At 57.9% G+C, this 112,611-nt stretch carries 111 protein-coding genes, 1 tRNA gene and 1 pseudogene (2 of these 113 running past the window's edge); 40 read left to right on the top strand and 73 right to left on the bottom strand.

Annotated features, from left to right (window positions below; translation table 11 throughout):
• Positions 1-667: the end of a cytochrome ubiquinol oxidase subunit I gene (locus tag DM807_RS19655; protein ID WP_060494600.1), read on the top strand. The gene continues 710 nt to the left of window position 1, outside the view; the window shows 667 of its 1,377 coding nt (coding positions 711-1,377); its start codon lies beyond the left edge, outside the window; its stop codon occupies positions 665-667.
• A complete protein-coding gene (cydB, locus tag DM807_RS19650; RefSeq protein ID WP_060494601.1) occupies positions 664-1,662 on the top strand; it encodes a cytochrome d ubiquinol oxidase subunit II in 999 nt (332 codons plus the stop codon). Before DM807_RS19655 ends, cydB begins: the two co-directional genes overlap by 4 nt.
• Positions 1,663-1,695: 33 nt before the next feature.
• Here cydB and DM807_RS19645 read toward each other — a convergent pair whose 3' ends face one another.
• From DM807_RS19645 to DM807_RS19630, 4 genes are all read right to left on the bottom strand, one after another.
• Entirely contained in the window at positions 1,696-3,894 is a 2,199-nt protein-coding gene (locus DM807_RS19645) for a xanthine dehydrogenase family protein molybdopterin-binding subunit (protein WP_060494602.1), read from the bottom strand.
• Positions 3,891-4,892, bottom strand: a complete 1,002-nt coding sequence (locus DM807_RS19640; RefSeq protein ID WP_179027780.1) for an FAD binding domain-containing protein — start codon at positions 4,890-4,892, stop codon at positions 3,891-3,893. Before DM807_RS19640 ends, DM807_RS19645 begins: the two co-directional genes overlap by 4 nt.
• Positions 4,889-5,416, bottom strand: a complete 528-nt coding sequence (locus DM807_RS19635) for a (2Fe-2S)-binding protein (RefSeq protein WP_060494604.1) — start codon at positions 5,414-5,416, stop codon at positions 4,889-4,891. Before DM807_RS19635 ends, DM807_RS19640 begins: the two co-directional genes overlap by 4 nt.
• Positions 5,417-5,515: 99 nt before the next feature.
• On the bottom strand, positions 5,516-7,303 hold the full coding sequence (locus DM807_RS19630; RefSeq protein ID WP_060494605.1) for a thiamine pyrophosphate-requiring protein: 1,788 nt from the start codon (positions 7,301-7,303) through the stop codon (positions 5,516-5,518).
• A gap of 147 nt (positions 7,304-7,450) precedes the next feature.
• Here DM807_RS19630 and DM807_RS19625 point away from each other — a divergent pair.
• Positions 7,451-7,975 (top strand): annotated as a pseudogene (locus DM807_RS19625) (cupin).
• A 42-nt stretch (positions 7,976-8,017) separates the two neighbouring features.
• Here the strand turns inward: DM807_RS19625 and DM807_RS19620 are convergent.
• Positions 8,018-8,398, bottom strand: a complete 381-nt coding sequence (locus DM807_RS19620) for a hypothetical protein (RefSeq protein ID WP_060494608.1) — start codon at positions 8,396-8,398, stop codon at positions 8,018-8,020.
• A gap of 762 nt (positions 8,399-9,160) precedes the next feature.
• Here DM807_RS19620 and DM807_RS19615 point away from each other — a divergent pair.
• Entirely contained in the window at positions 9,161-9,514 is a 354-nt protein-coding gene (locus DM807_RS19615; protein ID WP_081238043.1) for a hypothetical protein, read from the top strand.
• A 648-nt stretch (positions 9,515-10,162) separates the two neighbouring features.
• Positions 10,163-10,453, top strand: a complete 291-nt coding sequence (locus DM807_RS27770) for a hypothetical protein (protein WP_060494606.1) — start codon at positions 10,163-10,165, stop codon at positions 10,451-10,453.
• 34 nt (positions 10,454-10,487) lie between these two features.
• Here the strand turns inward: DM807_RS27770 and DM807_RS19610 are convergent, their stop codons facing one another.
• Together DM807_RS19610 and DM807_RS19605 are read right to left on the bottom strand one after the other, a co-directional pair.
• The gene (locus tag DM807_RS19610) at positions 10,488-10,715 is read right to left on the bottom strand and encodes a hypothetical protein (RefSeq protein ID WP_060494607.1); all 228 of its coding nucleotides are present in this window, start codon (positions 10,713-10,715) and stop codon (positions 10,488-10,490) included.
• Between the two features lie 97 nt (positions 10,716-10,812).
• Positions 10,813-11,739, bottom strand: coding sequence for a bestrophin family protein (locus DM807_RS19605; protein WP_063425424.1), 927 nt, complete (start codon positions 11,737-11,739; stop codon positions 10,813-10,815).
• Positions 11,740-12,530: 791 nt separating this feature from the next.
• Here DM807_RS19605 and DM807_RS19600 point away from each other — a divergent pair.
• The 7 genes from DM807_RS19600 to DM807_RS19570 all read left to right on the top strand — a co-directional run bounded on the left by DM807_RS19600 (position 12,531) and on the right by DM807_RS19570 (position 24,104).
• Positions 12,531-12,622: transfer RNA gene (locus DM807_RS19600), tRNA-OTHER, on the top strand.
• A gap of 871 nt (positions 12,623-13,493) precedes the next feature.
• Complete coding sequence (locus tag DM807_RS19595) at positions 13,494-17,288, top strand: hypothetical protein (RefSeq protein WP_179027779.1); 3,795 nt, start codon at positions 13,494-13,496, stop codon at positions 17,286-17,288.
• A 379-nt stretch (positions 17,289-17,667) separates the two neighbouring features.
• Positions 17,668-17,829 carry a hypothetical protein gene (locus DM807_RS19590; RefSeq protein ID WP_155737851.1) on the top strand — a complete coding sequence of 54 codons (162 nt, stop codon included), beginning with the start codon at positions 17,668-17,670 and terminating at the stop codon, positions 17,827-17,829.
• 287 nt (positions 17,830-18,116) lie between these two features.
• Entirely contained in the window at positions 18,117-19,169 is a 1,053-nt protein-coding gene (locus DM807_RS19585) for a ComEC/Rec2 family competence protein (RefSeq protein ID WP_063425428.1), read from the top strand.
• Positions 19,153-20,460, top strand: coding sequence for an ABC-three component system protein (locus DM807_RS19580; protein WP_232876971.1), 1,308 nt, complete (start codon positions 19,153-19,155; stop codon positions 20,458-20,460). The genes DM807_RS19585 and DM807_RS19580 overlap by 17 nt, the downstream gene beginning before the upstream one ends.
• On the top strand, positions 20,444-20,983 hold the full coding sequence (locus DM807_RS19575; RefSeq protein ID WP_179027778.1) for a hypothetical protein: 540 nt from the start codon (positions 20,444-20,446) through the stop codon (positions 20,981-20,983). Before DM807_RS19580 ends, DM807_RS19575 begins: the two co-directional genes overlap by 17 nt.
• Positions 20,973-24,104: an AAA family ATPase gene (locus DM807_RS19570; RefSeq protein WP_179027777.1), complete on the top strand. Its 3,132-nt coding sequence runs from the start codon at positions 20,973-20,975 to the stop codon at positions 24,102-24,104. Before DM807_RS19575 ends, DM807_RS19570 begins: the two co-directional genes overlap by 11 nt.
• 57 nt (positions 24,105-24,161) lie before the next feature.
• On the opposite strand, the gene mobH is transcribed toward DM807_RS19570, so the two are convergent.
• Positions 24,162-25,916 carry a MobH family relaxase gene (mobH, locus tag DM807_RS19565; protein ID WP_179027776.1) on the bottom strand — a complete coding sequence of 585 codons (1,755 nt, stop codon included), beginning with the start codon at positions 25,914-25,916 and terminating at the stop codon, positions 24,162-24,164.
• Between the two features lie 221 nt (positions 25,917-26,137).
• Between mobH and DM807_RS19560 the strand changes: the two genes are divergently transcribed.
• Positions 26,138-26,332 (top strand): DUF7740 domain-containing protein, encoded by a 195-nt coding sequence (locus DM807_RS19560; protein ID WP_081238047.1) that lies wholly within the window; start codon positions 26,138-26,140, stop codon positions 26,330-26,332.
• 128 nt (positions 26,333-26,460) lie between these two features.
• Entirely contained in the window at positions 26,461-26,826 is a 366-nt protein-coding gene (locus tag DM807_RS19555) for a histone-like nucleoid-structuring protein, MvaT/MvaU family (RefSeq protein ID WP_063425438.1), read from the top strand.
• A gap of 86 nt (positions 26,827-26,912) precedes the next feature.
• On the opposite strand, the gene DM807_RS19550 is transcribed toward DM807_RS19555, so the two are convergent.
• The 3 genes from DM807_RS19550 to DM807_RS19540 form a co-directional block, all read right to left on the bottom strand.
• Complete coding sequence (locus DM807_RS19550; RefSeq protein ID WP_179027775.1) at positions 26,913-27,851, bottom strand: ArdC family protein; 939 nt, start codon at positions 27,849-27,851, stop codon at positions 26,913-26,915.
• 83 nt (positions 27,852-27,934) lie between these two features.
• Positions 27,935-28,258 carry a hypothetical protein gene (locus tag DM807_RS19545; RefSeq protein WP_063425442.1) on the bottom strand — a complete coding sequence of 108 codons (324 nt, stop codon included), beginning with the start codon at positions 28,256-28,258 and terminating at the stop codon, positions 27,935-27,937.
• A 299-nt stretch (positions 28,259-28,557) separates the two neighbouring features.
• Entirely contained in the window at positions 28,558-28,923 is a 366-nt protein-coding gene (locus tag DM807_RS19540; protein WP_063425444.1) for a DUF3085 domain-containing protein, read from the bottom strand.
• Between the two features lie 457 nt (positions 28,924-29,380).
• On the opposite strand from DM807_RS19540, the gene DM807_RS19535 reads away from it, so the two are divergent.
• Complete coding sequence (locus DM807_RS19535) at positions 29,381-29,737, top strand: hypothetical protein (protein WP_063423889.1); 357 nt, start codon at positions 29,381-29,383, stop codon at positions 29,735-29,737.
• 4 nt (positions 29,738-29,741) lie between these two features.
• Here DM807_RS19535 and DM807_RS19530 read toward each other — a convergent pair whose 3' ends face one another.
• The 17 genes from DM807_RS19530 to DM807_RS19455 form a co-directional block, all read right to left on the bottom strand.
• Entirely contained in the window at positions 29,742-31,280 is a 1,539-nt protein-coding gene (locus DM807_RS19530; RefSeq protein ID WP_179027774.1) for a conjugal transfer protein TraG N-terminal domain-containing protein, read from the bottom strand.
• Positions 31,281-31,289: 9 nt separating this feature from the next.
• Positions 31,290-31,595, bottom strand: coding sequence for a hypothetical protein (locus DM807_RS19525; RefSeq protein ID WP_063423891.1), 306 nt, complete (start codon positions 31,593-31,595; stop codon positions 31,290-31,292).
• Positions 31,592-32,947: an integrating conjugative element protein gene (locus tag DM807_RS19520; protein ID WP_179027773.1), complete on the bottom strand. Its 1,356-nt coding sequence runs from the start codon at positions 32,945-32,947 to the stop codon at positions 31,592-31,594. The genes DM807_RS19525 and DM807_RS19520 overlap by 4 nt, the downstream gene beginning before the upstream one ends.
• Positions 32,947-33,918, bottom strand: coding sequence for a TIGR03756 family integrating conjugative element protein (locus DM807_RS19515; RefSeq protein ID WP_179027772.1), 972 nt, complete (start codon positions 33,916-33,918; stop codon positions 32,947-32,949). Before DM807_RS19515 ends, DM807_RS19520 begins: the two co-directional genes overlap by 1 nt.
• A gap of 222 nt (positions 33,919-34,140) precedes the next feature.
• Entirely contained in the window at positions 34,141-36,882 is a 2,742-nt protein-coding gene (locus DM807_RS19510) for a conjugative transfer ATPase (RefSeq protein WP_063423894.1), read from the bottom strand.
• Positions 36,882-37,301 carry a TIGR03751 family conjugal transfer lipoprotein gene (locus DM807_RS19505; RefSeq protein WP_063423895.1) on the bottom strand — a complete coding sequence of 140 codons (420 nt, stop codon included), beginning with the start codon at positions 37,299-37,301 and terminating at the stop codon, positions 36,882-36,884. Before DM807_RS19505 ends, DM807_RS19510 begins: the two co-directional genes overlap by 1 nt.
• On the bottom strand, positions 37,264-38,772 hold the full coding sequence (locus DM807_RS19500; RefSeq protein ID WP_179027873.1) for a TIGR03752 family integrating conjugative element protein: 1,509 nt from the start codon (positions 38,770-38,772) through the stop codon (positions 37,264-37,266). The genes DM807_RS19505 and DM807_RS19500 overlap by 38 nt, the downstream gene beginning before the upstream one ends.
• Positions 38,762-39,565 carry a TIGR03749 family integrating conjugative element protein gene (locus DM807_RS19495; protein ID WP_063423897.1) on the bottom strand — a complete coding sequence of 268 codons (804 nt, stop codon included), beginning with the start codon at positions 39,563-39,565 and terminating at the stop codon, positions 38,762-38,764. The genes DM807_RS19500 and DM807_RS19495 overlap by 11 nt, the downstream gene beginning before the upstream one ends.
• On the bottom strand, positions 39,565-40,203 hold the full coding sequence (locus tag DM807_RS19490; protein ID WP_063423898.1) for a PFL_4703 family integrating conjugative element protein: 639 nt from the start codon (positions 40,201-40,203) through the stop codon (positions 39,565-39,567). Before DM807_RS19490 ends, DM807_RS19495 begins: the two co-directional genes overlap by 1 nt.
• Entirely contained in the window at positions 40,200-40,601 is a 402-nt protein-coding gene (locus tag DM807_RS19485) for a TIGR03750 family conjugal transfer protein (protein ID WP_063423899.1), read from the bottom strand. The genes DM807_RS19490 and DM807_RS19485 overlap by 4 nt, the downstream gene beginning before the upstream one ends.
• A 7-nt stretch (positions 40,602-40,608) precedes the next feature.
• A complete protein-coding gene (locus DM807_RS19480) occupies positions 40,609-40,986 on the bottom strand; it encodes a TIGR03745 family integrating conjugative element membrane protein (protein WP_063423900.1) in 378 nt (125 codons plus the stop codon).
• Between the two features lie 15 nt (positions 40,987-41,001).
• Positions 41,002-41,241, bottom strand: a complete 240-nt coding sequence (locus tag DM807_RS19475) for a TIGR03758 family integrating conjugative element protein (protein WP_063423901.1) — start codon at positions 41,239-41,241, stop codon at positions 41,002-41,004.
• Positions 41,228-41,563, bottom strand: a complete 336-nt coding sequence (locus tag DM807_RS19470; protein WP_063423902.1) for an integrative conjugative element protein, RAQPRD family — start codon at positions 41,561-41,563, stop codon at positions 41,228-41,230. The genes DM807_RS19475 and DM807_RS19470 overlap by 14 nt, the downstream gene beginning before the upstream one ends.
• 210 nt (positions 41,564-41,773) lie before the next feature.
• Complete coding sequence (locus DM807_RS19465; protein ID WP_063423903.1) at positions 41,774-42,193, bottom strand: helix-turn-helix domain-containing protein; 420 nt, start codon at positions 42,191-42,193, stop codon at positions 41,774-41,776.
• 415 nt (positions 42,194-42,608) lie between these two features.
• A complete protein-coding gene (locus DM807_RS27765; RefSeq protein ID WP_063423904.1) occupies positions 42,609-42,902 on the bottom strand; it encodes a hypothetical protein in 294 nt (97 codons plus the stop codon).
• Between the two features lie 334 nt (positions 42,903-43,236).
• Positions 43,237-43,779 (bottom strand): hypothetical protein, encoded by a 543-nt coding sequence (locus DM807_RS19460; RefSeq protein WP_232876987.1) that lies wholly within the window; start codon positions 43,777-43,779, stop codon positions 43,237-43,239.
• A 340-nt stretch (positions 43,780-44,119) separates the two neighbouring features.
• On the bottom strand, positions 44,120-44,551 hold the full coding sequence (locus tag DM807_RS19455) for a GFA family protein (protein ID WP_060492508.1): 432 nt from the start codon (positions 44,549-44,551) through the stop codon (positions 44,120-44,122).
• Positions 44,552-44,655: 104 nt separating this feature from the next.
• On the opposite strand from DM807_RS19455, the gene DM807_RS19450 reads away from it, so the two are divergent.
• Positions 44,656-45,549 carry a LysR family transcriptional regulator gene (locus DM807_RS19450; RefSeq protein WP_179027771.1) on the top strand — a complete coding sequence of 298 codons (894 nt, stop codon included), beginning with the start codon at positions 44,656-44,658 and terminating at the stop codon, positions 45,547-45,549.
• Between the two features lie 90 nt (positions 45,550-45,639).
• On the opposite strand, the gene DM807_RS19445 is transcribed toward DM807_RS19450, so the two are convergent.
• Both DM807_RS19445 and arsN2 read right to left on the bottom strand, forming a co-directional pair.
• Positions 45,640-46,260, bottom strand: coding sequence for a tyrosine-type recombinase/integrase (locus DM807_RS19445; protein WP_060492510.1), 621 nt, complete (start codon positions 46,258-46,260; stop codon positions 45,640-45,642).
• A 161-nt stretch (positions 46,261-46,421) separates the two neighbouring features.
• A complete protein-coding gene (gene arsN2 / locus DM807_RS19440) occupies positions 46,422-46,916 on the bottom strand; it encodes an arsenic resistance N-acetyltransferase ArsN2 (protein ID WP_060492511.1) in 495 nt (164 codons plus the stop codon).
• A 177-nt stretch (positions 46,917-47,093) separates the two neighbouring features.
• On the opposite strand from arsN2, the gene DM807_RS19435 reads away from it, so the two are divergent.
• From DM807_RS19435 to DM807_RS19405, 7 genes are read left to right on the top strand one after another with little or no spacing between them, the layout of a single operon-like run.
• A complete protein-coding gene (locus DM807_RS19435) occupies positions 47,094-47,450 on the top strand; it encodes a metalloregulator ArsR/SmtB family transcription factor (RefSeq protein ID WP_060492512.1) in 357 nt (118 codons plus the stop codon).
• Between the two features lie 29 nt (positions 47,451-47,479).
• Positions 47,480-48,763 carry an arsenic transporter gene (locus DM807_RS19430; RefSeq protein ID WP_060492513.1) on the top strand — a complete coding sequence of 428 codons (1,284 nt, stop codon included), beginning with the start codon at positions 47,480-47,482 and terminating at the stop codon, positions 48,761-48,763.
• A gap of 14 nt (positions 48,764-48,777) precedes the next feature.
• Entirely contained in the window at positions 48,778-49,248 is a 471-nt protein-coding gene (locus DM807_RS19425) for an arsenate reductase ArsC (protein WP_027917259.1), read from the top strand.
• 23 nt (positions 49,249-49,271) lie between these two features.
• Positions 49,272-49,985, top strand: coding sequence for an arsenical resistance protein ArsH (arsH, locus tag DM807_RS19420; RefSeq protein ID WP_027917258.1), 714 nt, complete (start codon positions 49,272-49,274; stop codon positions 49,983-49,985).
• Between the two features lie 4 nt (positions 49,986-49,989).
• Positions 49,990-50,493 (top strand): cyclin-dependent kinase inhibitor 3 family protein, encoded by a 504-nt coding sequence (locus DM807_RS19415; protein WP_060492514.1) that lies wholly within the window; start codon positions 49,990-49,992, stop codon positions 50,491-50,493.
• Between the two features lie 25 nt (positions 50,494-50,518).
• The gene (locus DM807_RS19410) at positions 50,519-51,601 is read left to right on the top strand and encodes an ArsO family NAD(P)H-dependent flavin-containing monooxygenase (RefSeq protein ID WP_060492515.1); all 1,083 of its coding nucleotides are present in this window, start codon (positions 50,519-50,521) and stop codon (positions 51,599-51,601) included.
• Positions 51,594-52,154, top strand: a complete 561-nt coding sequence (locus DM807_RS19405; RefSeq protein WP_060492516.1) for an arsinothricin resistance N-acetyltransferase ArsN1 family B — start codon at positions 51,594-51,596, stop codon at positions 52,152-52,154. Before DM807_RS19410 ends, DM807_RS19405 begins: the two co-directional genes overlap by 8 nt.
• Before the next feature lie 60 nt (positions 52,155-52,214).
• On the opposite strand, the gene DM807_RS19400 is transcribed toward DM807_RS19405, so the two are convergent.
• The 13 genes from DM807_RS19400 to DM807_RS19340 form a co-directional block, all read right to left on the bottom strand.
• Positions 52,215-52,943 (bottom strand): TIGR03747 family integrating conjugative element membrane protein, encoded by a 729-nt coding sequence (locus tag DM807_RS19400; RefSeq protein WP_063423906.1) that lies wholly within the window; start codon positions 52,941-52,943, stop codon positions 52,215-52,217.
• Between the two features lie 33 nt (positions 52,944-52,976).
• Positions 52,977-55,103: a type IV conjugative transfer system coupling protein TraD gene (gene traD / locus DM807_RS19395; RefSeq protein WP_179027770.1), complete on the bottom strand. Its 2,127-nt coding sequence runs from the start codon at positions 55,101-55,103 to the stop codon at positions 52,977-52,979.
• Between the two features lie 9 nt (positions 55,104-55,112).
• Positions 55,113-55,574 carry an integrating conjugative element protein gene (locus DM807_RS19390; RefSeq protein ID WP_244965059.1) on the bottom strand — a complete coding sequence of 154 codons (462 nt, stop codon included), beginning with the start codon at positions 55,572-55,574 and terminating at the stop codon, positions 55,113-55,115.
• Complete coding sequence (locus DM807_RS19385) at positions 55,571-56,125, bottom strand: lysozyme family protein (protein ID WP_179027769.1); 555 nt, start codon at positions 56,123-56,125, stop codon at positions 55,571-55,573. The genes DM807_RS19390 and DM807_RS19385 overlap by 4 nt, the downstream gene beginning before the upstream one ends.
• Positions 56,107-56,823 (bottom strand): TIGR03759 family integrating conjugative element protein, encoded by a 717-nt coding sequence (locus DM807_RS19380; protein WP_179027768.1) that lies wholly within the window; start codon positions 56,821-56,823, stop codon positions 56,107-56,109. The genes DM807_RS19385 and DM807_RS19380 overlap by 19 nt, the downstream gene beginning before the upstream one ends.
• 10 nt (positions 56,824-56,833) lie before the next feature.
• Complete coding sequence (locus DM807_RS19375; protein ID WP_063423910.1) at positions 56,834-57,496, bottom strand: hypothetical protein; 663 nt, start codon at positions 57,494-57,496, stop codon at positions 56,834-56,836.
• Positions 57,493-58,011, bottom strand: a complete 519-nt coding sequence (gene pilL2, locus DM807_RS19370; protein WP_063423911.1) for a PFGI-1 class ICE element type IV pilus protein PilL2 — start codon at positions 58,009-58,011, stop codon at positions 57,493-57,495. Before pilL2 ends, DM807_RS19375 begins: the two co-directional genes overlap by 4 nt.
• A gap of 130 nt (positions 58,012-58,141) precedes the next feature.
• Positions 58,142-58,858: a DUF5983 family protein gene (locus DM807_RS19365; protein WP_063423912.1), complete on the bottom strand. Its 717-nt coding sequence runs from the start codon at positions 58,856-58,858 to the stop codon at positions 58,142-58,144.
• A 60-nt stretch (positions 58,859-58,918) separates the two neighbouring features.
• Positions 58,919-59,413, bottom strand: coding sequence for a RadC family protein (gene radC, locus DM807_RS19360; protein ID WP_063423913.1), 495 nt, complete (start codon positions 59,411-59,413; stop codon positions 58,919-58,921).
• A 52-nt stretch (positions 59,414-59,465) separates the two neighbouring features.
• Positions 59,466-59,732 carry a hypothetical protein gene (locus DM807_RS19355; RefSeq protein ID WP_063423914.1) on the bottom strand — a complete coding sequence of 89 codons (267 nt, stop codon included), beginning with the start codon at positions 59,730-59,732 and terminating at the stop codon, positions 59,466-59,468.
• A 61-nt stretch (positions 59,733-59,793) separates the two neighbouring features.
• Positions 59,794-60,306 carry an STY4534 family ICE replication protein gene (locus DM807_RS19350; protein ID WP_063423915.1) on the bottom strand — a complete coding sequence of 171 codons (513 nt, stop codon included), beginning with the start codon at positions 60,304-60,306 and terminating at the stop codon, positions 59,794-59,796.
• Positions 60,307-61,048: 742 nt separating this feature from the next.
• A complete protein-coding gene (locus tag DM807_RS19345) occupies positions 61,049-63,028 on the bottom strand; it encodes a DNA topoisomerase III (protein WP_179027767.1) in 1,980 nt (659 codons plus the stop codon).
• 111 nt (positions 63,029-63,139) lie between these two features.
• Positions 63,140-63,481 carry a helix-turn-helix domain-containing protein gene (locus DM807_RS19340; RefSeq protein ID WP_179027766.1) on the bottom strand — a complete coding sequence of 114 codons (342 nt, stop codon included), beginning with the start codon at positions 63,479-63,481 and terminating at the stop codon, positions 63,140-63,142.
• Positions 63,482-63,681: 200 nt separating this feature from the next.
• On the opposite strand from DM807_RS19340, the gene DM807_RS19335 reads away from it, so the two are divergent.
• Positions 63,682-63,864, top strand: a complete 183-nt coding sequence (locus DM807_RS19335) for a hypothetical protein (RefSeq protein ID WP_179027871.1) — start codon at positions 63,682-63,684, stop codon at positions 63,862-63,864.
• A gap of 44 nt (positions 63,865-63,908) precedes the next feature.
• Here the strand turns inward: DM807_RS19335 and DM807_RS19330 are convergent, their stop codons facing one another.
• The 9 genes from DM807_RS19330 to DM807_RS19290 all read right to left on the bottom strand — a co-directional run bounded on the left by DM807_RS19330 (position 63,909) and on the right by DM807_RS19290 (position 71,288).
• Entirely contained in the window at positions 63,909-64,337 is a 429-nt protein-coding gene (locus DM807_RS19330; RefSeq protein ID WP_179027765.1) for a single-stranded DNA-binding protein, read from the bottom strand.
• Positions 64,334-64,837, bottom strand: a complete 504-nt coding sequence (locus DM807_RS19325; protein WP_179027764.1) for a DUF3158 family protein — start codon at positions 64,835-64,837, stop codon at positions 64,334-64,336. Before DM807_RS19325 ends, DM807_RS19330 begins: the two co-directional genes overlap by 4 nt.
• Positions 64,834-65,589: a PFL_4669 family integrating conjugative element protein gene (locus DM807_RS19320; RefSeq protein WP_179027763.1), complete on the bottom strand. Its 756-nt coding sequence runs from the start codon at positions 65,587-65,589 to the stop codon at positions 64,834-64,836. Before DM807_RS19320 ends, DM807_RS19325 begins: the two co-directional genes overlap by 4 nt.
• Before the next feature lie 324 nt (positions 65,590-65,913).
• Entirely contained in the window at positions 65,914-67,107 is a 1,194-nt protein-coding gene (locus DM807_RS19315) for an STY4528 family pathogenicity island replication protein (RefSeq protein WP_063423920.1), read from the bottom strand.
• Positions 67,101-67,652 carry a DUF2857 domain-containing protein gene (locus DM807_RS19310; protein WP_063423921.1) on the bottom strand — a complete coding sequence of 184 codons (552 nt, stop codon included), beginning with the start codon at positions 67,650-67,652 and terminating at the stop codon, positions 67,101-67,103. The genes DM807_RS19315 and DM807_RS19310 overlap by 7 nt, the downstream gene beginning before the upstream one ends.
• Before the next feature lie 16 nt (positions 67,653-67,668).
• Positions 67,669-69,240: a ParB family protein gene (locus DM807_RS19305; protein WP_179027762.1), complete on the bottom strand. Its 1,572-nt coding sequence runs from the start codon at positions 69,238-69,240 to the stop codon at positions 67,669-67,671.
• An 89-nt stretch (positions 69,241-69,329) separates the two neighbouring features.
• The gene (locus DM807_RS19300) at positions 69,330-70,217 is read right to left on the bottom strand and encodes a ParA family protein (RefSeq protein ID WP_179027761.1); all 888 of its coding nucleotides are present in this window, start codon (positions 70,215-70,217) and stop codon (positions 69,330-69,332) included.
• A gap of 4 nt (positions 70,218-70,221) precedes the next feature.
• Positions 70,222-70,437 (bottom strand): AlpA family transcriptional regulator, encoded by a 216-nt coding sequence (locus tag DM807_RS19295; protein ID WP_010799440.1) that lies wholly within the window; start codon positions 70,435-70,437, stop codon positions 70,222-70,224.
• A 92-nt stretch (positions 70,438-70,529) separates the two neighbouring features.
• Positions 70,530-71,288: a hypothetical protein gene (locus tag DM807_RS19290; protein ID WP_179027760.1), complete on the bottom strand. Its 759-nt coding sequence runs from the start codon at positions 71,286-71,288 to the stop codon at positions 70,530-70,532.
• A 671-nt stretch (positions 71,289-71,959) separates the two neighbouring features.
• Here DM807_RS19290 and DM807_RS19285 point away from each other — a divergent pair.
• A complete protein-coding gene (locus DM807_RS19285; protein WP_159266441.1) occupies positions 71,960-72,724 on the top strand; it encodes a tyrosine-protein phosphatase in 765 nt (254 codons plus the stop codon).
• Between the two features lie 166 nt (positions 72,725-72,890).
• On the opposite strand, the gene DM807_RS19280 is transcribed toward DM807_RS19285, so the two are convergent.
• The 10 genes from DM807_RS19280 to DM807_RS19235 form a co-directional block, all read right to left on the bottom strand.
• Positions 72,891-73,424, bottom strand: coding sequence for a nuclear transport factor 2 family protein (locus DM807_RS19280; protein WP_179027759.1), 534 nt, complete (start codon positions 73,422-73,424; stop codon positions 72,891-72,893).
• Positions 73,414-74,442, bottom strand: coding sequence for an NADPH:quinone oxidoreductase family protein (locus tag DM807_RS19275; RefSeq protein ID WP_244965057.1), 1,029 nt, complete (start codon positions 74,440-74,442; stop codon positions 73,414-73,416). Before DM807_RS19275 ends, DM807_RS19280 begins: the two co-directional genes overlap by 11 nt.
• A 43-nt stretch (positions 74,443-74,485) precedes the next feature.
• On the bottom strand, positions 74,486-75,637 hold the full coding sequence (locus tag DM807_RS19270) for an acyl-CoA dehydrogenase family protein (protein ID WP_179027758.1): 1,152 nt from the start codon (positions 75,635-75,637) through the stop codon (positions 74,486-74,488).
• Positions 75,638-75,797: 160 nt separating this feature from the next.
• On the bottom strand, positions 75,798-76,571 hold the full coding sequence (locus tag DM807_RS19265) for an enoyl-CoA hydratase (protein WP_159266438.1): 774 nt from the start codon (positions 76,569-76,571) through the stop codon (positions 75,798-75,800).
• Between the two features lie 61 nt (positions 76,572-76,632).
• Positions 76,633-77,490, bottom strand: a complete 858-nt coding sequence (locus DM807_RS19260; protein WP_179027757.1) for a 3-hydroxybutyryl-CoA dehydrogenase — start codon at positions 77,488-77,490, stop codon at positions 76,633-76,635.
• Between the two features lie 10 nt (positions 77,491-77,500).
• Positions 77,501-78,685 (bottom strand): beta-ketothiolase BktB, encoded by a 1,185-nt coding sequence (gene bktB / locus DM807_RS19255; RefSeq protein WP_179027756.1) that lies wholly within the window; start codon positions 78,683-78,685, stop codon positions 77,501-77,503.
• 57 nt (positions 78,686-78,742) lie between these two features.
• On the bottom strand, positions 78,743-79,495 hold the full coding sequence (locus DM807_RS19250) for a 2-phosphosulfolactate phosphatase (protein WP_179027755.1): 753 nt from the start codon (positions 79,493-79,495) through the stop codon (positions 78,743-78,745).
• Between the two features lie 43 nt (positions 79,496-79,538).
• The gene (locus DM807_RS19245; protein ID WP_179027754.1) at positions 79,539-80,411 is read right to left on the bottom strand and encodes an alpha/beta fold hydrolase; all 873 of its coding nucleotides are present in this window, start codon (positions 80,409-80,411) and stop codon (positions 79,539-79,541) included.
• Positions 80,401-81,564: a 3,4-dihydroxy-2-butanone-4-phosphate synthase gene (ribB, locus tag DM807_RS19240; protein ID WP_159266433.1), complete on the bottom strand. Its 1,164-nt coding sequence runs from the start codon at positions 81,562-81,564 to the stop codon at positions 80,401-80,403. Before ribB ends, DM807_RS19245 begins: the two co-directional genes overlap by 11 nt.
• A gap of 19 nt (positions 81,565-81,583) precedes the next feature.
• Positions 81,584-82,090, bottom strand: a complete 507-nt coding sequence (locus DM807_RS19235; RefSeq protein ID WP_179027753.1) for a nuclear transport factor 2 family protein — start codon at positions 82,088-82,090, stop codon at positions 81,584-81,586.
• 281 nt (positions 82,091-82,371) lie between these two features.
• On the opposite strand from DM807_RS19235, the gene DM807_RS19230 reads away from it, so the two are divergent.
• The 6 genes from DM807_RS19230 to DM807_RS19205 all read left to right on the top strand — a co-directional run bounded on the left by DM807_RS19230 (position 82,372) and on the right by DM807_RS19205 (position 91,260).
• Positions 82,372-84,057 (top strand): DUF1302 domain-containing protein, encoded by a 1,686-nt coding sequence (locus tag DM807_RS19230; protein ID WP_179027752.1) that lies wholly within the window; start codon positions 82,372-82,374, stop codon positions 84,055-84,057.
• A 38-nt stretch (positions 84,058-84,095) separates the two neighbouring features.
• A complete protein-coding gene (locus DM807_RS19225) occupies positions 84,096-85,499 on the top strand; it encodes a DUF1329 domain-containing protein (protein WP_179027751.1) in 1,404 nt (467 codons plus the stop codon).
• Positions 85,500-85,597: 98 nt separating this feature from the next.
• On the top strand, positions 85,598-86,740 hold the full coding sequence (locus tag DM807_RS19220) for a WD40/YVTN/BNR-like repeat-containing protein (RefSeq protein WP_179027750.1): 1,143 nt from the start codon (positions 85,598-85,600) through the stop codon (positions 86,738-86,740).
• Between the two features lie 28 nt (positions 86,741-86,768).
• On the top strand, positions 86,769-89,204 hold the full coding sequence (locus DM807_RS19215; protein ID WP_179027749.1) for an efflux RND transporter permease subunit: 2,436 nt from the start codon (positions 86,769-86,771) through the stop codon (positions 89,202-89,204).
• A gap of 99 nt (positions 89,205-89,303) precedes the next feature.
• The gene (locus DM807_RS19210; RefSeq protein WP_179027748.1) at positions 89,304-90,476 is read left to right on the top strand and encodes a flavin reductase; all 1,173 of its coding nucleotides are present in this window, start codon (positions 89,304-89,306) and stop codon (positions 90,474-90,476) included.
• A 133-nt stretch (positions 90,477-90,609) separates the two neighbouring features.
• Complete coding sequence (locus DM807_RS19205; RefSeq protein ID WP_159266426.1) at positions 90,610-91,260, top strand: TetR/AcrR family transcriptional regulator; 651 nt, start codon at positions 90,610-90,612, stop codon at positions 91,258-91,260.
• A 39-nt stretch (positions 91,261-91,299) separates the two neighbouring features.
• On the opposite strand, the gene DM807_RS19200 is transcribed toward DM807_RS19205, so the two are convergent.
• The 5 genes from DM807_RS19200 to DM807_RS19180 form a co-directional block, all read right to left on the bottom strand.
• Positions 91,300-91,623 (bottom strand): 2Fe-2S iron-sulfur cluster-binding protein, encoded by a 324-nt coding sequence (locus DM807_RS19200; RefSeq protein WP_179027747.1) that lies wholly within the window; start codon positions 91,621-91,623, stop codon positions 91,300-91,302.
• A gap of 26 nt (positions 91,624-91,649) precedes the next feature.
• Entirely contained in the window at positions 91,650-92,936 is a 1,287-nt protein-coding gene (locus DM807_RS19195; RefSeq protein ID WP_159266424.1) for an NAD(P)/FAD-dependent oxidoreductase, read from the bottom strand.
• A 4-nt stretch (positions 92,937-92,940) separates the two neighbouring features.
• Positions 92,941-93,726 carry an SDR family NAD(P)-dependent oxidoreductase gene (locus tag DM807_RS19190; RefSeq protein ID WP_159266423.1) on the bottom strand — a complete coding sequence of 262 codons (786 nt, stop codon included), beginning with the start codon at positions 93,724-93,726 and terminating at the stop codon, positions 92,941-92,943.
• Between the two features lie 68 nt (positions 93,727-93,794).
• Entirely contained in the window at positions 93,795-94,466 is a 672-nt protein-coding gene (locus DM807_RS19185) for a carboxymuconolactone decarboxylase family protein (RefSeq protein ID WP_179027746.1), read from the bottom strand.
• A gap of 36 nt (positions 94,467-94,502) precedes the next feature.
• A complete protein-coding gene (locus DM807_RS19180) occupies positions 94,503-96,170 on the bottom strand; it encodes a class I adenylate-forming enzyme family protein (RefSeq protein WP_159266421.1) in 1,668 nt (555 codons plus the stop codon).
• A 212-nt stretch (positions 96,171-96,382) separates the two neighbouring features.
• On the opposite strand from DM807_RS19180, the gene DM807_RS19175 reads away from it, so the two are divergent.
• Genes DM807_RS19175 through DM807_RS19165 form a run of 3 tightly spaced genes read left to right on the top strand, consistent with a single transcriptional unit; the run spans position 96,383 to position 98,485 of the window.
• Positions 96,383-96,853: a nuclear transport factor 2 family protein gene (locus DM807_RS19175; protein ID WP_159266420.1), complete on the top strand. Its 471-nt coding sequence runs from the start codon at positions 96,383-96,385 to the stop codon at positions 96,851-96,853.
• Positions 96,853-97,710 (top strand): enoyl-CoA hydratase-related protein, encoded by an 858-nt coding sequence (locus DM807_RS19170; protein ID WP_159266722.1) that lies wholly within the window; start codon positions 96,853-96,855, stop codon positions 97,708-97,710. The genes DM807_RS19175 and DM807_RS19170 overlap by 1 nt, the downstream gene beginning before the upstream one ends.
• A gap of 4 nt (positions 97,711-97,714) precedes the next feature.
• A complete protein-coding gene (locus DM807_RS19165) occupies positions 97,715-98,485 on the top strand; it encodes an enoyl-CoA hydratase-related protein (protein WP_179027745.1) in 771 nt (256 codons plus the stop codon).
• 74 nt (positions 98,486-98,559) lie between these two features.
• Here DM807_RS19165 and DM807_RS19160 read toward each other — a convergent pair whose 3' ends face one another.
• The 5 genes from DM807_RS19160 to DM807_RS19140 all read right to left on the bottom strand — a co-directional run bounded on the left by DM807_RS19160 (position 98,560) and on the right by DM807_RS19140 (position 103,776).
• Positions 98,560-99,774: a cytochrome P450 gene (locus tag DM807_RS19160; protein WP_159266419.1), complete on the bottom strand. Its 1,215-nt coding sequence runs from the start codon at positions 99,772-99,774 to the stop codon at positions 98,560-98,562.
• Between the two features lie 48 nt (positions 99,775-99,822).
• Positions 99,823-100,908 (bottom strand): zinc-binding dehydrogenase, encoded by a 1,086-nt coding sequence (locus DM807_RS19155; protein WP_179027744.1) that lies wholly within the window; start codon positions 100,906-100,908, stop codon positions 99,823-99,825.
• A gap of 16 nt (positions 100,909-100,924) precedes the next feature.
• Positions 100,925-101,422, bottom strand: coding sequence for an NUDIX hydrolase (locus tag DM807_RS19150; RefSeq protein ID WP_179027743.1), 498 nt, complete (start codon positions 101,420-101,422; stop codon positions 100,925-100,927).
• A 65-nt stretch (positions 101,423-101,487) separates the two neighbouring features.
• Positions 101,488-102,579, bottom strand: a complete 1,092-nt coding sequence (locus DM807_RS19145) for an LLM class flavin-dependent oxidoreductase (RefSeq protein WP_179027742.1) — start codon at positions 102,577-102,579, stop codon at positions 101,488-101,490.
• Between the two features lie 42 nt (positions 102,580-102,621).
• Positions 102,622-103,776 carry an LLM class flavin-dependent oxidoreductase gene (locus DM807_RS19140; protein WP_159266415.1) on the bottom strand — a complete coding sequence of 385 codons (1,155 nt, stop codon included), beginning with the start codon at positions 103,774-103,776 and terminating at the stop codon, positions 102,622-102,624.
• Positions 103,777-103,957: 181 nt separating this feature from the next.
• Here DM807_RS19140 and DM807_RS19135 point away from each other — a divergent pair, with 181 nt between their 5' ends.
• On the top strand, positions 103,958-104,752 hold the full coding sequence (locus DM807_RS19135; RefSeq protein WP_179027741.1) for an enoyl-CoA hydratase/isomerase family protein: 795 nt from the start codon (positions 103,958-103,960) through the stop codon (positions 104,750-104,752).
• Between the two features lie 65 nt (positions 104,753-104,817).
• Here DM807_RS19135 and DM807_RS19130 read toward each other — a convergent pair whose 3' ends face one another.
• The gene (locus DM807_RS19130; protein WP_044288738.1) at positions 104,818-105,270 is read right to left on the bottom strand and encodes a MarR family winged helix-turn-helix transcriptional regulator; all 453 of its coding nucleotides are present in this window, start codon (positions 105,268-105,270) and stop codon (positions 104,818-104,820) included.
• A 278-nt stretch (positions 105,271-105,548) separates the two neighbouring features.
• On the opposite strand from DM807_RS19130, the gene DM807_RS19125 reads away from it, so the two are divergent.
• From DM807_RS19125 to DM807_RS19105, 5 genes are all read left to right on the top strand, one after another.
• Positions 105,549-106,424, top strand: coding sequence for an SDR family NAD(P)-dependent oxidoreductase (locus tag DM807_RS19125; RefSeq protein ID WP_218647996.1), 876 nt, complete (start codon positions 105,549-105,551; stop codon positions 106,422-106,424).
• Between the two features lie 295 nt (positions 106,425-106,719).
• Positions 106,720-107,820, top strand: coding sequence for an efflux RND transporter periplasmic adaptor subunit (locus DM807_RS19120; protein ID WP_411828696.1), 1,101 nt, complete (start codon positions 106,720-106,722; stop codon positions 107,818-107,820).
• A gap of 13 nt (positions 107,821-107,833) precedes the next feature.
• Positions 107,834-110,971: an efflux RND transporter permease subunit gene (locus tag DM807_RS19115; RefSeq protein WP_179027740.1), complete on the top strand. Its 3,138-nt coding sequence runs from the start codon at positions 107,834-107,836 to the stop codon at positions 110,969-110,971.
• On the top strand, positions 110,968-112,413 hold the full coding sequence (locus DM807_RS19110; protein WP_010792960.1) for an efflux transporter outer membrane subunit: 1,446 nt from the start codon (positions 110,968-110,970) through the stop codon (positions 112,411-112,413). The genes DM807_RS19115 and DM807_RS19110 overlap by 4 nt, the downstream gene beginning before the upstream one ends.
• 190 nt (positions 112,414-112,603) lie before the next feature.
• Positions 112,604-112,611: the 5' portion of a LysR family transcriptional regulator gene (locus tag DM807_RS19105; protein WP_179027739.1), read on the top strand. It continues 970 nt past the right edge of the window; 8 of the gene's 978 nt are visible here — the first part of the coding sequence; its start codon is at positions 112,604-112,606; its stop codon lies off the right edge, out of view.

Below are 112,611 nucleotides of genomic sequence, written 5' to 3'. Positions count from 1 at the left end.
CTTGCAGGTGGCGATAGGCGACCTGCATGGACAGCACACGCTCGAGACGCAACCGATCAAGGTCGCGGCCATCGAGGGCTCTTGGCACCGCCCGGCGAAAGGTGCCGGTGAGCCGATGAGGCTGTTCGCCGTGCCTGACATGGCGTTGCAGCAAAACCGCCTTGAAGTGGCCATCCCGCGGGTGGGGTCGCTGTACCTGACTCACGACCTTGTTGGCACGATCGCCGCGCTCGATGAATTTGCACGCGAAGACCTGCCACCGGTGCCGGTAGTGTTCTTTGCCTTTCGCATCATGGTTGGCCTGGGGTTGCTGATGGTCATGCAGGGCATTGCTGGCTTGGTGGTGCGCTGGCGTGGGCGGCTAACGAGTGCGCGGTGGCTGCAATGCGTCAGTGTAGGGTTGGCGCCTGCGGGCTTTGTAGCCATGCTCAGTGGCTGGGTAGTGACCGAAGTCGGCCGTCAACCGTTTACCGTTTATGGCCTGTTGCGCACGGCCGACAGCGTGTCGCCGGTGGCCACCTCGACCGTTTTGGCTGCCACGGTGGCGATCCTGGCGTTCTACGTGATCACCTTCGGTATCGGGTTGTGGTTGTTGTTGCATGTGCTGCGCCGGGCGCCCGCGCTGGACGAGGCGGGCCCTGAGCCGCGAGTCGGGGAACAACCATGAGCCTCCTGGGTGTCGACCTGCTGACCCTGTTGAGCGCCGCAGCGCTGGCGTTCTCGGTGCTTGTCTATGTGTTGCTCGATGGTACCGATCTGGGTGTTGGCATGCTCATGGCTGCTCATCGTCGCGCCGAAGAGCGCGAGGTGCTGGTGCTCACGATTCTGCCGATCTGGGATGCCAATGAGACTTGGCTGGTATTGGGCGGTGGAGGGCTGCTGGCGCTATTCCCGACAGCCTACGCGGTGTTGTTGCCAGCGCTTTATGTGCCGTTGCTGTTGATGTTCATGGGCTTGATCCTGCGTGCAGCAGGCCTTGAGTTTCGTGAGCACTTGACCCGCAAACGCTGGTCGGATGCCGCAACGCTGGGTGGCTCGCTGCTTGCCACGCTGTGCCAGGGGCTGGTGTTGGGCACGTTGATCCAGGGTGTCCCACACTATCAGGGTCAATACAGTGGCGACGGCAAAGAATGGCTGGCGCCTTTTCCTTTGTTTTGCGCGTTGGCGCTGGTTGTCAGCTATCTGTGGCTGGGCGCTTGCTGGCTGTACTGGCGAACTGAAGGAACACTGCAAGTGCGCGCAAAGCACCAGGCTCGGCTGTTATGCGGGGTTGCCGTACTGGTGCTGGTCGCTGTGCTGCTCCTGACCATGGCGCTGGATGCACGCTACTGGCAGCGGCTGAGCCAGGGCTGGGTCGTGCTTACGGCCGGTGCGGCCTTGGCAGTGCTACTCGCGGGATTTTCCCTGGCCTGGGGCAGGACGCGGGATTGGTTGCCGTTGTCGTTTGCCCTGGGCGTCATCTGCTTCGCGTTCACGCTCATGCTGATCGCGCTCTTCCCCTTGGCAGTTCCGCCGGCGCTGACCCTTGTCGAGGCCAGCGCCTCAAGATCCACCCAGCTGTTCATGCTGATCGGCTTCGCAGCCGTGGTGCCGCTGACGCTGGCTTATAACACCTGGGGCTTCCGGGTGTTCGCCGGCAAGCTCCGAGCGCGTCGTCGTTAGCGCAAAGCGGGTGGGGACTTGGCCCCCGCCCGATCAGAGCACTTTGTCGAGCGTGATCGGAAAATCCCTTACACGCTTGCCCGTGGCATGGTAGACCGCGTTGGCCACCGCAGCGGCCACCCCGACGACGCCGATTTCACCCACCCCCTTGGAGCCCAGTTCATTGACAATGTCGTCGTGCTCCTCAACGAAGATCACTTCGATATCCCCGCAGTCTGCATTGACCGGGATGTGGTACTCCGCAAGATTGTGATTGACGATGCGGCCTAGCCGATGGTCGGTCAACGCTGCTTCGTGCAGGGCCATGCCCACCCCCCAAACTACGCCCCCCAGGATCTGGCTGCGTGCGGTTTTCGGGTTGATCACACGTCCTGCCGCCACAGCGCTGACCACCCGAGTTACATCGATCGTGCCAAGGTCCTCGTCGACGTGGACTTCCACGAATACCGCCGAATGGGTGGCGGTGGAGAACGGCTGGCGCCTGGCGCCGGGCTCTGCGTCGATCTGCACGTCGAACTTACCGTCGGGGGCGATCGCCACGATGTCCGCCAAGGCCCAGCGATGGCTGCCCGCGTGCAGGTAGCCATCGATGAAAGAAATCTGCTGCCGGGGTGTGTTGGCCACCTGGGGGTACATTTTGCGCGCATGTTCCAGCACCCGGGTGCGCAGGACATGGCAGGCTTGGCGCACGGCCGAGCCCACCGACGACACCGTGAACGATCCGCCCTGAAGCGGGGCGGTGGGCAGTGAGGAGTCACCCAGCATGAAGGTGACATCCTGCACCTTGACGCCAGCTGCGTCGGCGGCGATCTGAGTCATGACCGTATAAGTGCCGGTTCCGATATCGGTGGTGGCACTGCTGACGGTGAGTTTACCTTGGCTATCGATGCGCGCTTTGGCGCTGGCCTTCATCTGCATGGCTTCCCAGACGCCGCCAGCCATCCCCCAGCCGATCAACCGTTTGCCACTGCGCATGCTGCGCGGTTGCGGATTGCGGCCCTGCCAGCCAAAGCGTTCGGCACCTTGCTGATAGCACGCCAGTAACTCCTTGCTGGAGTAAGGCTTGCCCTCGTTGGCATTGTTGTCGGTGAAATTGCGGCGGCGCAGGTCTACCGGGTCGATCTGCGCTGCACAGGCGAGCTCATCCATCGCGCATTCCAGTGCAATCATCCCGGACGCGGCCCCAGGCGCCCGCATGTCCAGCGGGGTGTAGACATCGAGCGAGGCCAGGCGATAACTGAGCGCCACGTTGTCGCACTGGTAAAGCATGCCGCTCCATTCCACCAGCTGCTCGGTGAAGTCCTCGAAGCGGGAGGTCTGGCCAAGCGCATCGTGAGCGATCGCCAGCAAGCGCCCGTTTGTGTCTGCACCCAGGCGCAAACGTTGCTCGGTGCGGGGTCGGTAACCAAAGGTGAACATCTGCTGGCGGGTCAGGGTCACGCGCACCGAGCGCTTGAGGTGCAACGCCGCCAGCACTGCCAGCGGCAACTGGTACTGCGGGCGCAAGCCCGAGCCGAAGGCGCCGCCGACGAATGCCGCCCGCACACGAATGTTTGCCTTGGGCAGGCCGAACACCTTGTGCAGGTAGTCCTGGCAGTTCTGCGTGCCTTGGGTCTTGTCGTGGATTTCCAGGGTGCCGTCGGGCTTGTAGTGAACGGTCGACGCATGGGGCTCCATCGGGTTGTGGTGTTCGTTGGCCGTCAGATACGTGGCATCCACCTGTACCGGCGCCTCGGCAAACTGCCCGGCGAAGTCGCCACGCGGCGCCGGTGTTTCGGCGGGTGCGGCATGCGATTGTTGGCATGCGCCCAGGTCTGTCTGGTGAGCCTTCTCGGCATATTTGATTTTGATCAGCGAGCCTGCATAGCGGGCCAGTTCGAGGGTTTCGGCGATCACCAGCGCCAACGGTTGGCCGCTGTAGAGCACGCGATCATTGAACAAGGGCCGAAAAGGCGCCCCCTCGGCAGAGTCGGCATCGCTGTAGTCGTCGTCATAACTGGATATAGGCGGACGATGGCCATGGTCGAGCACGGCGATGACCCCGGGCACGCACATGGCCTGCGTACTGTCGATGTCGAGTACCCGACCGCGGGCAATGGTACTGGACACGACGCTGCCGTGTAGCAGGCCCGCCTGGGGATATTCGCCCGCATAGCGGGCCTGTCCGGTGACTTTCGTCACACCGTCCACGCGGTCCAGGGGCGTGCCGACTACTGGTGTGCTGTTGATCATGGTCGTAGCCTCCCGTTGGCGGCACCGCGCGCCGCGTCATCCAATGCCCGCACGATTGCTCGCTGAGCGAGCGTTACCTTGAAGCCGTTGTGGCTCAGGGGTTGTGCACCTTGCAGCATCGTTTGTGCAGCGCGGGTGAAGAGCGCTTCAGAAGGCACCTGGCCGGCCAGCATGCACTCCACAACCGAATCCCGCCACGGCTTGTGGGCTACGCCGCCCAGTGCCAGGCGCGCCTGCTGGATCACATCGCCATCGAAGTTCAAGGCTGCAGCGACTGACACCAGCGCGAACGCGTAGGAGGCGCGGTCGCGTATTTTCAGATAACGGTAATAGTGTTCGAACAGCGGGGGCGGCAGTTCGATGCCTGTTACCAGCTCATTGAATGCCAGTTGATTGTCGCGCTCGGGGGTGTCCCCGGGCAGTCGATGGAAATCCGCGAAAGGTATCTGCCGTTCGCCGGACGGCCCCTGTACGTGGACCACGGCTTCAAGCGCTGCCAATGCCACGCACATGTCCGAGGGATGGATCGCGACACAGGCGTCGCTGGCACCGAGAATGGCATGGATGCGGTTCATGCCTGCACGCGCAGGGCATCCGCTTCCCGGTTCGCGCTTGTTGCACGGGGTGCCGGTGTCGTAGAAATAGTAGCAGCGGGTACGTTGCAACAAGTTGCCACCGGTACTGGCCATGTTCCTCAACTGCGGCGGTGCCCCAGCCAGGATCGCGTCTGACAGCAGTGGATAATGCTGCTCGATCATCGAGTGCCAGGCCAGGTCGGCATTGCTCACCCGTGCACCGATCAATACGCCGCCGCCGGGGGTGGAGTGAATACCGTCCAGCCCAAGGCCGGAGATGTCGATCAGGCGCTCTGGGCGCACCACGTTTTCCTTCATAAGGTCGATCAGGTTGGTGCCCCCGGCGATGAAGTGCGAGCAGGCGTCAGCTAGGTTCACCGCTTCGCTGACCGAGGCGGGCTTGTGGTAGCTGAAGGGCGTCATGGGTTCGGCCCTCGTTGCGGCTGGGCCCCGTCGGTCATCAACGGCAGGGCTTCTTCCACTGCTGCGACGATGTTGCCGTAGGCGCCACAGCGGCAAAGATTGCCGCTCATCTGCTCGCGAATGGCCTCGCGGGTGTCGGCACGTCCCTCGTGAACCAGCCCCACCGCAGAGCAGATCTGCCCCGGGGTGCAGTAGCCGCACTGGAACGCATCGTGGGTGATGAAGGCGCGCTGCATGGGGTGCAAAACGTCGCCGCTGGCCAGCCCTTCGATGGTCAGCAGGTCGGCCCCGTCGCACATGATAGCCAAGGTCAGGCAGGCATTGATGCGCTTGCCATCGCGCAGCAACGTGCACGCGCCGCACTGGCCATGGTCGCAACCTTTCTTGGTGCCGACCAGGTCCAGTTGCTCACGCAGCAGGTCAAGCAAGGTGACCCAGGGATGCACTTGCAGGGTTCGGGGCTGACCATTGAGGGTCAGGCAGATGGGGTGCTGTGCAGCCCCGTTGTAGGCGATCGCGCTCATGGTAGGTCCTCACGGTCAGGGTTTGCGCAGTCTGCTGCGTCTCTGTTTTTGCGACCGGGCCGGCTGATCAAACGTTCAGCCGGCTCGCCGAGGTGCCTGTCACTTCTTGCCAGGCAGCACCGAGCCGAGCACCTGCTTGGCTGTTTGCATAATGATGCCCGCCTGGTCGGGGTCGCCCTTGAGCAAGCTGCTGGCAAACTTCTTTGCCTGTTCCAACTTGATGTGGGGTGGCAAGGGCGGCACGTTCGGGTCGGTCTTGAACTCGATCAGTACTGGCCGATCGGCAGCCAGCGCACGCTCCCACGCAGCGGCAACGTCCTCTTCGCGATCTACGTAGATACCTTGCAGGCCAATGGAAATGGCAAACAGATGGTAGGGCACGTCAGGGATCGACTGCGAAGCTTCGAACTTGGGGTCGCCCTCCATGACCCGTTGCTCCCAGGTTACTTGGTTGAGGTCTTCATTGTTGAACACGGCACAGATCCATTGCGGGTTGTCCCACTGCTGCCAGTATTTGGCCACGGTGATCAGTTCGGCGAGGTTGTTCATCTGCATCGCCCCATCGCCCACCAAAGCAACTACAGCCCGTTGCGGGTGGGCGAATTTGGCTGCAATCGCATAGGGCACGGCGGCGCCCATGCAGGCCAGGCCGCCGGACAGCGAGCACTGCATCCCCTGGCGAATCTGCAGGTCGCGGGCAAACCAGTTGGCACAGGAGCCGGAGTCGCTGGTGATGATGGCGTGGTCGGGCAGGCGAGGGGAAAGCTCATGGACCACGCGTTGCGGGTTGATCGGGTCGGCCTTGACCAGGGCGCGCTTGGCCACGGTCTTGTCCCACTGTGCACGCCAGGTTTCTACCTTGTCGCGCCAGCGTCGGTCGGTCTTGTGGTCAAGTAACGGCAACAGTGCGTGCAATGTTTCGCTGGCGTCGCCGACGAGGTTGACCTCCATCGGGTAGCGCAGGCTTAGCATGTCGGGTTGCAGGTCGATCTGCACGCCTCGTGCCTGGCCTTCCTTGGGTAGAAACTCGGAATAGGGAAAGCCGGAGCCGATCATCAGCAGGGTGTCGCATTCGCTCATCAGCTGATAACTGGGCTCGGTGCCGAGCAGGCCGATCGATCCAGTGACCCATGGGAGGTCGTCCGGCAGCACCGCCTTACCCAGCAGCGCTTTGGCCACCCCGGCGCCAAGTGTTTCGGCAATTGCAATGACCTGCTCTGTCGCCTGCAGCGCGCCGGCACCCACCAGTATCGCCACCTTGCGACCGGCGTTCAGTAGTTCGGCCGCGCGCTGCAAGTCCTCCTCGAAGGGCAGCACCCTGGGCTTGCTGAAGCCCATGCCGGAATGCACCGTACCGTGGGCCCTGGGTGGTTCGTTGTAGGGTAGGTCCTGCAAGTCGTTGGGCAGGATGATGGCGGTGACGCGGCGTTCGCCGACGGCGGTGCGCACCGCACGGTCGAGCAGATGGCGTACCTGCTCCGGCGTCGATGCCTGCTGGACGAACGCACCGGCGACGTCCTTGAACATCGACAGCAGGTCCAGTTCCTGCTGGTAGTGCCCACCCAGTGCCGCACGGGCCTGCTGACCGACGATGGCCAGCACCGGCTGGTGGTCCATGCGTGCATCGTACAGGCCGGTAAGCAAGTGCGAGGCGCCCGGGCCGGAGGTGGCCATGCACACACCGAGCTCGCCTGTGAACTTGGCATGGGCGCTGGCCATGAAGGCGGCCATCTCCTCATGGCGGGCCTGGATGAACTCTATCTTGCCTTTGGCCCGGCTCAGCGCGCCGAATACACCATTGATGCCGTCGCCAGGGTAACCGAAGATGCGCCGTACGCCCCATTGATACAAACGCTCTACCAGAAAGTCGCCTACCGTGCCGGTCATTGCCTGCTCCCGTTCTGTTATCGATAGGCTTCTGGACTTGGCACGTGCCGGGAAAGTTTCAACGGTATGTGCACCCGTCTGCCGGCTGGAACCAGGCAACCGCCGACGGGTTCGAAGTTGCACCGATAACCCCTCAGGGTGCGCATCATGACGCTCATGAATACACAAGATGCCAGCGTGCAGACCTTGTATTTCTAAGACGACGGCGCGACGCCGAACAGCCGTTTTCCCGTACTGCTTTATCGGTTGAAACTTGACCCGTCGGAGGACAATGCCAGCGCATTCGAGGTGATGTTTGCGGCTCACCAATGGACCCCGCTCTGGCGCTCAGGGATTTTCGACTATCACCACTTTCATCCAAACGCTCACGAGGCACTCGGGATTGCCTGTGGACGGGCCCGTTTGACGCTTGGCGGTGAATACGGGCAAAGCGTGAGCGTGGAGCGGGGAGATGTGCTGGTGCTGCCAGCAGGTACGGGCCATCGCTGCATCGAGTGCAGCGATAACTTCCTGGTGGTCGGCGCCTATCCTCTTGGGCAGGAAGACTACGACATTCAGCGGCCCGACAGAGCAGCACACCCGCGCAATCTCGCGCGCATCGCCCAGGTGCTGTGCCCTGAACAAGACCCGGTCTGCGGTATTCGGGGCATGCTGCTGACGCAATGGCGTTGAGTGTGAGGCGAGTGAGCCTCACGCTGCGCCGACCTTCTCCGATTACCCCTGTTTTTGCAGGGCTTCGACCAACTGGGCCTTGTTCATGCTCGAGCGCCCCTTGATGTCTTTGCTGCGCGCCTCCTTCATAAGGCTTTGCTTGCTTTGTGATTCCAGCGACGCGCGCGAAGTGCGTGAGTGCCCTTGACGAGACTCGGCGGCGCGTTTGGCTGAATCCGTGCGTGCGGTCTTCTTCTCGCGTGACGCAGTCCTCCTCCCCGAGCCTCCCGGCTTTTCACCACCACCGGATTGCTTGTTCACGGTGGCCCAGGCGCGCGCTTCGGCTTCGTCCTTGCCCACGCCCTTGTCCTCGTACGATTGCTCGATGTGCTCGGCCTTGCGTTTCTGCTTGTCCGTATATTTGTCCTTGTCACCGCGTGGCATGGCATCCACTCCTGAGTGTGTTGCTTGATCAATGGCGAAACTGAAACGCTGGGCCATGAGCGGGAGATCCTCCGCCATTTGGCCATTCCACCTAGCTGCCCGATCCTGAACCTGATCCACTACCGGTTGAGCCACCACTACCACTCGCCGGTCCTGCACCGCTACCATCCCCCCCATTATCACCGGAGCCCGAGTCAGTATCGGTGCCGTCACCGCCCGTGTTGTCCGTTCCATTGTCATGGGTACCGCCATTACCCGTGCCCATTCCATCTGCTGGTATTCCAGAGCCTGTCGCATCGCCTTGGCCGTTCATGGACCCATTGCTGTGAGGTTGCGTGCCCGGGGCGCGCTGATCGTTCAGGTCTGTGGCAGCCAGGGCAAATGGCGCCGCGCAACCCAAGCACATTGCGAGCAGCAACGCGCACGGTTTCTCTGCTTTCATGGTGAAACTCCCTCTCTGGTTGTTCACCCTGTGTTCGGCCTGCTGTTTACCGAAGGGTGCCCGCAGAGCGACGGAAGGTTCTGATGCAGAAAGGCCGGCTGTCACGGTCAGGCCGATCGCGATCGAGGGCATTGGGAGGATCAAGAGCGCTTACCTGTCGAAGTGGATGAACCGACGCCCCTTTCTGAGGAAAGGCGTTCAACCGAAGGTCCGGCTTCGACAGGCTGCCACGCCACTCGTCTAGCTGCAGGCACTCTCAAGCATCGCCCGCTTTCCAAGTTTAGGTGCAGGTACCATCTGCCTCTGAACGGAGAAAGGACATGGTCATTGATGAAAATGCTCCCGGTAAGGTATCGCAGCAGGTGATCGGCGATAAACACGGTGATGAAACATCGCAGCGTCGCGGGACAGAAGAGGTTGAGGTCCCGTTGCCGCCTGAGGATGAGTCCCCTGTAGAAGAAGAGATGGATGATGTGGATGCAAACAACTCAGTATCCAGTGAACACCCAAACCCTAGCGGTGCGAGTAGTAGGCGGGATGTGCGCCGGGATAATCAACTAAAGGAAGGGGCTCCCATACCTGATGATCCGCGTATCAACCCCGGTCTGGGCAATGACAAGGAAAGCCAGCGTTCCCCTGGAGTTCCGGCGAGCGACCCTGAATCAGGGGCGTAGCATGCCTGGAAGTTCCGGGAAGCCAACCTCCCCGCTGATTGCGGGCGTGGGACCCTCGCTATGCTGATGCCAGCCATGCAAGGTATTTTTTTGTCGGTCAGGTCGAGGACGACATGCCAAATCAAAACATGGATCAAGCCGAGCAGTTGGTGGCTGAGGTGCTCGCTGCGGCCTGCCTGGCCATCGAAAAGGACGCAGGCTCAGTAAATGATCTAAGTGTCATACGACATTTACTGCGTTGTGCCTTTGAAGCACTTCGCTCTCGGCACATCTCAGTGCACAGTCAAGTGGGAGTGAGGGAGTTTCAGCTTCCGAGCGACAAGGTTGCTATCGCGGATCCGGGCACTGGCTGGAGAGTTGTGATGAGGAAGCGCGGACGGCAAGTCGTGCTGGATCGGGCTCGCCTTCAATCTCACTGTGCATTCATGACCATGGGCCGCTGGTGCAGATCAGCGCTGAGAAGCAATCTTCAAAGGGTCTTTAGAATCCTGGGACATCCTGAATTCCGTTGACGCATTTGGAATGCCTCCCACGTCACATCCCATCACAGTATCTATCCATAATCCGCTCGGCGGGGCTGTCTCTTCTGCTCCGCTGCGCTAAGGTTCAGAAACCCCATATATAAGACTAAAGTCGTAGGAGGGCGGCATGCGGATTCGCGGTGACATTTTCTGGAAATGGGCAGACCCGGCGCTACATCACAGGACGCACTATGAGAGCTTGGATGACGGCACTACGATGGATGTCCAAGTGCGCCTTTCGCGCACAGGTGACACGCAAATGTTCATAGGCGTGTATGCCGGCACCGGTATGCCACTGCACGAAGAAGCCTTCGACACGCGGCCAGGAGAGTCGATGACGCGTGCCTTGGCCTGGGGGGTTGGCCGTGCAAGGTGCCTCGCTGCTGAGCGTCACCAGCCGAAACAACGGATTGCTTAAAACATCGCTGGAAACCGTGGGTTGCAGTTTCCGTTCAGCGATCCACGGCTTGATGCGTCCAGGCGGCATAAGCCGCTTTGAGAGAGTGAGGCAGATGAGGTAAACCGGGTTTCGATTCGCCCGCCACCTTCAACCATTCGCTCAACCATGCGATGACCAGGGGGCGCGTTACAGGGCTAGGTCCCACCTGGCGCTCCAATTCAGCAGCAATCTGATCCAGAGAGACGAGCTCAGCGTCCAGTCGGGCTATCTGATCAGCCATGGTGTTGTCCTCCTAGTCCGGCTGCTTATGTGGCTAGCCGCAGTCTCTGGTTACTATCTTGAGCGAGCTTGCAAACTGTCAAGCCGTTGGCCGTGCCTCACGAGGCAGAACGGTGCCTTTCGGTGGCCAGGCTTGGCGTCAATGACAAGGCCCCACGCTCCCGAGAGTTAAACATCGACTGAAGATTCTTTTCGATATTTCGGCAGAGGTCATCGGTACGAATGCTGTGTTGGCTACGCCCGAATGGTGCTTGCAAGTCGGTGCCGATTCGCTCCATGGCCAGCAACATGCAACCTACCACCGTGGAGACGACCGGTGTGAACCAGCCCAAAGAGGGCACCAGGCTGAGCGGCATGATCACGCAAAAGAGGGTGCTGAATATCCTGGGGAAGTAGGTGTAAGGGTAGGGAAGCGGCGTATTGGCAATCCGCTCCATTCCGCCTTGCCAGTTCGAAATATCGACCAACGTGGACTCAAGGCGGGCTAGGCGGATGCTGTCGAGGCGGCCCTCCTGAAACTCCCTAGCGATGATTTCTGCAGAGCCGCTGAGGATGTCGTTTGGCAAATTGCTTGCTGTGGTGAGCAACTGCAGGTCGTGGTTGGACAGCAGCGGCGTTAAAGCAGAGATGTCCCGTTTTCCTTGCAGATGCATTCGCAAGGCCTGGAGGTAGGCCACGTGACGCTGAATGAGCCTAGCCTTGACTGGATTGGCAAGCTGCTCATCGTCGATCAGCGTCAGTACCTGGCGGCCATAGCTTCTCGAGCTGTTGACCATCGAACCCCATAATGTCCGTGCCTCCCACCATCGGTTGTAAGCGCTGGAGTTACGAAAACTGATCAGCACTACCAGGGCTGAGCACAACAGTGACAGGGGCATCAACGGCAGCTCAAACCCATATCCCGCCGCGAGCATCGCATCCAGGGTGACTGCGACGTCCCACAGCAATAGCCAGAACAGCGCCCAACCAACATACGTGATTGTCCGGGCCAGGCATTTCCATTTGTTCGCCAGTGCAGCTTCCATATCGCATCTCTCCTCATCAACTGGGCGCTGGGGCTTATTGCCTGATCAAGGAGATTACGGCGCGATCCTTAACAGGAACTTAATGCCTATCCGCACTTACACGCCGGAAATACGCGAGGCATCTGTAATGTCAGGGAGTAGAAGGGTGGTATTGCAGCCCGGCCGAAGCCGGGCCTTTCAGCTCAACGCCGGTCATCAGAAAGTGGCGTCGGTTCATCCGCTTCGGGAGGCAACCGTTCTTGGTCCTCCCAATCCTCTGGGCTATCCATGCCTGGCTTCCTTAGCGGATCGTACTTCTTAGGGTCATCGGGGTTCAGGGTAGGATTATTTACATCAGGACCAGGCATCGATGGATCTGAGACTTGCGGTTGATCTTGAAAATTCGAGTCAATAGACATAGCGACCTCTCCGATAGAGTCCAGTTTTTCCGGGCCGTACGCTTTGGAAACTACCTAATTCATCGAGGTGCGCTCGAGCAGATGAATGGGCAACAAAATGCCCCACTCAAGGGGCGGACCCAACACCTCGGGGAAGAATGATCGGGTGATTGCGACGGCTATCAGTGTTGAGCGTCAGCTCTGGGCCGACGGCTGCTTTCCACGAAAGATATCTCAGAGTCGGTAGCGGACCCTCATGAGCGACCTGATATCTCCAGGTGCTAGCACGGGACCGTCGAAAGGTACTTCAAATTACGGTGGGGGCAGTGCTGCGGCGCGAAGCTTGGTGGGGGGCGTCTACCGCTAGATGTTGTGTTGCCGGAAATTTTTAGGCCACCTTGTCCGCATTGATACGGGGACGGCGATCAGCGTAAGTGGCCTCCTGCCCGTTCTCTCCTTGCATGGGGTGCAAGGGGTCGAGTGTTCGAATCACTCCGTCCCGACCAAAAAACTCCAAAAAATCCAGTCACTTAGCGGTGACTGAATTTTTTTATGCCTGTCTGCTTTATCTTGGTTAGCGATTTTGCCCCACTTTTTGCCCCACCGAATTTTCAGCTGCCCACTGTCCATGAATGTTGAATCGGACGATCCCTGGCACTACATCCACTCATGCAGAAGGCGAGTAGCTTAGAGGGGGATGAGATGGTGCGAATCCCTACGCTTCCGCCACCAATTCTCATTAAAGCCCTGATTATTCGGGGCTTTTTTGTATTTAGCCGCTTTTGGTCCCCCATCTGGTCCCCCATTTTTTGTTCGGCTTCCTCTGGTCTTCTGCGGATTCTGGTGGACGTGTTGCTTTAATGCGAGCCTCATGACGCCCGTCAGGACGGGGGCTGTTTGTCGCAAACGGCGCAGGTGGGAGATATGCTTGGCCCTTACCGACAGCTTTCGTCCCACAGGAGATGGTACGCAGCGCCTAGTCATTTCCCGGCCGCACTCTTCTGGCACGATGTCTTCATACCCCCGCTTTTTTAAACGCAAAGGCGGCGCTAAGGCACTGCTGAGGCGGTGCCTTATCTCGGAACTCTAGCAGCTCAGTCTCGCTGAGCGGTGAGCCCTGGCGATCTTCCGCCGCCTTAAGCGGTGATACAAGTAACTGTCTTTGTTGCGCCAGCGCCGGCTCTCTCGTGGGGAATAGCGGCCTAAGGGACCGCGATGCTATGCAACCCCGCCACGCCTCTCAAGGCACGAGGAAGACGCTAACCCTGGCGATTCGGCGCCCAGCCGGTGACCAGGGGACTTACGGGCAGAAGAAGATTCCTTCATCTAGCTGCGCGCACGAAATTCAAATGCGCCCCTGCCCCCTGGAGTGGTAGCGTGACCGGCTATTTCAGTGGTGTAAGGAAGCATGGGGTGGATACGGCTCGTCTCATTCAAGATCTCGAGAAAAAGATCGACTTTTACGAACGTCCGAACCGGGGCGCCCCCGACGTCGTCACACCCCTGCATGGCTATATCGCTGGGTTGCTGGAGGCCGGCACTGTTTATCCTCGCGTACTGAACCGCGCCACGGTGCTCGGCCTTTTGCAAGGACAGGCGACCTGGTTGCATGACGAGGAGGGCTGGCAGCCGTTGAAAGACCCTGTGCCGCTGGCCGAACTTGAGCAGCAGCGTGTGGTGACCTTCAAAAGTGGGCTGCTGGAGGTGGTCAGGCCGGTTCCCGTCGCCGACGACATGCCGCAAAAGCTGAAGCAACAGCTTGCGACAGTGGCTTCTCTTTATGACATCAAACACGGTGGCGACGGATGGGTGGCGCCGCATGTGCGCGTCGATGAGTGCTTTGTCACCGAAGTGGGCCACCTGCAAGCATGCCACAAGTTGTCTGCGTCACACGGTGGGTACAAGATTTCCTTCGAGGATGAAGACCTTGTCGGGGTCGGCACGCTGCTGTGGGAGCAGTTGAGGGCCTCAAGGGCGAAGCCGGAGGTTGCGTTCGAGGAATGGTGGTTAAAAATGGTGCTGGCTTGCGGGCGGCCGTATGTTTTTCACCTGAAATTCCGCTCCGCACATGCGCGCGAGGATTTTCTAGCCTGTGCATTTCAGTACGTGATGGCTGATGACTCCCTGCAGGACACTTGGGAGCAATGCGCAGCGGATATCGCGTTGTCCGCGAATGGCATGAATGCCATCGTGCGACCTGCACGGCGGGATTCAGATGAGGTGCTTACCGGCTCCGTTGCGAGCGTGCAGGAGGCCTATTGCCCAGCACTGGAGTTGTCCCAACTGGACGACGTGATCGAGTGTTATCGGCGCCTGCCGAACGAGCGTGTTTTTGATTGTTTCCAGTGGTGGAAAGAGGCGAGGAACTATTACGACTACGAAACGACTCATCATCTCGTGGCAGGCATCGTGAAGTATGAATGCGAAGAGGGTGCACGGCGCGACAGTTTTCCTTACACGCGCCTTTTGTTGCAGCACTCGACACAGGCGCCGCATCTGGCAGAGATACTGTTCAGGAAAATTCACTCTTCACGATATGCGTGCTTTCTGTTGCGCAACAGGGCGACCAGTCACATCGGATTAATCCAGATCCATGAGTGGTTGCACCGTGGCTCTCAGCGATTGTCAGACCGTTACGACTACGACAGGGCGTGGCAGCAACTGGTATTCGCCCAGGCCCTGGAGGTTTATGCCATCGACCACGATGAGCCGATTGACGCCGAGGTGGCCATGGACACCGTACTGGCGATCGCCGAGGTGTTCGCCTGGATGGCGGAGCGTGAGACCGCATCTCATGCCGAGGGCAAGGGGCTGCTGGCGGGCTTGAAGCAGGCAGTCGAGCGTATGGAGTATCGTGGACCTGAAGACGGCAGGGCCTCGCGTCTGTTCAAAGACCATTGCCATCTGGCTGCTGATTTTTTGGTGGCCAGGCGCAAGCGACTGGTGGGAGGATATGACGAGCTACCAGTTGCTGAGTGGATGTTTTCGTTCTGGTGCATCGAGGTGTTGTCAGAGGGGTACACAGGTAGCGATGCGCGCAAAAAAGCGGGTGTCGAACAGGTTGCCACGGTATTGGCAAAGGACTACCTGAGGCATCTGAAGCAGCGCTTCACTAGCGCTTGTATCGGCATGGATGACGGTTCCGTGTTCGACAGCTTTGACTGGAGTGGGCTGCTGCGCTGTTGCAATGAGCGCCTGCGTCGGAGAGTGATTCATGCCTTTGATGATCTACTCGCACATGACACTGGGGCCACTGAAGAAAGTCACAGGGGGCTATTTGGCGCGGTAAGGACTCATTTGCGTTTTTTACTACGGCTTGTCGTCGATACTGAACTTAAATGCAAGAAAGATGTTTTCGATGCCTTGCTGTGCTTGATTCAGGATTTTGGATTTGCCGCCGATCGCTTGGCGGGGGTATTCGAAGTCTTCAACGATAGTGTTGGTCACAGCAAGGTCCAGCTTTGGGCGCGGGTGTGCCAGGCAAGCAACGTGTTCACGGAGGATGACTTCACGAAGTTCCTCGGTGTACTGCAGGAGCGGCCAACGCCCCTTGGCGGGTGGCTTGAGCTGTATGAGGCGACGCGATCGTCTGCAAGAAAGTCGCGTATTCTCGTGCAGTTGGCCACGCTGGACTTCGAGGCTGAAAGGATTGTCTGGATTCCAGAGATTTCCCGTGTGGCAGTGATGGCGGCCAACGCCGGCCAGTTAAAGCTTGCACAGCGTCTGGTGAAGTATGGCGCTTCCTGTAAGCGCAGCCATTCCTCTGTCTCATTTGAGCCGCTGGACGAGTTGATTGCGCTTAAAGCGATTGCCGACGACGTGGCCCTCAACGATAAGGAACGGATTGCCAAGCTAGACGCGTTCCTCGACGCCACAACGGAGGTCAGTGATGAGGTCTCTCGGTATGCCCGGCAGTTAAAGGCGAACTGTTATCTAAGGGTCGATGCCCAGCGTGCGTTCTACCTGTTCGATGCCCTGCTGAAGGAGCTGCGGCAGATCGCCTATGCGACAGGAAGGCTCAAGGCGAGTCGTGCCCTCGCAGAACGAGAGGGGGTGAACAAGGTAGGTAGCGAGAGCTGGCAACGCTATGTGCAGTGGCGCGAGGTCTATCAAGCTGTTGAGTCGCAGCACGTGGGTGTCTTGGATTTCGAGGAGGCACTGGGGTTGCTGTTGGAATGCAAGCAGTGGCAAGAGTTTGATTGTCTCTGGTGTGAAGTGCCGGAGCGCTTTCTGTTGTCATGCGAGCTTACGCATGTCCGTTGTGCGTACCTTCAAGAACAAGGGCGGGTGGAGGAGGCGCTGACGTATTTACATGAGGTCGAAAAGCTGCATATCGAACTACCTGCCGAGCAGAAGCAGGCATTCGAAGCGCTGGAAAGGGATCTCAGCAAGAACAACGCCTTGCGCTTGAAACGTTCTCCTTATGTGATTGACCTGTACATCAAGCCCAACCACACGCAGGCAAGGGTCATGTGGCAGGAAATCCGCGCATTGCCACCGCTCGAGCAAAGCCTGGTGTTTGGTCAGGCAGGGCAGGGCGATACTTTGGAAGCTTTCCTTGCAAACAATCTGTACGGAGTGGCCCAGGAGCTTCTGACGCGAAAGAACAACTTGTACCGCCCCACGGACGGTAACGCACCAATGTCGATAGACCAGGAAAACATGATCAATGACTGGTTGACTTCGCTGCTGGGCCATCGTTTGGATTACTTGAGCTGGACGGTGAAAGACCAAGCGAGGGTGGGCAGTTCTGCCTCGAAAAAAGGAGTAGGGGAAATTGATGGAGGCATCTACGTAGGCACGAATTGCATTTCGATTGTCGAGGCCTTCCGCCTGCGCCGTTTTGAGCGCAAGACTGTCGAAGACCATCTTAACAAGGTCGCAGGATACAACTCGTTGGGGGTTACCTCTATTGCCATTGTCGTCTACTCGACCGGCGACTTCCGGTGTTTGTGTTCTGAGTACGAGCGGTGGGTCAATGAAACCATTTATGCTGGGTTTGACAGTCGGGGTACCCTCACGCTGGATAAAGAGCATCCTCATTTGAGGGGCTACCGGGAGACGCGGCCGGTGAACGGCTCGTCTGTCCATATTTACCACTATCTTCTGGATCTTCGTCTGGACTCGGCTGACGACAGCCATGAAGCGCCGGCCGCTACCCCACAGGGGTAGGTTGATCGCCTGGGGCTGGTCATGCCATCTGGAAAGATGGGAGGCCCCAGAGTGGCTCCACAAAGGCTGAATTCTTTACGCTTCCTTTCTCCCTAGCTTTACGCCGTGTGCGGATTCTAGCGCCGTTTTTTCCGCTCCCACCCGCACTCGAGATGAACGAGACGCTACCCGTGAGCCAGATCGCAACAGTTGAAACCCTCACCCAAGCCGACAGCCCGCCCGCCTCGCAATGCTGACCGTCACTATCGGTATGGTCTACGGCGGCACCAGCCCGCTCTACCCCTGAAGAAACTATTCAACGCCCATTTCGGCATGCAGGGCATGTCGAAGTCGTACTCGGGATTCTGTCGCTGGGTCTGGGTGGTGTTGATCAAGTGGTGTGCTGTTCACCCTGATCGAGATCTTCCCGGGGATCGCCGTGTACTTCGTGGCGATCATCGGCCTAGCCGGTGATTTCGCGCTCAAGCTGAAGCTGCCGTTCCTGACCTGGATGGTTTTGTTCGGTCTGACCATGCTGTGTCGTGATCCCTGGCAACGTTGATGAAGTATTGAAACCACTGATCGGTGTGCGGTAGTCGTTACACTAAATGCGCAACGTCGCGGCTTTGAGATTAGGTCAGTATTTCTAACTGCGGAAATACCGATCGATAACTGCGTCGAGGAAGTGCTACATGTCCATCCGATTCGCCTCACATACGGAGCCGTATCCCTAGCGCTGGAGCAAACGCGGGGAGGAGGGGGCAACTTTGTAATGATCTGTCCAGCCTTGGAAGTTTTCCGCGCACCGCCTATGCTACTGTCATTTTGACAGCCTGGCAGGGAGTTTTGATGGCTATCGTTGTCCGCGTTCTCAAAGCGAGGCATGGAGACTGCATCCTGGTCAGCCATGAGGGGCCTGGCGGGGTGTTCAATCTGCTGATAGATGGCGGCACGTCTACCACCTTCAGGCATGGGCCCCGGCAGCGTTATGCCGGAGCGCTATGCAACTCCCTTGATGAGCTGAAAGCCAAAGGGCAGCGCATCGATCTCGCGATTCTCACCCACATTGATGACGATCATATCAATGGGCTCATCAAAGCCTTTGAGAAGCCAGGTTATCTAGGCGATATGGTCAAGTCCATTTGGTTTAACTCTTCGCGATTGATTACACGCCATTTTGACGTGCCTGAAATACCCGAAAATAACATTGAGCTGCTTGACGATGATCCGCAAACAACAGTCAAGCAAGGGAAAGATCTTGAGGAATTGCTTGATAAGATGGGCTGTTCTCGGGCTCCCATTATTATGGAAGGGCAGACACATCAAACGGGCCCCTTCACACTCAAGGTGTTATCGCCTGGCAGGAAACAGCTTGAAAAACTGTTGCATGTATGGCCCCCTGAAGTGGATGCTGGAAAGACATCGGCGCACGAAACTGACTATCATTTAACGCTTCAAGATATCTGGTCAGACGATAAATTTCAATCTGATACCTCTGTTTGCAACGGCAGCTCTATAGCATTCATACTCGAAGCTGATGACCGGCGTATGCTTTTTCTGGGTGATGCACACGATGGCGTAGTGTGCGAAAGCTTGCGGGCTAGTGGCTACAGCGAAACCAATAAGATTCAACTGGATCTTGTTAAGCTGTCGCATCATGGAAGTCAATACAATACCAGTAGTGATTTGTTGGGATTGCTGTATTCGCCGATTTACATCGTATCTACTGATGGGTCTAGGCATGGTCTTCCTAATAAAAGGACGGTGGCCAGAATTATCAAGTATACGCAGGGTAAAGTGTATTTCAATTATCATCATGTGGTTGCCCCTTTGCTGCTGGCTCATGAGATTGAAGAATACTCTTCTCGTCTAGAAGTGCTCGAAGATGAAATTAGATACTAATAAAACAGTTTCGGAAATTATGCAGTCGTACTGCGTGATGGTTAACGGCGGAAGCGGTGTTTTGATGAATGCCATGACGCTGGAGTTTTCCTACGTGCTCACGGCTAGGCACACGGTGTTTGAGGAACCCGCTAAAAACGTGGTGACCGATCATAATCAGAACGCCATTGAAGTGCTGGGGGTCATGGTTTTTCCCAAGGTGGGCCAGCAGGAACCTTTAGATTGTGCAATATTAAAAATCGCACATCAGGCAGGACTATCTCAAAAATCTTGGACTGCTGCTAACTTGCCTCCCATGGCCAATCTTACTTTTGTGGGTCTTCCAAACGCGGAAAGGGCTAGTGCAACACCAATCAAGCATCGGACTGGCCAAGCAGCCAGCGTGGTCAATGACCTTATAACCTTGGAACTGGCGGGAATTCCGAGTAAGGAGGTCATTCAGGGGATGTCTGGGGGGGGCGTTTACCACATTGATGATGATTGTCCGTATCTGGTGGGCGTGGAGTTTGAAATGGAGGCCACTTGTCTGGATCACCAGTATGGTCGCGTCGAGTGTCATGGGCTCGCTCGTTACAATCAACTCCTCACCCTTCATTCTAGTGCGCCAATGGTTCCTCCACATCTGGAGTGCTTTTCGAGGATGCGAGATCGGATTTTCGCGTTTAATGTGTATGATCCAATTAATGTTCAGAACTTAAAATCTGCATTGCTTGCTTTTGCAGATTCATTGATCAAGGGCGGAATGCCTCCACCCTACGAAATCATGACGCGCTATGATACCCAGTTATTGCTAGATTCAGGAGAATCCAGCGTGCTGGAAGCCCGGGAGTTGTGGGTTGCATATCTGGAATTTGTTGTGATATCCGCAATAATGGACGGTACTGGAAGTGCAGATAATAGCTACATCAGTGGAATTGATAAGAAGCGTCGTCTGTTGTACACCGCCGACTCCACCAACTGGCTTCGCCGATTGGATGAGATTCTTAAGATAGCTCGTAAATTACTCGACAAAGATGGCACCCTCGTAGTCGCCTCGCCTGATATTGCCGCAAAGCCTGTTCCTAAAGATTTCATGCTTAAGAATGTTATTGGCAACATAGCAGTCGTCCCAGGTAAGCCATTTTCTATCGATGAAGTTGAGAGTGAGATTTATACTAGTTATAAGCTGACTCATCTTGAGGGGTTGCGCAACAGCTGCGTCATCGAAAGAGAGGATGAGTACCGAAATTTGGCTCCAGGGAATATTCAGTTGCTGGAGCTCAGGAAGAATCTGGATGAAATTATTAATTAAAAATTGCAATTTCGATTTTCTCGCCGCCGAGTTCGATGGCATGGCATTTCATATGTTTCGGTCTGATGATGCGTTATCCTATATTTCGTGTATTGCCTGCTTGTGTCATGAGCCGTCAGCTATCGTGAGAAACTGGCGTGTAATCCAAAATCTTGTATCGGTCCACCACCAACCTCCCGGGAATCTTGCTGCCTGGAACGTCTATATCGCTTTTGTGACGATTGGCACTGTGCCGATTTGGGATAAATACCAGATCGAGAATAACAAATATGCTTCTCGGAAAATAATAATCGATGGGCTTTCTAAATGGCCAACCCTTGAGCAATTGACTGATCATTTGGAAGAGCAGCTCTTAGGGGCAGACTTAACGCTGGATCCCCGTGTTGCGGAATCCCGGGAGCCGTTACTGTCACTGGAGAAGTTCGTACGTGGCGCGCCGTTAGATCAAAAGACGGAGTCCAAGGAAAAACGCGCGTCAATGATTAACGAAATCATAGAATCTCTGAAGAAAAATGAAAATTAAAAAAGTTGAAATTGAGGCGTTTCGCGCTTATAAACTAAAGTCAGAAGGCACATTTGATTTCACAAATTCCGATGATCTGCCCTCTAATTTCGTGGCGATATTTGCTCCTAATGGATTCGGTAAAAGCTCGTTTTATGATGCAGTCGAATGGGCGGTCACGAATCATTTGGAGCGTTTAGGTGGAGACTACAATAGAGCTAATTATGAGGGTGCTGCGCGCGCGACTAAGGATGCAGGCAAAGGACAGGAGATCCTCCGAAACAAATATATCGATGACGACGAAATTAAAACTCGGGTGGTTGTTTCAACAACACTTCCACTTCCTTTTGCGCGAGAGTTTGGGAGAATACGTGCAAACGGGCGTGACTTACGTTTTGGAGAAAGAGGTCGCGAGAACGAATATTTTCGGCGCGTCATCTTGAGCCAAGATGAGATCGACAGGTTTCTTCGAGAGGCGAAGCCGCAAGAACGCTACACGAAGTTTATGGAAAGCTTCGGTGGGGAGACTGAGAAAGTACGTAAGGAATTAACGGTACTCATCCAAGACAACCGAGTTGAGCTTCAGGCTTTGGATTTGCAGCGCGAGGATATTATTGCTGAGCTCAATCAGCCTGTTGATCTCTCCATCTTTGATGGTTTCAATGCGGTGGCCACACAACTCAATGCTGCTGGTGAAAACATCGCGTTGGCGGACGAGAATTTTTCCGCTCAAACAGAGCATGCGTTGAGTGCACATCTTGTATCCCGGCAGCATGAATTGAGCGTAGAGCGCGAAGCAAATATTCGGTCGATTGAAGCTCTTACAGATAGACTGATAAAACTCCCTGAGATTGAACTCCACAGCCAATTCATCATTGGCCAAAAGGCGATTTCTGGCCGGCTTGATCATGGCGTAAAAGATGCTGATCGCTATGAAGAACTTCTGAGTGCTCATGAACAAAGTTCAAGTGATGTTCAGGCAGCAAGTCAGCGTTCCGCGGATATTGCTAGTGTAATTAATCATTCTGTTGGGTTCTTCCAGTCTGAGTCACGCCTCAATGATATCGCTAAACGCCAACTGATACTGGGAGAGAGCCGTCCAGGCCATGCCGCAGAACTTTCGGGATTAGCAAAATCCTTAGATGATATTAACCAGGACCTCAAGGCGGCTGATGATCGCTCTGCCTTTCTAAGGAACTCTATTGATAATGCTGGACCGGTATATGCTGAGCTAAAATCCAATCGCGCGCGCATTGACGTGATCACTCAGCAAATGGCTGAAAAAGAAGTTGCGGCTCGCCTGGATGCAGCAAAGTTGGAGCACCTTCAACTCGATCTGAAACAGATCTCTGGTTTCAAACTTACTGATAACTTTATTCTGTCTACAGCTGAAGGTGCTAAATATCTAGGTCAGGACAAAATTGAGCGCTTGACCAAGTGTTTTGGTGAGTTGGAATCCATTGACCTCCATGACAAAACTGTGCACGCAACTCAGACAGCCTTGGCTGACCAGATGGGCGTGCACGAACGTTTGATCTCAACCGGCCTGGACTACCTTAGTGCATGGCCGTCCAATATCTGCCCGCTATGTAGCGCAACCCACTACGATGCAGAAAAACTCAGAGAGAAAGTTAGGTCTCAGACGTTGCTGTCGCGGCTGAGCCAGGAAAACGCGGACCTGCTCGCACAGTCCGAAGCACGTCGTAAGAATCTGCTGGAAGAAGTAAAATCTATCACGCGAATTGCGGAAGAGGCACATGGCCAGCATTTGGCTGATCTTCGCGGAAAAATCAAAGAATTGAGTGCAAGGCTGGAGCTCATTGATCGAGACAAGTCTGATCTAGAGGTGGAGAAGCGTGCCTTAGAAGATAGATTCAATATCCTTGATAAAATTGTGTGGAGTCTCACCCAAGATGAGCTTATAACCCGTGCCCACGCCGAAATTGCTCAGCTTTCTGTCAAGCGCTCCGGATTTGTGAATCGTCAAGCTGAGTTGTCTGAAGAAATTTCACAGCTTACTCGTAGAATTTCACAAATTGATGCCGATTTGCAGGCGCTTACAACTGAAGCCGGTACCCTCAAGTCGCAAACATCTTACCAATTGGTCTCTAAGTATCTGGTCAATAATGGTGTCAGTTCAGCCCAGTTGTCTGAGCACTGCCAATCCGAGAAGAGTAAAGCTGAAGCGCAACTTGCTAGCGCCAAGGCCGAAGTTAATGAGCTTGCAGCTCAGTGCACTGCACTCCAGCAAAAGATGGTGTCCGATGGCACATGGGTGAATTTTGCTCAACTTCGATCTCAGAAGGAAGGGGTCGATCTGCAGTTGGCACGCGCTCAGTCCGCTATTAACGCGTTCTATGAAAGTCTTGCTACCTTCGTCGTTGTTCACTTGCAGGAAAGTTTAGATCAAGTCCAAGCGCTGATTAATAGCGAGCTGCAAGCCCGTCGCGTGCGCTCCGAGCAACTTGAATCCACGGAAAACAGTTTCAAGCTGCTTTTGGAACTGATGACTTCCTTCAAACCCTACCTCAAGCGCTTATCCCTTCAAAGTGAGTTGGCTGATCTGGAATTGCGGCTAGATCAGCGTAATCAGGTGGACGCGCTTCTGTGTGCAGAGCGGGAGTCTGTTATCGAGCAACTGAAGACATTGATTAAAAATTTCTTTTACGAAGATCTTATAAATACTATCTACAGGAAGATTGACCCACACCCCTCATTCAAAAAGGTGGAGTTCAAACCGGATTTTGAGTCTTCTAGCCCCGGATTGAATATTGTCGTGAGTGACGAGAACGGAATTTTAATTTCGCCAATTCTGTATTTCAGTGCTGCTCAGTCAAATATCCTCAGTCTTAGTGTGTTTTTGGCCAGCGCGCTTCACGCCAAGGATGATCATGGGAATCCGATCGATGTCGTTATGATTGATGATCCTATTCAATCAATGGACTCCATCAATATTCTCTCGACCATCGATCTGTTACGGAGCATCTGCCTCCAGTTCGATAAGCAAGTTATTATTTCTACTCACGACGAAAATTTCTTTGGGCTTTTGCAGCGGAAAATTCCTGCGGAGATTTTGGGTGCGAAGTTCATGCAGTTGGAGAAGTTTGGTGTGGTGGTTCCGGTTGAGCCATTCCTTAACTAGCATGTCGTCACGGAAGAGATGGATTTGCCCCTTTCGTGACGCACTACCCAGCGGCGGTTATTTAAGGCGGTGGTGTTCATTTGACTGAACTTGCACTGGATGCAGTGTGAGGAATTTGTTGCTGGCTGGAGGGGTGCTACAAATTATATTGACGTTTCGAATCAGATAGCCGTTGAGTAAACTGGTTTTGCGCGGACCTTGGACACTGCAGGTCCAGATGTTTCGCCCATTTGGCAGTTTTAGATGGATGCCCATTTTTTCAAAATGGCGTTGAATGCTCCGCCAATCTTTTTTCATTCCGTGGCCATTGGCGCTCTCCGGATGCTCAGTGATGTACAGCTGGAAAATACCAGGGGTGACTAAGAAGAGCATTCCATTCACTGTGTGAACCTTGGCCTTGCTGTCGTTGACCACCAAGCGATGAGTATGGATTCCGTCGCGCAGCCACTCAAGAAAGGCAAGCCCCGCGGCTTCCTGGGGGGCCGCAGCGGCGGATTGAAGGCTTCCCGTACTTGATCCAGTATCCAGCTCGCTTGGCACTTGCAACATGTCCAGCAAATCGTCGAGATAGTCAAAATCCTGGTTCGGGTGCTCGGGTACGGGCTGCTTCCCTTCCGGCGTTGGTTGCGGTAGATCCAAAGCAGACTCGCAGGTTTCACCGGTCGGCAGGGAACCGTCTGTTATCGGCTCTACCTTGCCCCTAAAGCAGTCTGGCCGAGGGTCATCGGCCCAGATAAGACTTGGCTGCAGACGAAGAAAGGTAAAGCGCTGTTGCCAGTTATCGTCTGCGACGGTCGCGCGCCATACCGCTTTGCCTTCGGGTGTTGCATCCACCAATCCATGGGACTGCAACTCATCGAACAGGGCGATATTGGAGGAGGGGATGCCATCCACTGCCTGAGCCAACAGGTGGGCGCGCAGTTTGTCGGTGGCGATCTTGCTGACCAGCCACAGATGGTCTTCGGTGAGCCAGCCGGACGCGCCGGGCTGGTTGAATTTGAACTCGTTTTTGACCAGGTGACGCAGGCCCGTGAGCAGGTGATGCTGCAACGAGTTTTTGGGGGCCAGCAGGGCCTTGGTGGGGTTGGCGCCGATATTCTGCGCGGTGGAGACCCGGTCAGCTTGCAGCACTATTTCCCCGATGGTACCGGCATGCTCGTAGTGGTTGGTCAGCAGAAACAGTAGGTGGTCCCACAGGATTGGATAGCTGCTGAGCCAGTCGAGCTGGCGGGATGTCAAAACTTGTGTGTACAGCAGCCCGGTGGCGGCGCCGTGAAGCTTGTAGTCGCGGCCGACTATGTAGCGAAAGCGGTAGGGCTGGGTCAATGGACCGTGCCAGGGGTGCCAGACCTCACCATTCTGATACTCCACCTGCAGGTCGACGGCAATCTTGCCAATGTCGTGGAGCAGGGCGCCGTAGGCAATCGCTGCGCTCCAGGCGTCGGCCTGCGCGGCTTGGTCTTCTGGGGCAGCACCGCTGGGCAGCAGATACGACTGGCGCAGCTTCAGGCTGCAGGCCACCAGTTCTAGTCCATGGTCCAGCATGCCGCCCGGGTAGGCATGGTGGTGGCTTTCGCTGGCAGGGAGTTGCTGTACATAGCTGGCGTAACGGCGGATCGGGTCGAGGTAGAGCTGATTGAACTGCGGCTCGGAGAGCGCTGTGTATTGCCAGATGCGCTCCAGCAGCTTTTTGCGGTGGTCGGCACCGAGCAGGGATTCAGAGGAGAGCGGGAGGATAAACCCCTCGGGCGCTGCAGCGAGCGTGGGCTCCGCGGCATTGCCTTTTTGATGTTTGAACCACCAGCGCTTCATCGCGGTACCTGCCTTGCATTTAGGAGGTCCTTTTGCTTTTTCGGATAGGCCTCTTACCCTTGTGCCCCCTTCCATTGCCACCGTTACCCTTTACCGCCTTGGCCTTTTTCGCGAGTGCGAAAATTCGAAGCCTGGCGCATCAGGTTACCTGTGATATCGGAATGGCCTGTCCTTTTTTCGGGAGGTAGACTGTTCGGCACTATTTGGGGGAAGGTAGCCTGATGACGTTGAACGATGCCATTTTAATCGTGCTACTGGCCGACCGGATTCATGGGACCGATGCTGCCATTCGATCAACAGCCAAGCGCTGTGCGAAACAGCTGCCACGTAGTCAGCGCGATATGCTTTTCAAAATCGGCAACAGTGCTGCACCTCGTGAACTAGTGGGCCACCTTTGCCAGTTCTTGCCGGACTGATTAGTCACATAGATATGTGCACATATTGAAGGATGAAAAGTTAGCTGAAGAGCCAATTCACGCTCGGCTAGTACTTGTGCCTCAGGTAATATAACCACACATGCCCCCAACCCTAGGAAAGATTTCACATGTCCAAACTTGCCGAATTCAAAGCACTGGAAGCTCAACTGGCTGCTCAACTTCAACAGCTGGACGCGATGAAAAACGATTCCGGCCTGAAGCAGGAAATCGAGTTTGAACAAAAGCTCAAGGCTCTGCTGGATGAGTACGGCATGAGCCTGCGCCAGGTCATCACCATTCTGGACCCGTCCAAGGGCGTGAGCGTAGCCACCTCCAGCGCCGCCACCGGCGCTCAGCGCAAGCCGCGTGAGGTCAAACGCTACAAGCACCCCCACAGCGGCGAGATCGTCGAAACCAAGGGCGGCAATCACAAGATCCTCAAGCAGTGGAAGCAGGAGCACGGCTCGGATGTCGTCGAGAGCTGGGTGCAGTAATCGCGTGCTCAATTGCAGCGACAGATGCTCGGCGTTGCAGGCAAAACAAAGGCCCCGGTAGGGGCCTTTGTATTTGAAGTGAAAAGTCACGACGTGAGACGTTCAGTCGTCTCGCGGGACTGATCCAACTGCAGCGCCAAGAGGTACTCGGACGCTTCGCGGGCCAGCCCACTGGCGCGGAAGATAGCCCGCTTGTCTTCCTTGAGAATTTTCAACCAGGACGCCAGGTACTCCTCGTGGCGCAACTCGCCCTGCGTGCCGGTGAGGGCGCAGAGAAATGCTGCACCCATCTCCGCGACCAATTCCTCGAAGGCGTAGGCTGCAGAGCCAAACGCGTGCCCGCCCGTGATGCCTTCTCGGTTGAGGCGAGCGTGGTGACCCGACCAGTGCGTCAGTTCGTGTAACGCGGTTGCGTAGTAGCTGCCGACGTCCACGAACTGGGCCTTGGTGGGCAATTGGATGAGATCCCGGATCGGTAGATAGAACGCGTCATCCCCGTAGCGATGTTCGATACGTGCGCCGCTGGCGGCCAACAGTCGCTCCGCAGGTGCATATTCGATGAACATCACCGGATCTTCACCGTCGTCGTGGTGCTGCTCGTCGTTGGGTAGTCCCTCGGTCTGCTCGATGTTGAACAGGCAATGGGTCCGTAGCAGAGCGAACTGCACCATCTTGACGTTACCTTGCTCATCAAGGACGACCTGACCGTCTTCGTCGTGCGCTTCCTTGCTCATGGGTTTGTACAGCACCGCGAGGGTCGATTGTTCGCCCTTGCGTATGTGACCACCGGCTTTGCGAGCCTGGTTGTAGGTGAGCCAGCGATCTTGGCGGTACCCGCGCAGGCGGGCTTCGGCCCACAGCAGCGGAATGTTGATGCCGGCGTAGAGGCGCCGGGTGATCGCGTTAATGGGGAAAGGTGCGTCAGCACTGGAGCCTGAAGTGGTCCAGGGTTTGATCCAGGGGATGACCCCTTGGCTTAGGGCACTGACAATCTTGTTGGTGACGTCCAGGTAGATATCGGACATGACGTTCTCCAGTCAAAAAGGGGAACGCTGCCCGGCCGGGAAGGGTTCCCGGTGGGGTAAGTGGACAGTGGTAGTGTGGGTGTTCAGGCCGATGAGATGTCCAAACCGATCTCATGTGGCAACTTGATGTGCAGAAAAACAGGGCCGGTTTTTGGCGTGATGTGAGTTACCAGTAGCTGAGGGGCAGCCGTCGATGAGTTTGAGTCGCTCTGGAAAGCATGACCGAGCAGCAGCTCGAGCGACTGGCGCAGGTGGTGATCTACTGAAGCCAGAGCGATGCCCAATACGGCTTGCAAGCGCTGTCCTGATTGCTCGACTGCGTCAGTAGCCGTACCAACCTCAGCGATGAATTTCCATACGCCTGGGCTCAGGACAATGGCGGGTAAGGAGCGGTTCTTCCTGGACACTGGTGCCTCCCGGGAGCTGATCCTGCGATGGCTTCACGAACAACTTGGGGGAAGTCCCATCGCTACAACTCACACTGTGAACTGGGCGTGTCTAGGCATTAAAACGCTCTTGCCGGTGGGGTCAATGCCCAAGCCAGGGCACCGCGAAGGTCGAGTTTCCAGCCGCTTCCAGCGAAGGCTTTCCATCCCAAACTTCCAGATGAAAGGCTCGCTGCTGTTGGCGTAGATTGAAATGAGCGATATCCCAGAGAGGCACTAGCTCGTGCTTTCCCGGGACATCGCGGGTGTTGCGAGAGCATTCAGGATTTCCCGGAGAGGGCAATCTCTGCAGCGATGTACAAGTGGGTGGATGCGGCCTCAACTACCAGCGATCCGCTGGTGCCGCGTAGGCTTTCCAGGACGGGATCATCAAGGTCGAAGTACTCAGCAAAATCGTCGCCGCCGAATTCACTGCTTGCGCGATTCCACCAGGTGTCGAAGTCGTCGACGTCAGGGTTGCAGCCCATGGCATAGGCAATGTGTTTGCGGCTACCTCCGTCGGATTTGCTTTCACCGAACTCAGACATGAGGTAGACACCGTGGTCTTTGACCAAGACGACTCTGCAGCCGATGACGGCCGCTTCAGTCAAGACAGCATGAAGTTCAGTTCCTGTGAAGCGCAACATGGTGAGTTCCTCCAGGCAGTGCGGAGGAATTCCACCCATGCGGGAAGAATTCCCAGCACGGAAATGGAAAAGGGGCCTCAACGGAGCAGGTCTCCGTGAGGCAGATGTGAAAGAGCGCTCATCACCGCGGGAGCGGTAACCGGGCGAGCCACCGAACGCTAATCGCCCTTGGGACAACCATCACGGGAGTGACGTAGCCTTTAAGGTTATGGCCACCTGGGGTGCCGGGTTACCAGCGCTTGCAAGTTCGATTTATCAAGCGGGCCGGCATTGCGTCAATAGGAATTTTCAGAAGGGTGCAATGCGTCAATCCATGCGGTGCCACTGGCGGTCAGCAGCGTAAACCAAGTGATCAACGGTCATGGAAAACCGTGGGGGAGGAGTAAGCTAGAGCTTGGATCCAAACTCTTTGTAGCGGTTTGGCCGCACGTGCGGTGAAGTAAACGGAGGTACGAAAATGACGGCCCAAGCTACTTCAAACTCCAGCCGTACTCCATTCGGCAAGTACTTGATTCGTGCCGCAGGTCGAGCGGGACGATTGGTGAATCAGCTAGAAACCAGCGTTTTGCACTCACCGATTTTGGCGAAGGTGCCGCTTGGGTATCGCCGGGTGGGTATGCAGATCGTTAAGTTGATGCTGATGCTTGCTGTCGCATCAGTCGCTTTTTTCCTGGCGATCGGAATGGTTGCTCTGTGGACCCTCGCGGCGCTGCCCATTAAAAGTGATAGGCAACCTCGGATATACGAGGTAAGTCATCCCCAGCACCAAAGCAAATATCCTGAGATGTACGATGATAATGGGTCTCCTAGATAATCAATTATCTTAACTTTTTGGCTCCCGATATGAGTTGAGAAGATCCTTTATCAGCCTGTACCTGAGCTCCTTCTGATCCGCGAGTGAAGAGCGTCTGGACACCGCTGCCTACGTTGTATCCCGCCCAGCTCATTACACCGAGGAAAAACATTGGGAGTACGAAGAACATGGCCCCCATCACGTACTCAATCACCTGCGCGGTGACCGTCCCATCCATGAAGCCTGCCGTTGGCAATGTTAAAAGCGCTTGGTCCGTGGCAGAGACCTGGTGGTACAGCGTGTCGAGCATGCTCGAGTCGATCCACCGGGCCAACTCCCACCAGAACGTCAGCATGTGTAGGGTGAATAGCGCGAAGGTGACCGTCATCAACGCTTTGAGTTGGTAGGTGCTGATCAGCAGTACCAGCGGCAAGCTGATGATCGTGCCCATGATCAGGAAGGCCTGCACCATTGGCAGTGCCGCGCGTAGGGCATTCATCGCCGGGAAATTGCTGAACGAGCCCAAGGCCAGGCCGGTGTTGGTGGCCAGGTTGTTGAGCCCCTGTGTCAACGATCCACCTCGGGCACTGCTGCCATAGTCCTGGAACACCTGACCCGGCGCCATGCTCAATGACTGCTGGCGCGGGCTAACCAGTTCACGCAGGGTCGCGTTTTCGATTTCGGTGGAGCTGTGTCCGGTCAGCCACCCGCGCAACTGCGTGAGCAGATTGGGATCGACCTCGGCAACCAGGCGATCCCGCATTCCGACCGTGGCATCGCTCCACCACTGCTTGCAGGTTGGGTAGCCCGCACCGTTGTCCAACCGGGGCAGGGAGGTGTCCCGCGTCTCGTCGTACGGCCAATCAACCCGGGGCGTGCGCGAGCGATCCTTGTCGTAATAGCCCGGCGTGTCGAGTAGGTAAGTCGAGCCAATCCAGGACGCATCGTAGCTCTGCGATTCGTCCAGCTCAGGGCGGTTGGTAAACAGCCGCGAGCGTGAAAAGCCGTAGCAGTCGCGGGTGAAGTCGGCGACTTCCTGCAGCAGTACCTGGTCATTGATCCGCGAGCTGTCGATCTCCATCCGCATCGCACGAATGTCGGGCGCGCAGGGTATCGACGCCGTCGCTGCAGCGGTGATGCCCTTGCTTATGGCATGTACCAGGTACCACCACACCGGCACGTTTGCTGATTTCTCGCCGATGGTGTTGAAGGTGGTTCCCCAGGCCGTGTCAGCGGGTTTGGCCACCGATACACCACAGCGCTGGCTCGCCGCATCATCGAAGGTCACCGAGGAGAGGTTCAGCGGGAAAAACGGCATACAGCCAAACAGGATGACGACGTAGCTCATCCACAGCCGGTTCTCGACGCGGGGGATCGACAGCAAGCCCTTGTTGCCCTCGTCGGCCCCCTGTTGGCGGGCGGATAACCACTCCTGGAGGATAATCGCCCCAAACGGCGCGGCGAACAGTCCGGTGTCTGCCAGCGTGTTCCAGATGCCGTTGTTGATGATCCAGGCCAGCAGCGACAGGTAGTACTCAAGGTAGCTGTTGGTGCTCATGTTCATGGCTGCACCTCACGCGCGCGACAGTTCGACCAGGATGATCGAGCCGAAGCCGATCAGGCCCAAGCGCAATAGCCGTTGCTGCTCTTCCGGGTGCGGCCGCAAGCGGAGTGCTGCGGCCCAGCCGGCGAGGATCAGCGCGTACAGCAGGGCTCGCCAGTAGCCGAAAAAGGGCGTGCTCCCCCGTGCCTCCTTGATCCATTCCAACTGGGGGCCGCTCAATTGCAGCGCCATCGAGGCAATCAGCAACATGACCATCCCGACGCCGAGGATCAGCAGGCCCCGAACGACCGAGCTCCTCACTGAAAACGGCATCATGGCGTGCTCCTTCCCTGATCCGCTCGCTGCAGGCGGTCTGGGCGTGGATCGCGCTGGTCGATACTGCGTGAGGCATCGGCACCGCCCGCATGGCGATCGAGGACCAGGCTGGCGGTGTTGGTGGCCAGCGCTTGGCGCACTTGCAACTCCGTTTGCAGCAGGCGGATCTCGCGCTCCAGCGTTTCGACGTTGCTGTTGAGGGCGGTGGTGGCGGGCTGCGCCGACGCCACATTGGGCTCACGGCTACCGGCGAGCAACGTGCGCTGCAGCAGCATCGCTTTGTAGATCACGCTCGATAACGCGGTCTCGCTGGCCAAACGTCGGGCCAGCAGGTTCTGGTCGGGGTCATCGCGCAGGCCCTCGATGACGCCGCGCGAGACCTGCAGCAACGGGCTGGAGACTTTACCGAGGTTTTCTGGCGTGGGCTCCTCTGCGCCCGACAGCATGCGCTGCAAGCCCTCAAGATGCTGCGTGTAGGTTTCCTGGATCAGTGGCGTAAGACCTGCGCCCGCGCTCACGCGCAGCGTCTCGCAATCGTCACAGGTTTCCACCTCGGTTTCGCCGAGCACGCGAGCGGCCCATTCGGCAGCCTCCTCGGGGCTCGCCCAGGCCTGGCAGATCGCGCCGTTCTGACAACTCGAGCCGACGGCCGAGGTGTCTTCGACCGAGCGGTTGTGCAGCAGGTTGTAGCCCGCTTTGACCACGTCCAAGGTCACCCGGATCGGCGCCTGGCCATGACCGCCGGCTTTCTGCCCGCCGACCCAGCTGACCCCGTTGTTGCCGTTGTTCGATTCGGTGTCCTTTACCGCAGTCACGGCATCACCGTCGGACTGCTCCAGGTTGTGCTGCATTTCCTGGTTCTGCGCCAGTGCCCCCCAACCGGCCTGATCCACCTTGTCAGCCATCTTCGCCGCCATCGCCTGGCAGGTGAGCTTCGAACGGTCAAAGTCGATGCGCCCCTGCAGCACGCCGTTGCTCAGCAGCTCATACAGCCCGGGGTTGGCACGCTGAATGATCATTGCCGGCAGAGACATCACCGCCTGGGTGGCGTTCTGGATGACGTTGCCCATGATCTGCTGGAAACCCTGCGTGGCCCCATTGAGCTGATTCTGCAGAGTGTTGGAGAGGTTCATGTTTCCGCACATCATGTTCGCCCGCCAGGACAGGCCCACACCGAGTCCGCTGGGGCGGTAGAGCGAGGAGGGCGCGCCCGCTGCAGATCCACCACCAATGGTGTACATCACCCGGTCGTCCAACACCTGGGCCTGGTCGCCCAGGTGGTAGCCACTCTCGGCGGCGTGGCCAGCGGCGCATACGAAAAGACATACCAACCCGAGCGAGAGGGTGTTCATCACTGGCCTCCATCAAAGTCGATGCTGAACAGGAAGGTCTGGCCCATGCGTTGGCAGCACCTGTACGGGCGCCACAGCGACCAGGCGAAAGCGCCCTCGGCACTCTGGATCGTTGGGCTGGGGAAGATGGCGCAAGTGCTCTGCAGCATCGGAGTGAGCAGCTGCCAGCGGTGGTTGTTGACGTTGTTCTCCATCACCGGCTGCGGCGGCCAATAGCCAGGCGATGGCATCGGCTGCAGCGGCAAATACACGTGTGGCTGGCCAACGCGGGTGATGAAGTCACTGGCGCGCTGCGCCATCACTGCGGCAGCCTTGAAGTCGTCGGGCTGTACCAGGAAACCCTGGCGTGGATAGACGTTACCCCACATGTTGCCGAGGGCTTGGCTACCGATCTCGCGCATGCCTGGGATCAGTGCCTGCGGGTACATGGACTCGGGAATGACGTGGCGCCACGCCAGCGGATCGAGCGTGCTGAGATAGTAGGGCGCAAGCGGCACCGCCCCGCTCGGACACGCATAGCCGAAACTGTGGGCCAAGGCCGTCAATGCAGCGCCGCCCGGATGCCCGATGCCGTCGACATTCTTGAAGCGGGGCAGGTTGTTGCGCTGCGACGAGGGCGTGATCAGATTACCCCCGCCTTGCGACAGGGGGGTCGGTGCCGAGAGATCAGACATCTCGCTCCAGGGGTTACTACCGGTATCGGAATAGCTCGACACCACCAATTCGGGAATGAAGTGGCGAACCTTGGGCGAGCTTCGCACCGTGCAGCCGAACGGCGAACACAGCAGCCAATAGCAGATCCCGACGATTCGGTACTCCAGGCACTGCAGCGACGTGACGGAGGCAATGATGGCGGGGGTGGTCAACGCCAGGCACTGCCCGGCAGCTACGAGCAAAGCGATCGCGATGTAGCCGCAACCTCGGCCAGGTTTCTTCGGCTGGGGCGTTCGGCATGGGGCGGTCAGGTTCATCGGCAGCACTCGGCTAGGGGCAACGGTGTGCATCCATGCGCCGAGTTGCAGCATCGCGGATCAGGTAGAGGATGTGGACGGACAAACCGAGGCTGGTGCCTTCGGTTTCTGCAACGGCCGGGATAAGGGCTGCGACCTGTCCAGAATTACCGATGGAGTACAAATGTACTCTTGTCGTTTTTTAATGCTCGACAGGCTATGGAGCGTCGTGGGCTACGAGGTTCAGTACATGCCGCGCAAGCGATCGATGTCCGCCGCAATCTGCAGCGCCGCCTCCAGTTCGGACATCTGTTGCGTTTCCATCAGCCGCCAGCGCTGGGCTTTTTCCTCGGGCTCGGTCATGGCCAGAGCGAGGTATAGGCTCGGCGGTACCGCGCGAAACAGCGTCTCGAACTGCTTCGACAGGACCACACCCTCGGTGTACTTGCCCGAGGCCTTGCTCGCCGACAGCAGCAGGGTCTTTTGTGCTGGCGTCAGCTTCTTGAAGCGCGCGATCTCTTCGATCTCCGCCGGCGGCATGTTCAGGCAGATCCACCACTCGATCATGTTGAGCATGGTTTGGGCCGCGTCGGGGAAGTCGGCCAGGTTCTGCGTTGCCAACCAGAACCAGGCACCGAGCTTGCGCCACATCTTGGTGCCCTTGACTACGAAGGGCGCCAGCAGCGGATTCTTTGTGATGATGTGGCCTTCGTCAGTCACCATGATGATCGGTCGACCGCGGTACTGGTCGCGCTCGGCAAGGTTGTTCACCGTGTTCATCAGGCTGATGTAGCTGATCGACATCTGCGCTTCATAGCCCTCACGGGCATAGGTGGCGAGGTCGACGATCGTGACATCGCTTTCCGGCCAGGGCGTGCCCGGTCGGTCAAACAGCGCACCCTCGAAGCCCTGGCAGAACAGGTCGATAGATTCGGCCATTTCCTGAGCGCGCTCGCGACGCTTGTCCGGCAGGTGCGCGTCGCTGGCCACCGTTCGAAGTGCATCACGAACGTGGCGCGTCAGCACCTGCTGATTGCTGGCCGCACAGTGCCGAGCGGCGTCGAGGATGCACTCGCGGATCAGGCTGCGGTCTGCCCGGGTCAGGCGCGCCTCTTCCTTGGCTTCGCCCCCGGTAATCATCAGGCGGGCGGTGATCTCCAACTCGCCCAGCACATCGCGTTGCTCGTCGCTGCCCGAAGCCTCCTCATCCAGATCCTCAGTCGACAGACTGGCGACCTGGTCGGGGCGCTCGATCAGCCGGCGGGCATCGGCGAAGGGGGCCAGGCTTAAGCCGCTGCCGGGTTTGAGTTGAACCTTGTTGACGGTCAGGCCGAGGGTGGCGAAGTAGTCACCCTGCAGGCCGAAGGAATTGCCGGCTTCGACGATAAATAACCGTGGTCGGTATACCGCCATGACCTGCATCAGGATTGAAACCAGGGTGGCCGACTTGCCGGCGCCGGTCGGGCCGAACAACAGCAGGTGGCCATTCATGGAGCGGTCGAAGCGTGACAAGGGATCGAACGACAGCGGCGCGCCACCTCGGTTGAAAAAGGTAATGCCCGGATTGCCGGTACCGATGCTGCGTCCCCACAGGGGCAGCAGATTGGCGACATGCTGGGCAAACAACAGCCGGGTGTACCAGTTGCGCGGGTCGCGCGCAGGGTTGTAAACCATCGGCAACCAGCGCAGGTAGCTGTTGCAGGCGGCCACTTCATCGCCCTCGCGCACCGGTTGCAGGCCGGCACCGAGCAGTACATTGGCCGCCTGGATCGAGCGCTGGCGCAATTGTTGTACATCGACGCCGCGCAGGTACAGCGCCAAGGTACCGCGATACAGCTTGTGCTGGCGACCGATCAGCGCGCGGGCCTCTTCCACGTCCTGACGGGTCTGGGTCGAGGCCAGATTTTCGCCAATGGCTTTGCGCGCTAGGCGATTAAGCTGCTCCTCGAGCACATCCTGGGGTGTGATCACCAAGGTCAGGCTCAGGATGGCCTGCTCCGGCAGTTGATCGAACAAGGCATTGAGCGCCTCGCCTTTGCGGGTTTCGCCGGTCAGCTGGCCGATATGGGGTGGCCTGCGCAGTTTATCGACCACCATCACCGTGTGCGGCTGCTGATCGAAGTACCACATCCCCTGTTCGCTGTCCGAGCGTGGCTCGTGGAAGAACAGGCGCTCGGCAAAGTCATGGTCGAACGGCAATGACAGGCCATCGCCGTCATCGGGCTCCGGGTAGGGCACACGCCGGTAGAACTCCGCCGCTCGCTCGTTAGTGAGGGTCGGGGCTGGATTGAACCAGGGCAGCAACCAGCCATAGAAGTCACGCCCATTCAGCCGACGAGGATTGACCCCGCAGGCCTGTAACGAGGCCATGAGGCGGTCACAGGTCCTTCCCAGCAGCTGAGCGGGTTTTTGCCCTTCGTCGTCGGCCTGGTCACCGAGCCAGCGATAGACCACCAGCCGAATCCGCCGATTGCTGCCGCGCCAGGGCAGGTGTGACACGACAGGGTCGTCGAATAAGCCGCCTGGCTTGGCAATGGCGTCGAGGTGGCGCTGCATCGACGCGAGGAAGGCGGAGGTGAAGGGGGTGCCTGTCGCCCGCGGTGCGACGTACTGTGCCAGGCGTTCCAGGTACGGAGAAAAATCACTGTCGTCCTGACAGAAGAACTGCACCACCCAGGGTGCTTGGTCGAGCTCGTCGAAGCTGTCCTGCAGCGCATCTTCCAGCGCATCGCGCGCTGCCATCAGCCATTCGGGCTCACGGCCTTCGGTCCCGATCGGCTGCAACTCGAACACGGCACCCACCGAGCGGTTGTCGTCAAGCAAAAAGCACTGCTCTTCCTCAAGGTATTCGACCCAGGGCAAGTGGTCGGTAAAGCTGGGGTTGTGCGCGTACTGGGCAGCCTCATCCGCACGTGTAGCGCGTCGACGCTGCGCCGCGCGCCAAGGCTGCCAGCGCGGCGACGTGCGATCTGCATCATCGTCCATCACAGATCATCCAGGCGTTCGCCGGGCAGCGCGTACTGGACCTTCTCGTACAGCGGAAACACGGTCGAGTAGCCAGGCACGGGTGCCTGTTGGGTACCGGACAGGTGCGGGTAGACGTACATCGCCAGATCAGGATTGGGCAGGCGCGGGAACTGAGCGCGGATCTCGTTGGCGGCCGTGCGGGTGTAGGCGCTCTGGTCCTTGATCAGGCGTTCGGGATCGAGCACCGGTCGGCGCAGCTCACCTCGGGCCTCCTGCAACTGCTGCTGCGTGCCGACCGCGCCGGCGCTGTTCCAGATATCCAGCATGGTGTGGTCGCCATGGGGCAGCATTTCGTCCTTGCTGGTGGTGCAGCCTGTCAGGTGCAGGCAAAGCAGCACGCTAATCCAGGTCCAGTACCGAAACGGATGGGCGTTCATGGTTCACTCTCCGGCCTTTGGGTTCGTAGTCGATGCTGATTTCGTGATTTAGGTGCAAGGCCACCTTGGCCCCCGGCGGGACGTAGATGGCGGCAAAGGCTTCGCCGTAGAGCTTGTTGATCCAGTCACGGATGTCGGCGATGCCACCGCTGATGACCGAGTTCAGCGCGCTGTTGCCACTGTTTTGCGACAGCCCCAGGCTGCCGCTGGCCGAGTTGATGAATGAGGTGTTGGTTTGCTCGCTACCCAGCGCGGCCGCGAAGCCGGCGCCAGCTGCCGTGATCAGGCTCTGGCTGCCCAGGTACTGTTGGGCGTTGGAGCGACGTTCACCAGCGATGCAGGGAATGCCGTAGGGGTCGGAGATGTAGCCTAGGCCGCCGCGGATTTTTTCGGTGTCCGAGGCCTGGGAGCTACTGCTGTTGCGACTGACCACCTTCTGCGGCTGCGGCACCGTGCGAACGGTGCCGTCGCTGAAGACAAAGGTGATCGACTCGACTTGGCCGCGCACGCAGGACAAAGTCCAGTCGCCTGCCGCGGTCCCGCTCATGACGGCGCCGACCACGTCGGGAAGGTCGATGCCGTTGGCGGTCAGGTTGTCCGGTCCCACCAGTACCTTGAACGGGTAGGGATCGTTCACCGTGCCGTCCACCGGCACGCGACCAATCAGGGCGGTCATGGCGACCGAGCCCATCAGGGTTGAGTTCTCGGGGATGGTGTAGACCGGCTTGGCCCCCTCGGCGCGATCCTGAGTGTTTTCCAGATCGCGCTCGCCCTTGGCCACGGCGCGTAGATGGTCTTGGCCCCGGTCGATCGCGTTGTTGTCCAGGCCATGTAGATCCTTGAACTTCGACGTCAGCGATGACAACGGCCCCTCGGTTTTGCTGGCCCCCTTCTGAACAGCTCGAGTGTTGGACGGCTCGATCCATTGCACCGCATCCGCTGGCGGTTGGCCCCCGGAAAATTGTTGTCCGTCACCCGGCTCGAGACCAAAGCCCACGGGGACATCGGACTTCGCGGTCGGCTTGCTGGTGAGTTGGTCCTTCAGCCGGGACAGCAGACCCTGGGTTTCGCGGTGCTGCTGCTCGGCCTTCTGCCGGGCATCGTTGGCCTGCTGGCGCTGTTCGGTGACCTGCTGCGTGACACTGCTCAGCGTGTTTTGAATGCGGCTGTCGATATTGCCTTCGCGCGTGCGCAGCCGATTGTTCTCGGTCTGCAGCGTCTCATTGCCTTTCCTCAGCGACAGCATCTCGCTGCGCATCGCCTTGACCTGGCCAATCAGCGTGGCCACGGTGTCGCGCGGCGTGTCGCCGGCAATGCCGAGGGCCTTGGCCTGATCTGGGCTGAGGGCGGTGTTTTCGGGATCATGGGCAGGTTGAGCGTCTGGCGCAGACACCCAGGATTTGCCGATGATCAGCACAATCCCCAGCAGGACCGCAGGCACCAGCCATTTCAGCAAGCCGTTAGCTTTCATGATCGGCGGCCTCCGGTGCAGGAGGTGGCAGCAGCGCATGCTTCAGGTCGCCACCCCGGGTGACGAGGTACGCCACGGTGGTGTCTTCAGGTGTGCCGGCGTGCCCCAGGTACTCATGCTGGAAGGTGGCGGCATACAGCGCGGCCTGCAGGTGACGCGGGTCCAGTGTGACCTTGCCCGGCCCACGGTTGACGATCTTCACCGCCGTCACCCAATAATCGCCTAGCCGCCAAGCGGCGAGCCCCTTGATGGATACGTGCTCGGTCGGCAGGAGTGTGCTGAATCCTGAGGACTCGCCTAGCGGGACCCGACGCACACCAGGCAAGGGTGCCACGGTGCGCAGAGGCGCATACAGGTTTTGCGCTGCATAGCGAGTCAACACTACCGGTACCGGCGTGGCTGTAGGCGCTGCGTCCGGCGCGGTGTTCACGTCCGGCGTCTGCGCTTGAGCGACGATCTTGACCGGCTCCAGCGCCTCGCTGCCCTCGAACGCTTCGATGTCGACCAGGATGATGTCCCCCGACTTCACCGACTGCAGCTGGAGGCGGGTAGGGGGAATGGCTTCCGACGCATGCAGGTACACCGTGCCACCGACCGACTGCACGCGCAGCTTGCTGCTGATCGCACTGGGGAGCCCGACGCGGACATCCTCATCCAGCATGAGGATTCGTTCCTGGCCCACCGTCAGCGGCACGGCCAGCGGCAGGCGGTCCCAGTACTTGACCTCGACGGCACCCACAGCGGAACACCAGCCGGCGATCGAGACCAGCATCAGGATCAAGATACGCATCATCATGCACCTCCAGGCAGTGTCAGCTTCTGCGGTGTGCCTTCGTAGCAGTCCAGGGCCAGGCCCCACTTGTTGTGCTCGGGATCGACGTCAAAGCGCACGACACGCAGGGGGTAGCGCACGACGACGCGCTTCACCGGCTCGGCGGCGTAATATTCGTCGGCATTGAGGTCGAGCTTGACCAGCCAGCTGTGCTTATCCAACTGCTTTACCCGCAGGTCGGGGTCGTCGCTGTAGCCCCGCCCCAGCACCTCGTATACGCCGCGTACGCGGCCGCGCAGTTCGCCGGCTGCCTTGCGGTACTCAAAATCGCCATCGAAGAAGGTCTTGCACGCCGGTGTCAGATAAGGCTGCAGGGCGAAGATCGCGCGGTGGTAGTCGACCTCGCCGTCGGTGGGCCAGCGGTTGAGTTGGCCGAATATGTACAGGGCAAAGGCATAGATGTTTTCGGGCGGCACGTCCCACCATTTGCGCGTGCTACCTGAGCGCAGATCCGGTGGTACGTGAATGGTCAGTTCGGAGGGGGCGGACTGCCAGCCGTACCAGAGCCCAGTGCACAGCAGCGCCAGGGTCGCTACGGCCAGGCGCAGGCTGAAAATGTGCGCCTGCTGTGCATCCACCTTGTTGCGGAAACGGCTCATGGGTTGGTCCTCGCAGGTCGGCGTGTGCGCCGGACAGTCCATGGGCCGGAGTGGAGAATCAGGTACTGAGAGCCAATGCCCCAGTGCACCGCCAGTTGCCACTGCAGGCGTCGGTACAGCCAGGTTTCGGGACGAGCACGCTTGGCCCGGCGCAGCAGCTTGCCGCCACCGAGCAGCACCAGCGCCATACACAGGAACATGCAGGTGGGCAGGGTGGCGATGGAGGCGGAGGCCACCGCCAGCGGCCCGCCAAGGACCACACCCAGTACTGCGCCGACAATCAGCGCGACCCACATCTCGTCATTGGTGAGGCCGCGCAGGACGGCTGGATCGCGGTTCAGGCGTTCCGGCAGGAAGGTCAGCGTGCCGTCGGGGAGGGTAGCAGGGACGTCGGACATGGCTGCCTCACAGAATCGTCGCGGCTTTGGTCAGGAACCACAGAATCACCACCACCAACAGCGCTCCGACGCCGACCACGGCGCCGAGGTCTTTCCAGGTCTTGCGCTGGTTTTGCACGTCGGCGTAGACGGTCAGCGAGTGCCACGCCACGCCAAGGAAGGCGAGGGTAGCGATCAACAGACCGAGCAGGATGCCGCCGTCGTAGGCATAGTTCTTGATGGTGTCGATCAGGCCTGAGCCTTCGCCGCGGGACGGAGCTTCCATGGTCGGCAGGTCAGCCCAAGCCAGCGTCGAGCTCAGCAGCGCCAAGCCGCCGAGCAGGGCTTTTACATAGGCAGCCCGCAGCCGGCGAAGCGGGCGGTGACAACCACGAGAGAGGTTCATAGCAAGGCCTCCTGATTACGACAGCATGAAAAACATCAGCACGATCAAGGCGAGGGCCAGACGCAGCGTACTGCCGCCGAGCGAGCCAAAATTGATGTTGCCGGCCGCCCAGCCGCGGTAGCCGGTCCACAGCGCCCAGGTGCACCAGAGCAACGCGAGCACCAACACCGATGAGCGCCACAGCACCGAACTGAGCTGCGGGGCAAAGCCGGCAACGGCGGAGAACGCTGTGAGTTGGGTGTCAGTCATGCTCATGGCAGGGGCTCGAGTGAGGTGCTTCAGCACGGTACTGATCGGCCAACTCGACTAAGTCGGCAGGCTGCGCCCGGGAGGGCGACAAGTATTGTTGGATGCCTTCACGCACACGTTCGAGGTCTGCCGCAAACCGCAGATAGTCGAAGCGATAGCGCGCGCCATCGATATTTTCTGAGCCGTTTTTCGCGCGATCGGCCAACTGATCGATGGCAGTGAATTGTCGTTGAATGAGTTCCAAATCCGAGCGCTCGCGAGTTTCCTGTGCAACCGCCGGGAGGGTTACTAGGTAAATCACAAGCAATGGGAAGGCATACGTCCTCATGGCGAGCTCCAGAGCAATCTCTGGTCGCCACCATCACTGCGGGGGCGAGTTCATGCACGAATTAAAAGGATTCTCGATCTTTCGTTTTCTGGCGAGGTTGGGCAGAAGTGGAATGAGACTGGAGTGAGGAATTGAGGCGGTATATGAACAAGCTGGCGCTGCGTGCTTATTACGAGCGCTGCAGCGAGCGCTTGAAAGTACAGCTAGCCATCATTCGGAGAATGACAGCTCTGCCTGAAGTGCGCCCTCAGCGCGTGGAGCTGTTTTCGTTCGGGGGTTGCGTGAGCTGGTCAACGAAGGAGTCGCAGCTAAATCGTCCCCCAGGGTGGCCTGTAGTCCTGGAATTCGACCATGCGATTCAAGTGCTCGAATCTCGTTCCTGGTCCTGACCAGCAACTCATTTGCCGTCTGCCCTGTATCCTCGCTCAGCGTCAATGCCACCAGCGTCAAAGGGCTCACTTCCAATCGCTCGCTAAGCTGCTCAAGTTTGTCCAGCGTGAGACTCGATCTACCGGTTTCGAGCTTGGACAGGTAGGTGCGGCTGGTCGTGTCGGCAAATCCGCGCTGGGTGATGTTTCGCTGACTACGTAGTACTCGAAGCACATTGGCGAACGATGACTTCAATGTCATGAAATTACCTGAGGAATAGAGCGAGTAGGTGCATGTGGCGGCGACATGAGTTGGGGGGAGGCAGACCGCTCTGGCCTCCCGTTTCACACTACCATACACCCTTGGATCAAGCCCTGGTGGCCAGTGATCCCGCGATCGTCGACGTTCGACACAAAGCCGATGCTAATGAACGGCTACCTCTGGCCAGAAGGCGCCCCTTGATGATGTTTGCCGAGAGTGGCTGCACTTCAAGCCGCTACCTGAGATTCCCAGCAACTATCACCTCACGGAGACTTTTTCTTCACCCAATTTTCACTTCCTATTGGGCACACTCAAGCTATCCCTACGTGATAGATGCTCCCTTGCCCGCCTAGCAGCGGGCTTTCTTTTGCCCGCAAGGTTGATTGAATTGGCCACGCACCGGCCCTCAGCGTACTTATGAAGCTAAATGTTCTTGGGTTAAGTGCGGATCGGTCGCGATCCGTCTAGCGCGGCCCACGCCCCACGCGAGAGCACGAGTCATGGACTCACCAGGTCGCGAGTCGAAGGATTCCTCGTAAAGCACCATTCCGAAGCGTGCATACACACCGATGAACATCTGCGTGCCACCGGTACGCGACAAGCGCACTTGGACGTCGATGGTCGTGCCGTCGTTTAGAGTCTCATCATGAGTACGGTGGTGAAGGGTTGGATCTGCCCAATTCCAGAAAGCATCACCCCGTATACGCATGCGACCCTCCTACGACTTTAGTATTAGATGAGTATCTCTCCAACATAGTCGACGAGACCCGTAGCGCAACGGCAATGGTGAGGCATTGGGTACTTCATCCGACCATCGGGCAGCATGTAGAACTAAAGGAGTGAAGCCGTTGCCAGTGAGTCTCTGGGTACGAAAATCCATCCCTCCTGTTCCGGCACATTTGACGGAGGCCAGACTAAGCGATTGGGCTCGAATCTGAAGAGCCAGGCAATAAGCGCAGCAGTGAGCGCATCTCGTTCATCCTCATACCAGTCATCGCTGGAGGCCCCAGAAAACCCCAAGCAACGCTGCCTTAAGTCTTTGACTACCGCCGACTGTTTTGCAGAGCTGGGGTAGACCTCGATGGCGTCACCTGCGCGTCATCCGTCCAAATACCACAGCACGGGCGGTTGGGTAAGAAACGTGCCAGTACATGCATGCCTTTGGTAGCTTGACTACCGATCATGTCCTTGATGGCTGACAGCGGAGATAATCCCCGTTCGAACAAAAAACGCTCGGTATAGCGAAACAAATAGGGGTTGGTAGCTGACGCGTTAACTACCGGCACAGAGTGGCCACTTACCAGCAAGTTCACTAGCTCGGTAGAAAAACCCAATGGGGTGTCGATTCCCAAAACGACGGTCGCGTCGCGACGGACAATCTCGACATCACAGGCTAATAGAAGTGATCGCACAAAGTCGTCAGTGGTCTTCGCCTGATTGATCTGCTCGCGCAGATTCCCTCGCCACGGCTTACCTCGCATCTGCAGGTTCTGATCTATCACCACTAGAGCATCTCGGCTGAGGCGATTCCGGTCGCAGTTCCAGCCACCAACATCCCAGCCGATCATCAGCGATTCGGAACTCAAAGTATTTTCCCCGTCCGCTATCGGTTCTAGGAGGCCAGCGCGGCCTCCACCAATCATACCTACCATAGCGCTTGAGCCTGCGCCCTGTCAGACGATGTAGTAGCCGAGGAGACGAGGGTAGCTATCATGAGCTCCTCCAGTCCGTGCTCAAGGCTTTACCAATAGGTGTGGTGCGGCGCAGTCAGAGACGTTGCTCTAATTCACCCACCTTCTTGACCGATTAATCGGTCGAGGACCGTGGGTCGCGATTGGACCGCTATCGACCCAAAGCGGACCTAGTCAACCGTGATAATTTGCCGTTCGGCGAGCGACGCCTTCACTTATGGAGGAGCAAGCTCTTTTACCCTAACGCGGCAGCGAATGCTTCTGGCGTGGGGCTCTCCTCCCATTGCGCGATAGTCGCCGGCAGCACCAGCCATGGCTGCTTGCGCCGAGTCCAGATATGCGCAACCGGCTCGAAACACTCAGTCCCTTCCAGGATGCCGGCCCGTACCACTCGCATGCCGGGTGCTGCCGTGGTCTCGTTGAACAGCCGGGTATGACATGTACCGCAGGCATGTTGGGTAGACGTTTGACCTTGGTGTTCATGCTCAAAGATCGCCGTTTCGCCAGCCACCTGAACAGCCGAAGCCGCGCTCAGCATGTGCAGACCAAACGCACTGCCGCTCCAGCGCTGGCAGTTCAAACAGTGGCAGGCATACAGCGGCGGCAATTGCTGCGCCACGATCTCAAGGGTGATTTGCCCACATCGGCACTGACCGGTGATTCTCATGCGTTGGTTCCTTACAATGACGCCCGGAAAAATGTGGGCGAATGATCGCCTTTCACGGGTTCGGGCAGAAGATCAAATTAGGAGCAACTGTTGGCTAAGAATGTATGAGCGGCATTGAATGGGAAAGCCAGCGTGTATTTCTCGCCGTGTTGCGCTCTGGCAGCCTGAGCGGCGCGGCGAAGTTGCTGAGTATCGCCCAGGCCACTGCGCGTCGGCGCCTGGACCATCTTGAACACGCTCTCGGTGTAAGTCTGTTCACCCGCACACCTCAAGGGCTGACGCCTACTGCCGGAGCGCAGCGCCTGATTGAACATGTGGAGGCCATGGACCTGGCCGCGCAAACCTTCAACCGCATGGCCAGTTCTGAAGCGTCGGTGGATCACGGCACGATTCGGCTGACCTGTGGCGAGTTGCTTGGCGTCGAGGTATTGCCCGACCTGCTGCCCCCTTTCCATTACGAATACCCCAGGCTCAAACTTGAGTTGAGCATAAGCGATACCCTTGAAGACATCGCCAGGCTGCAATCGGACATTGCGGTCCGGCTGATGCGGCCCAATGAAGCGGATATCACCGTGCGGCGTGTCGGTAGTTTGCAGATTGGCATCCATGCCAGTGCCGGGTGCCTGGAGCGCTATGGTAATCCAGCCTCGCTGCTGTCGCTTCGCCAGCTGCCGCTGATCGGCCCGGATAGACGCTCAGCGGATTTGCGTCGGTTTGTCGATGCTGGTCTGTGCGATGCCGACCAGCATTTCGCCATTGCCTCTGATCATCACCTTGCTCAGCTGGCCGCTCTGAAAGCGGGCTTGGGCTTCGGACTCTGCCCGACGCGAATCGCAAAATCGCACGGCCTGGTACATGTCCTACCCCTCGATTTTGGCTTTGAGGTAGAGGTGTGGATCGCAATGCACAATGACCTGCGCAAAATCAACAGGATCGCTCAGGCGTTCGAGGTTCTAGGAGAGCAGTTACATCAGTATCTATGCTTGGCCGATCAGTGAGCAGCGTAGGCCGTGGCATCCACTGCTTGGTCTGAACGGCTTCAATGGGTCGAATCGCGACGGTCATACCTCGACCGTCGCTGGACGCTGTCAAACCTCCGTCTGCTCTGCCATCTCCAATGCGTCATCGACTTCAATGCCCAGGTATCGCACCGTGCTTTCAAGCTTTGTATGGCCGAGAAGGAGCTGAACTGCTCTCAGGTTCTTCGTCCTGCGATAGATCAGCGATGCCTTCGTACGTCTCATCGTGTGGGTGCCGTACATAGCTGGATCTAGCCCAATAGACTTTATCCACGCCTTGACGATTCGGGCGTACTGCCGGGTGGAGAGATGCACTGAGGCGTGTAATCGGCTTGGAAAAAGACAATCTTCGCTGTGGAGTTTGGCTTGATGTATCCAGGCCTGTAGGGCCAGCCGTGTTTGCTCTGTAATTTCAAACTGCACGGGCCGCTGGGTTTTCTGCTGCATCACTATCGCTCGCGATGACACGTGCTCCCCATGAGCAACGTCGCGTACGCGAAGCTTGGTCAGATCGCAGGCTCGTAGCTTGCTGTCGATGGCCAGATCGAAAAGGGCCAAATCCCGAGTTTCTTCCGCGATTTGGAGCCTTACCCGAATGGCCCAGATATCTTTCAGTCGGAGCGGAGTTTTCTGCCCGACCAATTTTCCTTTGTTCCAAGGCTGATGGCTGTTGGTCGTAATGGCGTTCATGGCTTGTCCTCCATGTGAGGGAGGACAAGGATGGTCAGCCCGATCCAGAGGCGCTAACCGACCCTTTGCAGCCGTTCGAGGAGTCTACGAAACCGAGGTCGATTCAGTTCGACATCTTTCGGGGGCCGCAGGACTCGTTCCTGGGACACCTGAGAACGAACTCACTGACGTTCGTGGAGGCGAGTTACCTGTGGTGACACCGAGTTCATGTCGCCAAGCTCCTTCACCATGTAGACCGCAGACGTCGGGCAGAGGCTGTTGAACTCCTCCGAATTGGAAATTGCCTTTGGGGCTTGGGATCGGTCTCTGTGCTCATATCCCCGAGCCTCGAAGAAGTCGGGTGCTGTAGTGGTCAGCAGATGAAGGCTCTGGGCTCCGTCAGCTTCCGCTATTCGCTCAAGTGCTCTGAGCAGCAGGGTACCGATCCCTGACTTTCGCTGGGCCGGTACGACAACTAGTGAGCGAATCAGACGAGTCCGGCCACTTCCTTCAATGCCCCCGTATCCCAACTCCGTTTCTCCCCGGTGAAAGGAATAGAACATTCGGTCGGGCTGCAAAAGGTCTTGGGTCGGCAAGCCCGCTGCAGTCAGATGCGCAGCCAGGCCTTGGATTTGATCGGTACCAAGCAATCGGACAGAGATATCAGACTGGTTCATTGGGGACTCTGGGGATGGTATCGAAGGCCAGTATAGGTCCCGGAGCGGGGGCTTTTTCCAGTTTTATGACGTCCCGTCAGGCGAGGCAATTATAAATATCTGCTTTACCGCATATTTGAATAGGCATATATTCGGATTTCCAGATATTGGCCGTACACGCATTCCCCAGGAGGTCACATGCGGGAAACACTGACTCCCCCCATCGTTTTCAAATGCCTGGCTGATGACACCCGGGCCCGGATGACCCTGCTGATCGCCCGTGAAGGCGAACTCTGTGTCTGCGAACTTACCCACGCGCTGGAGCTGAGCCAGCCGAAGATCTCCCGGCATCTTGCCCAGTTGCGCGAGGCTGGAATCCTGATGGATCGCCGCAAGGGTCAATGGGTGTACTACCGACTGCACCCCGAACTGCCGCAGTGGGTGGACGCGATGCTGAAGGGAGTGGTCGATGCCAACCAGGAATGGTTGAGCTCTGATGCATTGCGCCTTGCCGAAATGGGCGAGCGGCCGCAGGGCCCTGTTGCTTGTGCTTGAGACTTCCCTTCGCTGATTGAGTTGTAGTCATGCTGATCGCATTTTTGATTTTCCTGGTGACGATCGTTCTCGTCATCTGGCAGCCCAAAGGCCTGGGTGTTGGCTGGAGCGCCGCACTGGGGGCCGTCGTGGCGCTGCTGGCGGGCGTCGTGAGCCTGTCCGATATCCCCGTGGTCTGGCAGATCGTCTGGAACGCTACCGCCACTTTCATCGCCGTCATCATCATCAGCCTGCTGCTGGATGAGGCGGGGTTCTTCGAGTGGGCGGCATTGCACGTGGCCCGCTGGGGCAATGGCAGCAGCCGCAAGCTGTTCGCCTTCATCATCCTGCTGGGCGCCGCTGTCTCGGCGCTGTTCGCTAACGACGGTGCGGCACTGATCCTGACCCCGATCGTCATCGCCATGCTGCTGGCCCTGCGCTTCTCCCCGGCGGCGACGCTGGCATTCGTCATGGCGGCGGGCTTCATCGCCGATACCGCGAGCCTGCCGCTGGTGGTGTCCAACCTGGTGAACATCGTTTCCGCCGACTACTTTGGCATTGGCTTCAGCGAGTACGCCTCGGTCATGGTGCCGGTGAACCTGGTCAGCATTGCCGCCACTCTGGGAATGCTGCTGTGGTTCTTCCGCAAGGACCTGCCGCGTACCTATGAACTCGACCAGTTGAAGGCTCCGAAAGCCGCTATCCGCGACAAGGCGACGTTCGTTGCCGGCTGGTGGGTGCTTGCGCTGTTGCTGGTCGGCTTCTTCGCCATCGAGCCGCTGGGCGTTCCGATCAGCGCCATCGCTGCTGCCTGTGCGCTGATCCTCTACCTGATCGCCGCGCGCGGGCACGTGATTTCTACCCGCAAGGTGCTCAAGGACGCGCCTTGGCAGGTCGTGGTGTTCTCGCTTGGCATGTACCTCGTGGTCTATGGCCTGCGTAACGCCGGCCTCACCGACTACCTGACGCAGATCCTCAATGTCTTCGCCGGCTACGGGATCTGGGGCGCATCCCTCGGGACGGGGCTGCTCGCCGCTGGCCTGTCGTCGGTCATGAACAACATGCCCACTGTGCTGGTAGGCGCCCTGTCGATCCATTCCGCCGAGGCCACCGGCATCGTGCGCGAGGCCATGATCTACGCCAACGTCATCGGCTGTGACCTTGGTCCGAAAATCACCCCAATCGGCAGCCTGGCCACCTTGCTGTGGCTGCACGTGCTGGCCCGCAAGAACATCGTCATCACCTGGGGTTACTACTTCCGCACCGGCATCGTTCTGACGCTGCCGATCCTGCTTGCCACCTTGGCCGCATTGGCCATCCGCCTGAGCTTTTGAACCGGAGATACCTGATGAAAGTCTTGTTCATGTGCACCCACAACAGCTGCCGCAGCATCCTGTCCGAGGCGCTGTTCAATCACCTGGCCCCCGAGGGTATGGAAGCTGTGAGTTCTGGCAGCTTCCCAAGCGGCAAGGTCAATGAGCGGGCACTGAAAACCTTGGAAGCCGCCGGTATCCCCACCGCTGGTCTTTCAAGCAAGGCCTCGGATGCCTTCGAGAGTTCTCCTCCCGACATCGTTGTCACCGTGTGCGACCGCGCTGCCGGCGAAGCCTGCCCGATCTTCTTCGGTCCATCGCTCAAAGCCCACTGGGGCCTGGCCGATCCTTCAGCGGTCACCGGGAGTGAGACAGAAATCGAAGAAGCCTTCCAGACCACACTTGCGAAGATCGATGAGCGCGTGCGCGCCTTCATTGCGCTGCCTTTCTCGCAACTGAGCCAGGACGAACTGAAAGCCGAACTTGCCCGCATCGGCGCGCTGTAGGCCCTGGATCAATGGAGACCGAAATGAACGACCACCTGCCAAATGTCCAACCAGAACTGATTGATCTGCCGTCGCTGGAGCGGCTGGCGCCGAAGGATCCTTCTACACACAAACCGCGCATCCTGCTGCTGTATGGATCGACCCGCGAGCGCTCATTCAGCCGCTTGATGGTCCAGGAAGCTGCGCGCCTGCTGGAAGAGTTCGGCGCCGAAACCCGTATCTTCGACCCTTCCGGCCTGCCGCTGCCGGATGACGCTCCGGACTCCCACGAGAAGGTGCTGGAACTCCGCGAGCTGATGCAATGGTCCGAGGGCCAAGTGTGGTGCTCCCCCGAGCGTCACGGCTCAATGAGTGCTGTCTTCAAAGCGCAGATCGATTGGGTACCGCTGGCCATAGGCGCCGTTCGCCCAACCCAGGGCAAGACCCTCGCGGTGATGCAGGTGTGTGGAGGCTCGCAGTCTTTTAACGTGGTGAACCAACTGCGCGTGCTTGGCCGCTGGATGCGTATGTTTACCATCCCGAACCAGTCGTCGGTGCCAAAAGCCTTCTTGGAGTTCGATGAAGCCGGACGCATGAAACCGTCGTCTTTCTACGATCGGCTGGTGGACGTGATGGAGGAACTGACCAAGTTCACGCTGCTGCTGCGTGATCGCCAGGATTACTTGGTAGACCGCTACTCCGAACGCAAAGAGTCGGCGGAAGAACTATCCAAGAGAGTCAATATTCGGTCTATTTGAGGTCATGAGCATGTCGCATCCTTACTCATTGAAATCCTTGCCCCATGCTCCGGGTGTACTCATTTTTACGCCTTGTCCGGGCACCCAGACCAGCGCTCTCGTTGAAAGCCTGGATACGCTCAAGCAGGCCGGTGCCGTAGCGCTTGTTACGCTGATGTCGGACGCAGAGCTTCAGGAAAACGGAGTTGCCCAGCTTGGCATCGCGGCCAAGCAGCATGGGTTGGAGTGGTTCCAGCTGCCGATCGAGGATGATCAGGCTCCTGATCAAAACTTCGAGGCTCGGCTGGGAGAGATTCGCCACCAGTTGGACGCTTTGCTCGCTTCCAACAAGGCCCTGGCAATCCACTGCAAGGGCGGCTCCGGCCGCACCGGGCTGTTCGCTGCCCGTCTGCTGATCGAATCCGGAATGCCGCGCCGCGAGGCGATCACCTGGGTGCAGGAGCTTCGCCCTCGGGCGATTCAGAAGCCTGCGCACATCAACTACATCAACCAGTTCGGCGAAGACTGAGCGCTCCAGCCAGAAAGGAGAAACCATGGTCACCGAAGGCGAACTACTCGATGTCATCGTGATTGGCGGCGGGCAGTCCGCGCTGACGGTGGCTTATTTTCTCAAGCGAGCCAAGCTGTCGTTCCTGTTGCTCGATGCCGAAGCGGCTGCGGGCGGGGCTTGGCGCCATGGCTGGGACTCGCTGACGCTGTTCTCGCCCTCCGCATGGAGCACGATCGCGGGCTGGCCGATGCCGCCAGTCACCGAAGGTAATCCCGATAGGGATCACGTGGTCAGCTATCTGGAGCAGTACGAGGCACGCTACGGGTTTTCTATCGTTCGTCCCGTCAGCGTCACGTCTGTGGAGCGGACCGGGCGTGGTCTTCGTGTACGCTCGAAGGACCGCGACTGGGAGGCTCGTGTCGTCATCAGCGCAACGGGGACCTGGAGCAACCCCTATGTTCCGGCCTATCCGGGGATAGAGCTGTTCCAGGGACAGCAGATTCACTCCGCCCATTATCAATCACCCGAGGCTTTCCAAGGAAAGCGCGTGCTGGTCGTTGGTGGTGGCAACTCGGGGGCGCAAATCTATGCGGAGCTGTCTGAGGTCGCCGACGCAACGTGGGTAACCACGGAGGAACCGGCGTTTCTGCCTGATGACGTTGATGGCCGGGTGCTGTTCGAACGGGCTACCGAGCACCTCAAGGCTCAACAGGAGGGCCGTGTTATCGACGCACCGGTCGGTGGGCTTGGCGATATCGTCATGGTGCCCTCAGTGGTCCGGGCTCGCGAGCGCGGGGCCCTTCGTGCTGTAAGGCCTTTTACCTCATTCACGCCGGACGGGGTCGCTTGGCTGAACGGTGAGAAAACCCAGGTCGATGCTGTGGTCTGGTGTACTGGGTTCCGGCCGGCGCTGGATCATCTGAAGGCACTGGACGTGCTGGATGACAACGGTAGGGTCGAGGTTGATGGGGGGCACTCTATTCGCGAGCCGCGCCTCTGGCTGGTCGGATATGGCGACTGGACCGGCCTGGCCTCGGCGACGTTGATCGGCGTCACCCGTACCGCGCGCAGCGCGGTCAACGAAGTAGTTGAACACCTGAACAGCTTGGAGCAGCCGGATGCATAGCGGAATCGATATTCGTGTCGCCAGACCAGAGGATGCAGAAGAGATCCAGATCATCTACGCGCCCATCGTGCTCAACACGGCTATCTCATTCGAAGAGGCAGTGCCGAGCGTGGAGCAAATGCGCGAGCGGATCTCCACGACGCTGCAAACCTACCCGTATCTGGTGGCTGTGCGAGAAGGACGAGTAGTCGGCTATGCCTACGCCAGTCAACACCGCGCGCGTGCGGCGTACCGGTGGGCGGTGGATGTGACGGTGTATGTCGCTGAAGGGCAACGCCGCAGCGGGGTTGGTCGGCAGCTCTATGACGTGCTGCTGCCAGTTCTGAAGCGTCTGGGATATCGCTCGGCGTATGCCGGCGTTGCCTTGCCGAATGAAGGCAGTATCGGGCTGCACGAGCGACTCGGTTTTCAGCACATCGGTACGTTTCCGCAGGTCGGATTCAAGCTCGATGCTTGGCATGATGTGGGGTATTGGCGCTTTGATTTCGGAGACGAAGGTCTTCGCCCCGAGGCTCCAATAAGCTTCCTATCCCAAATTCCAATGCCACGTTAGAGCGTCCCAGTGAGATTAGCTGTCTTCCGCGAAAGGCAGCTATGGGTCGATTGCAGCCATTCAAAGATATTTTTTGAACGTGGTAGCAGTTATCGCGACCATGAAACCCAACAGTGCAGCACATGGGAGCAATACCCAGTTTGGATTCAGCGACCAAGGTAGCGACAGATAGATCACCCAAGGGCTGACCATTAGCGGCAACAATGTTCGCTTGGCTCGGTGATAGACAAAGCTGCTTTCCCTATCCGCCCCGAACTTGCGCAGGTCGCGCCGCATCAACCCGTCAACCAGCCCGGTGACTGCCGCGAGCAAGAAGAGGGGCGTTGCGAGCGTGAGGACAATCAAGCGCACCACGAACGTGAATACCGTGAACAGGGTAGCCAGCAGGTAGTCCTGGCCAGCGACGTACGCTTGAGCAAGCTGTCCTTGCAGCGACGCGTCGCGACTGAGCAGTTTCAGGTGTGTGTCCGATTGCGCCCATCCTGAGCGCAACACGACCCAGTCGTTGAGGTGTTCAAGGATTTTCGCGGTGGCTTGTGCCGGCTCCTGCACCAGCAGCGAGCTCTTAAAGTGGCTGCTGAGCCAGCCAAGTTCAGTCAGCCACATGGCATGGCTGTGATGCCAGCCTTGGTCAGGCCAGAACCACAGCATGCCCACAAACTCCAACAGGATGGAGAGCAGCAGGGAAGCAAACAGGAGGCCGAGCAATCGCAGGCACAGCTCAAGCGTGCCGAAGATCAGCCCTGGTCGTCGTTGTGTCTGAGGAGGATTGGTTGGGGCAGTAGGCATAATGCTCCCGGGTGTTCGCGGGCTGTCAGGGGATCACGGGGCGTGTTTACGCCCAGGTGGTGGCATCTCGGGGTCGAAGTCGACCGTCGGCGCACCTCCGGTACTGCTCCACCAACTTCCCGCGTTGGCGTTGTAGGACTCGCGCATACGCGCAGCGAGGGCCTGCAGGTCAGCCGGCATCGCATCGTCGCTGGCTGGTTTGGGCAGCGGCATCCGTACCTTCCATAGCTGCCCGCCTTCCTGGAACGAAAACATCTGGCCCTTCGGTAGGGCGATGATGTGCGCGGGCTCGATCAATGGCACGGCGGTGGTGGTCACCCGGTCCTGTGAGGAGGAGGTGAAGTCGGTTCGGGTGTCAGGATCGGCGGTGTCCGTAGCGCCAGAGACCAAGGTGCGCGTTTGCACGTTGACCTTGGGCAACTGATTAGTCAGCAGTTCGGCTGTCGCGGTTTCGCGTACGCGTAGCATCTGCAGGGTGTTGAAGTTGCCGATGACCTGGCCGGCCTTGGCCCGGCTGCCGATGCGTGCCTCGATGTCGCTCAAGGTCTGGGTGTAGGCAGTGACTTGGATACCGGCACCGCCGCCCTTGTTGATCAGCGGAATGAACTCGTCGCCCATCAGCTCGTTGAACTCGTCGGCGTGCAGGTTGATGGGCACCTTGTCGGTCGTACTGGAGGAGTTCGGGAGACCGTGGTCGATACCGTGCTTGTAGATGTGCCCGGCGACGGAGACCAGGTCGGCAAACATCGAGTTGCCGACCGCGGCGGCGACCTCTGCATCGGACAGCGCATCCAGGCCGACGTAGACGATGCCGCGTTTACGGATGACCTGCAGCCAGTCGAAGATTGGCCGTGGATCGTCCAAGTCGGAATAGTTGGGGGCCAGCAACTGCGCCGTCTTGCCACTGGTGAGCTTTTCCAGCAACGGCAGCAGTGAGGCGACGATCTTGTCGAAGTAGGTGCGGTCGTAGCGCACCGCCGAGCGCAGGCCATCCATGACCGGGTCGAAGAGGCGCTTGACGGTCAGGTACTGCTCGATAGCGACCACGCGTTTCTCGCGGCCGACCATGTGCCGTGGCACGTTCTTCTCGTTGAGACGAGCTTCAAGATCCACGATGGTCTCCCACGCCTGCGGATCATGTCGGGCGAAAAAGTGCTGGGCGTACTCGATGAACAGCGCATCGATGTTCACCACATGGCGCTGGATCTGCAGGTAGTCGGGGCGCCGGCCGAGCTCGATCAGGGCACGGGCGATGATGTTGACGAAGCGCCAGGCGAACTCGCGAAATGCCGCCGAGTTGCCTTCACCGCTCAGCTGCCCAGCGATACGGCTGGCGACTTCCGAGATGCGACCGAAACGGCCGATGGCGTTGTAGCGCGCGGAAATCTCCGGCCAGCCCAAGTGGAAGACATAGAACTCGTGTTCACGGCCGGCCCGTCGCGCTTCCACGTACATGCGCTTGAGCAGGTCGGCATCGCCTTTGGGGTCGAAGACGATCACCACTTCCTGACTTGGCCGGTGAATGTCCTGGGTGATGTAGACCTCGGCCAGGCGCGTCTTGCCGACCCGCGTGGTGCCTAGCACCAGGGTATGGCCCACGCGTTCGCCCAGTGGCAAGGAGGCTTCCTGCTCGTTGGGCTCGACGCCATGCAGCAGCGGCGAACCGCCCACGGGTGGCAGCGGCCGTACCGGGTTGAGTGGGCTGTCCCAGGCGGTCATCCGGGGCAGAAGGGAGAGCCCTGGCGGCGCTTTTTCCAGAAGGTGCTCAAGGTGTCGGGCCCACTGGTAGGCCGCTGGTTGATTGACGTAGCGGGCGAGCGCGGGATCCTGCGCCTCCAGCAAGCGCTGAGTGTGCAGGCGGCTCCAGCGAAAACCACGACCCATGAACAGGCGTTTGCTGCTGACCGGGATCTGTCGACTGGTCAGTGAATAGCGGGGGAGGCGGCGGATGTTGCGTCGATAACGCAGTACAATGCGGGCCTCGTTGAGGCGCTTGAGACCGAAGGCGGTGTAGGCCAGGGCCATGCCGGCACCGACCTCCGGCGATAGGGCCACCGCCCAGGGCGAATGCAGGCACAGCGCGCCGGCACCGGCACAGATGCCCACGGTGTACAACTCCACCGCCGGGCGTAGCAGGGACTCCATCGCATGATCGCCCATGGTGATACCTCACTGCTCCAGGCCGGTCGGGGTGATCAGTACCGGGTAGTGCTCCAGCTCCAGTCGCTCGGCGATGTCGTCGCCACTGACCGGCCAGATGGTCAACCCAGGTGCTACCGCTTGGATGCGCTGCAGCGCTGCCGCATCCGCGACCTCAACGGCCAGACCGTTGGCGCCCAACCGCTTCAGTGCAGGTGCATGCTGCGCCAGCCAGGCCAATGAGGCAGCGTCCGCCCCCACCAGGAACAGCGGGACCATGCCTGGCAAATCCAGCGCTCTGCGTGGCACCTCACCCGGCGTGAGGCGCGCGCTGTGCACCGGCAATACCCAGTCCAGTCTTCGTGGATCGGGCCGTTCGACCGAGGTGGCCGATTCGGCGGCCATGACAGGAGGCGTTGGCACAAGCCAGGCCCCGGCAGCCAACCACCCCACTAGCCCGCAGATCAGCGCGCCCCGTCGAACGTCAATCATGAGCGTGGACCTCCGCGGCTGGACTTGGCGGCTTCAAGGCGCTGCCAGTGCTGGCTGAACTGCGTGCGGTAGCGCGCCGCCGGGGCTCCACCCGCAGGCCGGTGATAGCGGCCAGCGGCAATGACCCAGTCGCCGGCGTCGGCGTAGTGTTCGCGCAACAGGTCCGCGGTGACGGCGAGGTTGCTACGCGGATCGAGAGCATCGCAGGCGGTGGGGTAACGCTTCGGGTGGTAACCCAGGTTGGTTTGCCCCAGGCCGACATCGATGCGCTTGGGATCATGCCGGCTGAGCGCCACGGTGAGTGCGCTGCAGGCCTGGTCACGGGTGGCGAAACGCTGCGGCGTGCCGGCCACATTCAAGGTCCACGGCCAGGGGATGAGTTGCCCACGCAACGGCGTGCCGCTCTCCTGCTGGGCAATGGCGAACAGCACCGAGGCTGGGATGCCGGCTTGGTCGGCGGCCAACTGGTACGCCTGCGGAGGGAGCCCGCCTGCTTGGGCGACAGTCACGCCCGTCAGGGCCAGGGCGAGGGTTAGTCGACGCGTTGCCATTTCCCTTCCACCTGTTGAAAGCGTGCGGGCAGGGGGCGGCTGGCGCCGAGGGTGAACCAGCGGCCGCGGTCGTGATTGAGGGTGACTTGGCCACTACCGACCTGGGCCGGGGTAATGCCTACCTTGCGCGCCCATCGCTGAATGCGCGCATCGTCGCCCTGGCTGCCCACCAGATAGACGTCCAGGCGGGCGCTTGTGCTCAGCCATTGGCGGAGGCTGGCCACACAGGTCGAGCACGGGTCTTCCACAAACACTGCAAAGCGCGGGTTGCTCGACGGGGGTGCGGCATCGCTCATCCCCTGTACCGGCAGCAGCCCCGGGAACAGCCGCGCCCAGGCCGCGGTGTAGGCTTTTTGATACGCCAGTTCGCGCTCGGCGCGCTTGGCTTCGAGGCGCACCTGCAACTCGGCGTAGCGCTGACGCTCCTGGTCAGAATCGGCTTCCACGCCCAGGGTGGTCAGCGGGTCGAGTTGCGGTGACCAGTACTGGCGGGGACCGCTCTGCAGGCGCTCAAACTTGGCCCATTCATCATCGGTCAGGCCCCAGGCCTTGGCCTGTGCTACGGATCGCTCTAGCTGCAGCGGGGCCTGCTCGCTGGACTGCTGCTCCGTTTCAACCGTGGCGGGTGCACCCCATCCCGATCCCGGTACTTGGCAGATGGGGAATAGGAGCAGCGAGAGGGTGATGAACCGGACCATATGCACCTCGTCACGGCAGGGGCAGCGAACGTTCGCCGAGGCCAGGCACATGGAACACGGCCTGATTCCGGCGAATGGTCTTGAGCTGCCAACCGTTCAAGCTGTCACCGGGCTGCAGCAGGTGGACGGTCGACAGGGCATGCGCGCCGGCCGGTTGAGCCGAGACAAACCGGACCTCGCCACGGGTCTCGACACCCAGCAAGGTGAATGGCGGCGTCGGGGCTTTGGCGGCCGGTTTGGCGGGAGCTGCAGGCTGGGGTTGTGCGGATGGCGTAGCCGGTCGAACCTCAAGGGCGCGGATGGCGATTTCGGCATTGCCCAATCGCTGGTCCATCGCGGCCAGGTCGGCCTTGGTCGGACTCGGTGATACCGCTCCAATGGCCTTGAGCGACGCGCTCACCTCATCCAGCTGTTTGCTCAGTGTCGCGAAGGCCGCATCCTGCTGGCGCTGGTGCTCGCCCTGCGCTTTTACTTGCGGTGGAATTGCCGCAAGAGTGGTGCCGAGTGCATCGAGGTCCCGCCGCAGCGCCGGGGCTGGATCGGCTGGCGCATTCTCCGCGGCGACCAGGAGCTCGGTCAGTTGTTGCTGGTGGTTGTAGGTCACGGCGGCCAGTACGGCGGCGCCGAGGCACAGGGCCCCGAGCACCAGGGCCTGAAAGTGATGGACCTTCATGGCGCGATCTCCAGGGGCGGGCGAGGTGGGGCGGGCACTGGTGCGCGAAGGGCATAGCACACGCGGCGTTCGACTGGATCGATCACGAGCCGCCAGGCCGGGCCGCCGAGAATGGTCAAGGCGTCCAGCAGCACCATTGGCCCGAGTTGGTGCTGCACGGTCGGCAGAGGGCGGCTGAACAAGGTGGCGACCTCGGCGCGGTTGGCGCAGAGTGAGTAGCCTGAGCGCTGCAACACGTGACGTAGGGCGTCACCGACCGTCGCGTGCAGGGCCGGTGAAATCTGCACGGTGATGAGCTGGAACAACGGCTGACGCTGTTCCAGCGTCGGCCGCGTGCTAACCAGGGTGTAGCGGTCCTGGCGGACCCACGCTGGTGACGCTGGCAACGGCTTGGAGGGGGTGGACGGAGCTGGTACGGCTTTGGCTGGCACCGTCGGTGGGGTGATGGCAGGCGACGTGTTGCAGCCCGCCAGCGCGAGCATCAGAACAAGGTAAGGAAGTGCGGGCGTGTGCATGAGCAGGTCTCGACAGTGGGTGCCGACACCTTGGCAACACGCGCGAGCTGCACCCACTGAAAAACCGAAGTTGGCCGGCCGGTTTATCGAGCCCAGCACATGAAAAAGGCGCCCTTAAGGGCGCCTTGGGTCAATCGTCAGTAAACACCGGCAGTCCTGGCAGCGGGGCTGCATCGGGATCAAACACCAGGAAACGCGTGTCGGCCTGGCCGGCCAGCAGCAACAGGGTCATCAACACCGGAGGCACCTGTTCATCCAACAGGCGAATGCAAACGTCCGCCGCTGAGCAGCCGGGACCTCCCGCGTGGGCGCAGCGGTGCCAGGGTGTGGAGTACAGCTTGCAGCCGACGGAGCGGTTGCTGACCATCTGGAAGCATTCAAAGAAGCCGGCCGGTCGTTCGCAGCGAGCAAGCTGCTCAAGGTAGGTGTACTCGTCGGCCGGTAGGTGGGATGAACTGATCTCCCAGCTGCGGCTGTACTGGCCGGTGGCAAAGGACAGCTGCTGCATCAGGTGCTCCGCCGCTTCCAAGCTGGGAAGGTCGCCAACGTGTACCGAGCCACTCAGCCGTTCGGCGGTGACCTGGTACAGCACGGTGGTGACCACACCATCTGCGGGCAACTGCATGCGAAGGAAGCCAGAGACATCCTGTTCTTCTGTGATGACGGCGCAGTCGTCATCGAATACGCACGCCTGGCAGTTGATGTGATCGTCGTCCAGGCCCAGTTGGGCGGTGTGCAGGGGGCGGTAGCAGGGCGGGCACTGGTCGTCGTAGTGGATCTGGACCACGCGTTCGCAGGATAACGCATGGAAGCCGCGGGCAAAGGGGTTGGGGGTTGAGGTGAGCATGGTGGCGCTCCAGTAAAAAGAGGACGCCACCCCATACAGGCAGTGGCGAACGAGAGAAGTTTAGATCCAGCCGTATTCAGCCAGGGACAGGGGCTGACCCTCGCCGACGATGATGTGGTCCAGAACGCGGATCTCGACCAGCGCCAGCACTTCGATCAGGCGTGTGGTCAGCACGCGGTCGGCGCCGCTGGGCTCAGGGCACCCGGAAGGGTGGTTGTGGCTGAGGATAACTGCGGCGGCGTTGTGTGCCAGCGCCTTGACCACCACTTCGCGAGGGTAGACCGAGGCACCGTCGATGCTGCCGAAGAACAACACCTCGAAGTCCAGCACGCGGTGGCGTGAATCGAGATAGAGCAAGGCAAATACCTCGTGGTGATAAGGCGCCAGACGCAGCTTCAGGTAAGACGCGGCGTCGGCAGGCGTGATGAGTACTTCGCCGCGCTGGAAATAGCGTTGGTCCAGCAGCTGCAGAGCTTCGTTGATCAACGCATCTTCGTGGGCGCGCTGGGTCAGGACGGGGTCGAGGGGCTCGACCAAGGTCAATGACGTGTTCATGAGCAGAACCTCGTGTGCAGGAGCGCTCCGGGAGGAGGCCCTGTGGGTAGGGTCAGGCGGTTACAAGGCGGGTGAAACGATGCCGGGTGCCGTGCGACGGCGAGTGACAGGCTTCGCAGGGGTGAGTGGAGAAGGGGGCGATGCCAACGCCGGTGTCCGGATCGAAATCAGCGCTGAGTGGCAATAACACCTGCAGCTCCTTACGCATCTGCGTGATTCGCTGGTCGACTTCGGCCTCGCTGTAGTACAGCGACAAGGTGCTGAAGTCGTCGTAGGCCACAGCGTGCAGGCAATCCTCACAGAGCCAGTAACTCTCCATGGCGGCCTCCAAGGGTGAGAAAAGGCGCTCATGCGAGCGCCTTTGTGGTGGAGCATCCGTCTCAGGCAGGCTGCGTGGCCTGGTCCTGAGCCTGATCGGCACTGTGTGAAGGATTCGGCGCATGCTCTTCTGCCGCTTCGGACGGCAGTTCAGCCGAGGAAGCATCCTGCCGAGCTGGCGCCTTGTAGGTGAGTTGGCCGTCGACCTTGATCCACTCGATGAAGATCAACCGGCCTTTGAGGCTGGCGCCCGGTTGGCCTTTGCGCTCACCTTTCTCGTAGGTGAAGGCATCGACCCAGAGGTCGCCAATGCGAAACGCGATCAGCACCTTGCGTTCGGCACGGACATCCTCGAGGTGTTCGCGGATCAGCCGTTCGGCTTCGCCGCCAGCGACCTTGCAGTCGAAGCGGGTGTATTCGACGTCATCCGACGCGCCGTGCAAGGCGGCGATGTCGCAGGCCATAAAGGGCTGGCCGCGCCGCACTGGCACCTCGCGCACGCGGTTCAAGTAACCAATGCCTTGGGTGTGCAGGTTGAAGTAGGTGGCGGGAGCAGCAGTGTTTGCCGTGGTCATGGTGAATCTCCTGTTTGCGAGAAACGCGGATATTCACCGGCCCTGGCGGGGGTGAGTCCGCAAGGGAAGGTCAGGTGCAACAGCAGTGGTGTAAGAGCGCTCATCATCGCGGGGAGCGATAACCGTGCGAGCCGCCGAACGCTAGTCGCACTTTGGGAGGAACCACTCTGGGGAGAGCGTAGCCTTGCAGGTTCCGGCTACCTGATGCTGTCATCGACAGCGTGGTGCAGTTCATCTATAGAGCGCTGCGCAGCGCCCGTCAACAGCGGTTTTGACTGGGTTCAGAGGTGCGGACGTGGGTGGTGCACAGTGGACTCAAACGCGCGAAAAAATAGCCCAACGGTCGTCAGGCTAGGAACAGCAGGGCCACCCTAGATCTGATTCGTCGACAGCGAAGTCGTCGCTTCACTTCAGCTGTCTCCTCACCCTGATCAACCGACCCTTGTCGTGGCCTGGGTCGGGATAACTGGCACGCATCCGCGCACAAACGGCGCCCGTTTTTTCGCCGGCGGGCACCGGCACTGAGCATCGTCGCCGAGGCGGATGACCCCTGCAGCCTAAAGCAGGTCGCACGGGTCATCCGTCTCGGGAATCTTGGACATCCGGAACAGTGATGCAGCGTAGTGAAAGAGGCTCCGAACTCAACGAGTCTGGCCGAGCTGCCCGGAGCGAATCGGCCTAGGGTCGCCAAACGGCGAGGGGCCTGTCCACTACATCAGCGACTGGCCCCAGCGTCAAGCAGTCAGGTCCGCTTCGGCTTGGCGGGCGCCGCGCTGGCCTTCACTGGCTTGGTGCCCTTGCAGTCCGGGTAGTGCACACAGGACCAGAAGTTGCCGGTGCGGCCTTTGCGCTGGCGCATGGGGCTTCGGCACACGGGGCAGGCGGGACCTTTCGAACGGGGTAGCTGCAGATTCAACGAGGCCTGGCTGCGCACCACCTGGGTGAGCCAGGTCGATTGCTTGGCGAGAAACGCCTCGACACTCAGCTGACCGGTCTCGATCCGTGCCAGCGCCTGTTCCCATACCGCTGTCATCACCGGATCGGCCACCTCACGCGGAACGGCCTCGATCAACGTGTGGGCGGCCGCAGAGGCCGCCAGGCTGCGCTTTTTCTTGGTCAAGTAGCCGTGATCGATCAGGCCCTGGATGATCGCGGCGCGGGTGGCCTCGGTGCCGATGCCAATGCTGTCTTTCAACGTTTGCTTCAGGCGCACGTCGGCCACTTGGTTGGCGATGGTTTTCATTGCCTTGACCAGTGTGCCTTCGGTGTAGGGTTTGGGCGGCTGAGTGCGCTGCGTGTTGACCTTGGCATTTCGCACACCAACCGACGCACCTTCCTGCAAGGTGGGGAGCCGCTGCGTTTGCTCGGTCGGTTCGCTGGCGTCGGCTTCGTCGATCACGGCCTTCCAGCCACGTACCTGGATCTGCTTGCCGCGGGCCAGCAACTGATCGGCCTGGCTGCGCAACTGCACCTGGGTCTTCAGGTATTCGTGTTGAGGCAGAAACTGCGCCAGGTAGCGGGCGCGGATCAGGGTGTACACGGCGCGCTCGCGCTCGGACAACTGATCCAGGGGGATCACCACGGCGGTGGGGATGATGCCGTGGTGGGCGGTGACCTTGCTGCTGTTCCAGGCGCGGGAACGTCGTGTCGGATCAAGCTCCTTGAAGCGCTGGCCAAGCGGCGGGTCGGCTGCGGCCAGGGCCTTCAGCACACGCGGCACTTCGTCCAGCATGCTCTCTGGCAGGTAGCCACAGTCGCTGCGGGGGTAGGTGGTGGCCTTGTGGGTTTCGTACAGTGCCTGCGCCACACTGAGGGTTTCCTGCGCGCCCAGACCGAGCTTGGCCGAACAGACCTCCTGCAGCGTGCCCAGGTCGAATGGCAAGGGGGGCCCTTCCGTCACGCGTTCAACGTCGACCCGCTCGACCTGTGCTGAACGCGCAGTTGCAATTCGCCGGACAGCCTGCTCGGCCGCCACCTTATCGATGCAGCGACCGGTATCATCGCAGTGTGCAGCGGGTGGCTGCCAGCGTGCCTCAAACTCAGCCCCGTCATCCTGCAGCACAACGTCCACGCTCCAGAACGGCCGGGCAACAAAGCTGGCGATGGCGCGGTCACGTTCAACCACCAGGCGCAGGGTGGGCGTCTGCACGCGGCCTACGGGCAGCGTACCGTCGAAGCCGGCGCGGCGACCCAGCAGGGTGAACAGTCGGCTGAGGTTGATGCCAACCAGCCAATCGGCCCGAGACCGTGCGAGGGCACAGTGGTACAGCGGCAGGGTATGCTCACCCGGGCGCAACGCCGCCAGGGCCCGGCGGATCGAGGCGTCGTCGAGGGCGGACAGCCACAGTCGGAGGATCGGCCCCTGATACTGGCAGCGCTCGAGGACCTCCCGGGCAATCATCTCGCCCTCGCGATCGGCGTCGGTGGCAATCACCACCTCGGTGCAGTTCTGCAGCAGCCGGCTGATCGCCTTTAGTTGCGCCGCCACCTTGGGCTTCGCCACCAGTTGCCAGTGCTGCGGGATGATCGGCAGGTGCTCCAATGACCAGCGCTTGAACTGTTGACCATAGGTTTCTGGCGGCGCGGTCTCCAGCAAGTGCCCCACGCACCAGGTTACGGTCACCCCCGTGCCCTGCAGGCAGCCATCGCCGTGACGATGGGCCTGCAGCACGCGAGCGATATCGCGGGCTTGGGACGGTTTTTCGCAAATGTAGAGGCGCATGACGTGGCCCTCTCGGTCAGGTACCGACAGGGTGGTCGCGTGACAGGGGAGCGCTAGGGAAAAGCTGAACTGGTCGAGATCATATCGATGTAACCACCAGCGGCGAGCGACTTACCGTTGCGAGAGGTGCGCGGTCACGGTCTGCAGAAGGTCCAAGGCAAATTGCTTGTCCGTCTCGCCAAGGTCCTTGATCAGTGGGGCAATCTTTTGCCCCTGGTCCTGTGGCCGAGGACTGATGGCCAGCAGCAATTCATCGGCCGGACATCCATACATATCCGCCAACTGCAGCAGCTTGGGCACGGTCAGCTCGACCTTGCCACGCTCCATGCGCGACACCGCTTCGGTACCGATCTCGAGGCGCTCACCGACTTGCGCCTGGGTAAAGCCCTGGGCACGGCGGTACTTGGCCAACTGGCGGCCGATGTGTTGTGGGCTAGGCTCTTTGACTGGCAACGGGGCGGCTCTCCAATTCAACCCGTTTGGTTGACCAGCCACCCGAAGATATGAACGCCCTGAACGGTTGACTATCGACCTATCAGGGCGTATCACCCAATGAGAGTACGGTGACCTGACCGTCACACGGAGATAGCGGATTGGACGAACGTGAGCAGCATGAAGCGGATGCGTTAGCGATCAAGGCCTGCGAGTTGTTCATGGCTACCCATCAGGAACCGGACGATCAGGCGGCGAGGGCCAGGTTGATCGCGTGGGTCAAGGAAGCGCCCGCGCACTGGCGGGCGTTCCTTGCCCTGGACCAGTACCTGGCGGAGGTCAAAGGGTTGATCGAGGGGGACGACCTGCATGGCGTCGCCCGCCGCGTGGGGCCCCGCGACTGAGCAGTATCGCGCTGAAGGGCACGGTTCCACTGACGTCCACCCGCTCAGGTCGACTTGCGGGTGGTTTTCTTGCCGGCCGGCTTGCGGCTGCTGCCCCCACTGTCACTGGCCTTTTCGCGCATGGATACGCCGGCCAGACGATGCGGCAGGATGCCGATGTGCCGCGCCTCAACCTTGAATGTCACCCGGGCATTGTCCTCGCTGTCTTCCCACTCATCCTTGACCGTTCGGCCCATGACCAGGACGCGCATACCTTTCTGGTACAAGGTGCTCCAGTGTTCGGCATCGCGGTGCCAGAGCTCGACCGGCGCCCAATAGCCGCCGCGATCTTCATAGCCGCCCTCGCGCGGTACCGGATTGTCGAAATAGACATTCAACCGCAGCAGCCGCTTTGGCTCGTCCGGGTTGTTGTTGAACTCCTGAAACTCAGGGGGACTGCCGATATTGCCTTCGCCAACAAAGAACGTGCTCATGGGTGTTTCTCCTCGGTGGTGGTATCGAAAAGGACGTCATCGGCATACGCGAGCTTGAGGGCGCCCATGAGGACCTGGCGATAGAGCGAGTTCAGGCTGCTCATCTGCAGGTTGAGGACGATCCGGTTGGCCTCCAGCTGGTACAGCGCCTGGCGCAACTCCGGCTGCAGCAACGGATGCGCCATCACCTGCTCCCAGACCTCCACGCCCATGCGCTTGAAGTCCGGGCTGCGCCAGCGGAGGAAGCATGCGCCCTGGGAGCTGTGCTGGACACTCAGTCGCAACTCGAGTAACGAGAAGGGTGGCTGCGCCATGATCGCCAGCATCGCGGCCATCAGCGTCTCGAGTTCGCCGCGCAGCTGTTTGATTGTCTCGGCGTACTGGAACAGCTCCCCCTTACCCTTAAAAGGCTTTAAAAGGCCTTTTAGAGAGGCACTGTGTTCAAACTCGCGATAGGCCTCGGATGACAGGCAATGGGCGATCGCTTCGGCCAGGGTCATGCTGCACCGCCTTCGGCGGGGGCGCCGGGCGAAGGTTCCACGTCGTCATCAAGTTGATCGGTCTCAGCGGGCAGTGCGGGCTTGGCGGCGCGCACGATGGGCGGCGCAAATTGCGAGCGTCGCGTACCTTCGAGAATGTCCTGAGGTGGGGTGCCGAACTTGTCGATGGCCTCGCGGGCGCGGGCGTTGTTGGCGGCCATGTCATCCCGGCTGACCCCGGCCAGTCGATACTGCTGCGCCATGCTGAACAGACTGCGCAGCAGGTGGGCGCCACGATCGATCCAGTGTTCCATGTCGACCCGGCCGATCAGCGCGGTGTGGTGGGCGAGCAGCACGCGACGCACCAGGCTGTCGTAGTCGGTCAGCAGGTAGACGGCGAGAAACCCCAGCTGGCTGCCGATGAACAAGGGCAGGGTGACAGGGTGGATGTTCAGGTTGTCGCCAACGCTGACCTGGGTGGGTAAATCCCGTTCGACCAGTTTGACTTGCTCGGTCAATGTCAGCAGCTCGGCCTTGGCCTGCAGTACCTTGTCTTCGAGTTGCAGCATGAACCAGTCGGCGAAGGGGTCGTCCTGACTGCTCGCCTGCTTGAGCAGGTTGGTCACGCTGATGTAGCCCGCCATACCCATGATGCCGAACACGCCTTCGCGTGCGGCACGGCCTTGCCACAGTCGTGCTGCGTGATGCGTGTGCAGGGTGAGGGTGATGCTGCTGCGCAGTGAACCCAGGTTGAGCTGGTAGTGGTCGACCATTGCCAGATCCTCGCCGTCGGAATGACGCCGACGATCTGCGCTCTCGGGCAACCTGGCAGTGATCAATGTGAACGCGATGGGCTCACATTGCCCCTACTCTCGAAGGTCCTCACATTGATGCCACTGTGATCAAATCCGCTGAGTGCCAACGCAGCTAACTATTTCATCTTGGCATTGGTCAAAGCTGCGACCTTACACCCATCACGCAGATCACACTCCTCGAGCGATTGTGTCTGGCTAGAAGACGTCACTGGAGTGATGCCACTGTGATCAAATCCATTGCGGTCCGCTGAACGTTGGAGACCTGGAAGACTCAGCGCGCTGTTACGTTGCCCCGCTCACGACACCGCAGCGAAGCTTGAGCTGCTCTAGGTACGCCTTGGCCAGCGGCGAGGCCACCCGGCTTCCGGACTCCCGTGAGCGCTCATCAGCTGGCTCTGGCGGGCGAATGCGCTTGCGCGGTGCTAGCGGGGCATCGCTACGGGCGGCCCACAGGGTGAAGTCCCCTTGGCACGCCCGCTTGATCAGCCCCAACAGATATGCAATCGGCTTGCGAATGTCGCCGCGGCTGCAGCGAACGGCTGCTTCATTGATCACCGCTTGTCGCTGTTCGGGCTCGAGCTGGCGCAGCGCCTGGACTGCCCGGCGCTGTTCAGTCGGGCTCAACTGCAGACCCTCTGGCCAAGCGGCGCTGCCACTGGCCGAGGCGGGCGGTACTGTACTTTTTTTGCTTTGTTTTTGTACGGTACGGTCGTGCGCTGGAATCCGAACGGCAGCCGGAGCCGGGACATTCGCGCTGGGTTCGGAATCGGTCGAGGACGCTGTGGCAAACCGAACGCTGTACGCCTCGCCTCGTTCGGAATGCTCGGCATGGCTGTCGTCCTGCAGCGGCAAGGCCTGTTGAGCGCCTGATGCGGGGAGCGAAGCCATCATGGCCAAGGCCTCGTCAGTCACCTCTGGATCCGCCCGTAGCTCCTGGAGGAGGTGTTGAGCGAGATCGCGCACGCCTTTGGTGGCATGGGACAGGTTTTGGCAGATCAGGGGCAGGTAACCGGCATCTTGGTCGATGGCTTGTGCGGGTGACAGCGGCGCGTCGTGCAGTACGTAGACACAGCCGCGCAGGCAACCCTGCGAATCGCGATATCGTTCGCTCAGGCTGAGCCAGCGGGTAGCGCGCAGCACGTTCAGCGCGCGGGCGATGGTCTCGCGTGAAGCCTGCGCACCACAAGGGCTGGTCGCCAGGTACGGCTGAAGGTCCTGATACCGTGGGGTACGCATTTGCCGTTCGGTGATCAACCAGCGCAGCACCAACCAGAGATTGCGCTCCACGGGTGTGAGCCGGCGATCCTGCAGCAATCCCCGCGGTAACGGATCGTGGCTGCCGTAGTACACGAAGCATGGCCCCTCAGCCAGCGCACGGGCGGCCCTGGCTTGTTCGGCCTGCTCCAGACAACGCTTGAGCGTGACCATGCTCTGGCGCACCACATCAGCCCAGTCCACGGTGTAGAAGTTCAGCATGGGATACCTCCGTATAGCTCGATCTGCTGCCAAATCAGGGTCAGGCTGATCTGTTGTTCCTCGGCCAGCATCATCATCGCGTCCAGCGGCTCGCTGTCCGGATCTTCGGCCCGCAACTGGCGCCAGCGGTTCCACACTGCATGCTCCTGGGTCTCGCTGAGTTGGACGGGGCGACCACGATGGGTCTCGATCTTCAGGATGCGTCGGCGCAATGCCGTGTCGGAATGGTCGAGGCCGAAGCAGCGGTACATGATGTTCGAACTCGCCCCCAACTTCAGGGCACGGTTGATCAGCCGCTCGTTCAGCTCGTCCCGTTCGGCCTGGGCGATCAGGCGACGCAGCACTGTGGTGTCGACCTTGATCTCGACCCAGGCGATCGTGGAGTGCGCCAGGTGGGACAAGGTGGTGGGCGGCAGCGACTGCAGCACCTCGATGTCCTCGTCGGCGAGGCCCAAGGCCTTGCACCGTTGCAGTCGGCCATGGCGCAGCTCATGCAGGACCTGGTTCAACATGGCGTGGTTCAGCAGATTGAACGACGTGCTCATGCGGCACCTCCGGGTGTCAGCGGGTGGACGACAGCGTGAGTTCGATCAGGCGTCGAGAGAGCCGGATAAGTGAAAACAGTTGCGCCAATTGAGGATCAGGGAGCCGCTCAATCCCGATCGCGAGCGCAGGGCGCTCGATCAGTGGCAGGTCGTAGACTCCCAGCAGCAGTTGACCAAACAGCGCTGCCGGGAGCTGCTGACGTTGCTCCCAAGCAACGTCGTCTTGCACGCGCAACAGCGCGCCCAGCAGCAGCTGAATACCGGTGCGGTGGGGTGTCGAAGGTGCTGCTGTATCGGGCGCCAATGAGAAGCCTAGGCCCTCCTCAGTAGCGCAGACCATGGTTGGAGCATTGGCGTAACCGGCCAATTCGCTGGCCAGTTGGGCGCAGGCCTGGCGCAGTTGCACCAGGTCTTCCAGGGCCGGCGGAATCGCCCAGATGGTATCCAATGAGTCGGGCAAGCACTGAAACCCAGCATTGCCGAGATTTGCAGACTGAGCGGGCGGTGACGCAGTTGGACTTTCTACCCGTTCACGGGCGGCGGCGCGAGGCTGCGTCTGGTCTGCTTGATCGGATTGCCTGTCAGCGGGTTGGAGAGGGTAGACTGGTTCCGGTGAGTCGAGCCCCATGGGGGCTTCAGGCTCCCTACCGGAAGTGGTATCGGTGTCTTCGCCCACGCCCAGCTGGGGAGACAGGGGCATGCCGGGCGTCAGTGGCTGACGTGATGGCTGGCCGCTATCCTGGATCAGCTCCAACGCCAACAGACGCGGTGATTGGTTCAAGGATTTCGCCATGTGTGCGAGCAGTTCGTCCTGCAGTTCGGCGGTGTCCAGCTCGGCGGCGGTGCAGTCGAACGTGGACAGCACCTCCAACCACAGCGCCGCGAAATCCAACGGTGTCGCCACGTACCGATTCCACACCGATTCGGCACGTCGACGCAGGCTAAGGGTCCGTTCGATCGAAGGTTTGCCCAAGCCGGCGTACAAAGTCTGCGGGATAGCTGGCAGCAGGTGCTCGAGGGTGTCCAGCATCCGGCTGATGTGCGATTGCGAGATCGGGTAACCGCCGGCCGATAACTGCGCTGCCAGTTGACGTTGGCTCAGGCTATCGCCGCCTTCCAGCAGCATGTCGCGGAACTTGGCCACGGCCAGTGCACGCTCGATGAAGGTGAGTTGTCCGTGCAGGTCACTTTCGGCCAGATGGCCCAGTAGCGTATGCAGTTCCGACTGCCAGGGGCGAAACAAGCAGTGGATGCGGAAGAAGCGGTCCTCGCGGGTTTCCTGCCACAGCTCACCGAGGATACTCAGGCGGGTGTTGCCACCGTTGCGGATGATGAACTGCGGCTCACCGGGTCTGCGTGTGATGGACGGGGGCTGATCCAGGCCGCGGTCGCGGATGGAGGCCTTCAATTCCTCGTATAACGGGTTACGGATGAAGCGCGGGTTGTGCTCGTAGGGCCGCAGTTGCTCCAGGGTCACGACCATCGGTGTATCGCAGTCGGGATCGGTGGGCGGCAGCTGTGTTACCCGCTGTGGGAAGTGCCCGTGCTGGAGCTGGCGCGTGATGTCTTCGGAGGTTGGCGGTTTCATGAACTTGCCCTTGATCTGTCAATGCAGACGGACTGCTCTGGCCTTCCCGATCGGCCGCGTGAGTGGGGCAGCGAGGGATGGATGTGGCACTAAGCTGGTCGGCCGGTGATGCATTCCACTGAGGCAATGCTGTTGGGATAAGAGCGCGCACGGATCCTGGTCTGGGCCAGTCGCTGCTCCCACTCAGGGAACAGTTCATTGGCCAGTGCCCGCATGACATCGGCCGCGCAGCGACTGCGCGATCGAGGGGCGGCTTTCGACTCGACCCGATGCACCGGCAATCCCAATGACGCGGCATTGAGATACGCGACGCGATCGGGAATCACCGTGTTGCAGACGCTGACATGCGGGTCGGCGGCAAAAGTGTTGCGCAGGCTCCGTATGATCAGGCAAGTGTCGCGCCGGTTGGCGTTGACCTGATTGAGCAGCAGTTTCACCGGGGGCAAGTACACGCCGAGGTAGCGGTAGGGTTCCAGCTCTTCGAACAGGCCGAGCGTGCCGCGGCGCAGTTCGCGTGCCGCGAGCATTTCCGGTGGCAACGGGCATAGCGCACAATCGGAGGCGAGGATGGCCATTTCCACCACCACGCTGCGCGCGCCCTGGGTGTCGACGATCAGCACATCGTACTGATCGGCAAATGCGGGTAGCAGGTTGCGCAGGCGCAGTCGGCCATCGGGCGCGTGCAGCAGTACGGTGCCCAGGTGGCCCGCGCGGTCGTTGGAAACGATCAGTTCAAGCCGCGGGATAGCGGTGACGGAAATGATCTGCTCGGCAACCGTGAGCCGCTGCGAGATCAGTTCGTAGCTGCCCGCTTCACGTGACTCGCACAGGGCGTAGTAGCTGGACAACGTCGGTTGACTGTCCAGGTCGAGCAGCAGCACCTGCAAGCCGGCGTCGGCAAGTAGGCCGCCGAGGTTGGCGGCAACCGTGGTCTTGCCGGCGCCGCCCTTGGTCGAGATCAGCGAAAGGACTTTCATGGCACTACTCCCGAACAGACAGGCGATCCTGAACCCACTGCTCGATCTCCAGCGAGTCCCAACCGACCGCACGGGTGCCGATGCGCCGGCATTGCGGGAATAGTCCGGCCTTCATCAGGTTGTAGATGTGTGAGCGTTTGAAGCCGGTTTTTTGTTCCACCTCATCGCGGCGCATGATGTGGCGATCGGCGGAAGCTGGGGCAGGGCTGGCAGGTTGCATTCTGTCACTCCTTAGCGCCATGTGGCGCGCAGTGGGATGTGACAGTCAGTGAAGGCCCGTTGGTTTAGAAAATCATTGCCAGGCAATGGCGGTCATTGCCTGGCAATTCGATGTTCTGCCTCTACCGCCTGGGCTAACAGACGGCGAGCCTGTGCAAATTTCCGATCAAGGGTGCGTTTGCTCAACCCAGCAATACCGGGGAACAGTGTAGTGATGGCATCGACTACCGCAGTCTGGGTCTTATAGATTGATCGCGGTTGGCCGCTTTTCGACTTTTCCAGCATGACCGCGAGCAGGGCGCCAATAATCGTGTGGTGCACCCTGGTGGATGCCTCGGATGCAGGCCCAGCTGCCTCGAACTGTGATGCCAATTCGTGCTCTTGCGCTTTATAGGCAGCCATCTCTTCGACGAGCGAATCAAAAGCCTGATGCATTTTTTCGTATTCGCGCGCGTAGAAGTCTCGCTCGGCTTGCACAGCCAAAAAAACGCTGAGATTCACGCACTCAAGGTGGTCGGTGTTCTTGGGAAATAGAAACGCGGGCTTATCTTCAGGGTGGTTCAGCGCAAACCACGCCCGTAGATCCGGCCGACGAATAGACCAATACACGCGTTCGGTGGGGTTGTTAGGCGTAATCGGACCTCCTAAGAAGGTTGCCGGTAGCTCACCGCAGGCTACAGCCTCGTATATTTGTTCTATATGGAAGTGAAGGTCGGGCCACTGTGGAAAATGCTTCAATAGCTCACCGGAATGAGCAATCTCGACCTGCAAGATCTCCGCTGTGTGGTCGGCGAGGTCGCACCAAAGGATGGCGGCATCGATAGGGTGATAGGAGCTCCTAACTGAGTCCATAGCTAACAGCCTCCTGCTGAAAATCCTCCTGACCACTGACAGGGGCAACGGCTGTCAGCCTCTGTCAATCCTCACAGATTTCAATACGCTCCTTTGGATCCAAGGTTAATGACCTGAGGTTTTTTAATTGGTTCGGCTTGCTGATTGTGTTCACGACGGGTTTCGACGCGATTAACCAACCTCATCCTCTGAAAAACAGGGTCGGGAGGGGGATCTCAACCGTGCCTAGCAACCTTCTAGCTCAGGCTACTCAATAGGTTAGATAACATACGGCTTATCCGACCTTATCGTGGCGTGCAAAGCTTTGGGTCCTCGTACCGCAACTCGATATCTCTGTCACGAGTCAGCAGCCGTTTCCTTGGCCCTGCTAACGTCTTGGTAACCGCTTGCGACCACGCAGTGTGTGGGAGAGTCTGCGAAAAAAATTAGTTGATTTGGATTAATCTCACCACTGGTTTGATACTGCCAGCGTGCACTCGTCAGGCCAAGGTGGCTGCTGGAAACGCTGAAAACTTAGGAAAGCAGACGAACCACGGCTGATCCAGGCCATGGTTGAAAGGCTTGAGTAAGCACCGCACCCCTGAACTGGGGTGATCGATCACAGCTCAGGGATGTCAAAAAACCTGAACTTGTGTACATTCATCGGTGCATTTGTAAGAGGTTGTCGCTTCATGAACTCAGACAAAACCTACGTCACGCGTCGGTTGGCGCTTGATGGTGCTGTGAACTTTCGTGATATGGGGGGGTATGAGGCTTCTTGTGGGCGTCAGATCAAAGGTGGGGTGTTATATCGTTCTGATTCGCTGGCTGAGCTAACAGCCAAGGATATGTCGGCAATCCAGGCTTTGAGGCTTCGTTCTGTAATCGATCTGCGACATAACAGCGAGCGCCTCGCAAAGCCCAATCGGCTGTTGCCGAGCTGGGGCGGGCGGACTCATGCACTTGGTTTTCTGCCCCACGGTGCTGCATGCTTATTCGAAGCTGTGCGTTCTCGCAGTATTGATGCAGCCCAAGCCCGAGAATCACTATGCTCGATGTATAGGCATTTACCAACCACACAGTGCAAGCATTTTGCTCAAGTCTTACAAGTTTTGCTACAGGAACACAGTTATCCAGCCCTCATCCACTGTACAAGCGGTAAGGACCGTACCGGTTTTGCCATTGCCGTGGTATTGATGGCACTCGGAGTATCCCGAGAAACTATCATGCAAGACTATCTTCTTACCAATGACTACCGCCGTGACTTGTCATTTATGTTGGGTGAGGAAGTGGAGCCTGAAGTTATGGCTATTATAAAATCTGCATCTGCGGAGTATCTGCAGGCTGCGTTCGACGTCATTGATCGCGTATATGGGAGCAGTGAACTATTTTTGCTGGGCGGTCTAGGTCTTACCTTTGCTGATCTACGGCGGTTGGAACGTTTTTTGCTGGCGTGATACCCCGCTTGTCAAGATTGGCTAACAATTGAGCTTGCACACTTGGCCGTAGAATGTATCGATGTTGTTGCTCAATAGTCTGCCTTCTGAACCTCCTGCATACGAAATGATAGGAACCTTGAAGGTAAACGCTTAGTTTAAGATCTTGGCAAGCCCCATCCTATATTCAATTTTGCAGCGTGCTGAAGCGCAACATTACGTAGGTAGGATCACGCCTGTTACCACGTTCTCCCCAGGCAAACTGATCCAGTGGAATCGCTGCGGCAGTATCATCCCAAGTCTCAACTTTGGTCCAGTCTAATACTACAGTGCGCTCTTCAATCTTCCATAAACCTTCACGCTTGGACAGCCTGTCAACATAGCGTGCACCCATGACATCTGCTTTGGGTGGGTTGGTATTGCGACGTACCAGCGTGACGGTCACGTATGCTTCCGACCGCGCGATGCCGTCTTCAGTAATGTCGATCAGGACATTTCCCAGAGAGTGCATGGTGGCAGTGTTGGCTTCCATCAGCCGCTGTACAACGAAGTCGGCAAACTCCCACCCCGGACCAGCCCAATACCCATGATCATCATAGCTGTCCGGATGGTAGGCGGAACGGACCAGTTCGATATCACAGCGATCGACGCCACGGCAGTACGTCGCGAGCACTTCATAGATTTGTTGCTTGTCCAATAATGATTGGAATTCAGCTTGCATGCATGACCTCCTGTTGTCCTGTTACATCAATCAGTAACTTTCCCGCTACCTCTCGCGAGAGGAGTGCAGTCAGAGCGTCAGGTACCCTTGTGAGTGGGTAGCGCCCGGCAATATGAGGCGTGATCTTGCCGGTGTCGATCAACGTGGCCAACGCTCGGAAGTTTTGCTCATTGAGGTCGGGTGAGCGAGCAAGGAACTGCCCCCAGTACACTCCGATGACTTGATAGCCTTTGAGAAGGGGAAGGTTCATTGATAACTGGGGGATTTCTCCGCTGGTAAAGCCGACAATCAGCAACCGTCCGCCCCAATTCATCGAACGTGACATAGCATGGAACGCCTGACCACCCAACATATCGATGCACACATCGGCCCCTCGGCCATCAGTGGCCTGCAGTACGCCGTTGCGTATGTCTTCGTCGTCGTAAGCGATGACATGATCTGCCCCCTTTGTCTGGGCGGGCAAGGCACGCTGGTGTGTGCGGCAAACGGCAATGACGTTCGCTCCCAGGGCTTTGCCTAACTCAACCGCAGCGAGCCCGACGCCACCTGAGGCTCCCAACACAACAAGCGTTTCTCCGGCTTGTAGATTCGCGCGCTGGACCAAGGCATGAAACGCAGTGCCGTAGGCGACAAACAGCGCTGCCGCAGAGTGATAGTCCAGTCCATCCGGAATGGGGACTACCTCGTGGGCATTCGCAGCAACCTCCTCGGCGAACGCTCCATAGCCTTTGCTCGCTAGTGCCATCACTCGTTGACCTACGGCTATGTTAGTAACGGTTGGCCCCGTTTCGATGACCTTGCCAGTCACTTCGAATCCAGGGGTGAAAGGTAGTGGCGGCTTGACTTGGTATTCACCCTTGATAATCAAGCTGTCCGGAAAATTGATACCTGCAACCGCGACCTGGATGCGCACCTCGTTATCAGCCAGCACGGGCGTTTGGACCGTTGCCAGGCGCAGGTCGTGTGGTTGACCATACTGCGCACAAACGATGGCCGACATCGACGTTTTCATGCTCATGGAGTCTCCTCACTGCGTAGACATCACGGGACGGCTGCGATGATCAAAATGAATAGTTTCTGAGTTCACGCGCGATCACCAAGCGTTGGATTTCGCTTGAGCCCTCATATATCTGCGTGATGCGTGCATCGCGGTAGTACCGCTCAACCGGGTAGTCTTCAAGGTAGCCATAGCCTCCATGGATCTGCACAGCGTGAGAGCAAACCCGCTCGGCCATTTCCGAGGCAAAGAGCTTTGCCTGGGAGGCTTGTGTCAGGCACGGAAGGCCGGCAGATTTTAGACGCGCCGCGTGCAACACGAGTAATCGAGCCGCGTTGATTTGCATATGCATGTCAGCGAGCATGTTGGCAATACTTTGATGCTCGACAATGGCTTTACCGAATTGAGAGCGTTCGCGGGCGTAGAGCAGGGCTGCTTCAAAGGCTGCACGGGCAATTCCCAGTGCTTGTGCACCTATACCAATCCTGCCGCCTTCTAGGTTCGATAATGCTATGGCCAAACCTTTACCTCGGCTCCCAAGCAGGTTGCCGTGGTCAATCCTGCAATCAGTCAAAGTCACCGCACAGGTGTCAGAAGCGCGAATTCCTAGCTTGTGTTCAGTACGGTCTACCACGAAACCAGGCGTATCCGTTGGCACGAGAAACGCCGATAGCCCCTTTTTGCCAAGTTCTGGGTCGGTGACAGCAAAAACGATGGCCAGCTTGGCGCGCCGCCCATTGCTCACGAATTGCTTGGCTCCATTGAGGACCCATTGATGACCTTGTAGCTCTGCACGGGTACGCAGGTTGTGAGCCTCAGAGCCTGCGTGGGGTTCGGTCAGACAGAAGCACCCAATGGCTTTGCCTGTCGCCAGCGCATTCAGCCAGGTTTCTTTCTGTGCCGTGCTGCCGTAGTTGAGTATTGGGCCGCATCCTACGGAATTGTGAATGCTCATGAGAGCACCGGTGGCTGCGTCACCTGCAGAGACTTCTTCCACCGCAAGGGCATAGGCGACATAGTCAACGTAAGTACCGCCCCACTGTTCTGGCACAACCATGCCCAGCAGGCCCAGATCCCCCATCTGGGCTACCAAGTCATCGGGTATCCATCCGTCCTTTTCCATGCGCTGGGCATTTGGGGCAATTTCGCCGCGCGCAAATGCCTTTGCCATGTCGCGAATCATCCGTTGATCTTCACTCAGTTCCAGGTCATGCATGTGAGGTATCCCTTGATATGAGCATGAATGGCCATTCAGCACGGGAGTGCGTGGTTAGGCTCGAGTGCTGAGAACATCTGAACCTGAAGGGCCGATCTGGTTGCGAGTGCTGGCGAGATTGGATTAATAAGGCGCACTCACACCAGCACTTTTCCGATGATCAGCAGTGCTTAAAGCGGGCAGGGCGTTTCTCAACGAATGCGCGCATGCCTTCTTTCTGATCCTGGTTTGCAAAAGTCGAATGGAACATCCGTCGCTCAAAACGAACACCTTCAGAAAGCGATGACTCGAAGGCCCGGTTGAGGCTTTCTTTGAGCATCATCACTGCCGGCAGCGAAAGCTCAGCGATCTTGTTGGCCGTTTTCAGAGTTTCTTCGAGCAACGTTTCGACCGGGAAAGTACGAGCGACCAGCCCTGTCTGCTCTGCTTCTGCGGCATTCATCTGCCGCCCGGTCATGCACATCTCCATTGCTTTGGCTTTACCCACAGCCCGACTCAGACGTTGCGTTCCGCCGATCCCAGGAATTACTCCCAGCGTGATTTCAGGTAAGCCAAAACGTGCATTTTCTGCGGCATAGATAAAATCGCACATCAGCGCGACTTCACAGCCTCCGCCAAGGGCGTAGCCTGCCACGGCAGCGATCAACGGCTTGCGGCGGGCGGCGATGCGGTCTGCGGCGGAAAAGAAATCGTCCAAAAAAACCTGTGGGGCGGCGAAATCGGCCATTTCCTTGATATCGGCGCCTGCAGCGAATGCTTTGCTCGAGCCGGTGATCACCATGCAGCCAATTGCCGGATTGTGCTCCAACTCATCCAGCGCCAGATTGATCTCGGCGATAGTCTGCGAGCTCAACGCATTCAGTACAGCGGGGCGGTTCAAAGTGATGAGACCAACACGCCCATGAGTTTCCAACAGCAGGGTTTCAAAATGCATGGTTGCTACTCTCCCATTCAGGGTGTGCCTTTTTATTGTGCGAGGGCTTGCGCTGCAGCGCTCAAATGTCGTGATACGAGAAAAAGCCTTTGCCGGTCTTGCGGCCTAGGTAGCCTGCGTCCACCATTTCTTTGAGCAGAGGAGCAGGGCGGTATTTGGGATCGTTGAATCCACCTTGGAAGCTCTGCATTACAGCGAGTAGAGTGTCCAACCCGATCAAGTCCGCCAAGGCCAACGGCCCGATAGGCTGGTTACACCCCAGCCGCATGCCTAGATCGATTTCCTCTGCAGTGGCAAGCCCTTCCTGAAGCGCAAAAACGGCTTCGTTGATCATCGGGCAAAGGATGCGATTGACTGCGAAGCCTGGGCTGTTGCGCGCTGAGATGGCTTGCTTGCCAATGCGCTCTACAACGCGTATAGCGGCCGAATGGGTGGTGTCGGCGGTTTGTAAGCCGCGCACGACTTCAACTAGGGTCATGACGGGCACCGGGTTGAAAAAATGCATCCCGATGACACGCTCAGGGAGATCGACGACTGCCGCCAGCTCGGTAATTGATAACGAAGATGTGTTGGTGGCAATCAGGCACGTAGGGCTGACAACCTGCTCGATCTGCTTGAGAATCTGTTTTTTGACAGGGAGGTTTTCAGTGGCTGCTTCGATGACCAGCTGGGTCGAGCGCATCACACTGTAGTCCATGGATAGCCGAATTCGCTGCATCGCACCAGACATATCGGCGGCGCTGATCTGCTCCTTGCGAAGTTGCCGTTCCAGGTTGCTGGTTAGCGTTGTAAGGCCACTGTCTAAGGCCTGTTGGGTCAGGTCGATCAACGTTACCTGATACCCTGCCAACGCGCAGACTTGCGCAATTCCATTGCCCATCGTACCTGCGCCGATCACTGCGATGTGCTCAATCGTCATCGTTAAAACCTCATGCCCGTTCAAAAATGACTGCGATACCTTGCCCACCACCAATGCACATGGTTGCCAAGGCATAGCGCCCCCCGGTGCGGTGCAGTTCATGGATCGCTTTGGTCGCGATAATTGCCCCAGTGGCACCAACCGGATGCCCCAATGAAATGCCCGATCCATTGGGATTGACTTTGGCTGGGTCTAAGTCCAACTCTTTGGCGACAGCACACGCCTGTGCGGCAAAGGCTTCATTGGACTCAATTACGTCAATGTCGGTAATGCTTAGCCCCGCCCGCTTTAGTGCCAGCTTGGTCGCAGGGATGGGCCCAAGGCCCATAAACTCAGGTTCGACACCTGCATGAGCATGGGCAACCACGCGCGCCATTGGCTTGAGTGCGCTGTTACTCCGCAGTGCAGCGCTGGTTGCAAGCAACAGCGCGGCGGCACCATCGTTCAGCCCTGAGGCATTACCTGGTGTTACCGAACCGTGATCGAGAAACGCCGGCTTCATCCGGCTTAACTGTTCAAGCGAAATGTCACGCGGGTGCTCGTCGATGGCGAACTGGCGTACAGCTTGCCGCTCGTGAATTTCAACTGCGATGATTTGCTCGGTGAAGTGACCGTGCACGATGGCGTGGAGGGCCCGACGCTGACTTTCCATCGCCAGCAAGTCCTGCTCATCCCTGCTGATGCCAAAACGCTGGGCAATATTTTCTGCCGTTATCCCCATGTGCATTTTCTGGAAGGGGTCATGCAGTATGCCAAGCATATAGTCGATGGTTTCAATGTCCCCCATGCGCGCACCCCAACGTGTTTGCGTTTGAACATAAGGTGCGCGGCTCATTGACTCAGCACCGGCAGCAATTGCAACTTCAGTGTCACCGAGCCAGAGACACTGAGCGGCCGAAACCAACGCCTGTAGACCGGAGCCGCAGAGGCGATTCACATTGAAGGCGGGTACCTCTTTCGGCACACCAGCATTGAGCGCCGCTACCCGCGAGAGGTATGCGTCACGGGGCTCAGTGGGGATCACATTTCCCATGACGACGTGACCCACTTGGTGGGGGTCAATGTCCGCTTTCTTTATTGCTGCACTCACGGCGACCGTCGCAAGCTCGGATAGCGGTAGATTTTTTAGCGACCCTCCATAACTGCCGATGGCGGTGCGCATGGCGCTGACAACGAATACATCTGGATTATTCATCGTGAGTCCTTATTGCAAGAGCTAGCTAAACCGGCGGTGGTAAAGCGCAGTCATGTGTCAGTGACGCAACGTATGCATGAGGGGGCGCCGGGCAACCGCAAGGTCGTCCACAAAGATGTTGTCGCCTTTGTAGATAGGCAGGCAGCTGTGTTGATCGATTCGAGCGATAAACTGAGCAGCATCGCGGCTGATTTGGATGTCACCGGCTCTGCCTCCATGACTGTCGGCGATGCAGCGACAGATCGATGAACGATATCCGTGGTACACGGCGACTGCGATACGAGAACTCTCGCTGAGGACCCATTCATTCGGCCTGGCGTTAATCAATTGCTCGATCAAATAACCCGTGGTGTAGAGGTCGATCAGGTTCAACCTTCCAACAGGGCTTGCGCAGAGGAAGTCGACGTTTGGCTCTTCATGTGCCAAAAGTCGGGCCACTACCGCAGATGCGTTGAGTAGCGAGGCGGCATACATATACTGAGCACTCGCTGCCAGCTGTATCAAGGCATACGTCCCACTGGTTATTACCCACTGCTGGCCGTGAACCACGGGCCTAAACTGGCCCGATTCATCCCACCCTTTGCAATGGATTAACGGCTCAGTATTGTCGGGGTCTTTAGACCACTGCTGAGCTCTGCGATGGGCATCCAACTCCGAGTGCATCACGTGAACCGCGCTAGCGCCGTGCTCGAGTGCATGGCTGAGCACCGAAGTAGTGCCAATCACGTCAATCAGTACTGCCACATTGACGGACATCCTGCCTGGGTCAACATCTTCGATGCGGAATGTGGTGGTCAGCTTTGGCTTCATAGCGACACCTGATTCAAAAGATGATTAAGCTTGCCTGATCGGGTCACTGCGACAGTGCTTGGGATATGAATCTCAGGACAGCGTTATTGAATGCATCGTTACGGTCACCGGCGACCATATGTCCGGCGCCGCTGACGTTGGTCAGGTCAGCGTGAGGAATCAGGTCAAGCAGTGCCTGTGCCTGAGCGAGGCTTACAACTTCGCTCTCCCGACCACGAACCAGTAAGGTTGGAACCTTGACTTTGCGCGCGGCTGACTCCATACGTTGGGCAAACTGGGGGTTGGGCGAGCGACTGTCGTCTTGCAAAAAACGCGGATCCCAGTGCCAATACAGTCGTCCATCCGTAGCTCGGTTCAGATTTCGAGCTAGGCCTTCAAAGGAGCTTGGTTTCGGCCTGTTCGGGATGAACCGTGAAACTGCTTCGGCTGCTTCTTCCAGGGAGTCAAAGCCTGCGAGGGTGTTTTGCATGAAACTGCGAATGTGCTGGATCCCTGATGGCGACATGCGAGGGACGATGTCCACAAGCACCAACGCTTCAGCAATCGGTGAGTCACTTTCACCTGTCATCAGCAGCGCGGTGGAACCCCCTAAAGAGGCACCTACCAGAACAGGAGGGCGCGATAGAGTGGAAAGAATTTGCTTGAGGTCTGCTATCAACGAATCCGTTGAGTAGTCACCTGTGGGCGAGCGTTCGCTGTCCCCGTGTCCTCGACAATCTGGGCATATCACTCGGTAGCCGCGTGCCATTAAGGCAGTAGCGGCTGAACGCCAGGAGTGGCGAGTCTGACCGCCGCCGTGGAGGAGCATCACAGGAGTGCCATTGATGGGCCCGCCCACATCGGCTGTCAGCCTCAGATTTTGCGAACCGGCGAAATACTGGGTGCGCAAACCATGAGGGGTGGCATCAGCTTCCATAGCGCATTTCTCCCTCTACTGGGTACGGCGTTGAATGCCCCTGTGGGCTAACGTAGTCCACCACGTGCAGGTCGAAACCTGAGATGGCGTGATACTTGATAGGGCTACCCATCAGGCGCAATTTGCCGAGCCCTAGCGAACGCAGAATCTGCGAACCGACACCGATCATGAGCGAGCTGCGGTGGTTGGGAATATTACGTTGCCGGGCATGCGGTACATCGCTGCCTACCGACTCAAGGCTTGCGAGCACTTCATCGGCCGATTCGTCCGCAGCCAGTACGACCAATGCTCCACTGCCTGCTCCGGCAATGAACTCCAGGCATCGATGAATATTCCAGCCGCTGCTGCCTGGTACCTGAATGCTCAATGAGTCGCGGGCGCACAAGGACTGCTGGACCCGAGCGAGGGTCGGTACTTGCGTAGACAGATTGCCCATGGTCATGGCGAAATGAACGTTGCCATTGATCGTGTCGCGATAACTGTGCAGCGTGAACTCACCGAAATCGGTGGTGACCTTTTGCTGGTTTACATGCTCAATCGTGCTTTCATTGACCACTCGAAAATGGATGAGGTCAGCGATCGTCCCGATTTTTAGACCATGGCGGTCAGCAAAGACTTCAAGTTCAGGGCGGCGCGCCATTTCGCCATCGTCGTTCATGATTTCACAAATGACGGCTGACTCTTCAAAACCGGCTAGGCGGGCCAGGTCGCATGCGGCTTCAGTATGGCCAGCACGGATTAGTACGCCACCAGGTTCGGCGATCAACGGGAAGATATGGCCTGGTTGGACAATATCCCGAGCTGTCGCCCCAATCGCGGCAGCGACCTGTACCGTCCGCGCCCGGTCTGCAGCGGAGATACCCGTAGTAACTCCGCTGGCCGCTTCAATCGAGTTAGTAAACTGAGTGCCATGGCCAGAGCGGTTGTGGCGGACCATGGGGGCGAGACCGAGCTGCTGACTCTTTTTCTGGCTCAGCGGCATGCAGATCAAACCTCTGCCGTAGCGGGCCATGAAGTTAATATCTGCGTCAGTGACGCAAGCGGCCGCCATCACGATATCCCCTTCGTTTTCGCGGTCTTCATCGTCAAGCAGCACCACCATCCTTCCGGCACGAATGTCGGCGATGATTTCGCTAGATGTACTCAGAGGCATAAGAAACTCCTGGCGGTTTCTACTTCAACTGGTGTTCGCTGCCATGGGGCTCGCCACCCGGCCAACGTACGCAGCGCGATTCGGTGAGCGATGTGCCAACGTCTTCCCAAGTCCCAATGTGAATCACTTGGAAACGGCGGCTCGAGAAGCGCCAGATACCGTTTTCACGGACGTAGGTATCGAGGTAGCGAGCGGCACCAAACAAGCTGCGCCCTCCCATCGCCAATTCCAGATGTGCGCCGACATTTCCGGTGGCGTGATCCTCATTCTGGAATTCGAAAAGCGTCCAGTTCGGCGTATGGATGGTGAGTCCCATGTGGGTGCGCGCTTCGCGAATGAACCCGACAATCCGCTCCGGGCCCAGCAGAGGGGATTGGCCGTGTGCGTGAAAAGTGGCGGTTTCACTGAACAGGGTGGCCAGTGTTGCGAAGTCGTCATCGTCAGAGGCGACGAAATATCGTGCGATGAGGTCCTGAAGGGCCGCCTTGCTTTCAAGGCGTTGTATGCGCAGCTCAAGGTCGGACATGGTGAGATCTCTTGTTTTTTCTGGAGTATGAGCAGGGTAGCATCGTTAGTCAACGCATAAGTTGACTGGCGTTCAGCTGGGGAAATTCCACGTATGGATACAGGATGATAGCTTTCAACAAATCAGTTGACAGCTCAGAAGGCTGGTGCCTAGGATCAACTCGAGCGTTGATTGGTCTCGTCGATCTTAAGGCCTAATGCTGTCATTGCAGGCCTTTGTGGTTGTCGAGGAGGGCTCTCGGCCTCGTGCTGGATGTGCCTTGCAATCCTTGGGAGCGAATAATGAAAATAAGAAAGCGCTGCACGTTTGAAAATCGCAATACATTAGCTGCCGCTGTGACCATGGCAGTTTCTTCACTGGTGTTTCAGGGTTCGGTCCAGGCGTACACCTTTGACACGGGCTCGGATTGGATCACCAATTTGGATACATCCCTGACCTACAACATGGGTTGGCGCGTCGACGGCCGAGACCACAACATCGGAAACGCGCTATCGACTGCCCAGGGCGAATACAAGTTCGACACAGGTGACATGGTCACCAATCGACTTCAGGCCTTGGTGGAGTTTCAGACTGTCTATCAGAACCGGATGGGGATGAGGCTTTCGGGGTCCGTGTGGAAGGACTTTGCTTATGACGATCATGCCGAGACCAATCCCAACCCTGCCTACACGACCGCTTACGACAACAATCGTTACTCGTCCCGGACCAAGAAATATCACATGCGCGGGGCTGAGCTTCTTGATGCGTTTGTCTTCAGTAATTTTGACGTGGGTGAGGTGCCTGTCTATGCCAAGCTTGGTCGTCTGACCCAGCAGTGGGGCAATGCTCTGTTTTTTGGATTTTCGAGCATCTCCTACGGCCAGCACCCCACTGACTTCATCAAGGGTTTCTCCCAGCCAGGTTCTGAAGTCAAAGAGCTGTTCCTACCACGTGCCCAGGCTCTGGTCACCGCAGAGCTCAGCCCGCAGTTATCGGTCAGTGCGCAGTACTTCTTTGAATACGCAGCCAACCGATTTCCGGAAGGAGGAACGTATCTGGCGCCTGCTGACATGTTGTACGAAGGCCCTGACAATGCCAGCTTTTTGTTCGGCCCGGGTTTCTCGGCAGGTAAGGCTTATGAGCCCAAGGATATCAGTAATAACTTTGGCGTGAAGGTCGATTGGTCGCCAGAGTGGGCTGGCGGTAATATGGGATTCTACTTTCGTAAGCTTGACGAGACCCAGCCTTGGGCCTTGGCGGAATTTAACCCTCAAGGCGGAGGCAATGTACACCTTTCCTACGCACGAAACGTCAACCTTTACGGCTTTTCTTACGAGAAAACCATTGGTAATACCAGCCTGGGTTTTGAACTCAACCACCGAACCAACACCGCACTGGCCAGCGCATTTACTCGCCCGGATGGGTTAGCGCTTCCTTACCGGGAAGGTGCGCGTGGCGATATTACTAACTTCATCGCCAATGCCTTCGTACAATTGGGCACATCACCGGTCTATGACACAGGCGTGTTACTGGCCGAGATGACTTATACCCACTTGGATAAGGTCACCGAGAACAAGCAATACTACATGGGGCGGGGGTATTCGGCTTGTAATGGCGGTGGGGTCAAGCAGGGCTGTGCCACCAACAGCGCTGTTGCGGTTGCCGTCTTGTTCTCGCCTCAATGGCTACAAGTCTTTCCTTCGATCGATCTCAGCGCGCCGATTTCGGTCACTTACGGTGTAGCGGGAAATCCGGCTTACGCTGCGGGCTCTTTCTACGCACAGGATTCGTTGGTTTACTCCATTGGTATTCGTGCAGACTATCGCCAGACGCAGTCACTAACCCTGGCTTATCAGGACTATTACTGGGATCACCTTGAGTCTGTAGCGGATGCTACACCTGCGGGAAAAAGCTATGCCGGTGGTAACGGCCCGTATAACTTGAATGATAAGGGTTGGGTCTCTTTGACGTATAAAACTTCGTTCTAACAAAGCCTCGTTCTAACAACAAATATAGGTATACGAGAATGTTGAATAACTGGTCATTGCCTCCTAAGTCGTTGGCGTGTGCAATTTTCTGCCTTGGCGTATCGAATGCTTCTCAGGCGGCGGTATCCGAGGTCGAGGCGAAAGCGCTTGGCACTACCCTTACGCGGTTCGGCTCGGAAATGGCAGGAAATGCAGACGGCTCAATTCCGGCCTATACCGGTGGCTTGCAGGCGCCCGCGGGCTACGACGTAGAAAAAAACAAGACCTATCCAAATCCTTACGCCAATGAGAAGCCTCTGTACTCAATCGACGCAAAGAACTTGTCGAAGTACGAAGACATGGTGACGGAAGGCAACAAGGCGATGCTTAGAAAATTTCCAAGCTATCGCCTCGATGTCTATCCCACTCACCGCAGCGTCCGTTACCCCGATGCTATCCAGGAAAACACCGTTAAAAATGCTACCACGGTCGAATTGACCGGCCCAGTAATGGGGGATGGCATGAAAGGCGCTGCTCCCGATGGGCTGCCCTTTGCTGGGGTTCCCTTCCCAATTCCAAAGAATGGCTACGAAGTCATCTGGAATCATAAGCAGTCGTACGCGCCAGCCGTCATGCATCATTTGAGTTCGGCATTCCTGGTTGACCCTAATGGTGGTATTACTGATCTACCGAAAACCAATCAGTATCACCTTCGTCCTTGGTATGACGCAAATAACAAATTGCGCGGAGAAACATTCAACGCCACCACCGGTTTCTCCGCGCGACTGACCACGCCACCTTCCGCGGCAGGGACAGTGTTTCTTAACTACTACTTGCCATCAGGGCAGCAGGAGGTCTGGTTTTATACACCAGGTCAACGCCGCGTTCGTAAAGCGCCCGAATTTGCGTATGACATTCCAATTGCAGCTTATGGCGGTGTACTGACGTGGGATGAGTTGTGGGGGTTCACGGGGCGAACCGATCGCTTTGACTTCAAGTTGGTCGGAAAAAAAGAAATGATCGTGCCTTATAACGTGTTCACCATAACCAATAACGTACCGCTGCGGGGGCAGTTAGGTAAACAGCATGTCAATCCCGATGCGTTGCGTTGGGAAAAGCATCGGGTATGGGTCGTCGAAGCCGATCGTAAAGCTGGCGCGCGCCATGCGTACAAGAAACGCCGCTTTTATATTGATGAAGATTCATGGTGCATTGTTGCCTCAGAGTCTTATGACGATGGCGGTAACCTCTGGCGGGTGGGTAACATGCAAACATTCCCTGCCTACAACATAGGCGGCACTAACAACGTGGGCTGGATTTTCAACGACCTGATCAAAGGTAATTACTTTGCCGTGAACATGTGGGGCGGCGATGAAGATTCGATTGTGAAGAATTACCCAGGGTCAGAAGGGCTGCGTATTCCAACCACGCCCAGTGCAGTGGCAGCGGGCAGTGTTCGCTGAACACGCGTAAGGCTCAGCAGTGTTTTGGCTGAGAGTGGCCAACGCCGTCGGCACGCGCCGGCGGACGCTGGCAGTTGGCCCAATACAGGTACCCGCAAATGAACAGATACAACGTGCCGCGTGATTTTCTTCGGCAAAAAAATAAGGCAATAACAGCCCGCCTGCTCATCGCTGCGATGTGCTTAATGCCAGGCGTTTTATTCGCCGTGGAGCAAATGCCTTCGAACAGCGTCGCCTTCGAGGACCCCCTGGATCACTCGGCGAAATCACAAACACACTTGCAGGATCGCCCATTGATGGCGGTGACCACTGCAGGTCAAAAGCTGATCGCGGTGGGGATGCGCGGTTTGGTCATCGTTTCCGATGACAATGGTCTGCATTGGCGTCAGGCGCGGGTGCCGGTGCAGAGTGACTTGCTTGCGGTCATGTTTCCTACGGCCAATAAAGGGTGGGCCGTAGGGCATGACGGCACCATTTTGCACAGTCAGGATGGTGGCGAAACTTGGATCCTGCAACTCGACGGCCGCGCTGCCGAGCACCAGTTCGTACCGTTCTATCAGGCCCGTGCTGATCAAGGCGACTCGCGAGCGCAAGCGATAGTGGAGGGCCTGAAGATCAACTTCCGCTCCGGCCCATCACTGCCGTATCTGAGCGTGTGGTTTGAAAACGAGTCGGTCGGTTATGCCGTTGGCTCGTTCGGTTCGATCGTTGCTACCACGGATGGCGGCAAGCACTGGCTGCCTTGGTACGAGCGTATCGAGAACCCCGAGGGACTTAACCTCAACGGGATCTATGGCGTCGGTGCAGAATTGCTAATCGTTGGCGAACAGGGCCATGTTTTCAAACTGGATCGCGACACACGGCAATTTAGAAGCATTCGGACCGGCTATGAAGGCAGCTTTTTCTCCGTGCTCGGTAACGACGAGGTGCTGGTGGCGTTTGGGTTGCGTGGCAAGTTTTTCCGCAGCACCGACCATGGAGAAACGTGGTCGGCTGGGGTGCTGCCCGCCACGTCTACGATCGCCTCGGGGGCAGCGTTAGCCAATGGGGGAGGGTTCGTCATGGTCAATGCGGCCGGGCAGCTGCTACTTGCGGACCCCGGCGCAACTCAGGTGCGGGTAGCCAGCGCCCGAAAAGCCATGAGGCTTACCGCTGTAGCTCCGCTACCAGGTAGCCAAGTGGTGGTAGCCGGCTTGCGCGGGATCGGACTGGAGCCTTTGCCGTCCCTGTCATCCCGTTAATGTCTTACGCCAGATCACGGACCCACCCATGGATATTTCAAAAAATGATGCAATGCCAGTTGTTCCGCGGGTTGAAGAATTTGATGGCCGTTCTGGATCCTTTCTGGAGCGGTTGGTTTTCAACCACCGGATCGCGTTGGTTGTGCTGTGCGCACTTACCACGGTTTTCCTCTTCATCCAGGCCTGGCAACTGGAGGTTAACGCCAGCTTCAAGAAAATGATGCCCATCTCCCATCCATTCATACAAAACTACGAGGCCAATGCAGAGGCCCTGCGTGGCCTGGGTAATGCGCTGAGGGTGGTGGTAGAGAACCCTAAAGGCGATATCTACGATCCTCACTACCTCGAAATGCTCAAAGAGATTAATGACAGGTTATTTCTGTTACCAGGCGTTGACCGGTCGTTCATGAAGTCGTTGTGGATGCCTGTCGTACGCTGGACTGAAATCACTGAGCAAGGATTCGATGGTGGTCCGGTCATGCCTGAAACATTCGACGGCAGCCCCGAAGCCCTCAACGCCTTGCGGGATAACGTTCATCGCGCCGGCATCATTGGCTCATTGGTCGCCAATGACCAGCATTCGAGTATGCTCTTTCTGCCGTTGCTTGAGCGTGACGGGGCGAGCGGAGTGGCGCTTGACTATCGATCACTGGGCGAGCAACTGGACGCCATCAAGCAGGAATACTCCGCCAAGGGCGTGAACATCCATGTGATTGGTTTCGCCAAGCTAGCGGGCGACTTGATCCATGGCTTGATCAAAGTCTTCAGTTACTTTGCCATCGCTGCCGGTTTGGTTTCACTCATAATCTACGCCTACACCCGCTGCGTCAGAAGCACACTATTGGTCATCGCCTGCTCGCTGGTGGCGGTGACTTGGCAGTTAGGCTTGATGCATCTGATGGGATATGTGCTCGATCCGTTCTCGGTATTGGTACCGTTTTTGATCTTCGCGATTGGTGTGTCCCATGGCGCGCAGAAAATGAACGGGATCATGCAGGATGTAGGGAAGGGGACCCACCGGTACGTTGCAGCCCGTTATACATTCCGTCGCCTGTTTATCGCTGGTTTGACTGCGTTGCTGGCCGATGCGGTGGGGTTTGCCGTGCTCGCCATCGTCGACATTCCTGCGATACGCGATTTGGCCTTCCAGGCCAGTATCGGAGTTGCAGTACTCATCTTCAGCAATCTATTGCTGTTACCTGTGCTTCTTTCCTATACCGGCGTCAGCCCCAGTGCTGCACAGCGGGCGTTGAGAATGAGCGCAGGCGAGCATCCGTTGCCGTTGTGGTTTGCCCAATTCACCGAGCCACGCAAAGCTAAACTCGTGTTACTGGTGACTCTGGCCGTGACGCTTGCAGGGTTGGTGGTGGCTCAGGGGTTGAAGATCGGTGACCTCGACCCAGGTGCCCCGGAGTTGCGGGCTGATTCTGAGTACAACCGAAGTAATGCCTACATCACCAGTGAGTTCGAATTGTCGAGCGATCAATTTGCAGTGATTGTCAAAACGCCTCCGGGTGGCCTGGTCAGCTTCGAAACGCTCCTTGAGATGGATCGATTGGAAGAACTACTGCGGGATGTGCCAGGGGTACAAACGACGTCATCGGCGGCCAGCGTAGGCCGGATGCTGACGTCGGCCGGTTACGAGGGATCACCGAAATGGATAACGATCAACCGCGACACGTTTGTGGTTTCTGACACGATAAACAATGTCTTCACTGCAGTGCCAGAGCTTATCAACGATACACGCACCGTAGCACCGATCATCGCGTTTCTTACCGACCACAAAGCCGAAACGCTGAGTCGCGTGGTCGCGACGGTGGAGGCTTTTGCCGAAACGCACAATGGTCCTGATCGTCAGTTCTTGCTCGCGGCCGGTAGTGCAGGCATAGAAGCGGCAACCAATAGCACCGTCGAGAAAGCCAATTATCAGATGCTTGCGCTCGTATACGCGGCCGTAATTGTACTGTGCTACATCACGTTCCGCAGTTGGCGAGCCGTGCTGGTAGCGGTCATTCCCCTGGCGGTGACATCGGTGTTGGCGGAAGCCTTGATGGTCATTCTCGGCATCGGCGTCAAAGTTGCCACCTTGCCGGTGATCGCGCTCGGTGTTGGGATCGGCATCGACTACTCACTCTACTTGTTGACGGTCTACCTGGCGCAGGCACGGTCGGGTAAGACAGTGCGCGATGCCTACCTTCAGGCACTGGTATTTACCGGGAAAGTGGTAGCGCTGATTGGTATCACGTTGGCAGCAGCGGTGTTCACCTGGCTGTGGTCGCCGATCAAGTTCCAAGCGGACATGGGTGTGCTCCTGGCCTTCATGTTCCTGTGGAACATGGTAGGTGCCTTGATCCTGGTGCCGAGCTTGGCCACCTTCTTGTTAAAACCCTCCAGTGAGGCCGTACCTCCAGTGGCGGTCGAGGCAAAAAAAAAGTCAGCACAGACCACGGCGGAGCCCATTTGATTGCGGGCGATGAGTGGCTGAGAACAATATTTTCGTAACCAGTGAGTGCCGGCAGCGGCGTATTAATGCGTCGGTGGTTCTCGGCTAAGGAGATCAAAAATGGCAGAAGCTCAAGAACTCCATCAATTTCGGCCTGATGATGCGAAATGGTTTCGCCAAGTGCTTGGCCAGTATCCAACGGGTGTGTGTGTGGTGACCGCCCAACAAGCAGGAGGCAAACCCACCGGCATGGCAGTTGGGTCGTTCACCTCCGTTTCGTTGAATCCGCCACTGGTAGCGTTCCTGCCGGATAAAAGCTCTAGCAGTTGGCCGCGCATTGAAGAGTCTGGAAAATTTTGCGTGAATATCCTCGCTGCGGAACAAGAACCGGTGTGCAGGCGGTTTGCGGCAAAAACCGAAGACAAGTTCGAGGGCCTGGAATACCGACTGTCAGCCAATGGCTCCCCGATCATCGAGCAATGCGTCGCCTGGATCGACTGCGATATCGACTGTGTGCACGAGGCGGGGGATCACTACATCGTCATTGGCAGGGTGAAGGAGTTGAAGATCGAGTCAGCGGGGCTGCCTCTGTTGTTCTTTCAAGGAGGCTATGGGCGTTTCTCGCCGCTTTCGATGGTGGCACCTGATCCACTCGGTACCATTGCCGGCCCTCTTCGGAGTATTGATCGCGCCCGGGCTGACATGGAACGACTGTGCGAGCGAATCAATGCTCGCTGTGTCGCAACGGTGCGAGTGGATGATGAGCTAATCATTGCTGCAAGTGCTGGCCGACCTCGGACAGGCGTGATTCCGACCTTGGTTGGTCAACGCTTGCCGTTTATGCCGCCAACGGGATCCATCTTCGCTGCTTGGAGCAGTGAGCCGGTCGTTACACAATGGCTGCGAGACACCGGTCATCCTGAGCGACTTGATGAATGCAGGGCCGCACTGGCGATCATCCGCGAGCGGGGATATTCGCTGGGCATGATCAGCGATGCGCAGCGGGCATTCACTTCGGCCTTGAACCAGCGAGCGCAGGACCCCGCCAACAATCAGGATGTTCGCACCTTGGTGCATGACTTGACCTACGATCCGCTGGAGTTTACCCCTGACGTGCACAAAGACGTCAGGCAGATTTCGGTGCCGGTGTTCGCCTCGAGTGGCCAGGTCGAGTACGTCCTTACTTTGTATGACTTCCCTGCGCCGGAGAGCGGCGTCGGCGTCACACCATACATCGACGAACTGCAGCACATCGCCAATTGCTTGAGTGAGGGGGCGAAACTCACGCGTTGAGCAGCTACCGGGCGCCGGTCGTGGCCACTTTCTGCAACAGAAGCAAGACGGTCGCCCTGATGGTTACATTGGGGTGACCTTACGCGTATAGTAATCGATTGACTCCATATCTCAGACGTGGACCCCTAGACCGATGATTCAAAAAAGCAACATAGCCCGACGCCGTAAAGCTGCCCAGGCAGAAGGGGGCATAGAATATAAGAATAAGCGCGATGAACTCATCCGGGTCGCGGCGGTATTGTTCAAGGAAAAAGGTTATCAAGCAACCACGCTCAACGAGATCGCCGCTGCCGCCGGCATGGATCGTGCGAGTATCTATTACTACGTCGACAACAAAGAAGAGTTTTTCCGTGAAGCAATCAAGGGCGTCCTTGATGCAAACACAACGGAGGCTGAGCGGCTTATGCGCATGCGCTCACTCAACCCCAAGGAAAAGCTCGAGCAACTGGTGACGTTGTTGATGCGTTCCTACGATGAAAACTACCCGTATATGTACCTCTACATTCAGGAGGAAATGCACGCAGTCGCCGAGCAGGAGTCGGTATGGGCGCAGGAAATGGTGCGCCAGACTCAGCGCTTCGAGAAAGTTGTCATTACATTATTCAAGAAGGGTATTGAGGACGGCCTATTCCGCAGCGATATTTCTCCTGGGTTGGCCGCCAATGCTCTGTTTGGTATGTTCAACTGGTCACATCGCTGGTACAAACCGGGTACTGGCAAGAGCGCTGAAGCAGTGGCGCAAGCTTTCTGCAAGATATTCTTCGACGGGTTCGAGCAGCGATGAGAGAAGGGGGCTCTGCTGGCAGCCCCCTGCAGGCAGGAGTCACCACTGGCTTTCGGCAACCGTCACCTCGATACCGTCCAATGCTGTACTCATGATGATTTGGCAGCTTAACCGGCTGTTGGCTTGTCGAGGAGCAGATGTACATTCCAGCATTTGGTTTTCGTTGTCAGACATGGGCGTCAATTTGCCAAGCCAGCTGCCCTCGACATACACATGACACGTTGCGCAACTGGCACTGCCACCACAGTCACCGACAATTTCATGCATGCCTTGTGATACGGCAATCTGCATCAAGCTGGTGCCAATCGGTACTTCCATTTCCTGCACGGAATTGTCCGGCAGAACAAACGTGGCTTTGGGCATCTCTTAACTCCGCTTTGTTATTGTTGTTACGGTTGGGTTGGTGTGAGGGAAGCAAGGTATCGGTTGACGAGATCTTTGAAGGGTACGGCGTCATCAGCCAGCTGTACGGGATCTACCGGTGTCTGCAGGGCAATCAATCGTTTGCTCAAGTTGAATTCCACTGCTCGGTTTACTGTATCCACAGCCAGAATGCGCTCATTCTGTAAATAAAAAGCGCAGAAGGACCTGTCCACCACCGAACCGCGAATAACCAGCTGGTCATAGCCAGCGGATAATCCAACCATCTTGAGGCTAAGATCATATTGATCCGACCAGAACCAAGGCGGCCCATCTGGACGGGGAATTTTGCCATTGAGCAGAGCAGCTATTTTTCGCGCTTGTTCCAGGGCATTCGGAACAGACTCTACTCGCACACTACGCTCATAAAGCGTACTGACGCTTCGGGCACAATCGCCGGCTGCGTAAATGCGTGCATCCGCAGTCTGCATAGTAGTGTTGACGACAATGCCATCCTGAACTTCCAACCCAGCAGTGGCGGCCAACTCGATATTGGGTTCGAGGCCGATACCAATGACCACCAGGTCTGCGGGCAGACGGGTGCCGTCCAGACAATGAATCGCTCGAATCGCCATGGAGGTTTCGTCTAGTTCAAAATGGGTGATTTGCTCGCTTGTGCGAATGTTCACGCCGTGCCCACGATGGACATCCTCGTAAAACTGCGAGAGCACTGGAGCCGTGACTCTGGCCAACACGCGCGGTGCGGACTCGAGTATTGTCACTTCCAATCCGGCTTTGATGGCGGTGGCAGCGACCTCCAAACCGATGTACCCACCACCTATGACTATCAATCGATGGCCTGGCATTAAAGCGCTTCGCAAGCGATCGGCATGTTCGGTTGTTCGAAGGTAATGCAGGTTAGCTATGCGTTGGTGATCGAGTCCCCCTAGCGTGCGAGGCTTTCCGCCCGTAGCGAGTACGAGGCGGTCGTAGGGTAAGCAGGTTCCGTCGGTCAGGCTGACGCTACGAGCGCAGCGATCGATTGCTGTTATCCTCACCCCCAGATGCAGGTGGATATCAGCGTTTTCGAAGGTGGCGAGCGTTCGCTGGCTGAGCGCGTCTCGCGAGGTCGTGCCGGCGAGGTAGCCTTTGGAGAGCGGTGGCCGATGATAGGGTAAGTCGTGTTCATCACCGATGAGAGTGATACCTCCCTGCCACCCCTCGCTGCGCGCAGCCAGTGCTGTTTCTACGCCGGCACACCCGGTACCGATCACCAGCAATTGTTCGATGGGACGCTCTGGGCTATTGCTTTCCATCGCGTCAACTCCGTTCCAATTGCGGCGAAACACCGCCCATCACGGACAGTCCGCCATCGATGTTCTGAGCTGTTCCGGTGGTGAAGTACGCTTCGTCGCTGGCCAGATAGACCACCAGGTAAGCCACGTCAATCGGCTTGCCCAAGCGCTTCAGTGGTTGGGCGGCCGCGACTGCATCCATCGCGGCCTGGTTTGGAAACGCCTCATCCACCATTGCAGTATGGATGACGCCCGGGTTGATCGAGTTGACCCGGATGTTAAAAGGCGCCAATTCGATGGCTGCGGCTCTGGAAAGTGCATCAACTGCACCCTTGCTGGCGGTGTAGGCAGTGAAGCGCCCGCAGGCGTTCACCGTAGCCAAAGAAGCAATGTTGACAATGGAGCCGATCCCGGCGTTTTTCATGTGAGGGATCACAGTCTGCATGCCGACGAACTGGCTCCAGGCATTCACGTCCATGATGCGCGACCACTGTTCGTAGGTAAGGATATCGTATGTGGCGGGTGCAAGAATTCCTGCGTTGTTGACCAAGACGTTGATGGGCCCATAGGCATCAACTGCTGCCTCCACGACTGCCAGCCAACTGGCTTTGGAGGCGACATCATGTTTCAACGCCAGCGCAGCTCCGGGGTATTCCCGGTTGATGTCGGCCACCACTGCGCTGACACTTTCGAAGTCGATGTCTGTGGCGATGACTTTGGCCCCGTACTGGGCCATCAGTCGTGCCTCGGCTGCACCTTGTCCTTTGCCGGCACCGGTAACCAAGGCAACTTTTCCTGCGAGTCTGCTCATTGCTGTCTTCCCTTGCTGTTTGGATTTATTGTTTTCAAGTTCAGTAGCGAAACCGAGCGGGAGTCAGGTTAGCGAACCCCGCGGTGAAACGTTGAGCGGCCAGCCAGATCCAAAGCCTGCAGTATCACAGTACGTGTGGCGCCAAGCTTTAGGGCATTACGCACATGTAGTCGTAAGCCAGGCAGGAATCGGTGTGAAGGCGTGGCGTCCACGGCCAGGGAGATCAGCTCCTTGGTGAGCGCACGTAGAGCGCCGGTTTTCCACGGTACCGCGCAGTAATTGAAAAAGGCTTCAAAACCTATCGGTGATAGCCGCAACAGACTATCGAGAAAACCTGGAAACTCTTTCTCCATCGACTTCCAATACGGATCATCACCCACATACTTAGCCAGTAGTCCCTGGCGTTCATCGTCCAGTGGGCAGGTCATACTGGAGTGTTGGGCGTCTTTGAGCATTTGCCCGATTCTGGGGCTTCCAACCAGCAGGGTATGGACGCCTAGGCCAGATACCAAAAGCAGCACTTCATGGACCTGCTCTGCCGTTGCCCCTGCTTCCAGAGCTTGGCTCGCATAGTGCTCCGTTGCGCCAAGGTCCAAAGTTGCCGGGGAAGCGTGCACCGCCAGATTGATCAGCGCGCATTCCAATGCCGAGAGTGGTTCCCCTTCAGCACTGCCGTCGAGCAGCTGGTTAACCTGCAGTTCAATTTCTTGAAACGAGAGAATATCGTCGACTGGCAACATGTGAGGTGTCCTGTCTGCAACGTAGTTGCGTAGATTTCAAGAAGATTGGGCGAGCAACTGTGGGGAGTGTGCGTCTGCGATCAGTGCACGTAGCGCACGCTTATCCACTTTGGTTGCCGACATGGGCCACTGCTCCGACGTCATGAAATACACTGCACGGGGAATTTTGAAGCTTGCGATGCGACCGTTACAGAAAGCGATCAGCTCCGCCGCTTGCAATTCGTGCCCAGCACGTAGCTCGACAAAGGCAATCGGGACTTCGTCCAGACGGTCATCAGGCGAGCCAACGACCTCAGCAAGTTTGACCGCTGGGTGCTCGCAGAGAAACGCCTCGATTTCGATGGCCGCGACGTTTTCGCCGCCAACTTTCAGCATGTCCTTCAGGCGTCCGCTGAAGACCAGGGAGCCGTCGACCGTGGCGCTATACAAGTCGCCGGTGTGAAGCCAGCCCTCCCTGTCCATAGCTTCCCGGGTTTTTGCTTCGTCGTTGTAGTAGCCTTCCATGACGCAGTAACCGCGCACCAAGATCTCACCGACCTCGCCCGGAGCGGCGACACCTCCGGTATCCAAGCTGGCAATCTTGACCTCGATACCCGGCACCGCCCGACCTTGAGTGGTTGCTTTGCTGAGCGGTGACTCGTCGACATTGCTGAGGGCAAAAATGCCAGCGGTTTCAGTCATGCCGCAAGCTTGAGCAACCTCTGCTTGCGGGAATAGCCGCTGAACGCGTTCAACCATGGGTTTGGGGCCAATCAGTACTACGCGTTCGATGCTCTTCAAATTTGCTGAATCGAAATCAGGGTGGTCGATCAAGGCCTGGACAATCGCGGGGAACCAAGGCCAGATCACCGTGGCATGGTGTTCGGCAAGCAGCTTCAGCGCACGCCCAGCTTCGAAGTAATGGTCGGTCAGGTATGTTCCGCCTGCGCCGATGCTGCCGACAAAGGGGGCGAGTGAGCCAATATGGAACAGAGGCCCTGCCCCCCAACTCACATCGTGTTCTGCCACCGCCAGGCGCGTGCTGGCTCGGTCGACCGGGCCGCGTGTCATCGCTTCGTGAGACAACATGCAACCCTTCGGGTGGGCGGTGGTGCCCGAGGTGTACATGATGATTGCAATGTCGCGCACGCGAACGCGGCGCCGAAGCTGTTCGATGTCCTCGGCGGAGACCTGTCCAGCGAGTACGTCGAATGCTGGGCGTCCTAGGAATCCACTACGGTCATCCCCACGGAGTAAAACCGTGTTGCGTAGCAGCGGAGCCTGGGTCAATGCGAGGCATGTTGGGTCCGTTTGTTGGGACAATTCAGGCAAGGCTGTGCGAAATACCGAGGTGAAATCGACATATTCCTCAGCATTGGCGGTCGTTAAAATTGCAACCAGGTTTGCGTTGGTGGTGATGTAGGCGAGTTCAGTTGCTTTGTGTCGGGCATTGAGCGGTACCGTCACGCAGCCCAAAAAAGCGATGGCAAACAGCGCTTCAATGAACTCCGGGCTGTTGGCAGCCATCAGCCCAACGTGCTCGCCAGGTTGTATGCCCAAGGCATGCAATCCTCGTGCGATGGTCACAGCACCCTGATACAGCTCGGCATAGGTATGGCAGGAATCGGTGAAAGCAACCGCCACCCGATCGGGATGCTGCTGGGCTCCGCGTACCAGCAAATCGCCAAGGGTCGTGACTTCACACCAATCAAAACGACTTGTCATGCAACCTCCTGCTCCGAATCGGCAAGTCCGCGTGGTGATTGCCGTTCTGTTTTTATTGATCTTGTCCTTAACAATGCCACTGCTCAAACAGGCGGTCAACATTGATGTTGATCTGCTCGCATTCGGGAGTTTTTGTCTGAGTGATCGCGTTGACACGTCTGTTGATTACTGCCTACTATCAACACTCACGTTGACAAAAAAGGTGATTGCAAATGGACCTTCAAGCTGAAAAACAAGAACAAATTCAGAAGCTTATTGACTCCGAGGCTATCCGTCGGCTGCTGTACGAATACGCTTTTCATCTGGACATGAACCATACCCAGCAGTTGGCTGACCTCTTCGTGGAGGACTGCACAGTGATCTATGGGCCGGACTTTGGTGCTGAAGGCAAAGAGGCCTACTGCAAGACCCTGGAGGGTGTAGGGACTTACTTCGTGGCAACCAGTCATCACGTTTCAAATACCGTCATCGACTTCGTAAGTCCCACCGAGGCCAAGCTGTGCTCGGTGCTTTATGCGTGGCACCGCTATACCCGCGAGCGTCCGGATGGCTACCTGTTCGGTCAATACCATGACGTGGTCGTGAAGGTGGACGGCCAATGGCGGTTCAAGCGACGGGAGCTGCGCACTACGGGCGTCCAGGATTTTCACGTCAAATCGACCCTGCCAATCGGTCGTGCATGATGGACCGGCCATCGATCCCAGCTTACCGCACCCTGCGCATCGAGCATGCGGGGCCCTTAACCTGGATCGTGCTGAATAGGCCGGACAAGGCCAACGCACTGTCCAACGAGTTGCTTGATGAGTTTTCCGATGCGCTGGAGCGCTTGAAAGACCAGGGTGGGCCGGTTTTGGCCATCCGCGGTGAAGGTGCAGGATTCTCTGCGGGCTACGACCTGGATCAGGTCGGTAAGCTGACTGCTATCAGTGATCCTATTGCTGATCGCGAGCGTCTGCAGCGCAATGTCAACCGCTACCTGGCGATCTGGGATCATCCCAAGCCCGTAATCGCTGCGGTACATGGCTATTGCATCGCGGGGGCAACGCAAATGTGCGTCTATGCCGACATTACCATTGTTGCCGATGACGCCCGTATCGGCGAGCCAGGACTACCAATCGGGGGCGGATATATCGCTCCGTTATGGGCACCGCTGGTTGGCCCAAAACGAGCGAAGGAGCTCGCCTTCGTGCCCGGTAATAGCATCGATGGACCAACTGCTGTCGAGTGGGGGTGGGCCAACCACAGCGTGCCAGCGGACCAGCTGATTGACGCAGTCAGCAGCCTGGCCGAGCGCATTGCTTTGATCCCCCCTCCAGTGCTTCGAATTAAAAAGCTTGCCATCAACCGCGCATGCGAGGGCAACGGTTTGCGGGCGGCGGCGGGTGAGGTGGCGCAGATGGACGCCTTGTTGCATCTGTCACAGCCGGTGATCGATCTGAAGCATTGGATTACCGAGGTCGGCATGAAGGAAGCCTTGCGTAAGTATCGAGTGCCTCGCACCACTCCGCTTGTCCCCAACCAACAAAAAGAAAAGGAGTAAGACCATGGCTGACGTGGAATACACAGTTGAAGGGCATATTGCCCATGTGCGCCTTAACCGGCCGAAATCACTTAATGCCATCAGTGCAGAAATGGATCGGATGTTGCTGGACGCGTGGACCGATATCAACAACAACCCGGAAATCTGGGTTGCAGTGCTCTCGGCCGAAGGGGAGAAGGCATTTTGCGCCGGTGGAGACATCGCTGCTGAGGCTGAGAACACGGGGCGGTTGGCATTGGGCGGTGGACTGACCGGTGTAGGGGGGCCTCTGCTCAAGCTCAAGAAACCTCTGGTTGCAGCAGTCCAGGGCTATGTGCTTGGCGGCGGCTTTGAGCTGGCTATGTGCGCCGACGTTATTGTCGCTGCAGACACTGCACAGTTTGGCATGCCGGAAACTAAAGCGGGCATTATCGGCGAGGCGGGCATCATGCACCGGGCGATTCGACAATTGCCCTACCGGATCGCAATGGGCATGATCCTGACTGGGGACCGGCTAACTGCAGCAAAAGCATTCGATTACGGCCTAGTTAACGAAGTCGTCGAAATGGATACGCTACTGGACTCGGCGATGACTTGGGCAAGTCGCATCGCCAGCGCGTCGCCACTGGCGAATCAGGCGGCTAAAGAGGCGGTACTACGCTGTTTGGCAGATCCACTGGAAGCAGCTTTGAGTACCCGATTTGAATTGATCGAGGCTTACGCCTTCAGCGAAGATCGAATGGAAGGGCGTCGGGCCTTTGGCGAGAAGCGCAAGCCGCAGTGGAGTGCTCGCTGACGATCTAGCTTGCTTGTATTAAGCAAAAGCCCCAGTCGCTGGGGCTTTTGCATTACAGGGCGGTCATGACTGCACTACCAGACCAACGGCAGCGACTCCACAGAACCAACAACTCCCCCGTGGTGTTTGATAATTGCTCCAGGCGCTACCTGAAAGTCAGGGATGCGTTTTAACCATTCCTGCAGCGTGATCACTACTTCCAAGCGTGCCAAGTGGGCGCCAGCACAGTGGTGGGCACCATGGCCGAAAGTAGTATGGGTTACGTTTTCCCGCTGGAAATTTACCGACATAGGGCAGGCATTTTCCCGTTCGTCTAAGCCACTCAACAGTTGCGGCAGCAGAACCATATCACCGGCTTTGAGCAGCACCCCGTCAACCTCAGTGTCGGTTTTTACCATACGTCCGTCGGCTACTAAGGAAAATCTACGTAACAGCTCTTCGGTGGCGGCGGGGACCCGGTCAGGGTGTGCTTGCAGTTCGGCACGATGAGCAGGGCTTCCCGCCAGAAACTGCATGACAAAGCTCAAGAAGTTCACCACGGTGTCCAATCCGGCCAACAGCAAAAGCCCACCAATCCGAGCAGCTTCTTCCCGATCCAGAGGGCGTCCATCAATACTGCCGTTGATGACTGTGGAGAGTGCGTCGGTACCTGGTTTTCCGCGACGTGCATCAATGATTGGCCGCAGATAGTCAAACAACCCCTCGCTGGCTTCGCGCATGCTCAAGGAGCCATCTGGACGGGTAATCTGATCAGCCAGGTGCTTCAGATAGGGGGCATCACGCTCAGGCAAATCGACCATCATCAGGAACACACGTACCGGAAACGGTTCGGCGTAATCATGAGTGAAGTTGCACGCGCCTTGGTCCTTGATGGCTTCGATCAGTTCGATCGAGAGTTCACGGATCCTCTCTTCCAATCCTTTTACCACCGCCGGGCCAACCGCTTTACTGATCAGGGCGCGGTAGGGGCGATGCTGTGGTGGATCCATGGACGTAGGTATGAATTCGTACTGTTCGCCGGCCTCCTTGGGAATGAAAGGGCATTCGCTGGAGAACCGCTGATGATCCATGAACATGTCGCGAATCAATTTTCCTCGTGTGGCTATCCAGTGCCCGCCGTTGTGGTCGGTCCACACAAGATCGGGCACACCCGGCTGATGTAGGCGGCTCCAAGCTACCTGCAGCCCATCCTCCAGTCCGGGGGGGTTGTACATGTCGAAATTTACGATACGGTTGAGCGGAACGTGTCCGGGGCGTGTACCGGTCGTACTTTGCGGTTGCTGGCTCATGGATGCCTCCTTGTTATTATCATTGTGCGGCTACATTCAGGTACGTGTTTACATCGAGGGGTCAATGACTGCTTTCAGGGTCTGGCCACCCTTGATGGAGGCCAAGGCTTGGGCTGCGTCTTTGATGGCATATCGTTGACCGATGAGAGCAGCCAGGGGCAAGCGCTCCTGCATGCGGGCTGCGAGGTGCATGGCTTGGTAATAGTGTTTGGGTTTGGGGAAGGTGGCACCGGCAACACGCATATTGCGGATGGTGATATCACGTGGTGCGATAGCCGCATTACCGATAGCACCCCATAACCCCAGAATGATGTAGCGGCCATGTTTGCCGGTCAGGTTCACACCTTCTGGAAATGCAGCAAGGGCGCCGGCTGCTTCTACAACTACGCTCGCACCTTGTGGGCCACACAACTCGCTCACCTGACCTAAGCGCTCCTCGCTGCTGAGCTCACCCAGTGCCAGAGTCGCTGTTGCACCGAAGCTGCGAGCCACCGCGAGTCGTTGAGGCGAATGGTCAAGAACGATGATCTGACGCGCCCCACAGAGTTGAGCGACCATGACTGCCGCCATGCCTACTGGGCCCGCGCCCTGAATCACTACCGAATCGGTGTAACTGACCGGTCCGCATTGTTCGAATCCGCGCAAGACTGTAGGCAGGGCACAACCTAATGCTGCGATGGCATCGACATCGGCCCCTTCAGGAAGGCGATAAAAGGCCATGCCATTGGGCAGCCAAGCATAGTCAGCGTAGCTGCCCCAATTAGGCTTCGATGCATTTTCAAAGAATGACGAGTTGTCGCAAGGCGTCTCGTCAAGAACGGTGCACGAATGGCAGCGGTGACACAGAGCTATAGGCGACCAATACACCAAATCACCGACGTTGATCGGCACTCCCGCGTAATCTGTAGTGACTCCGCTGCCTAACGTATCGATTCTGCCCACGCCCTCATGGCCTAGGACTACCGGAAAAGGCATCTGGCCTGCCGCCCCTGATGCGATGTGCTCATCACTTCCGCAAACGCCGCCCACCACGACCTGAACAAGAATGCCGCCAGGTTCTGGCGGCATGATGGGTACTTCCCAGGTTTCAATTGTGGCCGTTTTCACCAAAACAGCTGCTTTTCCGTATCTCATGGCAAGCTTCCTACTGCTAGTGTATGTTTTTGATCGGGGTGTTGCTGGTGGGCGCGTTGGTGGCAAGGGGGTGTTTAAGAGGTTGCAATGCGCGCATTACGTTGTGCAACCACGACACCGTGCGGTAACTACCGATCTCGTCGAAGGGAACCCAGCAGCCGGCATCGTTCTCCCAATTGAGGGTGATAGTGTCGACCATGCTGAAAAAATGAAAGGCATGGACTCTCCAGACCAATCCATCGCCGCCCACTAGGTCGATCTGCGCAGTCGCCCCCAGAATTAAGCTGTCGCTACTAATCCCAACCTCTTCCTCAACCTCCGTGACGGCCTGAGTCAATGGTGAGTAAGAGTCGGACAGATAGCCGGTGATGCAATGCCACAGTCCAATATCGCCAGTGACTTGGCGGCTGCGGCGAAACAATCCGATTCGGCCCTGATGCGAGAGAAGGGCTGCCACCACTTGGTGGTCTGCCAAGCGGCAGGGTTGTTCTTCTTCAATAACATCGAATGACATTTTGACCTCCTCACCCCGAGATGAAGCCGCAGGCGGCTCCACCCCAAGGATGCATGAGCTGTCTGTCAGCTTTGGTTGACCAGGGGGATTACTTCCTTGGCCAAGCGCTGCAGCGACTCAATGTACGGCTCAGGATTATCAATATTGTCGTGTGAGTTCACGACAATTTGTCCCAAGCCACCGCAGTGCTCAATCATGCGTTCGATCTTGCGTGCTACGGTTTCCGGAGAACCGCAGAGCCAGACATGCTCGGCTAGGAAGTCAAGGTCGACTTGGCTGGGGTCGATGTCCTGGCCGGAGTCTTTGATGATGCCTTCGAAGAGGTTGAACTTCTTGTAGATGGGGAACAGGTAGTGTTTCCAGCTTTCTCCGAGGCCACTGGCAATCGCACGCCTCTTGGCCTCGGCGTCGCTGTCGGCGACGAAGATATCCCTGGTCACCCGAAAGCGTGAGCGAGCCGTCTCAAATCCATTCGCTTGCGCTGCGGTCGCCCAGGTATCCCAGTGCGAACGCATGACTTCAAAGCCGCCAAAAAAAGAGATAGGGCTGTAGTTGCGTTCACCGGCCCACTTGAGTGAGGAAGAGTTCTTGGTGAGACCGGTGACGGCAATTTCCATGCTGTCGCGTCCACCGTACGGGCTGTTGTCGGCTAGAATCACGTCGTAGCCGGGCATGTCGTCCGGGCCTGGATACCCGGCCTGGAAATACTTGCCGGTTTCCTGGAATGGTTCGCGCTTCCAAACCTTTTCAATCAGGTCCAACGCTTCGAACATCTGTTCCTGCAACACACTGATGTTGGGGAAGCCATGTAGAATTGCATCAGTATGATGGCCACCTGGAGCGACGCCCAGGAAGTAACGGCCTTCAAGCACCTGCGACAACCAACCCACTTGAATAGCAAGGGTGGCGGGGTTGTGATAAGGCAGCAGGTGCGCCATGGGCGCAAAACGGATCTGCTTTGTCAAATTGGCAGCCGCGCCGATGATGATTTCCGGGCAGGGCACATTTTCCCAAGCCAGCGTCGAATGCTCGCCAATCATGAAATCGGCGTAGCCGGCTTGATCTGTAACAGTTGCCATGAGCAGCGACCAGTCGAAGACTTGGCGAGCCGTACGATGGGGAAGGGTGTATGGGGTGTGGAAAATGCCGCATTTCATTGTGCTTCTCCTACGTTTTTATTCTTGTTCAAAACCCAGTGATCAAACGTATATGCCAGTCGCATCCTTGCTGGAGAAACGCGGCGCAACCAGACTTGCGAATTTCTCCAGTTCCTCGTTGTTCTGATCAGGGTTGAGGTGACCTTGACCGAACATGAGGAACAGTTCGTTGAAGCCCAACCGGTCATGCGCCTCACCAATGCGGTCGGCAATTTCATCGGCTGAGCCGATGAGGACATTGGGCATGCGCTGACCGAACGGGATAAACCACTTGTCCCAGAACCATTGATGTTCAGCCATCAGTTCCTTCGCCTTACCCTTGTCATTGGTGAGCATCAGGAAACCACCCCAGGCCGCAACTTCTTCACGTGGAACTTCGTTGCCTGCCGCCTTGGCGCTTTCGGCATAGCGTTTCCACAAGGCCTCACAGAAATCGAGATCGCCGGAGAGGACAATGGGCTTACCGCCTTCTCGCGCCCAGAAATCGACGGTTTTCATGCTGCCGGCGAAGCCACCATAAATGCGTGGGTGGGGCTTTTGGTAGCAAAGGGGGGCAATGCCGATCTGACGGACTATGCCATCCGCATCCATCCCTTTGCCAAACTCAGCATAAGCGGGGTGCCCGGCTGAACCGCCATTTGGTGGGAACTGCCAGTGCTTGCCTTTGTGGCTGAACACATCGTTAGTCCAGGCCTTTTTGATGACTTGAAGCGACTCTTCGAAGATTTCCCGATTTAGCTCGTCCATGGCGTCTTTGGACTTGACCATGTCAACGGTAGTCGCTGAAACCCCGCGGATTGCTGCGTAGGAATCAACCCAGCGGGCGTGATAGCCACGGGTAAAACCAACGAACAAGCGACCTTGCAGCATGTGGTCGAGCGTGGCGATCTCTTCCGCGATGCGCACCGGGTTATGAGTGGGCAGTGTGTAGCCCATGATGCCAGCCTTCATGCGCTTGGAATGCATCCCCACATACAGGCTGAACATGCCAGGATGGTTATTGATTTCGAAGCCTTCGATCTGGAGGTGGTGTTCCGGCTGGCAGTACCCCGCATACCCCAGTCCATCGGCAAGGCTCACGTAACCACGAACCTCTTCGAGGAATCGCTGGTACAGCTCAGGCCGTTGACCGGCCATTCCCGCTTCAATTTCGTAGCGTCTGCCAATTACTCCAGTCTGCATGAGATTGAATTTCATCTTCCGGCCTCTTTTTCTTGTCGTCACTAAGAGAATGTGTCAGGTTTTGTGCGCTGTCAACGCAGAAGTTGATTAGCACGGTAATCATTGCGGTCGTCGGGCAACCTTGTCAACTGAGGTGTTGATCGTGATTGCGGACGGTGTAGGATTGACCGGGAGTCGATCAACACAGGAGTTGAAAATGATGCGTGATACGGTTAGCGGTCAGGGAGAAGGGGCTTCCCTCGTGATAGAAGGACGCGTGGCAACCATCACCCTCAATCGTCCAGAGACATTCAATGCGCTGGATATCTCCATGGCTCGCTGCTTGGCGCGGCAGGCACGAGAGGTCGAGTCATGCACGGATGTGCATGTATTGGTGCTCCAAGGAGCAGGGAAAGTGTTTTGTGCGGGTGGTGACATCGGATTGTTTATCGCCAACGCCGCCAATCTGGCCCCGGCTATCTCTGAGCTTCTCACCCACTTGAATGATTTTTTGCTGACGCTAAGGCGCATGCCTCAGCTGGTGATCATGCGCATTCATGGCATAGCTGCGGGGGCTGGAATGTCGCTCGCTGGTATGGGGGATATCTGCATCTGCACTAAAACCAGTAGGTTCCGACCCGCCTATGCAACACTCGGTGTATCACCCGATGCCGGCGCGTCGGTTGGCATAGTGCAATCGCTTGGCGCACCTCAAGCGTTGCAGCTGTTCCTGTTACAGGATGAGATTACGGGCCCAGAAGCCCTGCAGTGTGGGCTGGCGACACAGGTAGTTGATGACGATCAACTCGATGCCGTCATTCACGCTCATGTCCAGCGGCTTTCCCACTTCAGCTCAGAAGCGATAGCGGCCACCAAGCGTCTGTTCTGGCAATCAGCGCAGACCCCAATGGGGCAGCAGTTGGGGGACGAATTGAGGGCAATCCTGAATTGTATGGCCACCGCACAATTCCACGACAACATCGAACGGTTTGCCGCTCGCCGAAAGTCGTAGACACTGCGCCATCTCAGCCCCCGGCAGGGGGCAATCGCAGTTGAGATTCATGCATCGCCTACCAATCAGGACTCTCCTGCCCGCTCGATCAGGTGAAGCACCTTGGCAACCGCATTGCCTTCTTCTGCACTGATCGCTGAAAAAAGCTGTTCGCGCAAATCTGTAAGAATCTGATCAAGCTTGTTAGCCAGGTCCCGTCCGGCTTTGGTCAAGTGCAGGGTATTGGCGCGGCGATCACTTGGATCACTTTTCCTCTCGAGCAGACCACTCTGTTCAAGTTCATTAAGTGAGCGGACAACCGCTGCAGGATCGATGCCTGCTGCTTCGGCTATGGCTTTCTGCCTCAGGCCATCGCCTTTGTATGCCAGCACCAGTACCGGCGCAGCCAGCGATAGCGAAATCCCATGGGCAGCAAACGCATTACCGACTACCCGTTGCCAGGCCCTCCCAGCCGGGAGAATGGTCCACGTGAGATCCACCTTCCAGTCGCCAGTCGAGTTAATTGTCGAGTCAATCATTGGGGTGTTCCAAGTTTATTGCGCAGTTCGAAGCGGCCAGTGCCTACGGATGCACTCATCCGTCCGTGCGTTGCCGCGGGGAGTAAAGCATGGGCGCGCACAACAGAAAAGCGATGTGAGTCAACCAAGCTGCAATTTAACGGTGAAGGGGGTTCACATTTCCTGTCGTGGGAGTCACGGCTGCGCCACTGAATGCGCTTACCGCACGGATGGGCTCCACCTGTCGCTGCAAGGGCAAATCCGATGATGGCACATTGAAATAGTTGACGCGTCAATGAATGTTCTATTCAATGTTCATGCAAGCTAGGCCTGAAGGGATTCCGCAGGCACGGTCGTTTCCATTAATCCAGAGCAAATCGCCGGGAGGCAGCATGGGCAGAGTTAACGGGAAAGTCGCCATCGTAACGGGTGCAGGGGGTGGGCAAGGCGAAGCTGAAGCTCGCCTGCTCGCTGCTGAAGGAGCGAAAGTGGTTGCTACAGATATTAATCTGGACCGTGTCACACGGGTGGTGGCGGAAATCAACGAGCAATACCCGGGCAGTGCGATGGCCCTCTGGCATGACGTATCGTCGCAATCGGACTGGCAGGACGTGGTGGAGCAGACGGTTGCTGCGTTCGGTCCGATCACTATTTTGGTTAACAACGCAGGGATTTTGGCGCCTGCTGCCTATGACAAGGTGACATTCGAACACTGGCAAAAAACCATGAATGTCAATGCCTGGAGCCAATTCGTAGGCATGCAGACTGTTATTCCGCACATGCGCGCGGCAGGTGGTGGTTCAATCATCAACGTTGCCTCGTTAGCGGTGGTTAATGCCTGCGGCCGCTTCACGGCGTACACCGCCAGCAAGGGAGCTGTGGATGCGATGTCGCGGGCGGCAGCGATCGAACTGGCCGGTGATAATATTCGGGTCAACTCGGTCAACCCAGGGGTGATTCACACCGACATGGTCGATGATGCATTCCCAGACCAACAGGCCATGGATGAAGTCATTGCCGCCCAGCCGTTGCGTCGCATGGGGCGACCCATCGATGTGGCTTATCTGGTCCTGTACTTGGCCAGTGACGAATCGTGGTTCACCACCGGCACCTCTCAAACGATCGATGGCGGTATGTCTGTAATGGGCGGCGTTTCACCGCACATTGATCGTTGATCCCTGGCAAAAAATCTGAAATCACGTTCGCACATTAATCGTTTGTCGATTTAAAGGTGTGAAGAACTACGGGCTGCGTAGATTGCATTCCTGCGGTTGTAATTTGCGCAGCCTTTAGCGCCGGATAGTTATGAATACCAAGTAAGCCTCTCTGTGAGGCTTCTTGGCATGCTCCTGCGCTCAGTACATTGATATGAGTATGGCTCTTAGTGCAAACACTGAATGGGCCATATATGTGGAGAAATACAAAATGCGTTTAAAGAGATCTAGAACTATTGCCCAGGTGTTCGTGCCAATGGCAATAGTCGCCGCCCTGAGCGGTTGCAATCAGGAGGAGGCGGTAGTCGCTGCGCCTGCACCCAAGGTCGGGGTCTTTACCGTGCATGCCCAACCCTTGGCACTGACCAGTGACCTGCCGGGCCGCACGGTGGCTTATCGTGTAGCAGAGGTACGCCCTCAAGTATCAGGCATTTTGCAAAAACGGCTATTTGCTGAAGGCGCTCAAGTTCGCGAAGGGCAGCAGCTCTATCAGATCGACCCACGCACCTACGCCGCGCAGTTGGCACGTAGTGAGGCAACGCTGGCAACTACTGGCAATCTCGCCAAGCGTTATGAGCGTCTATTGCAGGCGAATGCCGTCAGTCGGCAAGAGCACGATGATGCGGTGGCAGCCTGGCAGCAGGCGCAGGCCGATTATCAGATGGCCCGAATCAATGTGCAGTACACCAAGGTCATGTCGCCTATCTCGGGACGGATCGGTCGCTCTGACGTCACAGAAGGTGCATTGGTTACCAACGGTCAAGCCCAGCAATTGACCACGATCACCCAGCTGGATCCGATCTATGTGGATGTAACCCAGCCGATCACCAAAATGCTCGGCTTGCAGAAAGCAGTTGAGTCTGGCCGGTTGCAAGGGAGTGGTGAAGAGCAGGCAAAGGTCAGCTTGGTGCTGGATGACGGAAGTACTTATCCGATTCCTGGCGTTCTCAAGTTTTCCGAGGTTCGTGTAGACCCGACCACAGGCTCGGTAACCTTGCGGGCCGAATTCCCGAACCCACAGCACAGGTTGTTGCCGGGCATGTTTGTGCGGGCGCAGTTGACCGAAGGCGTACAACAGCGAGCCATGCTGGTTCCGCAGCAAGCTGTCGTTCGGGATGCTCGCGGTAATCCATCGGTCTGGGTAGTCAAAGCCGATAACAGCGTCGAGCGTCGCGCTGTCGAAACCTTGAGAACCGTGGGTAATGCCTGGCTGGTTGGGAACGGAATCAATGATGGAGATAAGGTAATCACCGAGGGTGTGCAAGCGGTCCGTAACGGCATTGCCGTAGAGCCACAAGCCGCGTCGAATGTAAGCCTGGTCGCAAATTTCGATCAGCCTGCAGTTGCAGCCGACTGAGGAGCTATTGTCCATGTCCCGTTTTTTCATCGATCGACCCATTTTCGCTTGGGTAATAGCGATAGCGGTCATGCTCGCCGGTGCCGTTTCGCTGATCAAGATGCCGATCAGCCAGTATCCGAACATTGCCGCGCCGGCCGTGTCGATACAAGTGTCTTACCCCGGTGCCTCGGCACAAACCGTACAAGATACCGTTGCCCAAGTAATTGAGCAGCAACTCAGCGGTCTTGATGGCTTCCGTTACATGTCGGCTGAAAGTAATTCCGACGGCAGTATGACAATCATCGTGACCTTCGAGCAGGGTGTCGATCCAGACATTGCTCAGGTCCAGGTTCAGAACAAGTTGCAGCTGGCCACTCCAAGACTTCCTGAAGAGGTGCAGCGTCAAGGTCTGCGCGTGGTGAAGTATCAGCAGAACTTCTTTTTGGTTATCGGCTTAGTGGACAAGAGCGGCAATATGTCGAGCTTCGACCTGAGCAACCTGATTGCCTCGGACCTGCAAGATTCGATTTCCCGTGTGGATGGTGTCGGCGACATTTTGTTGTTCGGCGCACCCTACTCAATGCGCATCTGGCTTGATCCTGCCAAGCTCAACAGCTATCAGTTGACCCCAACTGATGTTGCCACTTCGATCAAAGAGCAAAACGTACAGGTCTCTTCTGGCCAGCTGGGCGGCCTGCCAACACGCAGTGGCGTCCAGCTCAATGCCACCGTGATCGGCAAAACGCGCATGACCACGCCGGCTGAATTTGATGAAGTGCTGCTGAAGGTCAATGACGACGGATCCCAGGTTCGGGTCAAAGATGTGGCCAAGGTGGAGCTGGCTGCTGACACATATTCGATCAGCACTAAGTTTGGTGGTCATGCATCGTCAGGGCTGGCATTGCGCCTCGCACCTGGAGGCAATTTGCTGCATACCGCCGAGGCTGTTAGGGCTGTGGTGGAGAAGTTCGAGAAGAACCTACCTGAAGGCGTCGAAGTCAATTACCCCTATGACACGACACCCGTGGTGGACGCATCGATCGAGTCAGTCCTGCACACGATTTTCGAAGCGGTGATCCTGGTGTTCATCGTGATGTACCTGTTCCTGCAAAGTTTCCGCGCAACGCTGGTACCCACCTTGGCGATCCCTGTAGTGTTGCTGGCTGCGTTCGCGGTGTTGCCGATGTTCGGTATCGGCATCAACGTGTTGGTGATGTATGCGATGGTCCTGGCGATCGGCTTGCTTGTGGATGATGCCATCGTGGTGGTCGAGAACGTCGAACGGCTGATGCACCTCGAAGGATTGTCTCCGAAAGAAGCTACCCGCAAGTCCATGGGGCAGATATCCGGCGCACTGGTCGGTATTGGCATGGTGCTATCCGCAGTTTTTGTGCCAATGGCTTTCTTTGGGGGCTCTGCCGGCATCATCTACAAGCAATTTGCTGTGACGGTGGTGGTCTGCATGGCGCTGTCGGTGCTGGTAGCGCTGATCTTCACGCCCGCCTTGTGCGCCACCATTCTAAAAGCTCCGCACGCCGGCGAGCATCATGAGAAAAAGGGCTTCTTCGGCTGGTTCAACCGTAGCTTCGACAATGGTACGCAGCGTTTCGAGCGCGGCGTCGGCGCAATGCTACGAAGCCGTGGCAAATACCTGGTGATCTTCCTGCTCATCACGGTCGGTACCGGATTCCTGTTTACTCGCATTCCGAGCGCGTTCTTGCCTGGCGAAGATCAAGGCGTACTGATGGTTGAGGTCCGGATGCCGGCTAATGCTTCAGCAGAACGCACGGAAGCCGTACTTACGCAGGTACAGACATACCTGCAAGAGGAGGAGGGTGACACGGTCAACTCTACCCTCACGGTCAACGGCTTCAACTTCGCCGGCCGTGGGCAGAATGCTGGGCTTGGCCTGGTCATGCTCAAGGACTGGGGGGAGCGTAAAGGTAAAGGACAGGACGTTGTCAGTCTGGCGGAACGTGCCAACAAATATTTCGCCACTATCAAAGATGCGACAGTGGTTGCCTTTGTGCCGCCTGCCATTTTCGAAATGGGCAACGCAATGGGCTTCGACCTCTACCTTCAGGACGATGCTGGCCGCGGCCATACCGCGCTGATGGAGGCGCGCGATCAGTTCCTGCAACTGGCAGGTGAAAATCCGGTACTACGCTCTGTCCGTGCTAACGGCAAGGATGACGAGCCGCAGTACAAGGTCAGTATTGATGATGAAAAAGCACGAGCGCTGCAAGTCAGCATCCAAGATATCAACGACACCATGTCGGCAGCCTGGGGCTCGATGTACGTCAACGATTTCATCGACCGCGGACGCGTGAAGCGTGTCTATCTGCAAGGTGTGGATACCGCCCGTATTTCGCCCGAGGACTTTGACAAGTGGTATGTCCGTAACAAAGTCGGTCAGATGGTGCCATTTTCCGCCTTTGCCAAAGGCGAGTGGGTCTATGGATCGCCCAAGTTAGAGCGCTTCGGTGGTATCTCAGCCGTACAAATTCTGGGTGAACCAGCTCCAGGTTACAGCTCCGGCGAGGCGATGATTGCGATCGCGCAAATCATGCAGAAACTGCCTGAAGGCGTCGGCTTGAGTTACAACGGCTTGTCCTATGAGGAGATCAAGACTGGCAGCCAGGCGCCCATGCTCTATGCCTTGACCGTACTGATCGTGTTCCTCTGCCTGGCTGCTTTGTATGAAAGCTGGTCCGTGCCGGCGGCCGTGATGCTGGTGGTACCGCTGGGGGTTCTCGGTGCGGTACTCGCTACCTTGTGGCGTGATCTGACCGCTGACGTGTACTTCCAGATTGGTTTGATGACGACCGTAGGCTTGAGTGCGAAGAACGCCATCCTGATCATTGAATTTGCCAAAGAGCTGTACGAGCGTGAGGGCATGCCACTGGTGAAAGCTGCAGTCGAAGCAGCACGGTTGCGTCTGCGTCCCATCGTGATGACATCGCTTGCTTTCACCTTCGGTGTCTTGCCTATGGCTTTGGCAACTGGTGCAGGCTCTGGTAGCCAGCACTCGATTGCCACGGGTGTGGTAGGTGGGATGATCACCGCGACGGTGCTCGCTGTGTTCTTCGTTCCCCTGTTCTATGTGGCTGTCGTGTCGCTGTTTGAGCGTCGCAAGAAATCCGCATTGGTTGAGGTAGAGCAAGCATGAAATTCACTATCTTGCCTCTAACCTTCGTCATGGCCCTAGGTGGGTGCTCACTGATACCTGACTACCAACAGCCGGACTCGCCCATTGCGAACACGTGGCCACAAGGCGAGGCTTATTCTGCGTCAGCAAGCACGAACACCGCACAGTCGCTTCAGTGGCAGCAGGTATTTCGTGACCCGGCGCTGCGCCAACTCATCGGCTTAGCCCTCGAGCATAATCGCGATTTGCGTCAGGCGGTATTGAACGTCGATGCTTATCGTGCGCTGCACCGCATTCAACGCTCAGCGCTTGCGCCGAGCGTTGAAGGAGGATTCGCCAGCAGTCGCACGCGCTTGCCGAAAGACCTCTCCACCACTGGGGAGTCGGGCATCCAGAGTGAGTACGATGTGACGCTGGATGTTGCCTACGAGGTCGATATTTTCGGCCGCCTGCGTAGCTTGAGCCAGGCCGCTCAGGAGGAATACCTTGCTTCTGAGCAGGCACGGTACGGCGTTCAAATCACGCTCGTTGCCGATGTGGCCAACGCCTATCTGGCCTGGGTAAGCAAACACTCTCAACTATCGCTTGCTCGATCATCCCTACGTAACTACACAGCCAATCTCGAGTTGATCGATCAACGGTTTGGGTCGGGTACCGCTTCTGAGATTGACGTTCGACAGGCCAAGAGCTTGGTCGGGGAAGCGCAGGCACGCGAAGCGCGCTACCTGAGGGAAGTGGCGCAGGCGGCTAACGCCCTGGAGGTGCTGATCGGCACTCAATTGCCGAATGCAACCGCACCACGCGATAGCCTGGATGAGGAGATGATCGCGCAATTCCCGGCGGGCCAGCCTTCTAGTCTGCTGCTGCGGCGACCGGACATCAGCGCTGCCGAGCACCGACTGTTGGCTGCGAATGCCAACATCGGCGCTGCCCGGGCCGCTTTCTTCCCCAGCGTAACACTCAGTGCCGCTGCGGGTACTGCAAGTAGCGACATCGGTGGGTTATTCAACGGCGGTTCAGGTGTGTGGCAATTTGTCCCGCAAGTTAATATTCCGATCTTCAACGCAGGACGTTTGAGTGCCAATCTGGACTATGCGCAGATTCAGAAGGACATCAATGTTGCGCGCTACGAGAGCAGCATTCAAAGCGCCTTCCGAGAGGTCGCAGATGGCCTGGCGGCGCGAGCGACTTACGGTAAACAGCTGCACTCGCAGTCGATGTTGGTGGATAACAATCAGCACTATTTCAGCTTAGCTCAACAACGCTACAGCGAAGGCGTGGACAACTACCTGGCTGTGCTCGACGCCCAGCGCGAGCTTTTCAGTGCCCAGCAGCAACTGATTGAGGATCGACTGAATCAGCTACAAAGCGAAGTGAATCTGTTCAAGGCGCTCGGCGGGGGCTGGCAGAGCGAACCTTCGTCGCTGGCTAAGGATGCTTCCTATCCAGCTCCGGCCGCCTAGCGGAGTACGTTTTTCTTGCCACGTGCAAGTCGCCAGTCAAGGGAGTGGCTGGCATTTTTTTGCGTCCGAGTATGCACAGAAGCATGCGAGGGGAGCGATGGAAGCAAAGACTCAAAATATTACCGTCTCAGCGAAGTGCGTTGATGGTGAAACTCATCGCAGGGGCAGAGTGAAGCGGATAGGAGGGCTAATGGATAT

This window comes from Pseudomonas hunanensis (genome assembly GCF_013393325.1).
GTDB lineage: Bacteria > Pseudomonadota > Gammaproteobacteria > Pseudomonadales > Pseudomonadaceae > Aquipseudomonas > Aquipseudomonas putida_P.
The sequence above is the reverse complement of the archived record's forward strand: the minus strand, read 5'-3'. Positions and strand labels throughout refer to the sequence as shown.

Bases quoted from the DNA above. Each gene is read 5' to 3' on its own strand.
- mobH (WP_179027776.1), bottom strand. From the start codon at position 25,916: ATGAAGCGCTGGTGGTTCAAACATCAAAAAGGCAATGCCGCGGAGCCC.
- DM807_RS19350 (WP_063423915.1), bottom strand. From the start codon at position 60,306: ATGACCACGGCAAACACTGCTGCTCCCGCCACCTACTTCAACCTGCAC.
- DM807_RS19305 (WP_179027762.1), bottom strand. From the start codon at position 69,240: ATGAAACCGCCAACCTCCGAAGACATCACGCGCCAGCTCCAGCACGGG.
- DM807_RS19490 (WP_063423898.1), bottom strand. From the start codon at position 40,203: ATGAGCCGTTTCCGCAACAAGGTGGATGCACAGCAGGCGCACATTTTC.
- DM807_RS19475 (WP_063423901.1), bottom strand. From the start codon at position 41,241: ATGAGCATGACTGACACCCAACTCACAGCGTTCTCCGCCGTTGCCGGC.
- DM807_RS19235 (WP_179027753.1), bottom strand. From the start codon at position 82,090: ATGTCCGACCTTGAGCTGCGCATACAACGCCTTGAAAGCAAGGCGGCC.
- DM807_RS19585 (WP_063425428.1), top strand. From the start codon at position 18,117: ATGGCTATCGTTGTCCGCGTTCTCAAAGCGAGGCATGGAGACTGCATC.
- DM807_RS19150 (WP_179027743.1), bottom strand. From the start codon at position 101,422: ATGTCATTCGATGTTATTGAAGAAGAACAACCCTGCCGCTTGGCAGAC.
- DM807_RS19205 (WP_159266426.1), top strand. From the start codon at position 90,610: ATGATTCAAAAAAGCAACATAGCCCGACGCCGTAAAGCTGCCCAGGCA.
- DM807_RS19495 (WP_063423897.1), bottom strand. From the start codon at position 39,565: ATGATGCGTATCTTGATCCTGATGCTGGTCTCGATCGCCGGCTGGTGT.
- DM807_RS19285 (WP_159266441.1), top strand. From the start codon at position 71,960: ATGAACTCAGACAAAACCTACGTCACGCGTCGGTTGGCGCTTGATGGT.
- DM807_RS19445 (WP_060492510.1), bottom strand. From the start codon at position 46,260: ATGAACGCCATTACGACCAACAGCCATCAGCCTTGGAACAAAGGAAAA.
- DM807_RS19330 (WP_179027765.1), bottom strand. From the start codon at position 64,337: ATGAGCACGTTCTTTGTTGGCGAAGGCAATATCGGCAGTCCCCCTGAG.
- DM807_RS19245 (WP_179027754.1), bottom strand. From the start codon at position 80,411: ATGGAAGCTGATGCCACCCCTCATGGTTTGCGCACCCAGTATTTCGCC.
- DM807_RS19630 (WP_060494605.1), bottom strand. From the start codon at position 7,303: ATGACCGGCACGGTAGGCGACTTTCTGGTAGAGCGTTTGTATCAATGG.
- DM807_RS19210 (WP_179027748.1), top strand. From the start codon at position 89,304: ATGGCAGAAGCTCAAGAACTCCATCAATTTCGGCCTGATGATGCGAAA.
- DM807_RS19575 (WP_179027778.1), top strand. From the start codon at position 20,444: ATGAAATTATTAATTAAAAATTGCAATTTCGATTTTCTCGCCGCCGAG.
- DM807_RS19315 (WP_063423920.1), bottom strand. From the start codon at position 67,107: ATGCTGAACTTCTACACCGTGGACTGGGCTGATGTGGTGCGCCAGAGC.
- DM807_RS19415 (WP_060492514.1), top strand. From the start codon at position 49,990: ATGAGCATGTCGCATCCTTACTCATTGAAATCCTTGCCCCATGCTCCG.
- DM807_RS19470 (WP_063423902.1), bottom strand. From the start codon at position 41,563: ATGAGGACGTATGCCTTCCCATTGCTTGTGATTTACCTAGTAACCCTC.
- DM807_RS19535 (WP_063423889.1), top strand. From the start codon at position 29,381: ATGACGGCCCAAGCTACTTCAAACTCCAGCCGTACTCCATTCGGCAAG.
- DM807_RS19175 (WP_159266420.1), top strand. From the start codon at position 96,383: ATGGACCTTCAAGCTGAAAAACAAGAACAAATTCAGAAGCTTATTGAC.
- DM807_RS19380 (WP_179027768.1), bottom strand. From the start codon at position 56,823: ATGGTCCGGTTCATCACCCTCTCGCTGCTCCTATTCCCCATCTGCCAA.
- radC (WP_063423913.1), bottom strand. From the start codon at position 59,413: ATGAACACGTCATTGACCTTGGTCGAGCCCCTCGACCCCGTCCTGACC.
- DM807_RS19530 (WP_179027774.1), bottom strand. From the start codon at position 31,280: ATGAACATGAGCACCAACAGCTACCTTGAGTACTACCTGTCGCTGCTG.
- ribB (WP_159266433.1), bottom strand. From the start codon at position 81,564: ATGCCTCTGAGTACATCTAGCGAAATCATCGCCGACATTCGTGCCGGA.
- DM807_RS19125 (WP_218647996.1), top strand. From the start codon at position 105,549: ATGTTCTATTCAATGTTCATGCAAGCTAGGCCTGAAGGGATTCCGCAG.
- DM807_RS19250 (WP_179027755.1), bottom strand. From the start codon at position 79,495: ATGAAGCCAAAGCTGACCACCACATTCCGCATCGAAGATGTTGACCCA.
- DM807_RS19555 (WP_063425438.1), top strand. From the start codon at position 26,461: ATGTCCAAACTTGCCGAATTCAAAGCACTGGAAGCTCAACTGGCTGCT.
- DM807_RS19525 (WP_063423891.1), bottom strand. From the start codon at position 31,595: ATGATGCCGTTTTCAGTGAGGAGCTCGGTCGTTCGGGGCCTGCTGATC.
- DM807_RS19270 (WP_179027758.1), bottom strand. From the start codon at position 75,637: ATGCATGACCTGGAACTGAGTGAAGATCAACGGATGATTCGCGACATG.
- DM807_RS19155 (WP_179027744.1), bottom strand. From the start codon at position 100,908: ATGAGATACGGAAAAGCAGCTGTTTTGGTGAAAACGGCCACAATTGAA.
- DM807_RS19170 (WP_159266722.1), top strand. From the start codon at position 96,853: ATGGACCGGCCATCGATCCCAGCTTACCGCACCCTGCGCATCGAGCAT.
- DM807_RS19180 (WP_159266421.1), bottom strand. From the start codon at position 96,170: ATGACAAGTCGTTTTGATTGGTGTGAAGTCACGACCCTTGGCGATTTG.
- DM807_RS19605 (WP_063425424.1), bottom strand. From the start codon at position 11,739: ATGGAAGCTGCACTGGCGAACAAATGGAAATGCCTGGCCCGGACAATC.
- DM807_RS19145 (WP_179027742.1), bottom strand. From the start codon at position 102,579: ATGAAATGCGGCATTTTCCACACCCCATACACCCTTCCCCATCGTACG.
- DM807_RS19405 (WP_060492516.1), top strand. From the start codon at position 51,594: ATGCATAGCGGAATCGATATTCGTGTCGCCAGACCAGAGGATGCAGAA.
- DM807_RS19390 (WP_244965059.1), bottom strand. From the start codon at position 55,574: ATGATTGACGTTCGACGGGGCGCGCTGATCTGCGGGCTAGTGGGGTGG.
- DM807_RS19410 (WP_060492515.1), top strand. From the start codon at position 50,519: ATGGTCACCGAAGGCGAACTACTCGATGTCATCGTGATTGGCGGCGGG.
- DM807_RS19165 (WP_179027745.1), top strand. From the start codon at position 97,715: ATGGCTGACGTGGAATACACAGTTGAAGGGCATATTGCCCATGTGCGC.
- DM807_RS19300 (WP_179027761.1), bottom strand. From the start codon at position 70,217: ATGAAAGTCCTTTCGCTGATCTCGACCAAGGGCGGCGCCGGCAAGACC.
- DM807_RS19400 (WP_063423906.1), bottom strand. From the start codon at position 52,943: ATGCCTACTGCCCCAACCAATCCTCCTCAGACACAACGACGACCAGGG.
- DM807_RS19265 (WP_159266438.1), bottom strand. From the start codon at position 76,571: ATGCATTTTGAAACCCTGCTGTTGGAAACTCATGGGCGTGTTGGTCTC.
- DM807_RS19560 (WP_081238047.1), top strand. From the start codon at position 26,138: ATGACGTTGAACGATGCCATTTTAATCGTGCTACTGGCCGACCGGATT.
- DM807_RS19120 (WP_411828696.1), top strand. From the start codon at position 106,720: ATGGCAATAGTCGCCGCCCTGAGCGGTTGCAATCAGGAGGAGGCGGTA.
- DM807_RS19260 (WP_179027757.1), bottom strand. From the start codon at position 77,490: ATGACGATTGAGCACATCGCAGTGATCGGCGCAGGTACGATGGGCAAT.
- DM807_RS19385 (WP_179027769.1), bottom strand. From the start codon at position 56,125: ATGGCAACGCGTCGACTAACCCTCGCCCTGGCCCTGACGGGCGTGACT.
- DM807_RS19160 (WP_159266419.1), bottom strand. From the start codon at position 99,774: ATGAGCCAGCAACCGCAAAGTACGACCGGTACACGCCCCGGACACGTT.
- DM807_RS19455 (WP_060492508.1), bottom strand. From the start codon at position 44,551: ATGAGAATCACCGGTCAGTGCCGATGTGGGCAAATCACCCTTGAGATC.
- cydB (WP_060494601.1), top strand. From the start codon at position 664: ATGAGCCTCCTGGGTGTCGACCTGCTGACCCTGTTGAGCGCCGCAGCG.
- DM807_RS19480 (WP_063423900.1), bottom strand. From the start codon at position 40,986: ATGAACCTCTCTCGTGGTTGTCACCGCCCGCTTCGCCGGCTGCGGGCT.
- pilL2 (WP_063423911.1), bottom strand. From the start codon at position 58,011: ATGCACACGCCCGCACTTCCTTACCTTGTTCTGATGCTCGCGCTGGCG.
- DM807_RS19450 (WP_179027771.1), top strand. From the start codon at position 44,656: ATGAGCGGCATTGAATGGGAAAGCCAGCGTGTATTTCTCGCCGTGTTG.
- DM807_RS27770 (WP_060494606.1), top strand. From the start codon at position 10,163: ATGCGGATTCGCGGTGACATTTTCTGGAAATGGGCAGACCCGGCGCTA.
- DM807_RS19345 (WP_179027767.1), bottom strand. From the start codon at position 63,028: ATGCGCCTCTACATTTGCGAAAAACCGTCCCAAGCCCGCGATATCGCT.
- DM807_RS19610 (WP_060494607.1), bottom strand. From the start codon at position 10,715: ATGGCTGATCAGATAGCCCGACTGGACGCTGAGCTCGTCTCTCTGGAT.
- DM807_RS19225 (WP_179027751.1), top strand. From the start codon at position 84,096: ATGTTGAATAACTGGTCATTGCCTCCTAAGTCGTTGGCGTGTGCAATT.
- DM807_RS19375 (WP_063423910.1), bottom strand. From the start codon at position 57,496: ATGAAGGTCCATCACTTTCAGGCCCTGGTGCTCGGGGCCCTGTGCCTC.
- DM807_RS19430 (WP_060492513.1), top strand. From the start codon at position 47,480: ATGCTGATCGCATTTTTGATTTTCCTGGTGACGATCGTTCTCGTCATC.
- DM807_RS19620 (WP_060494608.1), bottom strand. From the start codon at position 8,398: ATGCCACGCGGTGACAAGGACAAATATACGGACAAGCAGAAACGCAAG.
- bktB (WP_179027756.1), bottom strand. From the start codon at position 78,685: ATGAATAATCCAGATGTATTCGTTGTCAGCGCCATGCGCACCGCCATC.
- DM807_RS19310 (WP_063423921.1), bottom strand. From the start codon at position 67,652: ATGAGCACGTCGTTCAATCTGCTGAACCACGCCATGTTGAACCAGGTC.
- traD (WP_179027770.1), bottom strand. From the start codon at position 55,103: ATGGGCGATCATGCGATGGAGTCCCTGCTACGCCCGGCGGTGGAGTTG.
- DM807_RS19230 (WP_179027752.1), top strand. From the start codon at position 82,372: ATGAAAATAAGAAAGCGCTGCACGTTTGAAAATCGCAATACATTAGCT.
- DM807_RS19320 (WP_179027763.1), bottom strand. From the start codon at position 65,589: ATGGTCGACCACTACCAGCTCAACCTGGGTTCACTGCGCAGCAGCATC.
- DM807_RS19325 (WP_179027764.1), bottom strand. From the start codon at position 64,837: ATGACCCTGGCCGAAGCGATCGCCCATTGCCTGTCATCCGAGGCCTAT.
- DM807_RS19195 (WP_159266424.1), bottom strand. From the start codon at position 92,936: ATGGAAAGCAATAGCCCAGAGCGTCCCATCGAACAATTGCTGGTGATC.
- DM807_RS19645 (WP_060494602.1), bottom strand. From the start codon at position 3,894: ATGATCAACAGCACACCAGTAGTCGGCACGCCCCTGGACCGCGTGGAC.
- DM807_RS19130 (WP_044288738.1), bottom strand. From the start codon at position 105,270: ATGATTGACTCGACAATTAACTCGACTGGCGACTGGAAGGTGGATCTC.
- DM807_RS19505 (WP_063423895.1), bottom strand. From the start codon at position 37,301: ATGAACGCCCATCCGTTTCGGTACTGGACCTGGATTAGCGTGCTGCTT.
- DM807_RS19185 (WP_179027746.1), bottom strand. From the start codon at position 94,466: ATGTTGCCAGTCGACGATATTCTCTCGTTTCAAGAAATTGAACTGCAG.
- DM807_RS19540 (WP_063425444.1), bottom strand. From the start codon at position 28,923: ATGTTGCGCTTCACAGGAACTGAACTTCATGCTGTCTTGACTGAAGCG.
- DM807_RS19355 (WP_063423914.1), bottom strand. From the start codon at position 59,732: ATGGAGAGTTACTGGCTCTGTGAGGATTGCCTGCACGCTGTGGCCTAC.
- DM807_RS19580 (WP_232876971.1), top strand. From the start codon at position 19,153: ATGAAATTAGATACTAATAAAACAGTTTCGGAAATTATGCAGTCGTAC.
- DM807_RS19510 (WP_063423894.1), bottom strand. From the start codon at position 36,882: ATGGACGATGATGCAGATCGCACGTCGCCGCGCTGGCAGCCTTGGCGC.
- DM807_RS19640 (WP_179027780.1), bottom strand. From the start codon at position 4,892: ATGACGCCCTTCAGCTACCACAAGCCCGCCTCGGTCAGCGAAGCGGTG.
- DM807_RS19135 (WP_179027741.1), top strand. From the start codon at position 103,958: ATGATGCGTGATACGGTTAGCGGTCAGGGAGAAGGGGCTTCCCTCGTG.
- DM807_RS19500 (WP_179027873.1), bottom strand. From the start codon at position 38,772: ATGAAAGCTAACGGCTTGCTGAAATGGCTGGTGCCTGCGGTCCTGCTG.
- DM807_RS19215 (WP_179027749.1), top strand. From the start codon at position 86,769: ATGGATATTTCAAAAAATGATGCAATGCCAGTTGTTCCGCGGGTTGAA.
- arsN2 (WP_060492511.1), bottom strand. From the start codon at position 46,916: ATGAACCAGTCTGATATCTCTGTCCGATTGCTTGGTACCGATCAAATC.
- DM807_RS19115 (WP_179027740.1), top strand. From the start codon at position 107,834: ATGTCCCGTTTTTTCATCGATCGACCCATTTTCGCTTGGGTAATAGCG.
- DM807_RS19200 (WP_179027747.1), bottom strand. From the start codon at position 91,623: ATGCCCAAAGCCACGTTTGTTCTGCCGGACAATTCCGTGCAGGAAATG.
- DM807_RS19635 (WP_060494604.1), bottom strand. From the start codon at position 5,416: ATGAGCGCGATCGCCTACAACGGGGCTGCACAGCACCCCATCTGCCTG.
- DM807_RS19280 (WP_179027759.1), bottom strand. From the start codon at position 73,424: ATGCAAGCTGAATTCCAATCATTATTGGACAAGCAACAAATCTATGAA.
- DM807_RS19275 (WP_244965057.1), bottom strand. From the start codon at position 74,442: ATGAGCATGAAAACGTCGATGTCGGCCATCGTTTGTGCGCAGTATGGT.
- DM807_RS19335 (WP_179027871.1), top strand. From the start codon at position 63,682: ATGGCTACCCATCAGGAACCGGACGATCAGGCGGCGAGGGCCAGGTTG.
- DM807_RS19110 (WP_010792960.1), top strand. From the start codon at position 110,968: ATGAAATTCACTATCTTGCCTCTAACCTTCGTCATGGCCCTAGGTGGG.
- DM807_RS19520 (WP_179027773.1), bottom strand. From the start codon at position 32,947: ATGAACACCCTCTCGCTCGGGTTGGTATGTCTTTTCGTATGCGCCGCT.
- DM807_RS19190 (WP_159266423.1), bottom strand. From the start codon at position 93,726: ATGAGCAGACTCGCAGGAAAAGTTGCCTTGGTTACCGGTGCCGGCAAA.
- DM807_RS19425 (WP_027917259.1), top strand. From the start codon at position 48,778: ATGAAAGTCTTGTTCATGTGCACCCACAACAGCTGCCGCAGCATCCTG.
- DM807_RS19295 (WP_010799440.1), bottom strand. From the start codon at position 70,437: ATGCAACCTGCCAGCCCTGCCCCAGCTTCCGCCGATCGCCACATCATG.
- DM807_RS19435 (WP_060492512.1), top strand. From the start codon at position 47,094: ATGCGGGAAACACTGACTCCCCCCATCGTTTTCAAATGCCTGGCTGAT.
- DM807_RS19140 (WP_159266415.1), bottom strand. From the start codon at position 103,776: ATGAAATTCAATCTCATGCAGACTGGAGTAATTGGCAGACGCTACGAA.
- DM807_RS19220 (WP_179027750.1), top strand. From the start codon at position 85,598: ATGAACAGATACAACGTGCCGCGTGATTTTCTTCGGCAAAAAAATAAG.
- DM807_RS19365 (WP_063423912.1), bottom strand. From the start codon at position 58,858: ATGCTCACCTCAACCCCCAACCCCTTTGCCCGCGGCTTCCATGCGTTA.
- DM807_RS19570 (WP_179027777.1), top strand. From the start codon at position 20,973: ATGAAAATTAAAAAAGTTGAAATTGAGGCGTTTCGCGCTTATAAACTA.
- DM807_RS27765 (WP_063423904.1), bottom strand. From the start codon at position 42,902: ATGCGTATACGGGGTGATGCTTTCTGGAATTGGGCAGATCCAACCCTT.
- DM807_RS19465 (WP_063423903.1), bottom strand. From the start codon at position 42,193: ATGACATTGAAGTCATCGTTCGCCAATGTGCTTCGAGTACTACGTAGT.
- DM807_RS19550 (WP_179027775.1), bottom strand. From the start codon at position 27,851: ATGTCCGATATCTACCTGGACGTCACCAACAAGATTGTCAGTGCCCTA.
- DM807_RS19290 (WP_179027760.1), bottom strand. From the start codon at position 71,288: ATGGACTCAGTTAGGAGCTCCTATCACCCTATCGATGCCGCCATCCTT.
- arsH (WP_027917258.1), top strand. From the start codon at position 49,272: ATGAACGACCACCTGCCAAATGTCCAACCAGAACTGATTGATCTGCCG.
- DM807_RS19615 (WP_081238043.1), top strand. From the start codon at position 9,161: ATGGTCATTGATGAAAATGCTCCCGGTAAGGTATCGCAGCAGGTGATC.
- DM807_RS19485 (WP_063423899.1), bottom strand. From the start codon at position 40,601: ATGTCCGACGTCCCTGCTACCCTCCCCGACGGCACGCTGACCTTCCTG.
- DM807_RS19515 (WP_179027772.1), bottom strand. From the start codon at position 33,918: ATGAACCTGACCGCCCCATGCCGAACGCCCCAGCCGAAGAAACCTGGC.